Source organism: Kribbella sp. NPDC050281 (assembly GCF_040655855.1).
GTDB lineage: Bacteria > Actinomycetota > Actinomycetes > Propionibacteriales > Kribbellaceae > Kribbella.
Genome location: NZ_JBFAKS010000019.1, coordinates 55262 through 153324, shown reverse-complemented (window position 1 = coordinate 153324; position 98063 = coordinate 55262). Strand labels below are relative to the sequence as shown.

Here is a 98063-nt window from a genome sequence, read left to right as displayed (position 1 = left end):
GCAACGCGCCGGTCTTCGCATCCAGAGCTGATGCGATGCCATCGGCGTACCCGTCTCGGTAGAAGGGTGCTCCGATCGCGCCCGGGGAGGGGATCATGCGTCGGCGGGTGCGCGGCCGGCGGGGCCTCCGCGTACATAGCGGGCAGCGAACGCGGTCCGCTCGTCGTCGCTCATCTCGTTCAGCAGCACGTTCGGGCTCGCCAGCGGCGGGCACTTGCGCAGGTGATCGAGCGTCCACATCTTGTCCGGGTTCAGATCGAGGTGCGGCTGCGCGACCATGGTCTTGCCGTCGTCCCTGACGAAGCCCATGTCGGACACCACGTCGGCCCAGTTCCAGCCGTGGTACAGCGTCTCCCACTCGCGGTGGCCGATCAGCTTGCCCATGTTCGGCGTCTGCCGGCCCTGGTACGTCGGCCGGAAGGCGACCTCATCGGTCCAGCGGCACATGTCGTGGCAGTAGGTCCGCCACTGGCCGTCGACCTTGGCCATCACCATGTCCTCGCGGACCAGGCACGGGACCATGCAGGTCCAGCACCGGTGCGGGTACTCGTAGTCGACGTCCTCGAAGACGATCGGCTTGTGCCCGTTCGGCATCGACAGGCGGTTGTAGTTCTCCCACCAGGCGCCGTACTTGTCGTACCAGCCGGGGTACTTGTATTCGAACCACTCGAAGTCCTTGTCGGTCATCGGGTCGATCCGCCAGTAGTTGGCCAGCCAGCCGGTGGCGAAGAACTGCGCCACCTCGTGCACGTAGCCCTTGTTCCAGATCTGGTTCCAGGACTCCTCGATCAGGTCGTGCGGGATCTCGAGGCCGTACTTCTCCAGCGGCACCAGGTAGCTGCGGTAGTAGTCGTCGTAGATCCAGCGCCGCCACATCTCCGCGTAGCTCTCACGGTCCTTACGGCGGTCCTTGGTGCCGTACTCGATGAAGGTGCCGATCGCGGCGTCGACGACACGGTGGTTGTTCCACCACGCGTAGCGCAGGTCGCGGGCGAGCAGCTGGTGGTTGCCTTCGTCGGCGAGTGCCATCAGCAGCGTCGCGTAGCCGTTGCTGATGTGCCGGGACTCGTCGGACTGGACCGAGTGGAACACGGTCGGTAGCAGGTAGTCGCCGTTCGCGGCCGCCTCGGCCGGCATGGCGACGAACAGCGTGTTGGTGAATGCCGTCTCCGCCACGATGGTCAGGTAGATACTGGCCGCCGTGATGGCATCACCGGTGATGAATCCCTCGGCGAACTGACGGCCGATGGTGCCGCAGTAGTCGCTCTGGAAGTTCCGCAGGCTGGAGTTGAAGCCGGCGGGGTCGATGTAGTTGTTCATGTACAGGCGCTTGAGGTTCTGCTGGATCGTCGAGTGCCGTACCTCGTCGATCATCTGGATCGCCTGGCCGTTGTGCAGTTCCGGGTTCGGCACCGTCCGGAACAGCAGCGGCATCGCCCGGGCGGCCGAGATCTCCGGCAGCGGGATGATGCTCAGGAACAGCTTCTGCCATTCCAGCCAGCGTTCCTGCACCTGGCGGAACATGTTTCCGCGGATGGCTCCGTCGGAGGCGCCGTACACGCGGTGGTCCTTCTCCTCCTGCATCGGGAAGTACGACCGCAGGACCTGCTTCAGGGGGTCCTTCTTCTGCGCCTTCTGGAACGTGTAGTCGGTCCCGTAGTGCGAGACCGGCTCGTGATACGCAGGTTCCCAGGACAATTCCTGGATCTTCTGGTGGGCCTTCGCCACACTTTGGCGACTCATGGCACTCCTCACACTCGTGGCCGACTGCACTTGCAGTACATCGCCGCTGTGACCGCCGTGGAGGTCTCAAATTGAGATGACGGACGGTCACCGGCTCAGGGGCTGCCGAACATCGCCTGTCTGAGCTCCGCCAGCCGGGCGTTCTTGGCCAGCGCGATCTGTTCGTCACCCTGCGCGTCGGGGTGGATCCCGAACGCCTGCAGGAGAGCGGCGGCCGACTCGCCCGGGTTCCCGGTCGCACCGAGGACCGGATGGAGCCCGGCGTCGGCCAGGTGCTCGAAGACGACGTTCACGACAGTCCACGGGTTGTAGGTCTCCCGGCTCGGGACAGCGCTGTCCATCGCAACCTCCTGATCGCTGCTTCGATCACAATCCCGCCGGGCCTCGATGGGTGTCTCAATCTGAGACGCCATTGGCGCCGGACTGCATTAGTCTCGAAGTGCGAGCGACCGGTGGGGCGGTGGCACTTCAGCACCCGTGCCCACCGTGCGTCAGGAGGCCCCGTGGAAGAACTCGTGCTCCCGACGGAAGACGACAGCGGGCGGGCCGCAAAGGCACGGCTGAACTTCCTCACGCTCGACCCGGTCGGGCCGAAGGACGTCCGGCCGTCGATCCTTGCCTCCTGGGTCAGGTCGCGGCGGTGGAATCTGCCGGCCGATCGGATCTCGCTGCCCTACGTCGCGGATCCCGACCTGGAACTTCCGTTGTCCAGGAGCGCGAGACCAGTCCTGCAGCAGTTGCACGAACACCTTGCCGGTCAACCGATCAGCGTCATCCTGACCGACCGGACCGGCCTGGTGCTCCAGCGCCTGACCGCCGACACCGAACTGGCCCGGCACCTGGACAAGGTCCATCTGGCGCCCGGCTTCAGCTATTCCGAGGAGTTCGCCGGGACGAACGGGATCGGAACCGCCCTCGAAGGCGGCGGACCGATGCATGTCTTCGGGCACGAGCACTACGCCGAGGATCTCGAGGACCTCGCCTGCGCAGGCGTGCCGATCAAGCATCCGGTCACCGGCAAGACGGTCGGCGCGATCGACCTGACCTGCTGGCGCAAGGACGCCGGCACTTTGCTGATCGCGCTCGCCAAGACCACGGCCGACAACATCAGGGCAGCGATGCTGACCGACAGCTCGACTCGGGAGCTGGCGCTGCTGCAGGCGTACCGGCAGAGTGCACGCCGGCTCGGCGACATGATCCTGGCGGTCGACGACGACCTGCTGCTGATGAACGCCAAGGCCCGGCAGTGTCTCGACGCCACCGACCAGCGAGCCGTGCTCGGGTACGCCGGCGAGCTGCTGGCGCGCGGTGGCACCGACGCCGTCGTGGTCGAGCTGCCCACCGGGAGCTGGGTCAAGATCAGCTGCCGCCCGATCGCCGTCGGAGCGCGAGACGAGGCCGGCATCATCCAGGTCAGCCCGCACAACTCCGGCCCGGAGAGCCGGATGCCGACCGCGACGCATCGTCCACCGCCCCGGCCGGTCCTTCCCGGCCTGGTCGGCCGCAGCGCGCCGTGGCTGGGCAGCAGCCGTGAGGTCGACAACGCGTGCCGGGCCGGGCAATGGGTCGTACTCACCGGCGAGCGTGGTGTCGGCAAGGTCGCACTCGCCCGCGCCGCGCACCACCAGAACAACCCGGCCGGCCTGTTCCACATCGTCGACGCTGTCGGCTCGAACGGCGGATTCGGCGCGGAGCTGGAGGCCGAGCTGGCCGACGACATGGTCCAGGCACTGGTGATCCGGCACGCCGACCGCCTCGGCCCGCGCGATGTCGAAGCGACGATCGAGGCCCTGTACGACGTACTCGAGCGCCGGCCGTCCGAGCCGCCGTGGATCGCGCTCACGATGACATCGGACGGCACGGATCTCCCCGATCTGGGGGAGTTGCTGGCGTTGTTCCCGCTGACCGTCGAAGTGCCACCGTTGCGGCACCACATCGAGGATGTCCGCGAACTCGTCCCGTACGTCCTCAACCAGGTGAGCCACGGTGACCTGAGTTGCTCACCGGAAGCGATGCAGCAGCTGATGCGGTCCGCGTGGCCCGGCAACACCGGGGAGCTGTGCCAGGTCCTCAAGCAGGTCGTTCTCCGCCGCCGTCGGACCGGCGTGATCATGCCGGCCGACCTCCCGGCCCGCGTCCAGGCCATCAGCCGCCGCAGCCTCAGCCAACTCGAGGCCCTCGAACGCGACGCGATCATCCGCAGCCTCGTCGCCAACGACGGCCACAAGGGCCGAGCCGCCAAGTCCCTCGGCATGTCCCGAGCCACGATCTACCGCAAAATCCACGACTACGGCATCCAACCCTCGTAAGTTCACAGCCTGGTGATGATCCGATCCACCGTGTCGCTTTCGGCCAGACCGGGCCGTAGTTGCACGCCGTGGCCGGGGGCGTCGGAGATCTGGATGCGGCCGTTCGTGATTTGGGGGAGGCCTTCGACCAGGTCGGCGTACCAGGTGCGGAGGAAGGCTCGGACTGTTTCTTGGATGAGGCCGTTGGGGGAGGCGAGGGCCAGGTGGGTGCAGGCGGCCAGGGAGGCGGGGCCGGTGCAGTCATGAGGGGCGATGGGGATGCCGTAGGTGTCGGCTAGTGAGGCGACCTTGCGGGCTTCGGTGAGGCCGCCGGTCCATTGGACGTCGAGGGTGGCTACGTCGATCGCGCCGGATTGGAGGAGCGCGGCGAACCCGCGTCGTCCGACAGCCGTCTCGCCACAGGCGATCGGTACGTCGACCGACGACGCCAGCACCTGGAGGGCGTCGACCGCGTCAGAGCGCATCGGATCCTCGACCCAGTACGGGCGGTACGGCGTGAGTGCCTCCATGATCGTGGTCGCGGCACCGCGGCTCCACAAGCCATGCAACTCGACCATGAGGTTCATGTCCATCCCGACCTCGGCCCGGATCGCCTCGATGACGGCAAGACCTCGCTGCAGGTCGTCGTGGCCGATCGTCAGCCCGCCGGTCGCCTCCGCGGCCTGGTCGAACGGCCAGACCTTGAGACCACCGATGCCCTCGTCGAACAGTTGCCGGGCGAGAGCGGCGGGCCTGGTCATGAACGCCTCGAGATCCTCGTACGGGCGTTGCTCGGCGGAGCCATCCGGGATACCCCAGTTGTCCGACCGCTGTCGCGTGCTCGAGCCGATGTACCCGGGCCCGGCGCACGTGTTGTAGATCGGCACCGACGTACGCACCGGACCGCCGAGCAGCGCGGCCAGCGGCAGACCGGCGTACTGCCCGAGCAGGTCCCAGAGAGCGAGGTCGACGGCAGCGTTGCCGCGTACCTCCGCGCCGGCGCCCTGGAACCCTAGGTACGGCGTGAGCGCCTGCGCCATCGCCTCCGGGGTGGCGTCCTCGGCCTGCAGCACCACCTCGGCGGCGGATTCGTGGATGTATGCCTCCACGGCCCGGGCACCGAAGAACGCCTCACCGAGCCCGATCCTCCCGTCGTCGGTGTGCAGACGCAGGAACAACAGATTCGGCTGGATCCGGGGTCGGATCGTCTCCACGGCGGTGATTCTCACAGCGGCTCGCACCTGCCTCACGCTTCGGGGATGGTCCGGACCATCCTGTCAGCGGCCGGAATGAACGTGCCGCCAGCAGTGTTGACATGTCAACCTAGAATTGTTCAGGCTGGCGTGGACGGCAGATGGGAAGTGGACGGATGAGCGACCTCTTGTTCGGGCTCGACACCTTCGGGGACATTCCGGAGGGTGACAACGGCGAGCTCGTGCCGGCCGCGGCGGCGATCCGGCAGGTGGTCGAGGAGGCCGTGCTGGCCGACCAGCTCGGTGTGGATGCGATCGCGCTGGGGGAGCACCACCGGCCCGAGTACTCGATCTCGACACCGGAGACGGTGCTGGCCGGAATCGCATCGAAGACCGAGCGGATCAAGCTCGGATCCGGCGTGACGGTGCTGAGCTCCGACGACCCGGTCCGGGTGTTCCAGCGGTTCTCGACCGTGGACGCGTTGTCGAACGGACGCGCCGAGGTGATCCTGGGTCGTGGTTCGTTCACCGAGTCCTTCCCGCTGTTCGGTTACGACCTGAAGGACTACGACGTTCTGTTCGAGGAGAAGCTGCAGCTGTTCGTGCGGTTGCTCGACGAGAAACCGGTCAGCTGGGAAGGCACCACCCGGGCCGCGCTGGACAACGCCGAGGTCTACCCGAAGACCGAGTCCGGCCACCTGAACACGTGGGTCGGCGTCGGTGGATCGCCGCAGTCCGTCGTGCGTACGGCGTACTACGGCCTGCCGTTGATGCTGGCCATCATCGGTGGAGCGCCGGACCGGTTCGCGCCGTACCTCGATCTCTACAAGAAGGCGGCCGAGCAGTTCGGCACCGTCGCGCACCCGGTCGGGATGCACTCGCCGGGCTTCATCGCCGACACCGACGAGGAAGCGAAGGAAGTGTTCTACCCGCGGTACAAGGTCATGCGCGACCGGATCGGCGCGCTGCGTGGCTGGCCGCCGATCAAGCGTGAGGAGTTCGACGCCGAGGTCGCCCACGGCTCGATGTACGTCGGGTCGCCGGAGACTGTCGCCCGCCGGATCGCCGGTGCGGTCCAGAAGCTGGGTGTCGGCCGGTTCGACCTGATCTACAGCGCCGGACCGGTGCCGGCGAGCGCCCGGATGAAGGCGGTCGAGCTGTACGGCACCAAGGTCATCCCGATGGTCCGCGACATCCTGGCGGGCTGACGTCATGACCGACAGAACCACGATCGCCATCCTCGGTGCCGGCAAGGTCGGCACCGTGCTCGCCCGGCTCGCGGTCGCGGCCGGTTATCGCGTACTGATCGCCGGCTCGGGTGACGTCTCGAAGATCGCGCTGATCGTCGAGATCGTCACGCCGGGCGCCGTCGCGACGACGGCGGACGAGGCGGCGGCACAGGCCGATGTCGTGATCCTCGCGCTGCCGCTCGGGAAGTACCGGACTATTCCGGTCGAGGCGTTGCGCGGCAAGCTCGTGATCGACGCGATGAACTACTGGTGGGAGGTCGACGGCATCCGCGACGACCTGACCGATCCGCGGACGTCGTCCAGCGAGATCGTGCAGGACTTCCTGCCCGAGTCCCGCGTGGTGAAGGCCTTCAACCACATGGGCTACCACGACCTCGACGAGGGCGCCCGCCCGCACGGATCCCCGGACCGAAGGGCCATCGCGATCGCGGGCGAACCCGCGGACACAGCCGCGGTTGGGGAGATCGTCGACGCGCTGGGCTTCGACCCGGTGATCGCCGGCCCGCTCGCCGAAGGCATGCGACTCGAACCCGGGACCGAGCTCTTCGGCGCGAACGTCCCGGCGGACGAGATCCACGCCATGCTCACCCGCTTCCCTGACACTCCGCGTGGCCAGGCGGTCAGCGAGGCCCGGTCGGAGGACTCCCGCCTGACGGCGTGACCCACGCCTCGGTGTCACGGTGAATACGGGTGGGTACGGGACGTATGCACGTGGCATGTCGAAGGGACGGCCCGCAGTACGTTCGAGGAGTCGCAGTGAAAGCAGTGAGACGTTCGGGGGCCGGGCATGTGAGTACACCGCGGGTGGTCCGATCTGCCAACATGCCGACGGACGTGAGTGGTCCGTTCGTCTGCGGCTGGTCGGCGGTCGGAGACTGCGCGGTGGTTCGCGTCGCGGGCAGGATCGACGACGTCAGCGCGCCGGCGTTCGAGACCGAGTTACACCACGTGATCACCACCAAGCGGCCGACGCTCGTGGTCGATCTTCGCCGGGTGAGTCACATGGATCGTTCCGGCATCGAGGTGCTGAGGACCGCCGGTGAGTTGGCGGTCCAGCACAACGGATGGCTGCGGGTCGCCGGCGCGGCAACCTGGCTGGCCGAGTTGTTGTCGGACCTCGGCGAGCGGATCCGTCAGTATCCGAGCCTCGCGGACGCGTTGCCGTCGTACCGGCCGGCTCCGTCCGCGTGATCACGCTTTCTCGTGGTGCAGCGCGACCGCTGCGACGATGACCGCGACTGCCGCGAGGTCGGCGAGCGTCGGGATCTGACGCAGTACGACGGCACCGATCGCCGTCGCTGTAGCGGGCAGCAAGGCCAGCATCAGTGCGAACGTTGATCGCTTGAGCCGGGCCATCGCGAGTTGATCACTGACATACGGAATGACCGACGAGCAGACCCCGACGCCGACCGCAGCGGCCAGTAGCTTCCAGTCCGTGAACGCCGGTTCGGCCTGCATGACCCCTACCGGCAGCGCGATCACAGTGGCGATGCCCATCGTGAGCGCCAACCCGTCGATCCTGCGCAGTCCGTCGACGCGCGACACCCGGTGTCCGAGTACGACGTACGCCGCGAAGAGGAGCGCGTTGAGCGCTGTGCAGAGCAGACCGATCCAGTCCTGCGACAGCCTGATGTCGGTGAGGATGTAGACCCCGGCGACGGCGAGAACGAGCGCCAGCAGGTTCCGGAGGCTGCGAACCGCGATCGCGGCCAGCACGATGACCGGTGCGAACTCGGCCGCGGCGACCGTTCCCAGCGGCACCCGGTCGATCGCCATGTAGAAGCTGCAGTTCATCACCGCGAGAACGGCGCCCCACCCGGCGAGCAGTTTGCGGGTGGCCGGGTCCAGTGATCGCCATGCCTTGAGTGGCCGGCGCCAGAGCCAGAAGATCGTGCCTGCGGCCGCGATCCGCAACCACGCGACGCCGAGCGGCTCGATCCGCGCGAAGAGCAGGACTGCCATGGCCGGCCCCAGATAGTGGAAGATCGCGCTGACGACGAAGTACGTCTGTGCAGGTACGACGTCGACCAGCCCGGCGTCCTTGGTCTTTCGCACCCCACAACCGTAGGAATCGGGCACCTCACCCACCATGGCGTTCCGGTAAGCGTGAGGTGCCCGATGCCTTCAACTCGACAGGTTCAGACCCGTCGGAAGCCCTTGGTGGTCAGGTAGACGCCGACGGACAGCTCCCAGGCGGCGACGGGCAGCGTGGCGAGCAGGGACCAGGTGGACGTCTGCGTGTTGTGGCCGAAGACGGTGAGCATGTTCGCGGTGAAGAGAATCGGCGCACCGATGAGGCCCAGTGTGGGGATGATGCGGGGGACCAGGCGGGACCGGTAGAGCAGGGTGCCGAAGAGTACGGCGTTGATGGTGGCCATGAAGCCGGGTCCGAACAGGAACGTCCAGTCGCGGACGGCGACCAGTGCCTGACCGGTCGCGACGTCGCCGGCCTGATCCTGCCGCAGGGTGACGACGGCGAGAAGGCTGACGACACCGACCATGATGATGGCGGCCTCGATCAGCCGGGAGCTGACGAAGCCGAGCGCCAGGGACTCGTTGCGTCGCTTCACCACCGGATACACCGCGACCGCGGAGCCGACACAGGTGACGGCGTTGACGAAATCGAGGAAGCAGCCCCACAGGACGCGGGTGTCCTGACCGGCGCCGGTGATGTAGCCGGCGTCGTTCAGCACCGGGCTGAGCAGCACCAGCGCGGGTATCGAGGCGGCGAACGTGATCAGGTAGAAGATGCCGCCGGCCCGGGCGTTGTTCCTGGTCGGGTCTGCGGTACGACGGTCGGCGGATGCAGTTGATGCGGTGATGGTCATGGCAGTTCTCCAGGTGATGAGTGCTTCGCCGGATCGGAGTCGATCCGGGCGACCGACAGCAGCGGGAGGCCGAGGTCGCGCAGCTTCTGCAGTACGCCGTGCAGTGCGGCCTGGTCGGCGACGCGGCCGTGGATGACCGTGGTGCCGTCGGCGGCGCTGGTGACGGTCAGGCCGTCGAACCAGGTAGCCCACCGCGGGTGGAGCTGCCCTTGCAGGCGGATCTCGTACCAAGCTGAATCGTGCGACATGTCCGCAAGCTACGAGCGCTTGTGGTGACCGGGCATCACATCATGTGGTGATTCAGCGTGTGAGCAGGTTGAGCTGGTGAGCCAGCCGGACCGCGCTGCGCCGGTTGGTCACGCCGAGCTTGGCGTAGATGTGCTTGGTGTGAGTGCGCACGGTGTTCAGCGACACGACGAGTTGGCGCGCGATCGAAGGGCCGTCGAGTTCGCCGGCAAGCAACCGCAGTACGTCGAGCTCCCGGTCGCTCAGCGGGTCGACCAGGACCTGCTCTCCGGCCGGCTTCGGAGCCTGAGAGGTGGGCCGGCGTACCGCGTCCAGCAGCACGCGCGGGTAGAGCCGGTCGGGCCGGCGTTGCGCGAGAGCCGCCAGCATGGACGTCATCGGCGGCCCCTCGGCGATGAAGACACGGACGTAGCCTTCGGGCTCGGCCAGCGTCAACGCTCGTTCCAGCGGATCGACGCCACCTTGGGCGAGCGCCCGGAGTACGAGGATCTCGATGACGGTCCCGGTGCGGCCGCCTGCTTCGGCCGCCGCTTGGAGTCGTTCGAGCAGCCGGATGGCGTCGCCGCGTGCCTGCTCCGCGAGGAGGATGCGGGCCAGCGTCAGGTGCTCGTACTCGCGCAGGTACGAGAGTTCGTCGTCCATTGACAGACCCTGCTGACGGATCCAGTCGCGGGCGGCGGACAAGTGGCCCTGGGCAACCAGGACGCGCGCCCGGAGTGCCGCGATCGGACGAACATTCGGTGCGAAGTCGCCGACGTACACCCGTTCGGCCGCATCGAGCTGATCCCGGGCGCCGACGAGGTCGCCCTCCGCTTCCTGGAGGCTGGCCATCGCCACGCGCCATCGATAGGGGTTCTGCGGCAGGCCGGCGGCCGGTCCCAGGTCGTCGGCGCGGCGTAGATAGTTGCTAGCGGCATCGAGATCGTTCCGCTCCAGTGCGAGCCGGCTCAACCCGACGTACATGTCCGCTGTCCCGCGGAGACCTTCGCCGAGGTCTAGGGCTCGCTCGAAGGTGCTCTGGGCCCGCCGGAGGCGACCTTGCGTGATCTCGACGTCGGCCAGGGTGATCGAGCAGCCGAGGACGTCGGCGATGTACCCGATCCGTTGCAGATCCCGCGCGGCCGTCGTGTAGCCGTCATGCGCGGCTTCGAGATCCCCGTCGGTCCAGTGCGCGAGACCCGCCAGCGCCGAGGCGGAGGCGGTGGTGAGGTGGTCGCCGTCGACAGCGCGCTCGATCGCGCGGCCGGCATGCTCGATCGTCCCGGCCGGATCGCCGGAAGCCAGCGCCAGCGCGGCCCGGTACTTCTCGATGGCGCCGGGCAGCTTGACGAGTTCGCCACGGTCGACGACCACCAGTGCATCCGTTGGTCCGGCCAGCACACGCTCGACGTCGTCGATCCGTTGCCCGACACCGTCGAACTCGTTGCAGGACATCAGCGCCCCGACGAATCCGACTGCGAGCACAGGCCGTTCCTGCACGACGTCGTTCGGTATGTCGTCCAGCCAGCGTCGCAGCGTGGGTTCCTGCCGCTCCCGTTGCAAGGCGGGCACGGCCAGCTCGACCAAGTCCGCGGCATGCTCAGCGTCGCCGGCCGCAAGGGAGTGCTGCACGGCTGCGACAGTCTCTCCGGCCTCCTCGTACCAGCTGCTGGCGCGCCGGTGCAGCTCCTCGAGGTCGCCACGTTCTTCACGCAGATGCGACCGCAGTACGTCGCCGAAGAGGTGGTGATAGCGGTACCACCGGCGATGGTCGTCGAGCGGGACCAGGAAGAGGTTCTGCCGTTCGAGCGCCTCGAGCATCGCCTTGCCACCGGACCGTCCGGTTACGGCATCACACAGCGGTCCGGTCAGCCGGTCGGCGATCGACGTCTCAAGCAGGAACCGGCGTACGTCGTCCGGCTGCCGGTCGAGCACCTCGTCGAGCAGGTAGTCCACGACGTACCTGTCATCGCCGGCGAATCCTTCGATGAACGCAGTCGCGTCGTCACGCCCTTGGAGCGAGAGTGCCGCCAGCCGGAGAGCGGCGATCCATCCCTCGGTCCGCCCTTCGAGCGTCGCGATGGCCGCCGCATCAAGATCCAGCCCGGTCAGATCGTTCAGGTACGCCGTCGCCTCGCCGACGGTGAAGCGAAGATCGGCGGCGCGGATCTCGACCAGCTCGCCACGCGCACGCAAGCGAGCAAGAGGGAGCGCGGGGTCGGCCCTGGTGCTGATCAGCAGCTGCACCTGTGGCGGCAGATGCTCGACCAGGAACGCCATCCCCGGCTGGATCTCCGGACCGTCGGCGAGGTGATAGTCGTCCAGCACAAGATCCACGTCCTCGGGAAGAACGCTGAGCTCGTTGAGTACGCCGGCCAGCACCGACTCGATCGGCGCCTGACCCGACCGGAGCAACCCGAGCGCGCCCTCGCCGACACCCGGAGCAGCGCGCTCCAATGCGGTCAGCACGTAGGCCCAGAACGTGATGGCGTGACGATCGCTCGCCTCCAACGAGACCCACGCTGTCCGGCCCGGGCGCTCGGCCACCAAGGCCGAGAGCAGGGTCGTCTTTCCGAAACCCGCCGGTGCCGACACCAGCGTCAACCTGACCTCGTCCCGTCGTCGCAGCCGCTCGGTGAGCCGCGCTCGTGGCACGAGAGCCTGCCGGTTCCGGGGCAGATAGAGCTTTGATTCGAGGAGAGGGCTGTGCATCACCAACGCATCACCAGCTCCCCTCGTCGGCGTCGTTGGAACGAGCGTAGGGCAGGGCCTGTGAAACTCGGATGTTTTTGTCGGTGGTCCCCGTTACGGTCGGTCAAGTGCTGACTCTGTTGCGGTACGCGCTGCGTGTTGCACCGTGGAGCACCGCCCTGACGATGAGCCTGGCGGTGCTCGGCTCCTTGCTGGGCATGGCCGTCGTACTGCTCACCGGCCGCGTGGTCGGCGCCGTTCCCGGGGTGATCAACGACGCGCCCGGAGCGATGCCGATGACCGAGTTCAGCTGGCTGCTCGGCGGACTGCTGGTGGTCTTCGTTCTCGAGAGTCTGACACCCGCGATCCACCAGGTGGCGACGCTGATCATGGACGCGGCGCTCACCCGGGCGATCGGCACCGGCATCACCGAGCCGCTGCTCAGTCCGCGCCGGATCGCGCATCTCGAGGACACCGAGGTGCTGGATGTGCAGGAGCGGGCCAAGGGCAAGGGTGGCTTCCATCTCGCCCAGGGCTTGGGCAACCTGCCGTGGCTGCTCGCGAGCCGGGTCACCTTGATCGGATCGGCGGTCATCGTCGGTGTGATGTTCTCCTGGCCGGTCGCCGTGATGCTGGTCGCGGTCACCTTCCTGCTGGAGTGGTACGGCGGCCGCCTGATCGAGCGCGAGATCGACGTGTGGTGGGGCAACACCGAGGAGCAGCGCCGGGCCAACTACCTGTTCGACCTCGGCATGCGTGACGCGCCGAAGGAGCTGCGCGTCTTCGGCCTCCACAACTGGCTGGTCCAGCGGTACGTCCGCGAGTGGACCGCTGGTTTCCGCCCGGTCTGGGAACGCCGCCGCAGGAACGTGAAGTGGTCGATCCTGACCGGCGGCCTGCACCTGGCTGCGAACGGCTTGGCGATCCTGCTGGCCGGCCGCGCCGCACTGAACGGCGACCTGCCGTTGACCGAGGTCGCGACCACCGTTCCGGCGATCCTGGCCATCGGGGTGTCGAGCAACGGGTACGGCGTCGTCCAGGTGCGGCGCGGGTTGTCGGCGTACCGGGCGATGAAGGGGCTGCCGGGGACGATCGCCGAGCGTCATCCCGAGCCGCGCGCGACGACCAAGCACCGCGTCGAGACGATGCCGGCCCGCGAGGTCCGCTTCGAGAACGTGAGCTTCCGGTACCCGGGTTCCGACGTCGACGTACTCCGCGACCTCAACCTCACGATCCGTGCGCACGAAGCGCTCGCGCTCGTTGGCGTCAACGGTGCCGGCAAGTCCACACTGGTGAAGCTGCTCGGTGGCGCGTACCGGCCGACGACGGGCCGGATCCTGGTCGACGGCGTCGACCTTGCGGACATCGACCTGACCGCCTGGCAGCGGCGCATCGCCGCGATCGTGCAGGACTTCCTCCGTTTCCCGTTGTCGGTGACCGACAACGTCGCGTTCGGCGCGGTCGAGCGCGTCGACGACGAGGTCGGGCTGGCGAAGGTCGCCCGCGAGTCGGGCATCGACGACGTCGTACGCCGGTTGCCGGAGGGCTGGGACACCGTCCTCGACAAGACGTTCGACGGCGGCGTCGACCTGTCCGGCGGCGAATGGCAGCGGATCGCGCTGGCGCGGGCGCTGTTCGCCGTCCACGCGGGCGCCGGCGTGCTGGTGCTGGACGAGCCGGCGGCGGCTCTCGACGTACGGGCCGAGGCTGAGCTGGTCGAGCGGTACCTGGAGCTGACGTCGGGCGTGGCGTCGCTGATCATCTCGCATCGCTTCTCGGTCGTCCGGAACGCGGATCGCATCTGCGTGCTGGCCGACGGCCACATCATCGAGGACGGCACGCACGACCAGTTGCTCGACAAGGGTGGGACGTACGCCGCCATGTTCCGCCTGCAGGCCGAGCGATACGTGACGTCCTCGGACAAGGCCGGCAGCGAGGTCCTCGATGCGTAGCCTCCGGATCTGCTGGCTGTGGCTGTCCACGTCGTTCCGGGCCGCGCCGTTGCTGATGACGATCTCGGCCGTGCTCGTCGCGGCCAGAGCGATCACGGCCCCGCTGCAGACGTACGGCGTCAGCCGGCTCGTCGACGGGATCGCGGAAGACCAGTCGAGCACGATCGCGCTCGGCATCGGCATCATCGTCGGCGCGCTGGCGGTCTCGTTCGTCGCCGACGTCGTGGGCTGGCCGCTGCAGGACACCGCGCAGGAGCGGATGGCCGGTCGCGTGCACGCCGACCTGCTGGACGTGACGACCGGCATTCCAGGGCTGACGCATCATGAGCGGCCCGATGTGGCCGACCGGCTGGAGTTGGTGCGCGAACGTGCGTGGCGGATGGGCGTCGGCGCCGAGGTGCTGCTGTGGGCCTTCGCGACGATTGCCAACACGGTGACCGTGCTCGGGTTGCTCGGGTCGGTGAATCCGCTGCTGCTGATCCTCCCGCTGCTCGGTGCGTCACGGATCTGGTCGGCGTACCTGAGCAGCACGCGGCAGCACAAGGCGTGGGAGGACTCGATGCCTCAGGAGCGCCTGATCGACCGGCTGATCGAGGTGGCGAAGGACCCGCGGACGGGCCTCGAGCTGAGGGTTTTCGGGCTCGGACAGGTGCTGCTGGACAGGATCTTCGCGTTGCAGACGGAGCGGTTCCGGCGCCGAGTCGCGGCGGCCCGATGGGGCGGCAAGGTCGATGGGTCGGTCCGCCTCGTGTTCGGTCTCGCGTACGCCGCGGCCGTGGTGTGGATCATCGCGCGAGCCCGGAACGGGCAACAGACGGCGGGCGACGTCGTACTGGTGCTGCTGCTGGCGCCGCAGGTGGATCAGATGACCGGTGGGATCGCGCGGAACGTGTACTGGGTGGGCGAGGTCGTGCGGAGCTTCAGCCGGTACGACTGGCTGCGCACGTACGCGAAGGAGAACTCCTGGACGTCGAGCACAACCGCGGCACCGGCCCGGCTGGTGTCCGGCATCGAGCTGCGGAACGTCGGATTCTCCTACCCTGGCACGGATTCCGCCGTACTCACCGATGTCAGTCTCAGTCTGCCCGCGGGGTCGGCGGTCGCGCTGGTGGGGGAGAACGGTGCGGGCAAGACGACATTGGTGAAGCTGCTCGCGCGGATGTACGACCCGACGACCGGGCGCGTCCTGGTCGACGGCGTGGATCTGTCGACGATCTCACCGGATGCTTGGCGGTCGCAGCTCTCGGCGGGGTTCCAGGACTTCGTCAAGTTCGAGCTGGCGGCCCGCGACGTCGTGGGGCTCGGCGACGTCGACCGAGCCTCCGACGAGGCGGCCGTCCGTGCCGCGGTCGCGCGAGGCGATGCGGAGTCCGTCGTCGCCGGGCTGCCGCGCGGGTTGGATACGCAGCTGGGCAAGAAGTTCACCGACGGCGTCGAGCTGTCCGGTGGCCAATGGCAACGACTCGCGCTGGCCCGGGCGTTCATGCGCGAACGCCCATTGCTGTTGCTCCTCGACGAGCCGACCGCCGCGCTGGACCCGGAGGCCGAGCACCGCCTCTACGAGCAGTACGCCGCCGCCGCAAAGATCGCGGCCACCGAGACCGGCGGCATCACCGTGCTCGTCTCCCACCGCTTCTCGACCGTCCGCATGGCCGACCTCATCGTGGTCCTGCACAACGGCCGCGTCGAGGAGGTCGGCACGCACGAGGACCTCCTCGGCGCCGGCCACCGCTACGCCGAACTCTTCGAACTCCAGGCCCGCGCCTACCGCTGATCGCCGGTCTCCGACGACTGCCCGCCGGAGAACAGCTTGGTGATGGCCCGCAGCGGCGCGTCCGGCGTCTCGTACTCGACCTCCTCGATCTCGTCGATGGAGCCATCCGGGTTGTGCCGCTTGACCTTCAGCCGTCGCTTGATACCGCGCGTTGTCAGCAGGTACATCCCGTAGGCGACCGTGATGGCGATGAGGGCTATCTCGATGACGGGCAGTTGCGCCTTGGCATCCTGCAGGGCGCCGCGGACGGCGTCGCGCTCGGCTGGGTCCTCCCACGCCTCGGCCAGGATCGTCAGGCAGGCGGACTCGATCTGTGCACCGTCCTGCTCGACCCCTGCCAGCGCCGCGTCGAGTTCAGGACCGCGCTCTCCGGCGGCCTGCCGCAACTGGTCCTTCATCTTCGCCGGGTCCAGGTCGCCGCTCTTCTCGGCGAGGTAGTACCGCGTCGCCTGCTCCACCGCGTCGGCGTCGGGCCGCAACTCGGCCAGCAGTTCCTCGAACGTTTGGCTCATCTCCAGTCCCCCTCCAGCATCAAGGCCCAGGCATAGCGTGGCGGAAGAGTTTCCGCGGCGGCCGTGCAGGCCTGGTGTAGTGCACGGGCCAGATCCAGGTCGCCTGCCAGCCAGATCTCGAGCGCTGCGTCGAGAATAGGGGCAACCTCGGCGGGCGGCACCTCCCAGCGCGGGGCGATCAGTGCGCGGGTACCGGCTGGGCCGAAGGCGGTGAACAGTCCGAGACGCTCGCCCAGGCCGGTCCAATGGACGACGCCGCTCAGGCAGGCCAGTGAGAAGATCACCATCGGTGCCTGCTCCAGCGTCTGCAGTGCCGACCAGTCGAGCCGATGGCGCCGGCCGCGCTCAGTGGAGGCAGCGATCGAGTTCCGCAGCGGCAGCGCTCCCGCGTCGGCGACAATGATGCCCACTTCGTTCGTCTGCGGATCCTGATAGCCGTGGCAGAGGAGCTTGGCGATGTCGACCGTGCTCAACAGCGACATCACGGCCATGGCGTCCGCCGGCGCGTCCTCGGCGGCCTCGAACTCCAGCCCCGACGAGTTCGCGAAGGCCCGGGTTCGGGCGGTCGAGGTCAAGAGGGCGTTGCGGACCTCGTCCGCGTCCCCGTACTTCGGCACGCGCACAACGCCGATGCGTCGGACGGGTCTCACCTGCGTGTCCTGCAGGAGTGCGAACCATCCCGCTGCATACGAACACGTCCACAGCCCAGCGGAGGCAGCATGCCAGGGCAGTCCGACGAGGTCCGGGTGCTCGATGACGACCACGTGGTCGCCATCGGTCAGGTCCTCGGACAGTTCCCGCGTCCACCACGCGACGAGGGCCTGCCACTGGTCCTGCTGCAGCGGGTCACCTGAGCGTCCGCGCCGCCAGCCGCGGATGAGGTTGTGCAGAACAGGGGCGAGGGCGACCGGATCCTCGTCGGGTGCCTCGAGAAATCGCGACCGTACCTGCCCATCCGGCGTGATCACGGTGAGCATGCAGACGTACACCTCGGCCGTTTCGATCCACTCCACGACGCCGATGGTCCGGTCCGGTTCGGCCAGCGCCGCGAGCCGATGGTCATCCGGTAAGGGCGCGTCGCTGCTCCACGACCGGCTGTTCCGGGCCACCGTACGGCCGATCGCGTTGCGGCCCACGTCCGCCACCTGACGAAGCGCACTCCAGGGCGTGCTCTGCCGGTCGAGCACGCTGCCGAGTGCAGCTGCCGCCAACCGCTCGGCCGCATAGCGGAGTGACTCGGTGCTGGTCGCGACGGCAGCGAGGTCCCGGACATCCCGATACATCCGGCGCAGAGCCGTCGGCACCTGGCCGAGGACCTCGCCGGCACCCTCCCAGTCGTCGTGTTCGTAGGCGAACGCGGCAAGCCGCAGCAGCACGATCGCGTCGGGAATCTGTCCGAACTCGACGGCGAGTCGATCGGCAGCGAGCCATCGGTCCTGGTTGTCGGCGAGACCGAGGACATCGTGCAGGACGGCCGTCGCGTTCGCGGCGTGGCAGGCGACAGCGACGTCGCCGGCGGCGATCGCGCGATCGCGGACCTCGGTCAGGTTTCGGTCGATCGAGTCGGTCTGATCCTGATCGACCAGCTCCGGCGTCCGCCCGGCCAGGATGAACAGTGCCGCGGCCGTCGGCAGGACGACGTACGGATCGGTGATCACGGCGTCCGGATCGAGGATCTCGCGCACCAGCTCAGCCGCTCTGGCCGGCTCGTCGGGCGCGGTGAGGTTGGCGAGAGCAGCCCGGAGCGCGAGGGCACGGTGTGCCTGTGGACCGTCGGCAAGCGCGAGTGCGTGTTCGAGTGCGCTGATCGCCTCGGGTACGCGGTGCAACATCGCGAGCGTGACTGCGACCGAATGGAATGCCTCCAGGCGTTCCGCGGCCGTGCCGCGTGCGCTCAACGCGGTGAAGATGGCGAGCGCGGCATCCGGTGCGCCCGTTTCGCGCAGGAGAATCCCGATGTTGCGGTCCCCGACCGCCTTGTTCGCATCGCCGGCGTCATCCGGCAGGGCGGCTCGCGCTTGCCGGGCGACCTCCAGTGCTTCCTCGGGCAGTCCGGCCAGCCGCAGTGCGTTCGATCGCTCGGTCAGGAGCGCCGCTCGCCGCATGCCGCCCAACTCCGCCTCCCAGGGCCGCGGTTCCGAACCAACTCTGGCCAGGAAGCGTTTCGGCTGGCGGATCCGCTTGAGTCGCGAGCCCAGCCAGGTCTCGGTGGCGGCGCGTGCGTCCACTGTCGGGAACCTATCGATCACGCGGTCGGCAAGACGCTCTAGCTCGTCTGCCTGTCCGGCGCGGAGCAGCGGCGCGTCCATGTCCTTGATGAAGGACAGTGCCGAGTCGACGTCGTCGCCGCGCTCGTGGAACCGGTCCACGGCATCCAGCAACTCCTCGAGTCCGGGCTCCTTGCCGAACCCGGCGAGGACATCACTGACGACGCTGTCCCGACCGGAGAAGCCCAGGAACTCGACAACCTCCTGCACGGCGAGGATTTCCTCCCCCGTGATCCCGCCCGCCGCGGCATCCGCGCCGACCCGAGCGGCCTGCGCGGCGCGGTCCTGCACGAGAGTGGCGAGGAGGAACTGCGCGGCCCACCACGCGTCCTGCCTGGACACGGTGGCTCGGGCGAACTCCTCGGCCACCCGGATGGCGCCGAAGACGGCCGGTACCTCGGTGCCGTCCTGCCGATAGGCGAATTCGAGCGATGCCAGAGCAATGGCCCACTCGCGTCCGTCGCTCACCGGTACGTCAGCTCCCAGGTGCACCGCGGCTCTGGTGGCCTCGACAACGTACCTGCCGTGGAACGGGAGATCCTCGGTCTCGAGCGTGTCGGCGTACTCGTCGAATGCCTCGAGCGCCCCCGGCAGGACGTAGCCGCGCAGTACGTAACGCTCCAGGTCGCGTTGCAGGGACTCACCATGTATCTCGTCCTGCATCCACGAGTGGCATAGCGCCAACCAGACCTGGGCCTGCATCGACCCGTAGTACCGCAACACCGCCTCGAACGTCGGAGCGTCCGCCTGGCCGGCATCCTGGGCACGGACTGCGGCGACTCTGGTGCCTGGCACCGGCGCGATGGCGGGCACGATCGCAGCAGCGAACGCTTCGGCGGGAAACTGCCGCCAGTGCTCCTCGAGGTACTTCATCAGGCGATGGTCCGCGATGGCCGTTCCGGCAGCGTTGATCACGGCCAGACGCGCCTTCATCCGTGCGGCCACGCTGTGCATCAAGGCGTCCGCTGACGGATGTGCGACGTACGACCGGTCGACCGGAACTCCGGCGCGGGTGATCACTGCCTCGGCGTCCCAGCCCTGGGCCATCCGGCCGCACAACAGGTCGATCGCCCGTGGGTCGTCCGAGACACAGACCACGCTGACCTCAGCGTCCAGTGGATCGGCGCAGACCTCACAGCGCGACAGCAGCAGTTCGCCGGTGAAGAGCTTGCGCAACCCGTCGATCTCCGCATCGTGGACGACCTCGACGAGCCCACCGGCCTCGTAGGCAGCACTCGGCGCACCACAGTTCGGGCACAGGGATGTCACACCATCTGGATACGGCATCGCCCTGACGTTGCAAAGACGTCAGGGCGACGGCGAACCTAACGCGCCGTTGTGTCCTGGAGCCCCGGATCGGATTCGGCGACGTGGCAGGCGGCCTCGTGGTCGGTGCCGAGGATGCGCAGGAGCGGGGTCGTCTGGTGGCACTCGTCGACGACCAGCGGGCAGCGCCAGCGGAAGCGGCAGCCCGGGGTGGGGTCGATGACCTTCGGCGGTTCACCGGTGTCGCCTTCGACGGCGGCAGTCAGCGGTGCCCGCGGGTCGGGAACCGCGCCGAGCAACAGGTCGGTGTACGGGTGCTTGGGGTTGGCCAGCACGGACTCGGCCGGGCCGGACTCGACGATGTGCCCGGCGTACATGATGGCGAGACGGTCGGCGACGTACCGCGCGCTCGCGATGTCGTGGGTGATGTAGAGGAACGACACGCCCTGGGTCTCGCGCAGCTCGCTCATCAGGTTGAGCAGGCCGATGCGAATCGACACGTCCAGCATGGAGACCGGCTCGTCGGCAAGGATCAGCTTGGGTTTGTGCGCCAGCGCCTGGGCGAAGCCGATGCGTTGCCGCTGCCCACCGCTGAGCTCGTACGGATAGCGGTGCATGATGTCGCCGGCGGGGGACAGGCCCACCGCCTCGACGACGCGTTCGGCCTCCTCGAGCCGCTGTGCCCGCGTGAGCTCCGGGCGGTGCAGCTTCAGGCTGCGCAGGATGCCGTGCGAGACGCGGAACGCGGGGTTGAGCGAGCTGAACGGATCCTGGAAGACCATCGGTACGTCGCCGCGGTAGGCGAGCTGGTCCTTGCGCGACCGCCTGCTCGACATCGGTCGGCCCTCGTAGTAGATCTCGCCGCTCGTCGGTTGGTACACACCCGCGAGCAGCCGGGCGATGGTGCTCTTGCCGCTGCCGCTCTCTCCGGCCAGTGCCACGATCTCCTGCCGGTCGATGGTGAGGTCGACGTCGTCGACCGCGTGCAGCATCTGGCGGGAGAGCCCGCGGCCGACGCGGAAGTGGCGGGTGAGCTTCTTGGTCTCGAGCAGCGGCGCCGTCGACGCCACCGAGTCCTGGAGGGTCGACGACGTGGAGTCCAGACTGATATCGGTCATGACGTCACCTCCTGGACGGGCTCGGCCGGGCGGGTCTGGCCCGGTGCGTGCAGTAGGCAGCGCGCCTGGATCGGACCGACCTGGTAGAGCTCGGGCTCGATCTTGGGACAGTCCTCGAACGCCACCGGGCAGCGCGGATGGAAGCGGCAGCCGCTCGGTGGGCTGGCCAGGTTCGGCGGGCTGCCCGGAATTCCGGTCAGTGGTTGCTTCGGGCCCCGGATCGACGGGAACGCGTCGAGCAGACCCTTGCTGTACGGGTGCGCCGGATGGTCGAACACGGCGCGCGTGGCGCCGAACTCGACGACCTGACCGGCGTACATCACCATCAGCTGGTCGGAGAAGTGGCTGATCAGCGACATGTCGTGGGTGACGAAGACGACGGCGAAGCCGAGTTGTTTCTGCAGTTCCTTGATCTGCACCATCAGGGATCGTTGCGCGACCACGTCGAGCGCCGAGGTCGGCTCGTCCATGATGATCATGTCGGGGGTGAACAGCAGCGCCATCGCGATCATCGCCCGCTGCCGCATCCCGCCGCTGAGCTGGTGCGGATAGCTCTTGAGGTGGATCGGGTCGATGCCGACCATTCGCATCACCTCGGCCGGGCGCTCATCGTCGACCCGTTCGTCGTGCGCCATGATCGCGTCGCGGAACTGGCTGCCGATGCTCTTCACCGGGTTGAGCGCGTTCATCGCGCTCTGCATCACCACTGAGTAGTCCCGCCAGCGCAGTGCGGCCAGCTTCTTCTCGTTCATCGCGACCAGGTCCTGGCCCTGGAAGTGCACGCTGCCGCCGGTGATGGCGGCGGGTGGGCTCAGCAGCTGGGCGATGGCGAACAGCAGCGTCGACTTGCCGCAGCCCGACTCGCCGACCACGCCGACGAACTCACCGGCGTGTACGTCGAGATCCACTGAGTCGACCGCGACGACCGGGCGGTCGCCGGTGTCGTACTCGACGGTGAGATCGCGGACCTCAAGAATTGGCTGCTGACTTGGCACGTCGCCTCCGAACCGGCCGCAGGGCGGGGTTGCTGATCTCGTCGAACGCATAGTTGAGCAGGGCGAACGAGACGCCGAGCAGCGCGACCGCCAGGCCGGGCGACAGCGCCCACGCGGGCAGTCCGTTCACCAGGGCGCCCTGGTTCTGCGCCCAGTAGAGCATCGTGCCCCAGCTCAGTGAGTTGGGATCGCCGAGCCCGAGGAACTGCAGGCCGGCCGCGGTCAGGACGGAGTACAGGGCGGCACCGAGGAAGTTCGCGACGATCAGCGAGATCATCGTCGGCAGCACTTCGACCACGATGATGTACGACCGCCGCTCGCCACGGACCCGGGCCGACTCGAGGAAGTCGCGGTTGCGCAGCGACAGTGCCTGCGCGCGCATCTGTCGGGCGCCGTACGACCAGCCGGTGAGGATCAGCACGACGATGATCACGGTCAGGTTGCCCTTGCCGGCGTACGTCGCCAGCACGATGATCAGCGGGAACGTCGGCAGCACCAGGAAGATGTCGGTCATCATCGACAGCACGTTGTCCGCCGCGCCGCCGAGGTAGGCGGCCGAGACCCCGATGAGGACGGCCAGGATCGTGGCGCCGAGGCCGGCGACGACCGCGATGATCAACGACTCGCGGGTGCTGTAGATCAGCTCGGCGTACACGTCCTGGCCGAGGCCGGTGGTGCCGAGCCAGTGCGCGGACGAGGGTCCCTGCAGCGGCAGGTCACCGATCGCCTGTGGGTCGCCCTTGAGCCATGGGACGAACAGCTTCGGGACGGCGGCCAGAAGGCAGAACAGCAGCAGCAAGGCCGCCCCGACCATGGCCTTGCGGTTGTGCAGGATGGCCCGGAAGATGCCGCCCCGCGGGCGGCGGGTCACACTCGGTGCGACCGGTGCGGTGCCGGCGACGATAGCGCTCATCGGTTATCCCTTCGTCCGGGCTCGTGGGTCGAGCAGGAACACCGCGAAGTCGCAGAGCAGGACACAGATCAGGACGGCCAGCGTCGACAGCAGGAACAGTGCCTGCAGCAACGGATAGTCGGTGCTCACCGTGGCGTTGTAGAACATGTAACCCAGGCCGGGGTAGTTGAAGACGTACTCGACCAGGATCACGCCGGAGATGACGAAGCCGAGTGACATCGCGAACCCGGACAGGTTGGGCAGGAACGCGTTCCGGCCGGCGTAGCCGAACATGATCTTCCGGTTCGGGATGCCCTTGGCGCGGGCCATCCGGACGTAGTCCTCGGCCAGCGTGGTGACCATGTTGTTGCGCATGGTCAGGATCCAGCCGCCGACCGCGGTGATCAGGATGGTGGCGGCCGGCAGGATGCCGTGCTTGAGCACGCTGCCGGCGAACTCCGCCGTGAACGCGGGCGTCAGCCCCTGATCGTAGTTGAAGTCGTTGGGCAGGACCGGATTGTTGCCCATGGCGAACAATGAGATCAGCAGCAGCGCCACCCAGAAGTACGGCAGCGCCGAGGTGACGATGAAGATCGGCGGCACGACCCCGTCGATCAGCCCGCCCCGCCGCCAGCCGGCGATCGTGCCGATCAGGGTGCCGATCCCGAACGCCAGCACGGTGGTGATGCCGACCAGGCCGAGGGTCCACGGCAGCGCGTCGCCGATCAGGGTCGTCACCGGGACACCGAGGCTGCTGCCGACCGACACGCCCCAGTGCCCGGTGACCATCGCTTTGAGGTACTCGCCGTACTGCAACACGATGTTCTTGTCCGGGTCGAAGCCGAACTCGGCCAGCACCGTGCGTAACTGCTCCGGCGTGACGATTGCGCCACCCTTGCTGAGCCGCGACCGCAGTGCATCCTCAGGACTGCCCGGCATCATCCGCGGGATGAAGAAGTTCAGCGTCATCGCCGCCCAGAGAGTGAGCACGAAGAACCCGAGACGACGTATCAGGAACCGCACGACCACCAGCTCCTCGTGCTCACTCTTGCCACGTTTCCTTCCTTACTTACTTCTGGGCCGACTTCGAGTACAGGTTCGTCAGCACCTGCCCGACGTCGGGGATGTTGTACGGCGCCGGCTGGGCGTACGGGTTGTCCTGCGTCGGCCAGCCCTCGAGGTCCGTGGTGTTGTACTGGTACCAGTCGACCGACTCGGTCGTCGGGATCAGCGGGATGTCCTTGATCATGTAGCCCGAGATCTGCTTGATCAGCTGGACCTGGGTGTCCGGGTCCGCACTCGCGTACTGGTCGAAGAGCTTGTCGACCGCGGGGTTGATGTAGCGCGAGTAGTTGCTGTTGGCCTGCTTGCCGATCGGGGCGGTGTTCTTCGAGTACAGCAGCTGCCGCAACTCGTAGTACGGCGAGGGTCCGCCGGACAGGGCGGAGTACGCCAGGTCGAAGTCACCCGTGTAGAGCTTCTGGTTGTACGACTGCTGCTGCAGGTCCTGGGTGGTCAACTCGATCCCGACCGCGGCGAGCTGCTGCTTGACGACCGCCAGGGACGCGTCCCAGTCGGTGTAGCCGGTGACGCTGATGACGTTCAGCTTGAGCGGGTTCGACGCGCTGTAGCCGGCGCTGGCCAGCAACTGCTTGGCCTTCTCCGGGTTCGGCTTGTCGTAGCCGGCCGCCGTCAGCGCATCCTTGTCGAAGTACTTGTCGAAGGTCGGGGTGACGACGCCGGTCTGGTTCGCGGCCGGCTGGTAGCCGCTCTCACCGATCTTCGAGATCTGCTCGCGGTCGAGCGCGTAGGCGATCGCCTGCCGGACGGCCAGGTTGCTGGTCACCTTGTGCGACGGGTCGAGGTTCGGGATGAGCGCGACGTTCGCGGTCGGTGGGAACCAGTAGTTGTTGTCCGGCGACTTCGACTTGTAGAACTTGTCGATGTTCGGGATGTACTGACCACCCCACTGCGCCTTGCCGCTGGCCAGGTCGAGGTTGGCCGGGTTGTTGTCCAGGTACGCCGGGTACTGCACCTTCGACACATACGGCTTGCCAGGCTGCCAGTAGCTGCCGTTGGCGGCGTAGGTGATGTTGTTGCTGCTGCATGACTCGACGGTGAACGCTCCGGTGCCGACCGGCTTCGGGTTCGCATAGGTGGCCGGCTTGGACGCCGCCTCGCCGGTGGACCAGATGTGCTTGGGCACGATGCCGACCTGGTTGGCGAAGTTGTAGAAGTACGGCTCGGCCGCACCCTTGAACTTCAGCGTGACCTTGTTGCCGGCCGCGGTGACGCTGGTCAGCCCGGCGCCGCTCCACAGGGCAAACAGGTCCAGGGCCGGCTGCTGCTTCATCAGGTTGAACGTGTAGACCACGTCGTCGGCGCTGAACGGCTGGCCGTCGCTCCACTTCACACCGTCGCGGATGGTGAAGACGATCGAGTCCTTGGCCGGCGACCACGTGAACGCGGTCGCCAGCATCGGCGTGGTGGCACCGCTCTTCAGCACGTTGACGAAGGTCAGGGGCTCGTACACGAAGCCGAGCGCCTGCTGGTTGACCGACGGGTTGAACGGGTTGAACTGGCATGGCCAGGTCTGACCGCCCACGTTGGCGATGGTGACGACTCCACCCTTCTTGAACTGCCCGGTGCTGCCGCCGCTGCTCGTCGAGGACGACGGGTTGCTGGACGCACTCCCGATCGGCTTGTCACCGCCGCCACAGCCCGCAGCGGCCAGTATGCCGACCGCCACTGTGGCGACGGCGATCCGTTTGATGCCCCTCATCGTCTCTGCCTTTCACTCCTCGATCTCATGGTCATGCGAATGCCTCCGCACCGAGGACCGCGCCCGCGGCCTCGACTCCGAGGGCGAGTGCGCCCACCAGCGGCGCGTCCGAAGGGAACCGGGCCACTTCCAGTTCCGGTGGGAACGGGACGGCCGCGTCGAGTGCCCGGCGCAGTTCGGGACCGATCCGGTCCCAGGAACCGACCAGGCCGCCACCGACAACGATGCGGGCCGGGTCGAGGGCGATGGCGAGGTTGACGACGTGCATCGCCAACTCGCGGTTGAACTCGTCGGTGAGGACGGCGGCGTCCGGCTGGGTCGCCGACCTGGTGAAAACGTCCGCCGCCGATACCCGCTGGCCGAGCCGGGTGCTGCCGGTCGCCTCGAGTGCTTGGCCGCTGACGACATCCTCGAGGATCGTGCGCTGCGCCGGCTCGATCCAAACATCCGCGGCGGTCCGCACGTTGTAGGCGATCTCTCCGGACGCTCGGTGAGCGCCGGAAATCACCGTGCCTCCGGCAACGATCGCCACCGCCAGGCCGGTGCCGAGGTTGAGGTAGATCCCCGGATCGCAACCGGCCAGCGCACCCCACCGCACTTCGGCGGCGGCCGCGGCCTTCACGTCGGTCCCGAGCCGGACAGGTACGTCGGGGAACGCCTCCCGCACCATCCGCCCGAAGGGGAGTTCGCCCCAGCCGGGAAACGTCGGCGCGAGCTCGACGTGGTCGTCGTACGGGATCCCGAGCGTCGCCGCGCCGACCGCGGCGAGTTCCCTGTCCGGAGCGACCTCCGTCAACAGATCCTGGGCCGCGGTCAGACCGCGACCCATCGCGGCCTCGGCTCCTGCCTCGGCCAGGCTGTCGATGGTGGTCGTGCCGAGACGCCGGCCGGACAGGTCGGCGACCGCGGCGGCGATCTTCGTCCCGCCGAAGTCGAGTCCGAGCACAACCGGGGTAGGAATCATGGGCTGGCAACTCCACCGTGCCGTCCAATAGAATCGTTAGGAAACTAACTTAACAATCCTGGCGGGCACAAGGCCCAACTCGCAGCTTGACCAATTCGCGACCTGAAGGAGACCGACGTGACGGTTGTCGCCGGAGGTGCCGCCGCGGCCCGCCCGCAGCTGATTCGCGCGATCAACGAGCAGGTGCTGCTGGAACACATCCGGCGGTCCGGACCGGTGTCGAGGACGGAGCTGGCCGCGCTGACCGGTCTGTCGAAGCCGACGGTCTCCGCGGCCCTGGCCAGCATAGAGCGCGGCGGGCTGGTGCATGCGTCCGGCCAGCGGACCGGCGTCCCGGGTCCGGCCGCGCGACTGTACGACGTACGCCCGGAGGCAGGGTTCGTCCTCGGGCTCGATGTCGGACGCGAGTTCTTGCGTGGGGCGGTCGCGGATTTGCGGGGCACGGTGCGTTGCCGGCTCAGCGTGCGCACGAAGGCAGTGCGGGAGATGGCCCGGGTCCAGGAACTGGCCGACCTCGCCAAGACACTGCTGGACGAAGCAGGCATCACCGCGTCGCAGCTCACCCAGACAGTGATCGGAAGTCCGGGTGTCTACGACCCGAAGCGCGACACTCTGACGTTGACCGGGCGCCTGTCGGGTTGGGACTCGCCCGCGGTGTTGCCGGCGCTGCGCGAGCGGTTCGGTCCGGCGTTGATGATCGAGAACGACGTCGACGCCGCGGCCCTGGCCGAGCGGGTCCACGGTCATGGCCGCGATGTCGACAGCTTCGCGTTCGTGTCCGTCGGTACGGGGATCGGCATGGGCTTGGTGCTCGACGGGAAGCTGCGGCACGGCTTCCACGGTGTGGCGGGCGAGATCAGTTACCTACCGTTCACCGAAGGCAGCGGAAGCGATGCGCGGGATGCCCGCAAGCGGGGCAGCTTCGACGCCTCGGCATCGGCCGCGGCCGTGGTCAGGGCCGCTCGGCGGGCGGGTGTGCGAGGTGCGACGTCGGCGGCGAAGGTGTTCGCGGCGGCGGCGCGTGGTGATGTGATCGCGGCCGCCGTGGTGACCGAAGAGGCACTCCTCGTGGCCAAGGCGGTGTGCAGTGTCATCGCCGTCGTCGACCCCGAGTTGATCGTGCTGGGCGGTGGTATCGGGCAGGCACCGGGTTTCCTCGATGCGGTCGTCGAGCAGTTGCGTCTGCTCTCGCCGGTCATGCCGGAAGTGAAGATGAGCGTGCTCGCGGCAGACACAGTCGTGGCCGGCTGCATTGCCGCCGGCCTTGACCGAGCGTGGCAACACCTGCTGGGCCGGATAGCTCAGCCGGCACCAGCCTGACGTGTCCTAGTCTGGCGGGGTGGACAGTCAGCCGAGTTGGCGCGAGGAACGGCGGGAGGCAGCCGCCGTCCATGCAGCGGCGCTCGAACGCCGCAAGGCCGCCGAGACCGCGCAGGCCCGTGCGCTGCTGACCGATTTCGTCCGGACGATGAAGGAACGAGGCGTCGAGCCACAGCCGCTGCGGGCGCAGGTCACCGGATCGGGAGCCAGCTACCGCACCGGGATCACTGGCTGGTACTTGCGCCGCAACCGTTCGCTCGGCACCGACGCCGAGGGCAACTTCTACATCCTCGGTACGCCGGCCAGCCTCAGCGCCCGGCTCCTCGGCGTCCGCATCCTGCCGTCCGATCCGCCGATCACCGTCGGCCTGGGCGCTCGCGATGGTGAGTCCATGCCGCTCGCGCAACTTCTCCAGCTCCGGCTGGACGAGAGCGACTGACCCGGGTTTCTCCAACCCTGGGTTGATCTCTGGGTTGATCTTCCGTTGATGACGGTGACCTGGTCGAGGCCGGAGCCTATGGTCGTTCGGTGATCGCCGGATCCAGAACTGTGCCTGCTCTGGTGGCGCTGCGTCACGCCCGGAAACATCACGAGACGACCTGGCGGTGGCTGCGCCTGGTGGGTCCACTCATCATCGGTCTGCAGATCATCGTGCTGAGCCAGTCCACGCCTGGTCCGGGCCGGCACGGCGAAGGGCTGGTCATCTCGGTCGCGATCGCGGCGTTCGCCGCCGGGGCGTTCGGAACCTTCGCCGCCCGGAGCGGGCCGACCTGGGCGCGATGGATGTCGATCGCGGTCCTGTTCGTGGCAAGCGTCGTACTGCTGCGGCTACAGCCGTCTGGTCCGGGAGTGCTCGGGGTGTTCGTCGCCGTGGCGCTGATCGGACGCAGGCTTCCGCCGGTCCCTGGCACCGCGGTCGTCGGTGCGGGGCTGATCCTTCTGCTCGTCGGGGGTGACCGGTCACCGCTGCCGGCGTTGTTGACCAGCATCGCGATGGCAAGCTTCTACGCCGTGATGCGTCTGGCCGAGCGACTGAGCGAGACCAACGAAGAGGCGGAACGGTTGCTGCTCGAGCTGGAGCGGACCCGCGACGCGCAGGCTCGCGCCGCCGCACTCGCGGAGCGTCAACGACTGGCCCGCGAGATGCACGATGTGCTCGCGCACTCGCTGTCCGCGTTGGTGCTCCAGCTCGAAGGCGCGACCGTGCTGGCAGCCGGCGACGACCGCCTCTCCGGGGTGATCGATCGCGCGCGGCATCTCGCCGGCTCGGGACTCGACGAGGCGCGGCACGCTATCGGCATGCTCCGCGACGACCAGGCGCTGCCGGGGCCGGGCGAGTTGCCGGCGTTGACCGCGCGGTTCGAGCACGACACCGGCATCCGTTGCGAACTGACCGTCGCCGGCGATGACCACTCGCTCGACGCGGACGCCCGCCTCGCCGTCTACCGGGTCGCGCAGGAATCCCTGACGAACATCGCGAAGCACGCCACGCGGCAACAGTGCGTCACCGTGAGGCTCAGCTACGAAGACGGCCTGGCGAGGCTGATCGTCGAGGACTACGGCGATCCGGCAACAACACCGGGTTGTTCCGGTTATGGCCTGACCGGTATGCGTGAACGGGCCGAACTCCTCGGCGGGCGACTCGATGCAGGCCCGACCCGGACGGGGTTCCGGGTGGAGCTGGAGGTCCCGGCATGATCCGCGTCCTGAGCGTCGACGACCAGCGCGTGGTCCGGGAGGGACTGGCGCTGGTGCTCGGGCTGCTGCCCGATGTCGAGGTCGTCGGCACCGCCTCCGGGGGCGAGGAGGCGGTGCGCATGGTGAGTGATCTGACGCCTGACGTCGTACTGATGGATCTGCGGATGCCGCGGTGCGACGGCGTCGAGGCGACTCGGCGGTTGCGCGATCTCCACCCGGAGGTGAAGGTCATCGCGCTGACGACGTACGCCGATGACGAGTCGGTGCTCGCGGCCCTTCGGGCGGGAGCGCGGGGTTACCTGACGAAGGACGCGAGGTCGGCCGAGATCCACGAGGCCCTGCACCGGGTGCTGGACGACCAGGCTGCGATCGACCCGGCCGTGCAGCATCACCTGGTCGCGGCGATCGCGGCCGACCCCGGTACGCCGAAGCCCACGGCGGTGTCCGACGACGTGCTGACCCGGCGCGAGACCGAAGTCCTGACGCTCATCGCCGAGGGCCTGTCGAACGCCGAGATCGCCGCCCAGCTGGTGGTCACGGAGGCGACAGTGAAGAGTCACGTCAACCACCTCCTCGCCAAGATCGGCGCCCGGGATCGTGCCCGTGCCGTCAGCTACGCCTACCAGCACGGTCTCCTCCGGCATCAGTAGTCCGAGGCACAGGACATGTCGTCTGTCGCGACCACCATCCGCGCCCGAGCGGGCCGACGCTGGTGGGTCCGTGTCGGCTCCCAGCGGAAGACCGCCAGCGACACCAGCAATCCGGCGACAGACCAGCCAAACAGCACGAGGACGTCCCGGACCGGAAGCCCTGTGCCGGTGAGCGCGTGACCCGTGGCGTCAATGATCGGACGCACCGGCAGGTACGACGCGACGGTGGAAACCCATGACGCCTTCACCGGATCGCCGACCGTGCCGGAGAACAACACCACCGGTAGATAAGTCAGGCCGAGGATCGGGAACGCACTGGCCACAGTCGAGATGAAGCCCGTGACAGCAGTAGCCGCGGAGGCACACGCGAGCGCCCCGAGGAAGATGGCGGCAAGCATCGCCAGCGCACGCCAGATGTCCAGGTCCGTACCGAACAAGGCCACACCGGCGAGTACGGCGACCGCGCCGGCGAGCACCGAGACGAGCACCGACGCGACGATCTGACCACTGAGATAGCACCAGGCGGGCAGCGGTGTCGCACGCCAGCGCTTCATCACACCGGACTCCCGGGCCGCCACCAGCCCGATCCCGTGGGTCGTCCAGGCGATCATCGTCGTACCGAGAACCGCGCAGCCAGCGAGCCGGGACGGCGCGACCTGGCCATCCGAGGAGTTCAGCAGTAGCAGCAGGATCGGGAGAACGAGACCGGTGCTCATCGCTCTGGGAGTGCGAATGAGCAAGCGGAGCTGGTGGGCGATCTGGCCCAGCAGGAGCGGCAGGACCGGTGGCAACCGCGCACTCGCGTCAGACGTGGCTTGTGAAGAGGGCATGGTGGGGCTCCGAGTCGACGGGCGTGCGGGTGATGGACAGGTAGGCCTCTTCGAGGCTCGGCGGACCGACCTCGAGCGCCGTCAGTTCGAGCCGGTGGTGTTGGGCCCACGCGAGGAGGTCCGCGAGTACGGGCTCGATCCGGTCCGTGTGGAGACTCAGCACGCGATCGGTGACGTGGACGGCCAGAGACGGCGGGAGATCCGGAGCCTCGACCGGCAACGGGAAGCGAATCGCACTCCGGCCACCGCTCGCTCGCATGGCTGCGGGCGTGGTGTCGGCCACCAGGCGTCCAGCGGAGAGCACCATGACTCGATCCGCGAGGTGGTCAGCCTCGTCGAGGTAGTGCGTGGTCAGCAGGATCGTCGTACCCGCGTCGTTGAGCCGTTCCACGCTGGCCCAGCAACGCCGTCGGGCTTCCGGGTCGAGGCCGGTGGTGGGCTCGTCGAGGAACAGTACGTCGGGATTCCCGATGATCGCGAGCCCGAGATCGACCCGACGCTGCTGTCCACCGGACAACGTGCCGACCCGCGTCCTCGCGTCGTCGGCGAGGTCGATCAGCTCCAGTACTTCGGCGACGGGCCGCGGGTTCGGGTAGAGACGTCCGAAGACGCGCAGCAGATCCACGACGGTCGGCTCGGTCTCGAGGCTGGTCGACTGAAGGACGAGGCCGACCTGCGCACGCCAGGCGCGGCCGCCGTGCAGCGGATCGTCACCGAGGACCCGCACGTGACCCGATGTCGGCTCGGAGAATCCCTCCAGGATCTCGAGCGCCGTGGTCTTGCCGGCACCGTTCGGCCCGAGTACGGCGACCAGTTGGCCCTCGTCGATCTCGAAGCTGACGCCGTCGACGGCGGCGAAGTCGCCGTACCGTTTGGTCAGGTCGCGAACGGAGACGATGCCGGTCATCGATCCCGCCCGGGACGGTCGCGCTGACCGTTGCCCTTGGCATCCATGACGACGTTCGCCACGCTCCAGATGCCGACACCGGCGCCGACGGCGATCAGCAGCGGCCGGTGCGTGACGATCCCGAACACCAGCAGTCCGATGCCTATCAGCGCGCGCAGGTACGGGTTGAATCCCAGGAGTCGAAGCATGTCCAGTCCCTTGCCTTGGTTGCTTGCCGGAACCAGCGTCGGCGAACCGACGGTGCCCGGTCATCGGCGTGACTGTTGAAGTCCGGGCTGCTGCCGCCTCGATCGGAGGTTGGAGCTCCATCCATCCCTGGTAGGAACGCGGAAGCCCCTGACCGGCGTGCTGCCGGCCAGGGGCCTCGGGTGCTACGTCCTACGTGTTATCTCAGCCGTCGGAGTCCGGGGCCGGGATGTACGAGCCTGGCACGTCCTGCGGTGCGACGATCTTGTCCTCACCGGGGTACGGCGTGGCCCAGTCGTGCGCCTGGTACCACGTGAAGTGGTCCATCTGCGCCGGGTTCGCGAAGTCGGCCTTGGCGTCCGGGCCGGTGAGCCGCTGCTGCGACTTCCAGTCGTCCCACGTGGCCGCCATCTCCTGCATATCCGCCGGTACCGTCGCCTTCGGCGCGGGCGCCGCGAGCGGGTTCTGCGCCGCCGGGGTGTCCAGGCCGCAGGACGGCGGGGTGCTCAGACCGCCGGTCAGCGAGGTCCGGTTCGGCAGAGCGGTGAACGGCGTGTTGTCGGGGCGCTGGGTGAACGCGTCCCGCATCGGGGTGGCCGCGCTGTCCTTCTGGTTCATCGGGTGGACCCCGAGGATCTGCTCGATGGTGCGGATCATCGCGATCTGCGAGTAGTAGTGGTTGTCGACCTTGCCGTGCTGGGCCCACGGGCTGATGATCTGGATCGGCGCCCGGTGGCCGTCGACGTGGTCCAGGCCGGCCTGCGAGTCGTCCTCGACGACGAAGATCGCCGAGTCCTTCCAGTACTTGCTGTGCGAGATCGTCTCGACGATCTTGCCGACCGCGAGGTCGTTGTCCGCGACCTGGGCGGCGGCGTTCGCCGGACCGCCGGTGTGGTCGCTGGACAGCCAGAACATGTTCAGGTTCGCCGGCCCGTTCTTCTCGAAGTCCTGCTTCCAGATCTGCTCCCGGTAGATGTCCGGGACGCTGGTGTCGAACTTCGGGAAGCCGTGCACCGACACGTCGTTCAGCGACGGGATCGGCGAGGACGAGACCAGCGGGTAGGCGGTGTCCTGCCCGGTCGCGATCATGTTCTTGGTGTCGCAGTACAGGTTCTGCCAGCTCGCGCCGGCCGGCTTGGTCAGGAACTGCTGGAACTCACCGAAGTCGCGCACTGTCTTGCCGACCGCCTGCGCACCGCTCCAGATGAAGCCGGTCTGCTGGTGGCCGAGTGCGTCGTCCTCGGTGTCGTAGCTACGCAGGTACTCGCCGGCCGAGGACTCGGTGTACTCCGGGTTGTCCGCCTGCATCAGCCAGTTGTGACCTTCGGCGGAGTTCGTGCCGACGTCGTAGGTGTTGTCGTAGAGCCCGAACTGCTGGGCCAGCGCGTGCTGGTTCGGCGTCACGTTCTCACCGAACTGCGCCAGCGCCGGGTCGCCGTCGCCCTCCGGCATGTCACCGAAGACCTGGTCGTAGGTCCGGTTCTCCTTCACCAGCAGGAAGACGTGCTTGATCGTCGACGGCTCGCCCAGTCGCTGCGGGACCGGCACGGGCTTCTTCTTGGCGGCCTCGCCCTTGCCGTTGGCCACCTGGACCGAACCCTTGGTCCAGCCGTTCTGCTCGAAGACCTTGGCCGTGTCGGCGCGAATCACGTTGTCGGTCGGCAGCTTGAACCGCTGCAGGCTCGAGGTGGTGTCGTGGGTGCCGCGCCCGGCGGCGGTCGTCGTACGGCGGGCGTCGATACCCCGGGTGTTGGAGACCAGTACGTCGTCGCCGACCGTCGCGATCTCAGCCGGGAAGTAGTCCGTCGGCAGCAGACCGACGTAGCTGACCGGCTCCAGCGGGGTCGTGTACTTGTAGACGGCGACCGCGTTGGCGCGGCCGAGGGTCACCAGCAGATGACCGTCGTCAGTGAGCGTCACTCCGTCGGGCTCGTAGCCCACCGAGGCCTCCGGCCACGGCTGGGTGGCGACGGTCTGGACGACCTTGTTCTTGCCGGTGTCGATGATCGACACGTCGTTCGTCTGGGTGTTGGTGACGAACAGCGCGTTGCCCTTGGCGTACAGGGCGGTCGGGTGCAGACCGACGTTGATGCTCGTCACGGCCGCGGCCGGCTTCGCCAGGTTGATGACGCTGACCGTGCCGGTCGTGGTGGCCGCGGTGACCGGGTTGGCCGGCACCGGGGTGTTGTACGAGTTGATCGTGGTCTCGCCCGGCCGTGCCGTCCGGCCGCCCTCGTTGCTGACGTACAGCTTGTCGCCGACCATGATCAGGTCACGCGGGGCGATGCCCACCGACCAGCTCTGGATGATGTCGCCGGTCCCCGCGTTGATCGCGACCACGCGGTTCTGGCCGTTGACCGCGGAGTACACGATCGAACCGTCGGACGAGAACACGGCCTCGCCGACCAGCGCGTGCTTGGGGCCGTCGGCCGGGATCGACACGAACGTCGGGTTGGCGAGGCTGCCGTCCGGGTTCACGGTGAACCTGCGGTAGCCGTCGGTCTGCCCGAGCCACAGCTGCGACCCGTCGGGGGAGTACGTCGGGCCTTCCTGGCCGATGTCGTTGCCAGGGATGCGCAGATTCGCCGCGGCGTTGTTGCCGATCAGCTGCTGCACCTTCCAGTCCTTCAGGTTCACGATCGCCAGCGCCATGCCGCCGTCGGTGATCGAGGCCGCGACGTGGGTGCCGTCGGGGCTGACCGAGGAGGACATGATCTTGCCGGGCTGAAGGAGGAGGCGATCGCCGATCGGCTTGAGGTACTGATCGCTGGAGATGACCAGACCCTTGTCGGTGGTGTCGCCGACGTGGGAGGTCCCGAACTGCGTGGTCTGGGCCGAGCCGGTACCGGCGGCGAGGACGGCGACAACGGTGGCGCCTGCCGTGACGAGTGGTACGCGGCGGCCGATGCGTCGACCGAGAAGGCCCGAGGGCTTCTTCTCGACACGCCGGCGGAGGCGTGTTACCTGCATCTTGGGTTATCCCTTCGGGGTGGGTAGCAGGTCGACGTTGCCGTCGAACTGCCATAGGGGGTTGGGTGCGTCGCCGATCGGCGTACGGACCAGGAAGAAGCCGTTGACTTCCTTCGGTCCGTCGCCGTCGGCCATGAAGCGCCCATCTGCGGTGATGTCCAGTTGGTAGATGGCTTGGCCGGTCGCCGCGACGTCGGGCAGATGCCACGAGACGACGCAACGCCAGTCGTTGCCGGGTCCCACCGGGTCGACCTTGCCGTCGCCCTTGGTGCACGCCGTCGAAGCCTGCAGTTGCGCTTCGGTGACGTCGGGACGGTTGAGCTCCCTGGTCTGCACCCGGTAGAGGTGGGCGAACGCGGTCGACACACCGGCCTCGACCTTGGCCTGCTGGATGCCGGCCGTCGCCGATGCCGTCGCCGCGGCGAGGATCGCGATGGTGACGGCGAGCAGACCGACAAGCGGCACCAGGCCGACGGTGATCGCGCGCCGGCCCGAGCCGTCCGAGGTCAGGTTGGTGAAGTCACGCCGCAGGAAGAGCAGATACGCGAGCACAGTCGCGGTGGCCGCCCAGACCAGACTGACCACGACACCGATGAGCAGAGGGGCGAGCTGACCCGGGCTCGTGAACAGGCCCTTCCAGGCCGTGAACGCGTACCCGGGCAGAGCCAGGCGTACGGCGACCGGCAGCGGCAGCATCTGCGCCAACTGCATGGCCAGCGCGACCAGCGCGGGCAGCAGCAGGCCCATCGGAGACCGACCCAGTGCGACGGATCCGAGCAGCCCGATCGCGGCGAGGGCCAGGGTCGGGGCGATCGCACAGACCCAAGCGAGCAGTACGTTCCCAGCAGCGTTGCCGGACGACAACAGGTGACCGTCGAGGCCGACCAGCGGCTGATTGCCGACCGCGATCAGCCCGCCGACCGCGCTGGACACAGCCAGCCCGGCCATCAGCAGCATGATGACCGTCAGACTGGCCAGTGCCTTCGCCACGAAGATCCGTTGCGGCGAACGGACCGCCACGAGCAGGTGGCGCCAGGTCCCCAGCCGATCCTCGGAGGCGAACACGTCTCCGGCGACCAGTGAGGTCAGCAGCGGGAGCGCCCAGTTTCCGGAGAAGCCCAGGATGACGAGCGGTCCGGCCCACCCGGTCGCGTGCATCCAGCGCCCGAAGAGGGTGTCGACCGGGAGTGAGGTCTGCTGGCTGACCGCGGCGACGAACAGCGCGGGTGCGATCCAGCAGGCGACGACGATCAGGCGGATCCGCCACTGCGAGGTCAGCTTGACCAGTTCGAACCGGTAGCCGCGGGCCACCGAGACGGGATGGGCGACGGCCGGACGGGCGACGGTCGCGGTCACTGGCCGGCCTCCTGCTGCTCGGTGAGGGCGAGGAACGCTGCCTCGAGGGGCGACACGACGGGTGCGAACTCGCGCACCGCGATGCCGGCATGCACCAGTCGTACGACGAGGTCGTCGAGCGCGGGCACCAGTCCCCGAACAACGAAGAGATCGTCGTTCGGGGACACAGCCTCGTCGACGGTGATCCCGTTGGTGTCGCCTGCCACCTTGCGGGCTGCCTCGGCATCGGAAGTGACCAGGCGATAGTCGAGTTCACCGTTCTCGGCCGCGAGTTTGCTCAGCGGTCCGGTGAAGACGATGCGTCCGGTGTTGAGAATGGTCACCTCGGAACACAAGGCCTCGACATCGTCCATGCGGTGACTGGAAAGGACGACGGTCGTTCCCTCGGCCGCCAGCCGGTTGAGAACACGGTGGACGTGCCTCTTGCCTGCCGGGTCGAGGCCGTTGGACGGCTCGTCGAGCACGATCAGCCGCGGCTTGGTGAGTAGCGCGGCGGCGAGTCCGAGTCGCTGCCGCATGCCGAGGGAGAAGCCACGGGTCCGGTCGTCCGCGACATCGGTGAGGCCGACCTCGGCGAGGACGGCGTCGATTCCGGCCGTCCCGGTGCCGCCGCGGAGATCGGCCAAGGCGGCGAGATTCTGCCGGGCCGTCAGCGATGGGTAGAGGCCAGGCCCGTCGACGAAGCCGGCCACGCCCTCGGGTGCGGCCAGCGCGCGGCCGACCGGCGTACCCAGGATCTCGAGGCTGCCGCTGTCGGCGACGGCCAGGCCGAGCAGGAGACCGAGCAGTGTCGTCTTGCCGGCGCCGTTCGGCCCGACGAGGCCGTGGATCTGTCCCTGCGCGACGTCCAGGTCGATGCCGTCGAGGGCGACGACCTCACCGAACGCCTTGGTGATCCCGCGAGCCCGGACCGCGATGAGTGCGTCCATGCATCCCTTCCTTCATAACCTCAAGGAACTTAGGAAGTGCAGACGACGCCCAGAGGGGCCCTGAGGTTAACGGCGAGAGAACGAGCGGCAACCGATTTCCATCGGTACCAAATGTAATGCCGAACGGGCCGCAGGTAATTCGGTAGCGGCGCGTCGGGGGCGCTGGTAACGTCCTCGGCCTGTCTTTTCGGGTGGCTTCTCTGCACTGCGTGAAGGATCGAATCGAACCGGATGGTTCTCCGGGGCGGGACCCTGTTGATCGCCGCCAGTCCGTCGTTCGTCCGTCTGCCAACACGAGTCGAGGCTCCTTTCGATGGTCGATTCCGCACCCAGCCCTGCCGGCACCGATGAACTCGAGGCCGAACGGGCCTTCCTGACCGAGGCGCGCGCCGCGCTGGCCCGCATGTACGGCGACGTCTTCGGACGCGAGATCCCGGTGATCGGGGGTGAGGACAACGACGAGCGCTTCACCAACGAGGCCAACCAGCGCGCGTACGAGCAGCGGACCCGGGCGCTGATCGACCTGCCCGACGTGCCGCTGTTCTTCGGGCGGCTGGACTACGAGGCCGGCGCGATCGAGGAACTCGACCGGATCTACATCGGCCGTCGGCATGTGCACGACGGGAGTGGCGCACCGCTCGTCATCGACTGGCGCGCGCCGGTGTCGGTGCCGTTCTATCGGGCCACCCACAGCGACCGGCAGCGAGTCCTGCTGCGGCGCCGGTACGGCTTCTCCGACCATGCCGAGTTGACCGGTTTCGAGGACGAGCCCTTGATCGGGACCGTCGTGGCCGACCAGGCCGACGCGTTCCTGCGCGCCGAGATCGAGCGCCCGCGCACCGGGCCGATGCGCGACATCGTGGCCACCATCCAGCCGGAGCAGGACGACCTGGTCCGGGCGCCGCTGCACCCGTCCGTCTGCGTGCAGGGTGCGCCCGGCACGGGGAAGACCGCCGTTGGCCTGCACCGGGTGGCCTATCTTCTCTACACCGAACGGGAACGGCTCAGCCGCGGCGGCGTCGTGATCGTCGGACCGAACCGCTCGTTCCTGTCCTACATCCGCAAGGTCCTGCCCGCGCTCGGCGAGGTAGACGTACGGCAGACGACCATCGACGAATGGATCAGTCAGGCCGCCGTGGCGGTCGACGAACCGGAGGCCGCGCGGGTCAAGGGCGATGCCCGGATGGCCACCGTGCTGCACCGTGCCTTGTGGTCGTACGTCGGTACGCCGACCGCCGGAGTCCTGTACAGCAAGGGATCCCGGCGCTACCGGGTGCACGAGGACGAGGTCAGGGAGATCGTGTCGTCGCTACGTGAGTCGACGCGGTACGCGCCGGGCCGCAATGCTCTGGCCCAGCGGATCGCGCACGTCGTCCTGGTTCGGATGGAGGAGCGCGCGGAGTCGCCGGACGACCGCGTGCAGAATGCCGTCGCCCGCTCCAAGCCCGTGCGCGAGGTTCAGGACGCGGTCTGGCCGCGAGTGTTTCCGGAGCAGGTGTTGCATCGACTGTTCTCCGATGCCGACTTCCTCGCGCAGGCCGCCGGCGACGAGCTCACCGCGGACGAACGCGCCGCGCTGCTGTGGACCAAGCCTGCGCGGTCCTGGAAATCCGCGAAGTGGTCGGCCGCCGACACCGTATTGCTCGACGAACTCGAGGACTCGATCGAACGCAGCAGCGGCTCACTCGGCCACCTCGTCTTGGACGAGGCACAGGACTTGTCGGCCATGCAGTTGCGCGCGCTCGGCCGGCGCTGCCGCACCGGCTCGGCCACCGTCCTCGGCGACCTCGCCCAGGCGACGACCGCCTGGGCCGCAGGCTCCTGGGATCGAGTCCTCGGTCACCTCGAGAAGTCCGACGCCGTGGTGGCCGAGCTCGATCGGGGCTTCCGGGTCCCGGCCCAGATCATCGACTTCGCCGCGAAGCTGCTGCCGGACATCGCGCCCACGCTCGGCGTACCGACCGGTGTCCGGACCGTCGAGGATGCGCTGAGCGTCATCGAGGCCGACGAGCGCTCCTTCGTGGACAAGCTCGTCGACGCGTGCAAGGCCGACCTGGGCGGCGAGGGTTCGGTCGCTCTGATCGCGGCCGACGACCACGTCTCGGAGCTGATGGACGCCCTCGTCGCGGCGGGTCTCGAGCCCGCACTTCTCGGCGCGGGCGAGGAGGAGATGGACGCGACGCGCCTGGTCTGCGTGCCGGCATCCCTCGCGAAGGGGCTCGAGTTCGACGCGGTCGTGGTCGCCGAGCCGGCCCGGATCGTCGCCGCCGAACCGCGCGGCCTTCACCGCCTGTACGTCGTTCTGACCCGAGCCGTCAGCCGCCTCCACATCATCCACACCGAGCCACTGCCGGCTGCCTTCAGTCAGTAGCGCTGGGGAAGGCGGGACCGCGCTTGTCGAGGAAGGCTTCGATTCCTTCCTTGGCGTCGGGCGTGCTGACCGCGGCGCGGATCGTCAGAGCCTCGCGGCGCATGGCTTCTGCGGGGGCGGGGGTGGCGGTCATGCGGAGCAGGCGCTTGGCCACCACCTGAGCAGACCGCGAGCCTGTCAGCAGTACGTCGACCACGCGGTCCACGGCTGCCGCAAGCTCGTTGTCCGGATGGACCTCTGCGACGAGGCCGGCGGCCTTCGCTTCCTCAGCCGTGAGGAGTGGGTTGAGGAGGGTGAGGTACAGGGCTCGGTGCAGTCCGAGCGAGGCCGTGAGGAGGCTGGTGCCTCCGTCCGGGGACAGCCCGACCTTGGTGTAGGCGATCGACAACCGTGCCGAGTCCGCTGCCAGTACGACGTCCGCCGCGGCCGCCAGCGCGACACCGGCACCGGCGGTGACCCCGGCCACGACCGAGACGACGATCGCGTTGAGGTTGTGCAGTTCGCTGATCGCCCGATGTAGGGTCTCGGCCAGGTCCTCGACGTACTGTTCGCGATCGTCCGCGGCGGAGATCGCGAGCAGGTCGCCACCGACGCTGAACGCATCGCCGTCGGCAGCGAGCACCACGACGCGGACATCGTCGACCCGGGCCTGGCGGAGTGCGGTGCCGAGTTCCTGGAGGGTGTCGAGGTCGAGCGCGTTGCGCCGATCCGGCCGGGCCAGCGTGATGTACGCCGCCCCGCGGCCGCTGCGATAGCGGATCGTCATACCGGCAACACCGGCGTACGCGCCAACTCCGCCTTGGCCAGTGATTGCAGGTGCACTTCGTCCGGGCCGTCGAACAGGCGCATCGCTCGATGCCAGCCATACATGGCCGCGAGCGGAGTCGAGTCACAGAGACCGGCACCGCCGTGCACCTGGATGGCGCGGTCGATGACCGCCGTCGCCGCGCGGGGGACGGCGACCTTGGCCATGGAGACCAGGTGCCGTGCGGCCTTATTGCCGGCGGTGTCGATGACCTGGCAGGCCTGGTGACAGAGCAGCCTCGCCTGCTCGATCTGCAGTCGTGACTCCGCGACCTGCTCTTGCAGCATGCCCTGCGCCGCGAGCGGTGCACCGAACGCCACCCGCCGCTGCGCGCGATCGGTGAGCATCGCCAAGGCGCGCTCGGCCGCGCCGAGCGCACGGAGGCAGTGATGGATCCGGCCGGGACCGAGGCGCGCTTGGGCCGCGGCGAACCCACCACCCTCCGCACCGAGCACATTGGTGACCGGCACCCGGACACCGTCGAGCCGGAGCTCGACGTGCCCGTGCTGATCGTGCCGGCCGAAGATCGACAGATCACGCTCCTCCGTCAGGCCCGCCGCGTCCATCGGCACGATCACTATCGTCTGCTGTCGGTGCGCCGGCGCCGTGGGATCGGTCTTGCCCATCAAGATCAGGACCGCGCAGCGCGGATCGGCCGCGCCGGTGATCCACCACTTCCGCCCGGTGATGACGTAGTGGTCGCGGTCCCGCTCGATCCGGGTGCCGATGTTGGTCGCGTCGCTGCTGGCCACGTCAGGTTCGGTCATGGCGAACGCCGACCGGATGCGGCCCGCGAGCAAGGGCTCCAGCCACTCGCGGCGTTGCTCAGGCGTGCCGAGCAAGTGCAGCAGTTCCATGTTGCCGGTGTCCGGCGCCTGGCAGTTGATCGCCTCCGGCGCCAGATCGCTGCTCCAGCCGGACAGCTCGGCGATCGGCGCGTACTCGAGCTGGGTCAGGCCCGACTCAGCTGGAAGGAACAGGTTCCACAGTCCGAGTTCCTGGGCCCGCAACTTCAGCTCCTCGACGACCGGCGGGACGCTGTGGTCCGCCGTACCGGCAGCGGCCCGATACGCGTCGTACTTCGGCTCGGCCGGCAGCACATGGTCGCGCATGAACACTGTCATGCGTTCGGTCAGCTCCCGCGCCCGGGGCGACGCCTCCGCGATCATCTGTGATCTCCTCCTCCGCTTCGATCCGTCCGTCGGTTCAGCCGTCGAGCGCTTGGTGGCCGCGGGCAACGAGTGGGCCGACCAGGCCGGCCAGCAGGTCGAAGCCACCGCCGACGGTCTGGCCGCGCAGGTCGCGAAAGTGGATGCTTTCGAAGATCGCGGCGACCTTGTAGTACGCGAACCCGAGGTACCAGCCCATGGTGCCCACGGCAACGTCCTGGTCGGCGGCGTACCGTTCGAGCAGTCGGCTGCCGGGAGGAAACGCCGGCCACTCGCCGGGCACCGCGGCCACCGGGCTGTTCAGCCCGGCGATACCGTCCCACCAGACGAGCATCGAGGCCAGGTCGGTGAGCGGGTCGCCGATGGTGGCCATCTCCCAGTCGAGGACGGCCCGGATCCGCGGTATTCCGGCGTGTTCCTCCAGCACCACGTTGTCGAGCCGGTAGTCGCCGTGGACCAGCGTGGTCCGCGACGACCGGGGCAGGCCTTGCGCGAGCCGTTCCCCGAGCTGAGCGATCCCGGGGATGTCCCGCGACCGGGACGCCTCGAGTTGCTTGCCCCAGCGTCGGACCTGCCGCTCGAGGTAGCCGTCCGCGCGGCCCAGGTCGGACAGCCCGACGCGGGCCGGCTCGATGTCGTGCAGGACGGCGAGCGTGTCGACCAGTGCGTCCGCGACCGCCTGTCCGGTCTGCGGGCCGACATGGCCCAGCTGCTCGGCGGTGCGATAGATCGTGCCGTCGGCGTACTCCATCAGGTAGAAGGGCACACCGATCACCGACTGATCGGTGCAGAACAGGAACGTCCGGGGGACCGGCACCGGCGTCGGTGCCAGTGCGGACAGGACCTGGTACTCGCGGCCCATGTCGTGGGCGGTCTCGAGCACATGGCCAAGCGGCGGCCGGCGGAGTACCCATCGTTGCCGGCCGTCGTCGAGCAGATAGGTGAGGTTCGACCGCCCGCCCGCGATCAGCTCGGCCGACAGACCGCCGCGGAACCCGCCGGGCAGGCGGTTGCCGAGGTAGGTGCGGAGGGCAATGAGATTGAGACCGGGCAGGGTGCCGGTACCGTTCCTCACCCCGCCTGCTTCCGGAGCTCGCGCCGCAGGATCTTGCCGGTCACCGTCTTCGGCAACTCGTCGATGAGCTCGACGCTGCGTGGATACTTGTACGCCGCCAGTCGGTCCTTGCAGTGCGCGATCAGCTCGTCCGGCGTCGCCGTCGTCCCGGGCTTGAGGCTGACGAACGCCTTCACGGTCTCGCCCCGGTACTCGTCCGGTACGCCGACGACCGCCGCCTCGCGGACGGCCGCGTGCTCGTACAGCACGTCCTCGACCTCACGCGGCCAGACCTTGTACCCGGCCGCGTTGATCAGGTCCTTCTTGCGGTCGACGATGTAGAACCAGCCTCGCTCGTCCATGAACCCCACGTCACCCGTGCGCAACTGCCCGCCGGCCAGAGCGTGTGCGGTCTCGTCCGGCTTGTTCCAGTAGCCGAGCACGACCTCGGGGCCGGACGTCACGATCTCGCCGATCTCGCCGGGTGGAAGGTCGTGGCCGTCGTCGTCCTGGATCCGCACGATCGTCCCCGGCCCCGGTACGCCGACCGACAGAGCGCCGCTGACCGGGTCGACCGGCGCGTGCACACCGCGCGGAACCAGGTGCGAAGGTGACGTCGTCTCGGTGAGTCCGTAGACGTTGTGGAGGTAGATGCCGAAGGAGTCCTCGAAACGCTGCGCGATGGCAGGGGAGATCGGCGCGCCACCGGAGTACACGGTGGTCATCGACGCGAGGTCCGCGCGCGCCACGCCTGGCGTGTTCGACAACGCGATGAAGACGGTGATCGCGCCGACCGTGAACGCGGGACGGTGCTCGCGGATGGCATCCAGCATCACCCCCGGCTCGAACCGGTAGGCCAGGACCAGTGGTGCACGTGTCAGCACGGACACTGCGATGTGCGCGATCAGGCCGGTGATGTGGAACAGCGGTGCGACGCCGAGGACCCCGTGGTCTGAGGTCAGTCCGCACCAGTCGCGATACACCTGCGCGTTGTAGGTCACGTTCGCGTGGGTGTTCATCGCGCCCTTCGGCGTCCCCGTGGTGCCGGAGGTGTAGGTCAGGAACGCCACATCCTGTCCGTCGTACGACACCGGCTCGGGGTGCTTGCCGAGGTGCGCGGCCATCAGGCCGGCGAAGTCGGCGGTGCCGTCGGGCCGCGTACGCTCGACACCTTTGAAGACCCGCTCGTCGTCGCGGGCCTGATACTCCAGCTCGCTCGTCGTGACCACGAGTCGTACATCGGTGTCGCCGACGACGTCGCGCGCGACCCCGGCGTACAGACCCTCCAGACACAGCAGCACGGTCGCGCCGGAGTCGTTCAGATGGTGCGAGAGCTCGCGCTGCTTGCTCATCGGATTCACCGGTACGACGATGCCGCCGGCCTTCCAGGCGGCGACCAGGGCGATCACGAACTGCGGCACGTTCTGCAGGTAGAGGGCCATCCGGTCGCCGCGACGGAACCCGTTGGCCTGCAGGGCGACGGCGAACGCGTCGGAGGACTGGTCGATCTCGCGCAAAGTGAGTACGCCGTCGAAGTACTTGATCGCCACGGCGTCCGGGCGGTCGGCGACCGAGGCGCGGAACATCGCCAGCGCGTCGGTGAACTCGGGCTCGAAGGCGGTTGCCTGGCCCGCGGCGTACCGGTCGAGCCAGGGACGGTCGTCGTAGCTCATGGCGCGCCTACTTGATGACGACCGGGTTGACCGGGGCACCGGTGCCGTTCACGACCTTCAGCGGGGCCGCGGTGTACATGAACTCCCACTGGCCGTCCTCGGCACAGTCGGCGGCGAGCTTGTCGAGGTTGCAGATCTCGGTGAAGACGATGCCGAGGTTCCGCATCAGCGCACAGTGCAGCGGCAGCGCGACGCCGCTCTCGGGGTCGATCGTCACCTCGTTGGCGATCGTGTCGGTGACCAGGTTCGGCACCTCCAGGTCCTGGAACCATTGGACCAGTTCGGGGGAGTAGGTGAGCCCCGGCTCGTTGAAGCCGTCGTAGAAGGCCTCCTTGCCGAGCTGGTGGAAGAGGTTCAGGAACCCGGTCCGGATCACCAGGATGTCGCGCTGGCGGATCTCGACACCCTGGGCGTCGGCGCAGGCGAGCAGGTCGTGCTGGGTGAAGGTCTCACCTTTGTCCAGGGTCTCCTTGCCGCGGTGGCGGGCCATGTCCAGCAGCACACCACGGCCGACCACGCCCTTCTCCGCGATCGGCTGCACGCTCGCCTTCGCCATCCCGCCGATCGTGCTGGTCGCGTCGTACCCGTTCCAGATCTCGCCGTCGTACCAGACGTGGCCGAGGGCGTCGTACTGCGTCGAGCCCTGGAGGAAGGCGGACATCGCGTCGTCGGCGTAGTGCAGTCCACCGGGGAACGTCGGGCCCTTGTCGGCGAGCCAGTGGCTCTCGTCCAGCAACATGTACCGCTCCGAGCCTCGACGGCCAGGCCAGACCGGATCGCCCGCCGGGTTCCCCATCGGCATCTGGAGGGTGAACACCTTGCCGGAGCGGACAAGTGCGACGGCGGCGAGGACCTCCGCCGGTCCGAGGTAGTTGAGGGCACCTACCTCGTCGTCCGCGCCCCACTTGCCCCAGTTCTTCGGCGAGTCCTTGAGCAGGTCACCGACGTAGGGTGCGCTTGCCGTCTCAGTCATCCTCGACCTCCGGTGTTTGTGGAACCGAGCGAGCGATCGGTCTGTGGTGAACAACCCTGGCGAGGTGGTCAAAAGTTGTCAAGATCTCGAACATGAGAAACCGCGTGGTCCGTGGCGCGGACGACGACGCGAAGTACAGTGTTCAGCCATGAGCACTACCGAGCGGTCCGTTGCCCGTGTCTGAACACCTGGCGACCGATGACGACGCCCGGGCCACCATCGGCCGCCGGGTTCGTCAGCTGCGGTCGGCGCGCGGTATCAGCCTGCGGCGGCTGGCCGCCGAGCTCGCCGTCAGCCCGGCGACGCTGAGTGCTGTCGAGAACGGCCGCACCGGAGTCGACGCCGTCCGGCTGGCGCAGATCGCCGGGCTGCTCGACGTGCCGGTCGAGCAGTTGTTCCCGGAGTCGTCGACCGACCTACGGCAGCGGGGAGGTCGCGGCGTTCTGGCGATGGCTGTGGTGGGAGAGGACTGGCGGCGGTTCCCGCCGATCGAGCTCGATGCGCCGTTGGCTGCCGCGCTCGCCGCATTCCTCGAGGTCGGCTATCACGGCGCGACCATCCGCGACATCGCCCAGCGGGCCGGGTTGTCCGTGCCCGGTCTGTATCATCACTACGCCAGCAAGCAGGAGATGCTGGTCGCGATCCTCGACCTGACCATGGACGACCTGCAGACCCGGATGCTCGCGGCGCGCGCGGAGGGTGCGGATCCGGTGGCGCGATTCGCCTTGCTGGTCGAGTGTCTGGCCCTCTTCCACACCCACCGGCGCGAACTCGGCTTCGTCGGTGCCAGTGAGATGCGCAGCCTCGAGCCGGCCGCGTACGAACGGGTCGCGGCGTCACGGCGCGCCGTGCAGCGCATGGTCGACGTCGAGGTGAAGCTCGCGGCGCAGGACGGGTCGTTCACCACGCCGCACGCCCACGAGGCCTCGCGCGCAGTGGTCACCATGTGCACCGCGCTGTCCCAGTGGTTCCAGGCCGGCGGACCGTCCACCCCCGAGGAGGTCGCCCACCTGTACGTCGACCTTGCGCTCGACCTGGTGGGCAACCATCCCTAGAGAGGTACGCCCCAGGCGGCGAAGGTGGCGGGTGCCGCGTCGTAGTACTGGCCTGTGTTCTGGTGAAGCCACCGGACGTTGGCCGCGCTGATCGGGGAGTCGAACAGCCGGAGGTCGTCGACGTCGGCCACGGACGAGTCCGGGTTGTCGCCGCCGACGTTCAGCTCCGTCGGTTGCACCAGCGCGCCCGCCGAGTAGGGCTCGATCGTGAACGGCTTACCGTCCAGGAAGAACCGGATCGCCTTCTGGTCGCATGATGCCGCCACGTGCGTCCAGGTCTCGGCCGCGATCGGTCCCCGGGCCGAACTGAGAATCCCGGTGGTGCCGCTCGCGCCGAACAGTCGCACCCAGAACACTCCGTCCAGGAGGCCGGCGTGTGCGACCTCGGCGCTGCTGTTCCGCAGGACGAGGAACCGGGCGCCGCTGCTGCTGGTTCGGCGCTTCACCCACGCCGCGAACGCCCAGCCCGGCGGCGATGCCGGCCAGGTGAGGGTCGTCCTCGAGGCACCCGGCCCGGTGCCGTTCGAGCCGAGGGCGGACCCCTGGATGCCGGTGACCCAGGACCCGGCCGCGGTGAGCGTGAGGTCGTTGCCGGACGGCGACTTGTCGTCGGCCAGCGCCCCGGCGTTCTCGTTGAAGTGGTAGATGCCGCGGGCCACATTCTCCGGGCGGTACGGCGTGGCGACCGGTGCGCCGCTCCAGTACCCCGCGGTCACCTCCGCGAGGAAGTTCTTCGTGAAGGTCAGGTAGTCGTACGAGACCTGGCCGCCGGCACTCGCGTCGCCACCGACGTACAGCGTGTCGAGTCCGTCGATCGCAGGTGTCACGTGCGGGACGCCGTCGCCGATGTTCACCGTCTCCTGGGCGTCCTCGAGCCGGACCTGCACGTACGTCGGGTTGATCGCGAACAGGAACCGGGTCCATTGGCCGACCGTCAAGGTCGCCGTACTGGTCACCGAGACGGTCCCGTCGTCGATGGTGGTCCAGGTGGCGGTGACGGTTCGCGCGGTATTCACCACGACACGGACGCGTCCGTTGCCCAGGGCATCGTTGATGGCCAGGATCGGAGCAGCCGCGCCGGTCGGTGCGGTGTCGAGGCGGAGCCAGCCGGAGATGGCGAGCCGGTCGCAGTCGGGGAAGTTGATCGCCCCTGTCGCGCCTGCTGCTGTCGCCGCGGAGACCAGAGCCCGCCCGTACAGGCCGGTGGTGAAACTCGCCGACGGAGCGACCGCGAGGTCGCGGCCGTAGGTGCTGAAGTCTTCGGCGGTGTCGTGGTCGAACGGGTAGATCGCCAGCTGGAAGTCGATCTGCTCGGCGGCGATCAGAGTCGGCCAGTACGTGTCCTCGACCGGGTCGTTCCACCAGCGCAGGTCGTCGATGATCCCGTTCAGGGCCTCGGTGCCGGTCAGTGTGTTCCGCCCGGCCTCCATGACGACCTCAGTGCCGGAGTAGGTGAAGGCGGCCGTCGCGTTGACCGACAGGACCTCGACACCGTCGACGGCGATCCTCACGGTGTCGGTGGCCGGCGTGGCGTCGTACACGACCAGGACGTGATGCTCCTCGCCGTCGCGGATGCTCGTGCTCGTGCTGTACGTCGCGCCTGCGATCCTCGCCTCCACGTTGCCGCTGGAGTTGGACGCGTAGACGGCCCAGTTGAGGGTGCCGCTGCTGGTCGCGGACGCGATGCAGCGGGGTGCGGCCGTGGTGTTGCCGAGTCGGACCCAGGCGGCAACCGACAGTCCGCCGTCGGTGTTGAGTGGGTAGAAGTCCTCTCCGGCCCTCGGTGGCCGGACGATCACGTGGAGTGCGCCGCCGGTGCAGTTGAGGCCGTCGCCGTACCTGGCCGGGACGAGCGTCGCCGATCCGAGGATCGTGCCGGGCAGGAAGTAGCCGGCGAGGTCTCGTACCGTCGTGCCGTCGACCGTGTCCGCGTTGAACGTGTAGCCCGCTGCCTGCGCCACGGTCTACCCGGCCCGGCGGACCCGGACGGTCACCGTCAGGTCGGCCCCCGAGGCCGTCGATCCGACCTGGTCGACATCGACGGTGAGGTAGTCACCGGCGGCCAGCGTGGTGACGTCCGGCGTGTCGCCGGCGTCGGTGTTCGTTCCGGCCGCGATGCTCGGCCGCTTCCCCTGATCCGTGTAGATCGTCGTGCCGTTCCTGTTCACGTCGACCACGAGCGCGGCGCCGGTCGGCGCGGTGTTCACCGCGGCCCGGACGGTCTCGACGACGTACGCGTCTTCGAGGTAGATCCGCGACTTGCCGGTCGCGACCGCGACGGCGCCGGTCACCGAGAACGTGTACGCCTCGATCGGCACCGCCAAGACGCCGTCGATCGTCAGACTTCCCTGGACGTGCATGAATACTCCCCCCACCGGCGGCCCCCTGCCGCCCGGACGCACGAGCGTACGGGATCACTGAGGGCTGTAGCCAGGCCAACGGGGCGCACCTAGTCTGGAAAAGTTGCGGGGCGGGCCGGGGAGGAGCGGGCGATGCGGGTGAAGGACGAGGGTGCGTCCTTCTGGGGAGGGCCAGACAGACTGCGCGGTCGCCGCTCCGAGTGCGCAGTGCTGGACGAGCTGATTTCCGCTGTTCGCTCGGGTGAGGGGCGTTCGCTGGTCCTGCGCGGCGAGGCCGGGGTCGGCAAGTCGGCGCTCCTGGGCTACGCGATGACGAGAGCCTCGGATCTGCGGGTGCTCCAGGTGGTCGGCGTCGAGTCGGAGATGGAACTGGCGTTCGCGGCGTTGCATCAGTTGTGTACGCCGATGTTGCACCGTCTGGACCGGCTTCCCGCTCCGCAGCGTGATGCGCTGACCACGGTCTTCGGCCTGAGCAACGCCGGGCCACCGGATCGGTTCTTCGTCGGTCTCGCCGTACTGAGCCTGCTCTCCGAGTTGGCGGAGGAGGGGCCGCTGCTGTGTGTGGTGGATGACGCGCAGTGGCTGGATCGGGCGTCGGCCCAGGTCCTGGGAGTCGTGGCGCGGCGGCTGATGGCTGAGCCGATCGGCGTCTTGTTCGCAACGCGTCAGTCCGGGGTGGAGCTCCGGGCTCTGCAGGAGCTGGAGGTCGCCGGGCTGCGCAGCGACGAGGCGCGGGCCCTGCTGGAATCGGCCGTCCGGTTCGGACTCGACGCGAGCGTCCGGGACCGCCTCGTGGCCGAGACCGGCGGGAATCCACTGGCGTTGCTGGAGCTGCCGCGAGGGCTGACCGTCGCGCAGCTGGCGGGTGGCTTCGGGCTGCTCGGTACACAGGCGTTGTCCGGGCGGATCGAGGACAGTTTCCTGGCGCGGATCGCCGCGCTCCCCGAACCGACCCGGCTGCTGCTCCTGGTCGCAGCGGCGGAGCCCGTCGGCGACCCGCTGCTGGTCTGGCGAGCGGCTGAACGACTGGGCGTAGGGGACTCGGCGGCAGTCGATGCCGAGGCAGAGGAGTTGCTGGTGATCGGCGATCGGGTGGCGTTTCGGCATCCGCTCGTACGCTCGGCCGTGTACCGGTCTGCGACGCCACAGGATCGCCGCGCCGTGCATTCCGCGCTGGCCGAGGTGACCGACGCGAGGATCGACGCCGACCGCCGGGCCTGGCATCTGGGCACCGCGGCAGCGGGACCGGATGAGAGCGTGGCCGCCGAGCTGGAACGGTCCTCGGGGCGCGCCCAGGCCCGCGGCGGGCTCGCCGCCGCAGCCGCGTTCCTGCAGCGGTCGGTCGCGCTGACGGCAGAGCTCGAACGACGTGCGGAGCGCGCACTGACAGCCGCGCAGGTCAGCCTCCAGGCCGGAGAGCTCGATGCGGCGCTCGGGCTGTTGACGACCGCGGAGACCGGAGTACTCGACGAGTTCCAGCGTGCGCGGGCCGATCTGTTGCGCGGTCAGATCGCGTTCGCCTCGGGCCACGGCAGCGACGCGCCTCCGCTGCTGCTGAAGGCTGCGAAGCAACTCGAGCCGTTCACGCTGGACCTCGCCCGCGAGACCTACCTCGACGCCTGGGGAGCGGCGCTGTTCGCCGGCCGGCTGGCCACCGCCGGCAGTCTGCTCGAGGCGTCGCGGGCAGCCAGAGCACTCCCGCCCGCAGACGCTCCGCGTCCCTCCGATCTGCTGCTGGACGGGCTGGCGCAACTGGTCACCGAAGGACGTACGGTCGCCGCGCCGATGCTCAGGCGCGCCACCGACGCCTTCGCCGCCAAGGACCTGTCCCCGGCGGACAACTTCCGCTGGGGATGGTTGACCACGGTGCCGTCCAACGTGCTCTGGGACGACGAGAGCTGGTACACGATCAACGCTCGCCAACTGCGGCTGGCCCGCGATGCCGGCGCGCTGGCGCGGCTGCCGATCGACCTGACCGCACACGCCATCCAGGTCGCCTGGCGGGGTGACTTCACCGAAGCCGATGCCGTGATCGCGGAGATCGATGCCGTCACCGACGCGACCGAGACCCGGATCGCGCCGTACGGCGCGATGCTGCTCGCCGCCCTGCGCGGAAGCCAGGCCGAGGCGACCGCGCTGATCACGTCGGCCGCCCAAGACGCGGCGGACGGTGGACAGGGGATCGGCGTCCAGTACTCGCAGTGGGCTTCGTCGATCCTGTTCAACGGACTCGGTCGCTACCCACAGGCACTGGCCGCGGCCCGCCAGGCCTGTGCGGACACGCCGGAGCTCTTCCTGTCTGCCTGGGCACTGCCCGAGCTCATCGAGGCCGGCGCCCGCAGCGGTGAGCAGCACCTCGCGGCCGGCGCTCTCGACCGACTGGTCGATGCGACCGCGGCAGCGGGCACGGACTGGGCGCTCGGACTCGCGGCGCGGTCGCGGGCGCTGCTGAGCGAGGGCTCTGTCGCCGAGGGCCAGTACCAGGAGGCGATCGATCGCTTGAAGCGGACGCTCCTGCGACCGGAGCTCGCCCGCACACACCTGCTGTACGGCGAGTGGCTCCGCCGCCATCGTCGCCGCGTCGACGCCCGACGCCAGCTACGCACCGCGCATGAGCTGCTCACCGCGATCGGCATGGAGGCGTTCGCCGAACGGGCCCGGCGCGAACTGCTGTCGACCGGCGAGACGGTCCGCAAACGGCGGGTCGGGACGAAGCGCGACGAGCTGACGCCCCAGGAGAAGCAGATCGCCCTGCTGGCGCGCGACGGCCTGTCCAATCCGGAGGTCGGCGCTCGCCTGTTCCTGAGCCCTCGCACGGTGGAGTGGCACCTCCGCAAGGTGTTCGCCAAGCTCGCGATCAGCTCCCGCCGGGATCTCCGCGACGCGCTTCGTGGCGCCGAATCCTAAGGCCCGCACAGATGGAGGAACGATGACGGAAAAGATCTTGGACGGGCAGACAGTCGTGGTGATCGGCGGGAGCCTGGGCATCGGCTTGGAGACCGCCCGGCTCGCGCGGGCCGAAGGCGCCAGCGTGATCATCACAGCGCGCTCACCGGAACGCCTCCAGCAGGCCGGCAAGGAGCTCGGGGCGGATGTCGCCGCGTTCGACGCGACCGACTTCGACCAGCTGGAGACCTTCTTCGGCGACCTGCCCACCCCGATCGACCACGTTCTGGTCACCGGCCCCGGTCCGTACTACGGGCTGATCGCCGACATGGACTTCGACGCGGTACGCCGTGATCTCGAAGCGCACCTGCTGTTACCAATGCACGTCGCCCGTCACGCGGCCACCCGGGTTCGTCCAGGCGGGTCGTTGCTCTTCATGGGTGGCACCGGCGGCCGCCGGACGGCGCCGGGCCTGGCCTCGATCGGGTCGCTGACGGCCGCGGGGCCGGCCCTGACGAGGAACCTGGCCGTCGAGTTGGCGCCGGTCCGGGTGAACCTGATCGCGGCCGGCTTCGTCGACACCCCGCTGTCGGCATCGATCCTCGGCGACCAGTTGGACGCCCGTCGTGAGCAACTCCGGACCACACTTCCGATCGGCCGGGTCGTCGGTCCGGCCGACATCGCCAACCTGGCGATCCACTTGATGATCAACACGGCCATCACCGGCGCCACCGTCGACATCGACGGCGGCCAGCAACTCGTCGAAGGCTGACTCCGCAGGGCACGTCTCTACCCGAACGTGAACACGTACGCCTCGACGCCGGCTTCGTCGAACCTGATCTCCACGGTCCGCTCGAGGACGGCGTCGTCCTGGCGCACGAGCTGGTACATGCGGCCCTCGCGCAGTACGCCGTTCCCGTCCTCGTCGACGTCGACACCGTGTGATCGGCCGGGCGCTTCGCCGTCGAGCAGCACGCGGAACAGGACCGCGTCCGATGCGCCGGGAGCCAGCACCAGATGTGCGTCTCGCGCCTGGAACCGGAAGGCGATGCTCCCGCCGGGCTCGTCCAGTACGACGAACTCGGGCCGAACCGTCCACCGGCCACCGAGAGCCCAACTGTTGAAGGCGAGACGCTCCGGCATCTCGTACTTCTGGCGGTCGTCGAGTCCGGCGCCGCCCGGCAACCGCCCGCCCCGCCCGTAGCCGAGGTAGGTCTCCGGCGTGCGCAGCTGGGTCCAGTCCGCGGGCGCCTCGACGCCGGTGCCGACCACCGCCACCGGTTCGCGCTCGATGCCGAGAAGCCGCTGGATGGTGCGCTCCGACTCGACGTAGCGTCCTTCGCCGAAGTGATGATCGCGGATCATCCCGCGATCGTCGGCGAAGTACAGCGCCGGCCAGTAGTGGTTGTCGAAGGCGCTCCAGACCCCGTAGTCGTTGTCGAGGGCAACCGGGTAGTCGAGTCCTCGCTCCTTGACCGCCTGCCGTACCAGGTCGGTCTCGTGCTCGAACTCGAACTCGGGCGTGTGCACTCCGATCACGATCAGCCCGTCGCCGGTGTACGCCTGAGACCAGGCCCGCACGTACGGCACGGTGCGAAGCCAGTTGATGCACGTCAGCGTCCAGAAGTCGACGAGAACGACGTGGCCCTTCACATCGGCGGGACCGAGCGGCTCGGAGTTGAGCCACCCGGTAGCCCCGCCGAAGGAGGGCAACTGCTGACCTTGGAACATGACGACCTACGACACCGCGGCGACGCGCGCCGCGTCGCGGTACGGGGCCAGGAACGTCGTCAGCGCTTCGACCAGTTGCTCGGGTGCCTGCTCGGCGACCCAGTGGCCGGCGCCAGGGATGACCACGCTCTGTACGTCGTTCGCGGCGGGCCCCATGCCCCCCGCGACGTGCGCACCCCAGCTGTTCTCGCCGCCGATCCCGAGCACGGGGATCGTGAGCTTGTGCTCCTTGCGCTGCACGTTCTGTCCCATGGTGGCCTGCCATGCCCGGTAGAACCCGAAGCTGGCGCGCAGTACGTCCTTGTCGCGGTTGTACAGGCTGACGTAGTACTCGATGGCGTGCTCGGGCGGTGTTGTCCCGCCGCCCTGGATGGCGAACTCGTAGCGGTAGTAGGCGTCCGCGTTCCCGCTGACCATGTCGACGATCAGATCGTCGTCGACGCGGTTGAACGGGATGTGCCAGAGCTTGTCGTTGAGCACGTCGGGAACGAACAGCGGCGGCGAGTCGACCACTCCGGGTGCTCCTGGCACTTCGGCGACGGCGAGGGACTCGACCCGGTCGCGGCAGTCGGCGGCCAGCGCGTAGCCGATGATCATTCCGGTGTCGTGCCCGACCACTGCGAACCGCTCGTGTCCGAGCGCATCCATCAGCGCGGCCAGGTCAGCGGCCAGCGTGGCAGTGTCGTAGCCGTCCTTGGTCTTCTCGGTCAGCCCGATGCCGCGCTGGTCGACGGCGATCACGGTGAAGTCCCGGGCCAGTGCCGGCATCACCTCACGCCACGCGTACCAGTTCTCCGGCCAGCCGTGCACGAGCAGCAGCGGCGGTCCGTTGCCCCCGATCACCGCATGCTGACGCAATCCGCCGGCGTCGATGATCCGGCTGGTGAACGTGTCCGTGAAGCCCTCCGGCAGGTGCGGAGCCGCGGACACGGATCCAGGATCTGTCGTCGTAGTCGGTTCGGGTGTGCTCATGGGTGTCCCCTTCGCAGGCGACGTCTGGTGACGACGCAGATCTCCACCGTTGCCGTTGTGGACGCCTGCTCGCGCCGGTCGAACACCCTGGCATGCCCTTGATCGTCAGAACCAGGGACTCTTTATCCGAACAGGCGCATGATCAGCGGTATGGATGATCTGCAGGAAATGGTGACGGGCTTCCGGGTTGCTGCGGCGCTCAGTGTGGCGGCGGAGCTGGGAGTGTCCGACGCATTGGCGGGGGAGCGGCGCACGGTTGCCGAGCTGGCGGCTGTCGTCCAGGCCGACGAGGAAACGCTGGGGCGGCTGATGCGGGCACTGGTGGCCGTCGGGGTGTACGCCGAGCACGACGGGACGTACTCCAATACCGAGATGGGTGAGCGGCTGCGGTCCGACGTACCGGGGACGTTGCGACCGTTGGCCCGGATGCAGCAGGACCCGGCGCTCTGGTCGGCCTGGGGTCATCTCGCTCACAGCGTGCGCACGGGTGAGAACGCGTTCGAGGATCAGCAGGGTGTCGATGTCTGGGTTCACCGGCAGAAGCATCCCGAGTACAACGTGATCTTCAACGACAACATGACGGCGCTGAGCTGGTACGTCGGGAAGTCGGTCGCGTCGGCGTACGACTTCTCCGGGGTGAGCAAGGTCGTCGACGTCGGGGGAGGGCAGGGGATCCTGCTGGACGCCGTACTGAACCAGCACGAGCACCTGCACGGTGTGGTGTTCGATCTGCCGCATGTTGTGGCGAAGGAGCCGCGAACTGAAGCGGTCGCATCGCGGTGGTCCGCAATGGCCGGCAGCTTCTTCGAGGCGGTCCCGCCGGCGGACGCGTACCTGATCAAGTCGATCCTGCACGACTGGCCGGACGACCGGTGCGTGGAGATCCTCCGAACCTGCGCCGCATCGCTCAACCCCGGCGGCGTCGTCCTCGTCGTCGAGCTCGTCCTGGACCGGCCCGGCCACGAGGTGGTGGCGGCGTTCTCCGACCTCAACATGCTCGTCCTGCCAGGCGGCCGCGAACGCACCGAAGCCGAGTACGCCGCCCTGTTCGCAGCCGCCGGTCTCCACCTCGAGCAGGTCATCGACACCGGCACCCGCATGTGCATCCTCGAAGCCGCCGCTGCCTAGCCTCAGGTGACATCGAAGGACAGTAGGGTGATGCTGTGGGGTGGGAAGTCGTAGGCGGCGTTTGTCAGGTCGAGGACGCCACGGTCTCTCAGGGCGACGTTGTCCGGGCTGGTGAGGGTGTTCGAAGCCAGTACGTCGTCCACGTCCACGCCGAGGTCCCGGACGGCGACTCGCGTCGGCAAGCCCTCGGCGCGGCCGTCGAGCATCAGGTCGGCGCGGATGGTCGCCGTACGGTGGCGGTTGATCACGGCCAGCCGCAGCGAGCGGCCGTCCTCGGTCTGCGTGGCCGAGACGTCGAGGTCGGGCACGGTGCCACTGCGCGTGCGGAACTCGCCGGCGGCGTCGCGTGCATCCCCTTGCCGTACGGCGGCCAGCCGCCCGGATGACCGGACCTCGGCGGTCAACGCGACCGGGCCGAGGTGGTTCTGGTACAGGTCCCACACGTGGTACGTCGTGGCCCGCACCGCGCCACCCGGTCGGGCGACAACGACCCCGTTGGCGTTGAGCAGGTTGACCGTGTTCGCCATCGTCACGGGTACGTCGTGTCCGCTCGCGCGGTGCAGTGCGTGGAAGACACCCGCGTAGAAGAGCGCATCCGCCAGGGTGCGTGGGCTCCACCGGTTGACCCGGCGACAGCGCTCGGTGGAGAGCCCGTCGACGTCGCGCTCGATCGTGCCGCCGTCGTCCGAGGCTTGTGGCTCGGGCCAGGTGTCAGGTTCGACGTGACGGATGTTCCACTCGTCCAGCGCGAGACCCAGCGGCCGTTCGATTCCGTGCTGCGCGGCCAGGCCGGCGACGAGATCGGCGTACGTCTGGATCTGCTGCTCGAAGTACTGCGCCTGGGCGACGATCGCGTCGTACTCGGTGTCGCCGTCGACCAGCTGGGTGGTCGCGCCGTAGAGATGGAAGGACAGGTAGTCGATCTGGTTCCCGACGGCCTTGAGGACAGTGTCGGTCCAGCCGCGCCGGTCGTCGGTGAGGCCGACCCCGATGAACTTGAGCGACGGGTCGACGGCGCGCATGAAGCGGGCGTGCTCGGTGGCGTCGGCAGCATAGGCCTCGGCGGAGCGATGGCCCATCTGCCAGCGGCCGTAGACCTCGTTGCCGAGACCCCAGTACGTGACCTTGTACGGATCCGGGTGGCCGTTGGCGGCACGCTTCCGTGCGTACGTCGTATCGCCGGCGTAGTTGGTGTACTCGACCCAGCGGACCGCGTCGTCGACGTCGCGGCAGCTGTGCGCGAGATACGGCTCGGTGCCGACCTCGGCGCACCAGGCAAGGAACTCGTCGGTGCCGAAGTGGTTGTCCTCCTCCTCGCCCCACGCGAGCTCGAGCCTTCGCGGTCGCTCGGCGCGCGGCCCGATCCCGTCCTCCCAGTGGTACGGCGAGGTGAAGTTGCCGCCCGGCCAGCGGACCACCGGAAGGCCGAGCTCGCGGCACAGCTTGACGACGTCGCGGCGCAGTCCGTTGCGCGCGTCCGGATCGTCGTACGCCAGGGGTGAGCCTTCGTCGAAGACGCCGCCCTCGATGTTGCCGAAGAACGCCGACTCCAGGAAGTGGCCGTAGATCAACGGGTCGATCGTGCTGCGCCGGCCGGTGCGGATGTCGATGGTCGCTGTGGTCGTCACGGGTGCGGGTTCTCCTCGTCCAGGGCGCTGAGGGCCGTGTCGTAGGTCTTCGCGCCGACTTCGAACATCGACGTCATCCAGTGGTAGAAGTTGTCGCCGCGATCCCGCAGCGTCGCGTACAGCCGGCCCATCAGCTCACGTCGTACGCCGGCCAGCTCGGGGTGCTCGTAGCGGTTCTGCAACTCGTGCGGGTCGGTCCCCAGGTCGTACAGCTCGTTGCCGTCGGCGGGGTTCACGATCAGCTTGTAGCGGTCGGTGCGGATCATCCGCTGCGGGTACGGGAAGTGGTGGCCGTGGAACTCCGCGACCACGGCATCCGGCCAGTCGGCCGGGCGGTCGCCCGCGACCAGCGGCAGTAACGACCGGCCCTGGTAGTACTCCGGGACAGGGAGTCCGGCAAGCTCGAGGAAGGTCGGAGTGAGGTCGGTGAGGGTGGCGAATCCGTCCTCGGTCCGAGCGGGCGGGTTCCCCGGAATCCTTGCCAGCAAAGGGATCCGGTAGATGTCGTCGTACATCGCCGGACCCTTGTCGTGCAGCCGGTGCGACCCGGTGAACTCGCCGTGGTCCGCGGTGAAGAACACGGCCGTGTCGTCGCCCAGCCCGAGCTCGTCGAGTACGCCGAGGATGCGGCCGACCTGCTCGTCGATCAGCGTCACGTAACCCCAGTACGCCGCGATCAGCTCGCGCCAGGTGTCCGGCCCGAGGCTGTCGAACGTCCAGTGCGAGGAGTAGTGCTGTTGTACCCGGGGCTTGTTGGCGAAGGTCTCCGCGATCGAGACCGGCAGCTCGACATCAGCCGGGTCGTAGCGGTGGTAATACGCCTCAGGCAACAAATAGGGCAGGTGCGGCCCGAACCAGTTGCAGCCGAGATAGAACGGCCGTCCGTCCTCGGCGTACCGGCGGAGCTGCTGGATGGTGCGCTCGGCAAGGAAATACTCGAAGGTGGCCTCCACCGGCTGCTCGAGGATGCCGGCGAGAAGGTTGCCGGGCTCCCCGTTCGCGAAGGTGCCGCGGACGGGGGCGTGCACCGCGAAAGGGGAATAGCCGTTCTCGGCCAGATATCGCAGATAGTCGGGGTGCTGGACGGCGTTGCCCCAGCCGGCGTAGTGCTCGCCGTCGTACCCGAAGTCCTTCGGCCCCTTCACCTTGCCGACATGCCACTTGCCGACGTGGCCGAGCTGATAGCCGGCTTCGCCGAGCAGGGACGAGAAAGGTGGGAACGTGTCGTCGAGCTCCTCGCGGTAGCCGACGTTGCGTTCGTAGTTCGCCAGCAGCGTGTGTTTGTAGGGGAGTACGCCGGTCTGCAGCGTGGCCCGGGCCGGGGTACAGATCGCGGTCGGGGTGAAGCCGTTGGTGAACAGCGTGCCGGCGGCGGCGAGCTCGTCCAGAGCAGGGGTCTCGCACACCCGGTTGCCGTAGCAGCCGAGGGTGTCCAGGCGGTGCTGGTCGGTCATCAGGAGCAGGATGTTCGACGCCACTCGGCCTCCAGAACTAGGGATCATTGCTTCACCGCACCAGCCAAACTCTCGACGAACTGCCGCTGCAGTACGACGAACACGGCCACGACCGGTGCCAGCGACAGTACGGCGGCCGCGGCCATACCGGCCCAGTCCGTGTCGTTCTCTCCGACGAACGCGGACATGCCGACCGCCAGCGTGCGCAGCTCGGGATGGCTGAGGGTGAAGACCAGCGGCAGCAGATAGGCGTTCCAGGCGGCGAGGAACTGCAGGATGAACACGCTCACCGTGATCGGCTTCGCCAGCGGCAGCATGATCCGGAAGAAGACCGTGAGCGGTCCGGCTCCGTCCATCCGGGCCGACTCCTCGAGGTCCTTGGGGATGGTCCGGAAGAACCCGGCGTACAGCAGTGTCGCGGCCGCGTGACCGCCCGCGCCGAGTCCGAGGACGACGCCGAGGTGCGAGTTGAGTAGGCCGAGCTGGTCGGTCAGCTGGGTGACCGGGATGATCGTGTAGCCCTCCGGCAGGAAGAAGGTGACCAGGAAGACGCCGATCAGGACCTTCTTGCCGACGAAGTCGTACCGCCCGAGCACGTAGCCGGCCAGCGCGCTGCGCATGATGACCAGGGCAACTGTGCCCAGGGTGATCAGGACGGTGTTGAGCATGTACGACGAGAACCCGACCTCCGACCAGGCCCGGCTGTAGTTCTCCCACACCGGTGCCTCGGGCAACAGGTTCAGTCCCTTGCCGAAGATCTCCGGATTGGTCTTCAGGGAGCCGGAGACCAGCCAGAGGAACGGGTAGATCCAGACCGCGCAGAGCAGCGCGAGCCCGGTGCCGATCAGCCAGCGGGAGCTTCTGGTCGCGATCATGCCATCGCCCGCCGTGCGGCCCGGATCCCCAGGGCCTGGGCGATCGCCAGCGCCATCGTGAGCAGCCCGAACAGGACCGCCGCCGCCGAGGCGTAGCCGAGCTGCGGGACCGTTGCGCCGAACGCGGTCCGGTAGATGTAGACCTCGACCACCTCCGAGGAGAACGCGGGACCGCCGCCGGTCAGCGTCATCACCAGATCGAACACGTTCAGTGCCCCGACCATGTCGATCAGCGTGATCACCACGAGGAACGGCAGGAGCAGCGGCAGGGTGACGTACCGGAACTCCTTCCAGTTGCCGGCTCCGTCGATCCGCGCGGCCTCGTAGAGCTCGTTCGGGATCGTCTGCAACGCGGCCAGCCAGTAGATCAGCGTGATGCCGAGCCACTTCCACACCCAGACACCGATCACGCTGTACAGCGACATCCCGGACGAGCCGAGGAAGTCGACCGGGCTGTCCACCAACGCCGACTTCACCAGCGCCAGGTTGACCGGCCCACCGGCGTCCAGGATCAGCGTGAAGACGACGCCGACGATCGCGCCGGTGGTCACGACCGGCAGGAACAGCAGAGTGCGGAAGAGCCCGCGGAACGGCGTACTCCGCCGGTTCAGCACGATCGCGAGGAGCAGGGCCAGACCGACCCGCAGCGGGACCGCGATCGCCAGGAAGACGAGCGAGTTGCGGAACGAGTTCCAGAACAGGTCGTCGGCCCACAGCAGCTCGAAGTTCGCGAGGCCGATGAACGTACCGACATCCGCGAACCCGGGCCAGTCGAGGAACGCGTACCACCAGCTGGCGACGAGCGGATAGACCGTGTAGAGGCCGTAGCCGACTACCGTCGGCAGCAGGAACAGATAGATCCACCAGTCGTCCCGCATCCGCCGCCAGACGGTACGCCGCTTCGGCGCCGGCGTCGGCGGCTTCCGTCGTACGGGTGCCTCCGTGGTGACGGTCACTTGTAGCTGGCCTGGGTGAAGTCCTCACCGGGCTGCCAGTTGCCGAAGACCCAGTCGTCCTCGCTGACCTCGGCGCCCTTCTTCTTGGCCGCGTCGATCGCGCGCTTGCGTTCCTTGGTGGCCTTGTCGGCGTACTGCTGGAGTGCTGCCTTGTAGTCCTTGGTCGAGCCGGTCAGCACGGCCTGCACGATCTCACCCGGACTCGGGTGCACATCGCGCATCTCGGCCAATGCCTTCGCCACTCCGCCGTTCCGAACCTCCGGCACCGGCCCGATCCGCACGTCCTGCTGGAAGAACGAGACGTTCTTCTTGTACGCCGGGTGGACATCGGCCTTGTCCACGGAGTCGAGCAGGATCGGGGGCTGATCCATCCGGGTGGCCAGCTGGGCCGCGAACTCGGGCGTGGTCATCTGGAACAGCACGTCGGCGGCGGCCTTCGGGTTCTTGGCCTGGTCCGACACGAAGAACGAGCCGGGCGCGGGTGCGACGTACACCGTGCCACGTTGCGTCGACGGTGCCGGGATCTGCCAGGCACTGATGCCACGCTTGACGGCCGGCGACTCCTCGACCATCAGACCGCCGATGAACCACGGGCCCCACGGGAACAGCGCGGCCTCACCGGCGGCCCAGCGAGCCCGGGCATCGCGCGGCCCCAGTGAGGACGACGCGGGATGCAGTACTCCGTCGGCCTTCAACGCGAGCAGGAACTCCATCGCCTGGATGAACGGCTCGCTCGCAACGACGATCTCGCCGGTCTTCCAGTCGGTCTGACCGGGCGCGCCGGCCATCTGGGCGAAGGCGGTCAGCTTCCCGCCCAGGTAGTCGGTGTCCTTCATCGGCAGCAGCAGGCCGTGCACGGAGTCGGGAGTCTTCTGGTCGAGCGTGCGGACTGTGGCGCGGTACTCGTCCCAGGTCGCCGGCGACTGCTCGGGGTCCAGACCGGCCTGCTTGGCCAGCGCGCTGTTCACCCAGGTCGTCGAGTCGTGCCACCGGCCGCTGAACACCGGGAACGTGTACACCTTGCCGTCGAAGCGATGGATCCCGTCGAACAGGTAGTCCTTCATCGGACTGTTGCCGAGATCAACGAAGTCGCCGATCGGGTGGAACCAGCCGTTGGTGACCAGCGCCGCGACGCTGCCGCTCAGGCCGGCCGTCGAATGGACGTCGGGCAGCTGCTTGCTGCGCCGGGCGAGTTGCAGGGCCTGGCCGAGGTCGGCCGGATCGAGCTGGCGGCGTTTCACAGTGACGTTGTCGTGTTTCTGGTGGTACTCGACGAACAGCTTCTTCTCGAACAGCTCGGTCAACGGTCTGAAGTGGTCCCACCAGTTGACGGTGATCGGGCCGCTGGTGCCGGCCGGATCGGCGCCGGCGTTCTGGGCGCTCTGGCCGCCGCCGGTGCAGGCGTTGAGCAGTGGCAGGCCGAGGGCGAGCCCGCCGGCGGTGCGGAGCAGTTGGCGTCGGGACGGTCGGGGCGTGGTCGAGGTGCTCATGGCGAGTGCCTCCTCAGGGCAGGGCTCAGCCGAGGTCGGGGATCCGGTCCCGCGCGGCCGCAGCCTCGTCGGGATCGGCGGGGGCGGCCGGGTAGCCGGCCAGGAGTGCGGAGCGCCGCAGTACGAGGGCTATGCCGCCGCGCGCCGCGTCGTCGTGGCCCAGGGCGGCCGGAGCGATCCGCAGCCCGTGCCGCACCTGGTTGTGGGTGTGCTTGCGGACGGCGTCATGGATCGGGTCGAGCAGCGAAGCACCGGCCGCAGCCAGTTCGCCGCCGATGACCACTGTCTCGGGGTTGACGGTGTTGCAGGCGGCCGCCAGGACCTCACCGATCCTGGTGCCGGCCGTCGAGATCACCGCGCGTACCGCGCGATCGCCGTCGGCCAGCCGGCGCAGTACCTCGTCGAAACGACGTACGCCGCACTGCTCGAGAATCGCGGCGAGCGAGACGTAGCGCTCGAGGCAGCCTCTGCCACCACACACGCACTTCGGTCCGCGGGGATCGACGGTGATGTGGCCCAGCTCGCCGGCCGCGCCGCCCGCACCGGAGAACAAGTGCCCGCCGAGGACCAGGCCGCCGCCGACGCCGTACGACAGCCGCAGGTACAGGACGTTCTGCAGACCTGCGCCGGCGCCCCAGATCGCCTCACCGAGCGCGGCCAGCCGGGTGTTGTTGTCGACGTACACAGGTACGCCGAAGCGGTCGGTCAGGCCGTCGCGGACGAGATGAATGCGGGTGGCTCGGCTCGGCTGGCGATGGCCGCCGGTCTCCGACACCGGACCGACCACACCGACGCCGACACCGGCGAGGGCGGACAGCGAGATTCCGTTGTCGGTGGCAAGCGTGTCGATCAGGTCGAGCGCGAGTTCGAGCCGCTTGGACCACGGCGTGCGTTCGGAACAGTCGGTGCCGGCCGAGCCGACGACCTCGTGCGCGACGTTCGCGATCGTCACCTGGATGAGGCGATGACCGAGATCCATGCCGAGCGCGAGGCCGCCGGACGCGTTCACCGTCAGCTGGGTCACTGGGCGGCCGCGGCCGCGACTGGTGGTGTCGTCGATCGCGGTCTCGGTCAGTGCGTCGGCCGCCAGTAGCTCCTGGACGATCGACGACAGTGTCGCCCGGGACAGGCCGGTCCGTTCCGCCAACTGGGCACGGGTCATCGCGCCCTGCGTGCGCAACACCGTCAGCACCCGATCCTCGTGGGTCTCCCGGAGGAGGCGCAGCGGTCCGGCGGTGTCCTTGGCCATGCGGAGGACTCTGGGCCGTCCCGCCGTTTTCTGTCAAGACCCCGGAATTAATCCGAGCAGATTAATTCTGAGCTCTTGACGTAAAAACTCCGGCGGTCCCAGGCTGACCGTGTGGGCGTCGGCTCTTGCCTGCCTGAATTCGGGGTGGTTTCCTGGAATTCGGGGGTGGTGACTTGGGGCCGTCCACTGGTGGAGCGACGTACTTGGTCGTGGAGAGTGCGGGGTCGGACCAAGGGCGGCGGATCAGCCTGGTCGGGAACCGGCTGACGGTCGGCCGGCTGCCGAGTTGCGACGTGCGCTTCGACGACATCCAGGTGAGCCGTACGCATGCTGCGCTGTGGCGCCAGGGCGGTCTGGACTACGTCGAGGATCTCGGGTCGTCCGGTGGCACGTACGTGAACGACGTACCGATCGGTGCTCCACGTCAGTTGTCTGCCGGTGACACGGTGGCCTTCGCCGGCCTTCGGCTTCGCTACGAAGGCGATCGGACACCGGCGCCGCAACAGGCGGTTCGCTATGACATCGGGGACCAGCGGGCAGAATCGATCAACAACGTCGGGCGGGACCAGTACAACTACTCGCAGCAGGTCATCCAGCAGCGGGAGAGCTTCTTCCGTGAGATCGCGGCGACGAGAACCAGGGCGCGATGGCTGGTCTGGATGGGAGTCGTCCTGTTCGTGGCCGGTCTGGGCATCGCCTACGCCGGCGGGTACAGCTTCTTCAAGCTGATCATCGATACACCGCTGGACTCGACCGGTCCGCCGGACAACTTCGGCGACGGCTTCCTGACGACACTGGTGGGTGGCCTGATCAACACCCTCGGCATCGTGCTGATCATCATCGGGATCGTGCTGCACATCGTCGCGACGTCGCGGCGCAAGCGGGTCGACCGGGAACTGCCGCCGCCACGGCCGTACCGCGGCCCTTGAAAGGGATGCGTGATGACCTTCAACATCGGCAACCAGTCGGCCGGCAACATCAACAACGTCGGCCGGGACCAGCACATCACCGGTGGTCAGCACGGCGTACTGGTGACGCCTGAGGCTGCCCGTCAAGCGGTCATCGATCTGCGCGCCGGCCTCCGGCTCGCACCGCTCGAGCAGCAGACCTCGGCCGCCGCGGAGGCGGAGGTGCGCGAGATCGAGACCGAGATCCAGAAGCCCGAGCCCGATCGGCCCAAGGCCGCAAGCTCACTGGAGAGACTCACCCGGCTGCTTCTGTCCGCAGGCTCACTCGCCTCCGCGGGCGCGGCCCTGGTCCAGCCCCTGCAAACCCTCGCCGGCTGGCTCGGCAGCCTCGGCGCCCCGATCCTCCAGCTCCTACCGCTGCTGGCCTGACCCAGTCGGCCACCACCTTGCCGAACTGAGCCGGCTCCGGCGGAGCGGTTCGGGCGGCTGATGCGTCAGACGTCCTGCGGCTGAACCCGGCCGTGTGGTTGGGTTCTGGGCTGAAGGAGGTGGACGTGGCGGGGTCAGGGATCTTCGTATTGTCCGTCGTGGTCGTCGGTGCGGCCGGGATCATCTGGGGCATCATCGCGCTGGTACGGCGGCAGCGGTACATCAAGTCGTTGCGGGATCGCGGCTGGACGTTCGTGAACAGTCCGACGTTCGACGCCGTGGGCCGGCTAGGCAATCCGCCGTTCGGGATGGGCTTCCGGCGCAAGCCGGACGATCAGATCATCGGCCTCACCAGCTCCGGCCGGGCGTTCCAGGTCATCGAATACGACTCGGAGTACTGGTCGGGCTGGGTCGGGATGGTCACGCTGTCTCGCCGGCTGCCGGAGCTGTGGATCACCGGTGGTCAGACGCAGCCGCGGTCCGGTGTCGAAGCGACCGTCATGCAGACCCCTGCGCACCTCGGGCAGGGCTGGCAGGTCGGTGCACTGGACCCGGCGTTCGCGGCAGCGGTGATGACGCCGCAGTTGTGTGAGCGGCTGACCGCGCTCGCCGCGAGCCAACCGGGTGTGAACCTCAGCATCGACGCCGACCAGCTGGTCGTTCTGGATCCGCCGCGCAAGGAGGTCGAGCTGCTCGGTCCCTGGCTGGAGCAACTGGCCACCGTCGCCGCGGCGATCGATGCCACACCGTTGGACCAGTGGATCCAGCCGGAGCAGCCGCCGCGGCTGACGTTCTACCACCACCCGGAGTGGTACTGGATCGGCGTCGACGACAGCCTGCTGCAGGGCACCCCGGTGACTCGGTCCGGCCACGATCACAGCACCAGTGAGGTGATCCGGGGCCGCGACGGCGACGGTCCGCCGTTCGTCGCGTTCACGCACCACTGGAAGACCACTCGCACCGAGACCTCCACCGACAGCGAGGGCCGCACGCACACGCGGACCGTGGTCGAGAACCACAGTGAACCGATCCTCGGCTTCCAGTTGCCGGCCCGGATGCCGTGGATCCAGGTCGCCCGGCGCGGCTTCGGCCACCGCATCAGCTTCGAGAGCGAGGCCTTCAACGACAAGTTCGCCGTCACCGCTCAGGACACCAAGTTCGCGTACGACGTCATCCACCCCCGCCAGATGGAGTACCTGATGGCCAACCCACCGGCGTCGTTCAGGATCACCGAGGACTGGGCCTGGTTCGCGCCGGGCACCCACAGCCATGGGGTCATCGCCCACAGCTCCGAGTTCCTCCGCGGCTTCCTGGCCCGGGTCCCGCGCTTCGTCTGGCGGAACCTCGGCCTCCCGGACTCGCCGTACCCGCCGCTCGACCCCGCTCCGACGCACAGCAGCCGCTGACAGACCACCTTCATCACGGTTGGGTCACGACGGATCAACACGTGTTGCTCGGGATGTGACCGGCGCGACATGCTGGCCGCTCGATTCCACGCAACACGTGTTGATCGGAGGCGCGGTGACGGTGCGGCGCTCGGACGTGGCCCGGTTGGCGGGGACGTCGCCCTCGGTCGTGAGCTACGTGCTCAACGGCGGACCTCGCGGGGTCGCGGAGGAGACGCGGCAGCGGGTGCTCGCCGCGATCGAGCAGCTCGGCTATCGGCCGAACGGGATCGCCCGCTCACTGCGGATGGCCCGGACGATGACGCTGGGCCTGGTCGTCCCGGACAACGCCAACCCCTACTTCGCCGAACTCGCCCGCGCGATCGAGGAGGAGTCGTTCGCCGAGGGGTACACGTTGCTGATCGGCAACTCGTCCGAGGACGACGACCGGCAGACGACGTACGTGCAGACCTTCCTGGCTCGTCAGGTCGACGGGTTGTTCCTGGTTCCGGCGCACGGTCCGCTGGGCTGCCTGGAGGATCTGCAGCGCGCGAAGACGCCCTGGGTGACGCTCGACCGTGCCGTGGAAGGGATCGCGCCGGCCGTACTCGTCGACAACCGTGGCGGTGCGTACGCCGCGACCCGGCATCTGCTCGAACACGGCCGGCGGCGGATCGCGTGCCTGGCCGGACCGCAGGACGTGATGCCCGCAACGGACCGAGTGGCAGGCTGGCGATCGGCGCTGGCCGACGGTGGCATCCAACCGGATGCGATGTCGCTGTGGCACGCGCCGTTCGGCCGGCAGGCCGGGTACAGCGCGGCCCGCAAGATGCTCGCCGCGGACGAGCGGCCGGACGCGATCTTCGTGGCCAGCGACGAGCAGGCGATGGGTGTACTGCGTGCCGTCGCCGAGCTCGGTCTGGTCTGTCCGGACGAACTGGCGATCGCGTCGTTCGACGGCGTGGCCGCGGCCATGTACTCGACGCCGGGCCTGACCACGGTCCAGCAGCCGTTCCGCCTGCTGGCGCGGGCGGCGGTGAGCCATCTCGTGCAGCAACTCGGCCCGGGCGAGGTCGACGCGGAGGAAGCCAGGACCGAGGTTCTCCCGGTCCAGCTGGTCCGTCGCGGGTCGTGCGGCTGCATCGACCCGACGGGCGGAGACGCACCCGAAACGGAGGACTGAGATGCGTCGATCGGGACTGTGGCACCCGCGGCTGGCCGCGGTGGTGGCAGGTCTGCGACATACCGAGACGATCGTGCTCGCGGATCCCGGGCTGCCAATCCCACCCGAGGTCGAGACGATCGACCTGGTCTGGGCCCGCGACGAGCCCGCGTTGCTGCCGGTGCTGGCCGCACTCGCCGCCGAACTGGTGGTCGAGCAGGCCCTGATCGCGCAGGAGCTGACGGACTCGCGGTTGCTGCGAGGCCTCGACGAACACCTCGGCTCGGTCCCGCTGAAACGGACCAGCCACGAAGACTTCAAAGTCCTCTGCCGGACCTCGCGGGCCGTCGTCCGCACCGGCGAGACCACGCCGTACGCCAATGTGATCCTGACCGCGGGAGTGCCGTTCTGATGATTCCGGCTGACTACGAAGACCGGGTGTACGCCGGTGTGCTCGGCAAGGTGATCGCCGTCTATCTGGGCCGGCCGTTCGAGGGCTGGCGGTACCAGCGGATCGTCGACGAACTCGGCGACATCACCTACTACGTCAACGACCGTACCGATCTGCCGCTCAAGAACCACCTGCTGGTGGTCACCGACGACGACATCAGCGGGACGCTGGTGTTCCCGCGGGCGCTGCGCGACCACGGCGTCGAGCCGACCTCCGAGCAGGTTGGCCAGACCTGGCTCGATCAGATCGTCGAGGAACAGACGGTGCTGTGGTGGGGTGGCCTGGGCAACTCGACCGAGCACACGGCGTACCTGCGGATGAAGACCGGCATCCTCCCACCGGACAGCGGTGCGATGGCGCGCAACGGTCAGGTCGTCGCCGAGCAGGTCGGTGCGCAGATCTTCGTCGAGGGATTCGCGATGACGCGGCCGGGCGATCCGCAGGCCGCGGCCGACCTGGCCGAGCGCGCCGCCCGGGTGAGCCACGACGGTGAGGCGATCCATGCTGCTCGTGTGGTCGCGGCCCTGGTCGCACAGTCGTTCGTGGAGCCGGATATGGATCGGCTGCTCGACACCGCGGTCACGCTGATCCCGAAGGACAGCCTGATCTACCGCGTTGTCGCCGACGTCCGCGAATGGGCCACCGGCGGTGACTGGAAAGCGACTCGGGAACGGATCGAGGAGCGGTACGGCTATCACCTGTACGGCGGCAACTGCCACGTGATCCCGAACCACGCGACGATCATCAACGCCCTCGCGCACAGTGGCGGTGAGTTCGCCCAGGCGATGACGGTGGTCAACACCTCCGGTTGGGACACCGACTCGAACGCCGGCAATGTCGGAGCGATCTGCGGCGTCCGAGGTGGGCTGGCCGGTCTCGACGCCGGCCCGGACTGGCGTGGCCCGATCGCCGACCGCCTCTACCTGCCGGCCGCCGACGGTGGATCCTGCATCACCGACGCGGCGCGTGAGGCCCTGACTCTCGCCGGGCACGGACGGACCTGGGCCGGTGAGCAACCGGTGGTCCCGAAGGACGGCGCCCGGTTCCACTTCGCCTTCCCTGGCTCGGTGCAGGGCTTCACCATTGCTGAGGGCAACGGTCAGGTCGTGAACCACGACGCCTGCCTGACTGTGCCGGATGCGACGACGGTCAGTACGCCGACGTTCATCCCGCCCGAGGCGCTGGACATGCCGATCTACGGCCTGCTCGCGAGCCCCACTCTCTACACCGGGCAGACGGTCACGGCGCACGTCGACGCCACGGACGACGCCGAGGTGCGACTGACGATCACGGCGTACGACGAGAACGACGAACTGCGCACCGTGTCCGGACCGGGGACCACCTTGTCCGCGGGCGAGTCCGCGGATCTGGCCTTCACCGTGCCGGAGCTCGGTGGCCAGCCGGTCGCGGCTGTCGGTCTAACGACTTCGGGCACCGTCCAGCTGGACCGCCTGACCTGGGACGGCGCACCCGACGTAACCTTCACACGACCGGTGGCCGGAACCGTCTGGCGTCGTGCCTGGCTGCGCGCGGTCGACCGCTGGGACGGCCATTGGCCGGAGCCGTTCCGCATCGTGCAGAACCGGGGTACCGGCCTACTCAGCCAGGGATCAAGGGACTGGCAGAACTACACCGTCACCGCCGATGTGACTCCACACCTGGCGGCCTCGGCCGGCATCGCGGCTCGGGTCCAAGGGCTGCAGCGGTACTACGCGGTCGAACTGGCCGACCGGAACACCGTCCGCCTCGTCCGCCACCACGCTGTGCTCGCCAGCCGCGCGTTCGACTGGGAGTACGGCCACACCTATCAGCTCGCCCTCACGGTGGACGGCGACCGGCTCGTCGCCGCCGTCGACGGCGAGGCTCTGTTCGACCTCACCGACCCCACGTACGACTGCGGCGGCGTCGCGCTGGTGGTCACCGAGGGCCGGACGGCGACCCAAGAGGTCCGCATCACACCCATCTCCCGCGAGGAGGAATCATGACCGCACATCCGTTCAGCCGCCGCCGTTTCCTGACCGGTGCGGGCCTGAGCGCGGCTGCCATCGCCGCGCCCGGTGTCCTCACCGCTTGTGGAGGCAGCGACGACAGTGGGGCCGGCTCGGGCAGCGGCAAGGTCGACCTGTGGCTCGACATCCAGGGCGACGCGAACCAGAAGTACTTCAACGAGCAGGTCGCCGCCCTGTTCGAGAAGGCCAATCCCTCGGTCGACCTGAACACGACCTACTACAAGGGCGACGACCTGCGCCGGCTCGTGCAGACCGCCCTGCAGGCCAGGTCCGGGCCGGATGTCGTCCGTGGTCCGTCGGCCACGCAGACGCTGGCCTGGAGCAAGGCGCATGCGCTTGCGGACCTGACGCCGTACGCGGACAAGTACGGCTGGAAGGACAAGCTGTCGGCCTGGGCGATGAACGCGTTCACGACCGAGGACAAGCTGTTCGCGCTGCCCATGCGGGTGGACACGATGATGCTCTACTTCAACAAGACGCTGTTCGCGTCGAAGGGCTGGAAGCAGCCCACGAACCGCGACGAGCTCGAGGCGCTGGCGGCCGAGGCGCACGGCCAGGGCATCACCGCGTTCGGCTCCTCCAACGTGGACTGGAAGGCCGCCGGCGAGTGGCTGATGACGGTGTTCTGGAACCACTACTCGGGTCCGGACGCCTTGCACCAGGCGCTGTCCGGCGACATCAAGTTCACCGACCCGGTCTTCGTCGAGGCGGTCGAACTGGTGCAGAGCTACTTCGACAAGGGCTGGCTGGCCGGCGGCGTCGACAAGTACTTCGCCGTTCCCTCGCAAGAGATCGGTGCGAACTTCGGCAAGGGCAAGGTCGCGATGATCCCGCAGGGCGGCTGGTTCATGAGCCAGGTCGGCCAGTACTTCGGTGCCAAGGCGAAGAACGACAACGAGTGGGACTGGATGCCGATCCCGGCGCTGCGGTCCGAGGTCAAGTACCCGCTGTTCGAACTGGGCATCGGCGGTTCGCTCGGGATCAACGAGGCCAGCAAGAACAAGGACGCCGCAGCGACCTTCATGAACTGGTACTACGGTGACCGCGGCGCGGCCCTGCAGCGGATGGCCGACGTACCGGCGACGTACAACATCCCGATCGACTTCGCCGACGCTGACATCCCGAAGAAGATCGACCCTCGCTCGGCCCGCGTGCTGACCTCGCTGAACAAGGCGGTCTCGACGGGTGACTACGGGTACGTCACGTGGACCTGGTGGCCACCGAAGACGGACGTGTACGTCTACGAGGGGCTCGAGCAGGTGCTGACCAAGAAGATCAAGGCGGCCGACTACTGCAAGGAACTCGACCGGCTCTTCACCGAGGAGAAGGCCGACGGCACCATCCCCGCCCTGCCTGCCCAGGGCCCGGCCAAATGACGACGGCCGTCGCCGGCACCGCCGTACGGGCGCCCGGCGCCGCTCGTGCGCGGCGCCGGTCGGCGGTGATCGGCTGGGCCTTCCTGGCACCGCTGCTGGTGCTCAACCTGGTGGTGGTGCTCGGTCCGTCGATCGCGACGGTGTACTACTCGCTGACCGACTGGTCCGGGCTCGGGCCGGCCGAGTTCATCGGCCTGGAGAACTACACCAAGGCCTTCACCGATCCCGATGTCCATCAGGCCCTGCTGCACAACGTGATCTGGTTCGTGCTGTTCGGTTCGGTGCCGATGGCAATGGGTTTGCTGGGCGCCTACCTGCTCAGCCAGGTCCGCCGCTTCCAGGTCCTGTTCCGCGCGCTCTACTTCATTCCGTACGTCGTGGCCAGTGTGGTGAACGCAGCGGTCTGGAAGATGCTGCTGTCACCGACCAGCGGGATCGGTCACCAGTTCGGCATCGATCATTCCTGGCTCGGTGACACCGCCACGTCGCTGGTCAGCGTGAACTTCGTCGTCGACTGGCACTTCTGGGGCTTCCTCGCGGTGATCTTCCTCGCCGCGATGCAGGGCATCGACCCGCAGTTGTACGACGCGGCCAGCGTCGACGGTGCCGGCAAGTGGCAGCAGTTCCTCTCGGTCACGCTGCCCGGCATCCGCCCGACGATGATCTTCGTGATCCTGATGACGGTGATCTGGACGCTCAAGGCGTTCGACTACATCTTCATCATGACCCAGGGCGGTCCGGCCGGCTCCAGCGAAGTGGTCTCGACGCTGATGTACAAGCAGGCCTTCAACGAGTACTCCGCCGGGTACGCCGCCGCACTCGGACTCTCGATGACCGCGATCACCGCCGGGATCCTGGCCGTCTACCAGTACCTGCGCAAGAAGGGATGGGAGGACGAGTGACCACCACCGTCATCGACCCGGCGACCACCACCCGCACGCCTCGCCCGCCGGCCGCCAGTCCGAGACGGTCCCGCCATTCCGGTGCGGGCGCAGGGGCGTACATCGTGCTGATCGTGCTGGCCTTGTTCGCGATCGGCCCACTGGTCGCGGTGGTGTTCAACGCGTTCAAGAACAACGCGGAGATCGGCACCAACCCGCTGGCACCGCCGACCTCGCTCAGCCTGGACAACTTCACCGAGGCGTGGACGCGCGGCGACTTCGCCACCACCATGCGCAACAGCGCGATCATCTGCCTCGGTGCCGTCCTCGGCACCTGCCTGATCGCCGGCCTCGCGGCGTACGCGCTCAGTCATCTGCAGGTGCCGGGGAGCGGGATCGTGGTCGGGTACCTGTTCCTCGGCAGTGCGCTGCCGGTGCAGTTGTTCCTGGTGCCGCTGTTCTTCCTCTGGACCCAGTTGCACCTGGTCGACAACCTGTTCGGGCTGATCGTCATCTACTGGGCCACCGACGCGCCGTTCGCCACCTTGCTGCTGAGATCGTTCCTGCTGAAGATCCCGAAGGACTACACCGAGGCGGCCCGGCTGGACGGCGCGTCCGACCTGCAGATCGCCCGCCGGGTCGTGCTGCCACTGGCCTGGCCGGGCTTCCTGACCGTCGCGCTGATCGTGGCGCTGTGGTCCTGGAACGAGTTCTTCTGGGCGATCACCTTCATCCACGACCCGAAGCTGCGCCCGGTGGCGACCAGCTTCCTCGCCTTCCAGGACCAGCACTCGACCGACTGGGGGATGACGAGCGCCGCGGCGATCTTCATGCTCGGCCCGGTCGTGCTGCTGTTCCTCGTACTGCAACGCCGATTCGTCAGCGGTCTCACCGCAGGAGGACTCAAGTGACGTCACCCGACACCCGTCCGAACCTCGTCCTGATCGTCGCCGACCAGTTGCGCCGCCAGGCCCTCGGCGCGTATGGCGACCCGAACGTCGCGACGCCGAACATCGACGCGCTGGCGGCGGCCGGGACTCGCTTCGACGCCGCGAGCTCGACGTACCCGGTCTGTGTCCCGTACCGGTTCTCGCTGATGACGGGGGAGTACGCGCACACCCGGTTCATCCCGTCGATCGAGTGGCGGATGTCGCCGGCCGAGCGCACCCTCGCCGACGAGCTGAACGGGGCCGGCTACCAGACGGCCCTCTACGGGAAGTGGCATCTGTACGGGAACTTCGGCCACTACCCGGGCCACACCGTGGTGAAGACGTCGCGGACCCAGGTGCCGCGGCCGCACCAGGGCCGGTTCCAGCGGTTCGCGGGCTTCGACATCTGCAACGACCCGTGGGACACCTACTACTGGAACGAGGACGATCCACAGGCCCACAAGATCGACGGGTTCCAGACCGACGGCCTGTTCGACCTCGCGATCGCCGACCTGCGCACGCCGTCGGACAAGCCGTGGGCGACGGTGCTGTCGGTGGAGCCGCCGCACCCGATCTTCACCGCGCCACCGGAGTACGTCGAGCGCTGGAAGGACCGCGAGATCGTCCTGCGGGAGAACGTTGACGTCGGCAAGGACTACAACAAGCGCGGACCGCACGGCCGGGACCTGATCGACGACCTGCGGGTCTACTACGCGATGATCGAGAACCTCGACGACAACGTCGGGCGCCTGGTCAGCGCCCTGCGCGAGACCGGTCAGCTGGACAACACCGTGATCGGTCTGACCGCGGACCACGGCGAACTGCTCGGCTGCCACGGTCTGCTGGCGAAGCAGCGTCCGTGGGAGGAGTCGCTCGGAGTCCCGCTGATCCTGTCCGGTGCGGGCATCGCGTCGTCGGTGGTGGCCGATCCGGTCAGCACCGAGGATCTGTTCCCGACCCTGCTCGGACTGGCCGGCGTCGTACCGCGCGATCCGAAGCCCGGGCTGGACCTGTCGGCGCTCGCCCGCGGCGACGAGACCGGGCTCGACCGCGAGGGCGTGCTGCTCGAGTTCGTCGCGGAGATGCGGCCGGGGATGCCGTTCCATGAGGAGACGTGGCGCGGCTTCCGGACCAGTCGCTACAAGTACACGGTGCTCGGCGACGCCCACGGTGGAAAGCCCTGGCAGTTCTTCGACCTCGAGGAAGACCCGTACGAAATGACCAACCTGGTCGACAGCGAGAAGCACGTGGACGAGCTCCGGCGCCACCACACGCTGCTGCGGGACCGGTTGGTCGAGACCTACGACCACTACGTGCTCGCGCCCGCGTTCGGGTGCCCGGGCCTGAACGAGTGGGACCCCGAGGCCAAGTTCCAGCGTCGCTTCGGCTGAGACCGTGCTGTCGTCGTCGAGAGGTGAGGCATGATGAAGCTCGCACGCGTGGTCGCCGCGCTCGTCTCGGTCGCAGGATTGATCGCGGCCGCGCCGGCCGGGGCGCAGCCCGGCCCGCAGTACGTCGGGACGGAGTACGACCAGGGCGGTGGCAGCCAGGCGATCGACGGCCCGCTGCCGCAGGTGGAACAACTCGCGGACCAGATCACCCGGACCACCGACACGATGCTGCGCGATCTGGCTCGCGAACGTGCGAAGCTCCCGTACGGCTCGATCGAGGCCGACCACCAGGCAAGGCCGCAGCTGACGACGTACCCACCGGCGGCCGGCAGCCCGGTCTCCGATCAGTACTCCGTCACGCTCGGCCAGCGGGGACGGAGTACAAGCTCCTTCGTTTACCAGGTCGCGGCGCGCAAGACCGACACCAACCTGGAGAAGGACACGTCCTGGACGTCGTTCTCGTTCGCCGGGCCGGTAACGGTCGAGGTGCACAAGCTGAGCGGTACGGCGACCGGCTGTCTGGTGCGGCCCGAGTCCGCCCGGATCCGCACGCACTTCTCCGGCAGCACCTGCTCGTTCACCCTGGCGCAAGCCGCCAACGTCTCGGTGGAGTTCACGCCGAACACGACCAACCCGGTGCTGCATCCGATGCTGGTGTTCGCGAATCCGCCCGAGGTCGACGTACCGCCGGCTCAGGATCCCAACGTCCTGTACCTCGGTCCCGGACTGCATCAGCTCGGCACTGTGCAGTTGCACTCGAACCAGACGGTGTACGTCGCGGGTGGCGCGTGGGTGCAGGGGACCTTCAAGGGTCTCGGCGTGCACAACGTGGTGATCCGTGGCCGCGGCGTCATCGACGGGACGTACCTCGACACCGGCGATCAGGACGCCAACAAGAACCAGCCCGGGCTGATCGACATCGACTGTCACGATCCCGGTCAGCCTCCGCACGCGGCCTGCTCGACGGGGTCGTCCAACTCGAGCAACGTGGTGGTCGACGGACTGACCTTCGTCAACGGCCCGCGATTCAACGTGCGGGTGCTTGGTGACCACATCACCGTGCACAACCTGAAGGTGATGAGCTGGTGGTACAGCACCGACTGCATCTGGGCCGGTGCGGCGAGCCTGGTCGAGGGCAACTTCTGCAAGGTGAACGACGACGCGCTGAAGCCGATGACCGGCGACTCGGTGATCCGGGACAACGTCGTCTGGCAGCTCGAGAACGGGGCGCCGTTCATGATCAGCTGGAACATCCTCACCGACCAGGCCGACTTCCACGTCTACGACAACGACGTCATTCACGCCGAGCACTACTGGCTGTCGCCGCAAGCGATCTTCCGGGCCCGGCACGCCACTCCTGGGCACCTGCAGAGGTTCCTGTTCGAGGACATCCGGGTGGAGGACGCGAACTGGCGGTTGTTCTACATCATCTTGGAGAAGCACCCGAAGTGGTACGACCCGGCGCTCGGGTTCGGCCAGCTCTCCGGCCTGGTGTTCCGCGACATCACCGCGCAGACGCCGTTCACGATGCCGAACGTCTTCACCGGTGGGGATCCCGATCACCGGGTCTCCGACGTGACGCTGATGAACGTCGCCATGAACGGCACGTGTGTGGCGAACGCTGCCGACGGCAACTTCCAGATCGATCCGGCGACGACCGATCAGGTCCGGATCGTGAAGAGCGCGCATGCCCCCTGCTCGCATCGATGAGAGGAACCCCGTGAGACCGAACGTGGTCGTCGTACTGGCCGATGACATGGGGTGGGGGGACCTCGGCTGTTACGGCTCGGCCATCCCGACCCCGAACATCGACAGGCTCGCTGCCGGCGGTGCTCGGCTGACCGACTGTCACTCGGCCTCCGCGGTCTGCACGCCGAGCCGGTACGCCCTGATGACCGGACGCTACGCGTGGCGCGGGCCGTTGAAGAACTTCGTGCTGATGGGACACGGTCCGGCGCTGATCGAGCCGGACCGGCCGACGATGGCAAGCGTGCTGCGCGACGCCGGGTACACGACCGGTGCCTTCGGCAAGTGGCACCTGGGCCTTGGCTGGCGACATCGCGATGGGTCGGTCCGGGATGCGTTCGCGCCTGGAGCGGTGCTGCATGACGACGTCGACACCGACTTCGGGCGCGACATCGACTACAGCGCAGCGGTCACCGGTGGGCCGACCGAACTGGGATTCGACCGGTTCTTCGGGATCGCGGGGTCGCTGGACATGCCGCCGTACGCCTTCATCTCCGACGATCGCACTGTCGGGGTGCCCGACCGGGAGAAGGAGAGCTACCTGACCGAGCAGCGCCCCGGGCTGCAGGTCGACGGCTGGCGCGAGGACGAAGCCGACGTACGGTTCGTCGGCGAGGCTGTCGACTGGCTGCGGGGGATCGAGCCCGGTACGCCGTACTTGTGCTACGTCGCGCCCTCGGCGCCGCACCGGCCGTGTGTGCCACCGGACTTCATCCGTGGTCGCTCCGGACTGGGGGACCGGACGGATGCCGTCTGTCTGGTCGACTGGGCTGTTGGTGAAGTACTGCAGGCGATCGCCGAGCGCGGCGAGACCGAGAACACGTTGGTCATCGTCACCAGCGACAACGGTGCGCCGATGATCTTCGACGACGACGGCGACATGGCGCAGCACCGTCCCAATGGTGACTGGCGCGGCCAGAAGGGCGACCTGTGGGACGGCGGCCATCGCGAGCCGTTCATCGCCTTCTGGCCGGGCCGCGTCCCGGCGGGTTCGTTGCTCGAGGCCCCGATCTGTCTCACCGACGTCCTTCCGACGGTCGCGGCCGCGACCGGTACGGCGCTTCCGGACGGAGCCGCCGAGGACGGTCAGGACCTGCTCGGCGCACTGACCCGAGGAGAGTCGTTGCCGGCGGACCGGCCGGTGGTCCACCACAGCCTCGGCGGCCGCTTCGCGATCCGCTCCGGCCGGTGGAAGGCGATCTTCGCGCCCGGCTCGGGCGGCGGCTTCTCGGAACCGTCGATCAGCGCCCTGTTCAGCGCCGGCTCCGGCAAGGCCCACGCCAACCCCGCTTGGGACGCCGACCACCCTGATGGCCAGCTCTACGACCTGTCCACCGACCCCACCGAAACCACCAATCTCTGGTCCACCGAACCCGACACAGTTGCCGCCCTCTACACCCAACTCCAATCCATCTGCCAATCCGAGTCCAGCGGCCTCCCCTTCAACGCCCTCCCAGCCCACTCGCCAGTCCCATAGGTCCCGTCCACCCACCGCGGCGGACACCGGGACACGGGCGGCTTCCACCTACTGCTGGCTGACGAGGCCGCTGCGGTAGGCGAAGACTACGGCTTGGGCTCGGTCGCGGGCGCCGATCTTGGCGAGGATTCGTTTGACGTGGGTCTTGGTGGTGGATTCGGCGATGACCAGCAGGTCGGCGATCTCGTCGTTGGACAGGCCGTCGGCGACGAGGGCGAGGACCTGTTGTTCGCGGTCGGTCAGGACCGTGAGGACCTCAGCCTCGGCGGAGGTCCCGGGCTGGCCCGACACGAAGCGGTGGATGAGGTCTCGGGTGACGGCGGGGTCGAGGAGGGCCTCGCCGGCGGCGATCGTGCGGACGGCGTCGATGAGGCGTTCGGGCGAGGTGCGTTTGAGGAGAAAGCCGCTGGCCCCGGCGCGCAGTGCGCCCCACACGTACTCGTCGTACTGGAACGTCGTCAGGATCAGGATCCGGGAGTCAGGCCTGGTCGCGACCAGGCGTCGGGTGGCTTCGATCCCGTCGATGCCGGGCATCCGGACGTCCATCAGTACGACGTCCGGCGCGTGCTCGCGGCAGAGCTCCACCGCCTGCAACCCGTCCTCGGCTTCGGCGATCACGTCGAGGTCCGGCGCGGTTCCGAGGACGACGGCCAGTCCCGCGCGGAGCAGGGCGTCGTCGTCGGCGAGCAGTACCCGGATCGTCATGGCAGCGGAAGCACCGCCCTCAAAGTGAACCCGCGCTCCGAACCACGGCCTTGTTCCAGCACGCCGCCGCAGAGCGAGACCCGCTCCGCGATCCCCAGGAGCCCACGTCCGGGAACGTGCTGGTCGGGCAGTCCCGGCCCGTCGTCCGCGACCTCGACCACGACGGCGTCACCGTCTCGATGAACGTCGACTGTGGCGGCGCACGGGGCGGCGTGCTTGAGGACGTTGGTCAGTCCCTCCTGGACGATCCGGTAGGCCGACAGATCCAGCGTGCGGGGAAGTTGCAGCGCCGGGTCGAGGCTCAGGACCACTCGGACCGGGCGTCGGTGAGTCGGTCCACCAGGTCGGGGATCTGCGCCAGACCGGGGGCGGGATGCGGCGCCGGGCGCAGGTTGCCGAGCGCCTGGTCCAGATCTGCGAGAGAGTCCCGACCGGTCTGCTCCATCCCGGCCAGAAGCTCGCGGGCTTTGGCCGGGTCGGTGTCCAGTAGCAGTCTGGCCGCGCCGGCCTGGACGATGAGCAGGTTCACCGTGTGGCCGACCACGTCGTGCAGCTCGCGTGCCACCCTGATCTGTTCTTCGGCGATTGCCTGCTGCCGGGTCGCACGCCGGGCGCGCTCCTGCTCCTCACGCCGCCGGGCATTGCTGTAGCCGACCGCCCAGGTGGCGATCCAGGAGAACAGCACGCCCACTCCCTCGAAGGCCGCGGCATCGGGGTTGCCGGCGAAGTAGATCGCCGTACCGACGACGGCCATCGGCGGTCCGAGCAGGGCGCGCCGCCTCGTGGCGTACAGGCCCAGCGAGTAGATCCCGATCAGGTTGGCGTACGGCGACACCGCGCTGCTGATGCCGGCCAGCGCTTCGACCGACAACCCCACGGTCCCGGCGACGAACCCGGCCAGCGGGAAGGAACGTCGTACGACGAGACCGCCCGCGATCATCAGTGTCAGGACGACGGACAGGACGACCATGGCCGCCCCACCGGCGACAGGTTGCTGGGTCCGGTCCACCACGACCACCGCGACGAAGACGACGGCGATGGCGGCGTCGACGACCGGCGCCGGGACCGCACGGAGGCGGGCGAGACGCCGGACCATCGATCGAGAGGAGTTCATGGCACCCCTCGGCTAGCTGATCACCATGGGCAGCAACACCACCAGGAAGAACACCGACTCTACCGAGTGGATGGCGATTCCCATCAGTGAGCTGCGATACCTCTTGCTCGGTCCCGCCGTGAGGAACCCGGTCGCGATGGCGTTCGGGATCACCCACGGTTCGTGCAGGTGGTAGACGCCGAACAGCACGCCGTTCACGATCCAGTCCGCCCGCCCGAACGCCTTGCCCATCCTCGGCAGGAGGAGCCCGCGGAACAGCAACTCCTCGCCGATGACCGTGTTCAGGAACAGCTCGAACGCGACCAGTGCGTAGAGCCACCAAGCGTGATGGAACGTCGCCTGCCCGGCGCTGGACTCGAGGAAGTGACCGAAGTTTCGCCCGTCGGGCCCGCTCGGCCCGAACGGCAGCATGTCCAGCGCCGCGAGGGCCAGAGCGTAGACCAGGACCCACCACCACAGCCGGCCGCCGCGCCTCGATGCTGTCTGTGGTGGTCGCAGCCACAGGCGGTCACGGACATTGGTCCACGACGGGTCGCGTCGTTCGCGCAGCAGCAGGATCACGACCAGAACTGCCTGCCACAGCAGTCCGAACGTCAGTGCCGACAGCAGCGTGATGAAGAACCGCCTGGAGGACGCACCGTCGCCCGCGATCGCCGGGGCCACCACCCAGGCCAGGACAGCCATCGGTACGGCGGCCGCGGCCCAGACCGCGAGCACCATTCCGCGTGAGTACTGCGGGATCGCAGGCACACCGGTCTGTGTCGGGCTTGTTGTTGTCTGCATGGCCCCTCCTCCTTGCGTCTGATGCAAGGAAGGTAGGCGTCGGACGGTACGACGTACGTCCTCCCAACGGGGTCAGTCGGCACACCCCTCAGGGGGTACGGCCATGGGCCTCCAATGCGAGGTCCTGCCAGTCGGACCAGGTCTCGAGGCGGTCGGCGTACACCTGTTGGGCGATCGCGTTGCCCTGGTTGCCGAAGAAGACTCGCAGTGGTGGGTTGTCGGCGTCGGCGAGCTTCAGGATCGCTTGGCCCGCGGCCGCCGGGTCGCCGAGGTCGAGCGTCTTCGCGTACGCCGCGAAGGTCTCGCGCAGACCGTCGTACCGCGGATCAGGCTGAGCGTGGTCGGCGCCCGCGTTGCCGTCGGTGGCGTAGCCGCCGGGCTCGACCAGGGTCACCTTGATGCCGAAGCCGGCGACCTCCTGGGCCAGGGATTCGCTCAGGCCTTCGAGGGCCCACTTGGAGGCGCAGTACGCGGCGCCGAGTGGGAACCCGGAGACGCCGGCGACCGAGGAGATCTGGATGATGTGCCCGCCGCCCTGCTCGCGCAGGTGGGGGACCGCGGCCTGGACGACCCACACCGCGCCGAAGAAGTTGGTCTCGAACTGATCGCGCAGTTGCTGCTCGGCCAGTTCCTCGACGGCGCCGGACAGGCCGTAGCCCGCGTTGTTCACGATCACGTCGACCCGGCCGAAGTGTTGCCGTGCCTGCTCCACGCTCCCGAAGACCGCGGCCTTGCTGGTCACGTCCAGCTCGAGCGGGAGAACCGCGTCGCCGTACTTGACGACCAGGTCATGGAGGGTTTCGACCTTCCGCGCGGTCGCAGCCACCTTGTCGCCCCGGGACAGGGCGGCTTCGACGAAACTGCGTCCCAGTCCGCGTGACGAACCAGTGACGAACCAAACCTTGCTCATGGTGTGTTTCCGTTCTTTCGGCTGTTGTGAACGACCACCAGATGCCGACGGCATCGATCTCCGTGACAGCCCGGCGACGTGACGAGCGCCACCCCACAGGGCATGTCACAGCCGGTCGGACTGTCTCGTCTCGGGCTTGAGGAACAGTCCTGAAGTCGGAAAGGTGATGATCATGCGGGTGTTCGTGGCAGGTGGAACCGGGGTGCTCGGGCGGCGGCTGGTACCGCAGCTGGTGGCGCGGGGACACCAGGTGACGGCTACCACCACGGGCTCGGCGAAGCTGGGCTTGCTGGAGAAGCTCGGTGCCGAGGCGGTCGTGATGGACGGGCTGGACGCCGCGTCGGTCGGTGAGGCGGTGGCGAAGGCCCGGCCCGAGGCGATCGTGCACCAGATGACCGCGATCTCGGTGGCCCACGCGGGCAAGCCCGACATGAAGCACATGGATCGGTGGTTCGCCGGCACCAACCGCTTGCGGACCGAGGGGACGGACCACCTGCTCGCCGCCGCCGAGGCGACCGGAGTGACCAACTTCGTCGCGCAGGGGTACGGCGCCTGGAACGGAATCCGTACTGGCGGCTGGGTGAAGACCGAGCAGGACCCGGTGGACCCGATGACGGGTACGCCGGCCGAGCCCGGGATGGCGGCGATCGGTCACGTCGAGGACGTGGTGGTCAAGGCCGGCGGCGCGGTACTGCGGTACGGCTGGTTCTACGGACCCGGTGCCATGGACGACCTGGTCGAACCCGTGCGTAAGCGGCAGTTCCCGGTCGTCGGGGGAGGCGACGGCTACTGCTCGTGGGTGCACCTCGACGATGCGGCAAGCGCTACAGTCCTGGCTGTGGAGCGGCAGGCCAGAGGTGTGTTCGACATCGTCGACGACGAGCCGGCGCCGGCCAACGTGTGGCTGCCCTACCTGGCCGAGTCCGCGGGAGCGAAGCGGCCGATGCGGTTCCCCACCTGGCTCGCCCGGCCACTGGCCGGGGACGTGGCGGTGATGATGATGACGGAGGGCCGCGGGTTCTCCAACGCCAAGGCCAAACGGGAGCTCGGCTGGGAACTGCGCTACCCGTCCTGGCGGCAGGGCTTCAAGGAAGAGCTGGCATGACGCGTGCCGAGGAGTTCGAAGAGCTGCGACCGCTGCTGTTCTCGATCGCCTATCGGCTCCTCGGCAGCGTGAGCGAGGCAGAGGACGCGGTCCAGGAGACCTGGCTGCGTTGGGAATCCTCGCCGACAGCGCCCGCCTCGACCAAGGCGTTCCTGTCCGCGGTGGTGACTCGCATCTCGATCGACGTACTGCGGTCGGCCCGTGTCCGGCGGGAGACGTACGTCGGTCCGTGGTTCCCTGAGCCGCTGCTGGCGGATCCGTACCAGGATCCGGAGCGCGCGGCGGAGCTGGCCGACTCGTTGTCGATGGCAGCCCTGCTCTTGCTCGAGCGGCTGAGTCCGCTCGAGCGCGCGGTGTTCGTGCTGCGTGACGTGTTCGGGTTCGGCTTTCCGGAGATCGCTTCTGCGGTGGAGAGGTCGGAGGCGGCGTGCCGTCAGCTCGCGGTGCGGGCGCGGCGTCACATGGACGCCGGCCGGCCCCGGTTCGAGGCCGACCGCGCCGAGCGCGACGTACTCGCCTCGCGTTTCTTCGACGCCTTCAGCGAAGGGGACGTCGACAGTCTGCAGGAGTTGCTCGCAGCCGACGTACGCATGGTCAGCGACAGCGGCGGCAAGGCCCCACAGTGGGGGACCGGCATCACCGGCGCCGACAAGGTGGCCCGCCTACTCGTCTCCCTGGTCACGCCCTTCACCCGGATCGGCGGCACCGTCGAACCCCACGCCCTGAACGGCCAACCTGGCGCCATCCTCCGCGACCGCGACGGCAACGTCATCAACACCTGGACCCTGGACATCCGCGACGGCCACATCCAAACCATCGCCACCGTCCTCAACCCCGACAAACTCACCCACGTAGGCCCAGTAGCCGACGCCTGGTCAGTACTCCGCCAAACCACCCAGTCCCGCCGCCCGCCGACCTCTTAGCCGACACTTCACCCGATCGATGGAACCCGATCCCTCTACAGGGTGATGTCGCGCGGCCGTGGTGAGGCAATGCTGCAAGCATGGTCGGACGTTTTGGCCGGTGGCCGGAGTGGGTCGGCACCGCTGCACGGACGTGGGCCGTGGTGTACGGCGCCATGGCCTGCTACTGGATCGCCGGTGGGCGCCGAGGCTTTCCGATCGCGAACGTCGAGGGCGACCCGGCGGGCGGACCGGCCGTCGCCACGGCGATTTCGGTCGTGCTGGCGATCGGTTGCGCCGCCGCGCTGGTGTTGGCGCGATCGGTGTCGAGGATCGCAGTCGGTGGCCTCGTCTTCGCGACTGCGACTGCCGCGATGGGTACTTTCGGTCTCGTTCTGAGTGCTGTGGGAATCGTTGCGTCCGGCGCCATTGAGCGTCCGCTCGCACTGATCTCCCAGTCGGTGGCTCTCGTCGGTGCGGTCCTGCTCAGCTCGACTGCCCAGGTGCAGTCGCGTCGCCGCCGATCCCGGTGCCCGCGCTGCGGCCGTCACCATCCGCTTCCGCTGCGTCCCGAGTCACCGCTGATCCGCCCCAGGCCGCGCCCGTCAGCACCGCGCACCCGGCGTACGGCGTACCTCCTCCTTCTGCTCCTGTTGCCTTGGGCAACCGTGAAGTCCGTCTGGATGCTGGGCGGATCCGCGCTGGGCGTGACTGCGACCGAGTGGACCGCCACGACGTCGACGAGCGACCAGTCCTGGCTCAGTCGCGAGCTTTCACGAGCCGGAATCGACATCACCGTCCTCGCCGCGATCGCCGGAGCCGCCCTGATCCTCCTGCTCCTGCACACCGCGAGCGCCCCGCGCTGGCTCCTGCTGTTCCCCGCTGCCACCGCGGCGGTGAGCCTCACGCTGTACGGCGTACCGCTGACCATCTGGGGCACATTCGCTCTGACCGGCATCGCCCCCACCGACACCGATCCCGCACCCTTCACGCCCAACGGTCTGGCGGCCATGATCCTCTTCGGCGGCACGGCCTTCACCGCCCTCGGAACCGCCCTGACAATCGCCGCCCACTCCCACCACCACCGCACCCGCCCCACCTGCACCTGACCGACGTACGCCGTCTTGCATTGCCGCGGTCTCAGGAGCACCCTCTAGGCAACGGGAATTCCGGCAAGGGGGGAAACCATGCCGAACCAGGCTGTTGTTCGCATGCCTGCAAACGGGCCATTCCACGCGAGTGGCGGTGAGGGCCGTGGCTGAGGGCTCGAAGTGGGCGCGTCTTACCTACGTGATGTGGGAGGGTGCGCTCTACATCGGGTACGACGACAGTCGCGGCCGCCGCGTGGCGGCACCAGGGGGTCCCCATGGATCTGGGATCAGACGCGGTTGGGAAGTCCTGCCGGTGGCAGGCATCGGTGATGCTTGGCCTGGGGTTACGTCCATTTCGACGGTGATGTGGCCGGTACGGGCGACCCGGATGCTTCTCGGGCTTGCCGCTGATCTCCCCACCGTACGGCGTGATGCCGACGGCCGCGTCTATTCGACCGCCCTCGCGGTGTTGTTCGACGTACCGACCGGACTGCCATGGCATCCAGCCTACGAGGGTTTGACCCGATCGGTGCTCGAGACGGTCGGGCTCAGCGCAACACGAAGCGTCGTAGCGAACCTGACGCGAGAGCAGACCGGGACGCCCTTCAGGCTGCCGTTCGATGTGGTCACCACGCTGCCGGATCAGAACGAGTTGACCGCCGGCGTTGCCCGCATGCTAGGCGGTCTGCTGCCAACCGAGGTGGAGTACGCGATTCGGGTTCGGCCTGCTCCATCTCCACTGCTCATGCCAATCGATCCCGCAGATGTTCTGATCACATCTGCTCTCGATCTGCTGCGGTCGCTGCCGGCCATGCGGAGCCCCGCAGCTCCGCGTCTCATTGTCGCGGAGGACAGCGATGGCCGCGGCAGCGGCCTGATCCAGCCCGAAGCGCTCCCTGCGGGGATCTCGGTGCTCACCTTCCAACCACGGGAGGCGGCCGACCGCACGAACTTCCTGCTGGCACTGCTGCGCGAATTCAGCCACGATCTTCCGCTGCACGAGGCTACGGCAACTGCCGCCAGGTCGCTGCGGGACGCAGATGGCCTTCCGCCCGCGTACTCGCTCTACACGTCCCCTCCGGGGCTGGACCGCCTCAGACTGTCGACTGCCTTCGAGCAGTTTCAGGACAGCACTCACGATCTACAGCGCTACTTCTCGGTCGGGGCATTGGCGGATCGGGCGGCCCTGGAGGCCGGTGTGCGGTCCTCGGAGCTCGTGGATCGGGCAGCAGAGCTCGTTCGACAGGCGCGCAACAACTTCATGCGCGAGTCCTCCGGCCTGTCCGAGATGGCGCGAGCGGATGCGGCGCGGGCGGTGGCCGAGCCCGACCTGCGGGCCATGGAGGCCGCGGCGGAGGCGATCCTTCGCGAGCCAGATCTCGTTGACGATCTCGCCGCCACGCAGCACCGGCGCGTCAACATCTGGATCAGTGAGGACTTGACCCAACCCTCACCCTTCCGGTTCGACGAAATCACCGAGCGGATCAAGCTCGCGCGCGGTCAGACGTACAACCTCAACGTCGGGATCGGCCTGCACACACCCACCGACCTGGTGAACCCCGACACCCCGCCGGTCGATCCGATCTTGCCGCCTACCCCAGCCGAAGGCCACGTGCTCGACGTCGCCGTGTTCAGCGACTCGGCGCAGATCGACGGGCCGGCGGCACAAGAGCTGCACCTCGGCCGGATCGGCCCTGCCGATCCAGTGACCTTCCGGGTCCGCATGCCGCACCGGCAATCGTCCCGAATCCGCGTCCTGATCTCTTTCCGCCAGCACATCGTGCAGGCCTTCACCCTCTATCTGACGCTGGGCGCCATCGAGACCTACACCCTGGACCAGCCGGCATTGCGCGCCGAGCTCGAGTTCAGTCGGCAGAGTCAGCTCCGCGACCTGGACGCAGTACCGCCGCGACTGCTCGGTCTTGCGGCGAACCAGGACAGCTCTCGAGCGACGCACAGGATCATGTTTGGCACGTCTGGGGACTCCCTTCCACTCACCGAGACCCTGGTCACCTCCGTCCGGCAGCAGTTCCGCGCGCAGTTGGCTGATGCGTTCAAGCATCGAGACTCCAACGGGAACGTCGATGCGAGCTCGTTCGACAGAGTCGTCAAATCGCTCGCCAGAAGCGGAAACCAGCTGTGGGGCTCCCGTTACGACGACCCCAATGCCTCGGACTCATTCCTCGCGATGCTCAAGAGTGTTCGCAACGCAGAACACGGGACCGTCCAGGTCTTGCGCCTCGATCACCAGTTCGCTTTCCCATGGACCGCGCTCTACGACTGGTCCCTTCCCAGGACCCCGGCGGAAATGGCCCAAGCCACCGTCTGCCGTGGTCGCAACGGTTCAGCCTCGTGCGACTGCGGACCGACCACCAAGGGAGTGTGCGTGCGTGGATTCTGGGGCATCCGGCTGGTCATCGAAGAGTTGATGAGCCAGCGAGAGGTGGACGAGTGCGTCGAGACCGTGCAGGGAGGTCCCGGGTCGCCCGCTGTCCTTTCCACGGTCGGCGTTACCGGAGACGCGTGGGCGGACGACATGGTCAAGCAGCTGGCAGCCGAGCTCGGCGAGGCCAGATTCGAGGATCTGGCGGCCGAGACTTCGCTGCTACCCCGAATGTGGGAGACGGGGCGTAGGCCGGCCGTGCTGGTGGTGGTCGGGCACCTCACCAAGACGCCCAAACCTGACGAGCCGCCGGGCACGCGAATCTACATCCGCGCCGCGGAGCGCTGGCTCGACACGGAGGGATTGCGCGAAGCCAGAATGGAGCGCGACCCCTCACGATGGACTCAGCCGCAACGACCAATCGTTCTCCTGCTTGGTTGCGACACCGGATCGTCCGGTCTCGACGAGGTGTTCAGCTTCGTCAACAGCCTGACCGCATCGGGCGCGGCAGCGATCGTGGCCACCGAGGAGAAGATCGACACCAGACTTGCCGGAGCGTTGGCCGCGGCGATGGTGCCGGCGTTGGGGACCGTCGGGGTGGGAGAAGGGCTGCGGGACTGGCGCGCTCAACTCATGGCAGAGGGCAATCCACTCGGCCTGCTCTTCACGTGCTTCGGCAGTGCCGAGGCGCACGTACCCGCACTTGCCGCGACGTCGGCCGGCATGCAACTACAGGAGGCAACATCGTGGTCATGAGTTTGGGTGCACTCTGCTTCGGCATCGTCACCGGGTACATCACCTACCGCACGCTCGTGCGAAAGGACACCTCGTCGGTCTCCGATCTCGCCGCCGTCATCGCGGCGTTGGGTGGAGGCGTCGTGACCCAGGTCTTCGACCCCGCCGACGGCAACTTGTTCGGCTGGTACGCCATCGGGCTTCTCGTCGGCATGGTTGTGTTCCTCATCTTGCGACTCCGCTACGAGCGGCCGAAGAAACCGGGTGACCCGATATCGCAAGTTCTGGGCGATCAGTCTGAATCGCCCCAGACTGCCCGCAGCACCCTGCTCGGAGACTAGAGCGGCAGGTTAGGTGCTGAGTGGTTTCGGGCCGTGCCGGGGTCGCTGAGGCCGTGCTGCTCCAGCCAGTTGCACGTCGCCGGCTCCGCGTGTAGTCGGTGGCATCGACAGCCTGCGCGACCACCGATCCACGGAGTGCCTCGTCGGTGGAGAGGGACCGGGTGAGCTCGACGGCGTTGATGTTGAACGCAATGACGATGACGGCTGCGAATCCGAGCGAACCGGCCTCTCACCCTCCACCCACCTGGCCGGTCTCATCCCTCGGGATTGACCCGTAACGACGCCATAAGGGGCGGAGGCTGTTCAGGGCGGACGATCTGGGCCATTGTCGAAAATGATTCTTTCCCGATCGAGGGGGCCGGAGCATGGCCGTTTACAGTAAGTCGTTCGACGAACCCGATGAGCAAAGGACGCCGGACAAGACCGTCGTCAACGTGGTGAAGTTTCCCGGCGCCAGCGTCGCGAAGATCACCTTCCAGCCGGGCTGGCGCTGGTCGGAGTGCATTCGTCCCGTCGTCGGTGGCGAGTCCTGCCAGGTCCGGCATGTCGGCACCCTTCTCTCGGGCGAGATCGAGGTCGTGCACGACGACGGCAGCAAGGCGCGACTCGCGGCCGGCAGCGCGTACCTGATCGAGCCTGGGCACGACGCCTGGGTCGTCGGTGACGAGCCCGCGATCGGCCTGGAGTTCGAGTCCCACGCAGCCGAGACCTACGCCAAGTCCTGACACTGTTCGATCCCTGTGGTGACTTCTTGCAATTGGATGTGAGCGGGAGGACGCTCTAGGTAAGGGGAGATCTTCAGGGGGAAACATGTCGCACAGCCGTGTTTCCGGCCTGCCCGTGGGCAGGCCGGACAGTTGCAGGAAAATGACCAGGGCGGGCCGATGAGCGAGATGGCCGCGGGTCCTGCGTCGGCACCGGATGAGGTGCACGTTTCTGGTGAACCGGTACGGCGGATTCCTGGTGATGCCGCCCGGAAGCCTCAGCCGGGGATCGCCTTGTGCCTGTCGGGCGGTGGCTATCGGGCGATGGTGTTCCACGTCGGTGTTCTGTGGCGTCTCAACGAGGCCGGGATGCTGCCTGAGTTGAAGCGTGTCTCGAGTGTGTCCGGCGGTTCGATCACGGCCGGCGTACTCGGGATGAAGTGGAACGAACTGCAGTTCGATCAGGCCGGCGTGGCCAAGCAGTTCGTGTATCAGGTCGTCGATCCGATTCGTGCGATGGCGAGCACGCATGTGGATCTTCCGGCCGTGCTCACCGGGATCGGGCTTCCGTTCACTTCTGTGGCCGACCGGGTCGTCCGTGCGCTCCGTAAGCACTTGTTCGGCCAGACGACGCTGCAGGGTCTTCCGGACAAGCCGACGTTCGTGATCAACGCGACGAACGTGGAGTCCGGCGTACTGATGCGATTCAGCAAGCAGTATCTGGCCGACTATCGAGTCGGTCGCATCAACAACCCGGAGTTGCCGCTGGCTGTCGCGGTGGCGGCCTCGTCGGCGTTCCCGCCGATCCTCTCGCCCTGCACGGTCGACCTCGACCGGGAGGAATGGATCACGCAACCGGGCAATGACCTGACGTCGCCGGAGTTCCGCAACGAGATCCGCCTGAGCGACGGTGGTGTGTACGACAACCTCGGGCTGGAGACGGTCTGGAAGCGGTACGAGACGGTCCTGGTCAGCGACGCGGGCGGTCACCTGGGTGCGGTCGCAGACCCGCCGGTGGACTGGGCCCGGCACACGATCCGCGTTCTCAAGGTCATCGACAACCAGGTCAGGTCGCTGCGCAAACGTCAGGTCATCGATGCCTTCCGCAACAACCGCCCCGGCATGTACGTCGGCATCCGCAGCCATGTGGACGACTTCCCGCTGGCCGACCCGCTGCCGTCGGATCCCGCTGTAGCGGCGAGGCTTGCGGGGATCCCGACGCGGCTGAACGCGATGGACGACGACGTCCAGGAACAGTTGATCAACTGGGGATACGTCATCTGCGACACCGGTCTGCGCGCCCACCTCGGAAAGCCTCCCGGTGATGGGACGTTGCCTTATCCCGACAATCCACTCACGAAGTTATGACGACCACCGGCGACCCGGCGCCGGTGGCGCCGAACAATCCGACGATCAGGCCACCCGACCGGCGGCAGTTGAGAACCTTCGCGTTCGATCCGATGTCGACCCGGCTGTCCGGTCGATTCCTGGGACTCGACGTACCGTTCGAGGCCGATCTGTTGCCGGGTCCGGACGGCAGCCTGGTCCAGGTCGTCGACTACGACGCGACCCGGGATGTCTGGTACGAACCGCTGGACCTCAACGATCCGGCTGTCCTCGCGCAGGACGGACTGCGGCCGGCCGAAGGGGACCCGAGGGCTCACCAGCAGATCGTGTACGCGGTGGCGACCAGCGTGATCGAGCGGGTCGAGCGCTTCGTCGGACGCCGGTTCCGGTGGCGGTCGAGCCAGAAGCTTCGGCTCGTGCCGCACGCATTCGAGGGACGCAACGCCTTCTTCGACCCGAAACGGCGCGCCGTGCTGTTCGGTTACTACCAGGCCGATCGGCGTGACCCCGGGCCGAACCTGCCCGGACAAGTCATCTTCACCTGCCTGTCGACCGACATCGTCGCCCACGAGGTGACGCACGCGATCCTGCACAGGCTGCGCCAGTACTACGCCGAGCCGACGAATCCCGACGTGTTCGCCTGGCACGAGGCCTTCGCGGATCTGGTCGCGTTGTTCCAGCATTTCGTCCATCGCGATGTCGTCTGCGAGGCGGTCGCAACGACGTCGAGCGATCTTCGCAAGAACAGTGGGCTGCTCCAGTTGGCCCGCGAGTTCGGCGAGTCGACAGGACGTGGAGCGGCGCTCCGCTCGGCGATCGGTACCGAACCGACGCCGCAGCGGTTCCTCTCGGCCACGGAACCGCATGAGCGCGGTGCGTGCTTCGTCGCGGCGGTCTTCGATGCCTACCTCGACAGCTACAAGAGGTCGATCGGAGATCTGATCCGGATCGCGACCGGTGGAACGGGCATCCTGCCGGCCGGCGAGTTGCATCCTGATCTGGTCGAGCGGGTCGCCGACGAAGCCGTGAAGAACGCCGACCGGTTGCTCGGCATGGTCGTCCGCGCGATGGACTACCTACCGGTGGTCGATGTCTGCTTCGGCGACGTCGTACGGGCGATTGTGACGGCGGATCGTGCGCTGTATCCGGACGACGCCATCAACCTGCGTGGCAATCTGGTCGAGGCCATGCGCCGGCGGGGGATCTATCCCGAGCAGGTCGCTTCACTGAGCGACGTGGCGCTCGAATGGCCGCCGGCGCTGGCGTGGCCGAAGGGTGCCGAGGTGGATCTGAACAACCGCGAGGCGCTGGATCTGAACGACCCCGAGGCTCCGGTCGACCTGCGAAACCCGATCCTGCTCGCGGCGATGGACCTGGACCCGGGTGGAAAGCCCGGCGCGTTGCAGGTGAAGGCTCCGCTCGGGAGCGATCCCGACGAGAGCGAGCTGGGCGACCCTGGCGAGGTCCTGTTCCAGACGCTCAGCCGCTGGGCCCGCCTCCATGCCGTGGAGATCGGCCTCGACCCGGACCCCGAACTGCGGATCGCGCTGACCGGCATACATGTGGCGTACCGGCAGGCAGCGGACGGTCAGCCCCGGCCGGAGGTGGCGATCCAGCTCACCCAGCGGCGCCCCGAGCTGGAGGATCAGGAACTGCCGTACGACACCAGACCGAAGATGCGGGCCGGCACGGTTCTGATCGCCGGCGTTGACGGCCGGATCGAGCACATGATCGCCAAACCGCTGCCGTTCAAGGACGCTGTCGCGATCGCCAAGCTGCCGCCGGATCACCCTGGGCGTGACCACCACGACGCCGGCGTACGGCGGCTCGCGGCGATGACAGGGTGGGGCGAGCAGCTGGACATCGTGGATGCGTTGAGCGAATGGACCGACCAGCCGTCCGTCGAACGCCTGACCTTCGCCGCGATTCACGCGGAGATCATGAACTCGGATCGGGGGATCTGATGGCCAGGTTGCAATCGACCGTGACGGTGCGGATGTACAACGTCGGCTTCGGCGACGCCTTCGTGGTGACCGTACGACGGGGCCGCGCGGTCTGGCGGATGCTCGTCGACTGCGGCGTACACAACCAGGGACAGGCCAGGCCGATCCGGGAGTCGGTCCAGGCGATCATCGCCGACCTCACGGCCGACAGTGCGAACGGCGAGCCGCATCTGGATGTCGTGGTGGCGACCCATCACCATGCCGACCACATCTCCGGATTCGCTTTGTCTGATTGGGAACAGGTCACCGTGGGCGAGGTGTGGCTGCCGTTCGTGGAGGACGCGGACGACCCGGACGCCGTCGCCTTGCGCAGCAAGCAGGCTGCGACCGCACGTCAACTGCTGGGCATGATCGAACGACGAACTCTCGGTGTAGATCCGGGTCAGTGGCCGGCGGCGGTCGCGGCGGCGCGCAGCTTCGCGCTCAACTCGTTCGGGAACGCCGACGCGACCGACCGGCTGGTCGGACGGAACGGCCAGCGGTTCAAGAACGACCACACCGTGCGCTATCTGCCGAGCCTGGACGAGGTCAAGAACAAGATCGAGATCGGTGTCGACGGGGTGACGATCCACGCGCTCGGGCCGTCACGCGACCCGAAGGACCTGAAGGTGATGGACCCGCCGGCCAGTGTCGGCTGGCTCCAGCTCAACCTCGATGAGCCGATCGACGGTTCGGTCGCGGCCTCGCCGTACCCGCTGTTCGACCAGGTCTACGCGCTGCGGGATCACAGTCGGGTGCGGCCTGATCTGCAGGAAGCCGCGAAGTCGTTGCAACTGGACAAGCTCAGCAACGACATCGGCCTGCTCGGTGCGGCGTCGATCCTGGAACGGGCCGTCAACAACACCAGCCTGTTCCTGGTACTCGACGTCGCCGGTACACACTTCCTGTTCCCGGGAGACGCGCAGTACGGCGCCTGGCAACACGTGCTGAACGACCCGCGGAAGAAGGCTCTGCTCGCGGACGCGGCCTTCTACAAGATCGGTCACCACGGCTCCCACAACGCCACCCCGAAGGCGTTCGTGGAGGAGGTCTGGCACGACGGCGCCGCTGCGATGTTGCCGTGGGGGTTGGTGAAACGCTGGGAGGACACCATCCCGAAGAAGGAACTGATGGCCGCGTTGGCCGACCACAAACACACCGTGATCCGAGCCGACACCCGAGCAAACAAACGCGTCGGCATCACCACCAAAGACGACCTCTGGCGAGAACTAACCTTCAAGCTCAAGTGACCAGCAGCGCCCGGGTCTGCTGACCCGCTGGCGGGTTATGTGATCGCTGGCGGCATCTAGCCGGTCATCGGGCAACCAACCCGCCAGCGGGCAGTCGCGACGCTGTCCTGAGGGCTCGCCGGCGGTGCGTGCTGGAATGGAGGGGAGGAGGTGTGGATGCGACTTGATGGGAGGGTCGCGCTGGTTACTGGTGCGTCCGCGGGGATCGGTGCGGCGGTTGCGGAGCAGCTGGCCGGAGCGGGCGCCCGGGTGATCGTGCACGGCCGGGATGAGCAGCGGACCGAGGCAGTCGCCAAGCGGACCGGGGGAGTGCCGCTCCTCGGTGATCTCGCTGAGCCCGGCGCGGCGACCAAGCTCGCCGACGCCGCCCTCGACATCCACGGCCACATCGACATCGTCGTGGCGAACGCCGGCCTAGGCTGGTCGGGCCCGTTCGCAGAGATGACCGCCGTCGAGATCGACCGCCTGGTCCTGCTTGATCTCCTGGCGCCTCTTCAGCTCGTACGCCGCCTCCTACCGCCGATGCTCGATCGCGGAGCCGGCCACATCGCGCTCGTGGGCTCGATCGCCGGGCGCACGGGTGTCGCCGGTGAGGCCGTGTACGCCGCTACCAAAGCTGCGCTCGACGTGTTCGCCGAGAGCCTGCGGCCGGAGCTGCTAGGCACCGGAGTAGCCGTGAGCCTGACGATTCCAGGCGTCGTGGACACCGGCTTCTTCGCCGCCCGCGGCAGACCCTACGACCGCGGCCGGCCGCGCCCAGTCCCCGCCGCCGACGTCGCAAAGGCGCTCGTCGGCGCCATCGCGCGGGACCGCGCCGAGGTGTGGGTCCCCGGTTGGCTCCGCGTGGCTCCCGCCGTACGGGCACTGACCCCGGGCCTCTACCGGCGCCTGGCAGCCCGATTCGGCGAGCAGGTGATCTCTCGATCCGGGGACGCGCGTCGGTGAGGAGGAGCTGGCACCCTGGCGATGCTCGCTCGGGTCGGCTGGCGCCGTCCGCAGCAGCGCCGTCCACGTCGGGATTACCGTGTTCATCGTGAGGATCGCCACGTGGCTGCACGAGACACCGGGCGCCGTCGTACCGTCCAGCGACGCGTTCTTCCTCCACATCGAGAGCACGGAGGCCGCGCAGCACGTCGGCGGCCTGGTGATGCTGGAGCCGACTGAGGACCGGCCGTCGATCGACGACGTACGGGCGCTGGTCCGCGACGGATTCGCGCGGTTGCCGCGCATGCACCAGCGCCTCGCTCCGACGTCACGGTGGCGACGGCCACGCTGGATCGAGGCCGAGTACGTCGATCTGGACTGGCACGTCACCGAGCTCCACTCCCTGGATGGGAAGGCCGGACTGATGCGGATCCTCGGGGAGCTCGCCGAGAACCCGATGCCCCGGGACCGGCCGATGTGGCGGGTGGCGATCGTTCGCGACGTCGGGCCGGGCGGCGCTGACGCACTGGTCGTGCTCGTCCACCATTCGATCGCCGACGGCATCGGAACGGTGCTGCAGGCCCTCAGTCTGTTCGAGCCCCGAGCCACGCTCCCCGTACCGTCCGGACGCGCTTCCAGCCGGCTCCGGCGCGCCGCCGCAGTGGCCGTGGGTCTCGCGCAACTGGCCACCGACGGCACCGCCGCGTCACTGCCACCGAGTTCAGCGCGGCGCGGGTTCGGCGTCGCCGACGTCGAGCTCGAAGTGGTACGTCGTACTGCGGCCGCTCACGGAGTGCGCGTGACCGACGTAGTGATCGCTCTGCTCGCCGACGCGGTGTACGCCGTGGCACCCGAACTCGCGCGAGCGGTGGAGGGCCGGATGCGGTTCTCCGTGACGACGATGGTGCGCACGCCCGACAGCGCGGCGGAGGGGAACGCGACGGCTGCGGTGATCGTCGACGTACCGGTCGATGGCCGGCCGCTCGACGATCTGCTTGTGGAGGTGGCCACACGCACCCGGCGGCTCCGTCGGCCCACTCGGGCGATGGCGTCCCGCTTCGTCATGGCCACTGGCTTGCGGCTCGTCCCTGAGCCGTTCGCCCGATGGTTCGCACGGACCGTGTACGGGCCGCGCTTCCTGCACGCGGTCGTGTCCAACATGCCAGGGCCGACGGTCGCGCTGACCTTCGCAGGGGTCGGCACGGGACCGACGTACCCGATCCTGCCGTTGGTGCCGGAGACGCCGCTCGCTGTCGGCGCGCTGAGCTGGAACGGAGTACTGGGCATCGGGCTGGCGACCGATCCGCAACTGCTCGACGCCGTGGCGGTGGCCAGGCACCTCGACGCCACGTTGGCGCGGCTGAGGGAGAGCAGTCCCGTGTCGGTCTCAGGGAGCCGGCCACTCGAGGGCGAGGAAGAGCCGAGCGCGTGATTCCGGGTCGTCAAGGCGGTCGCCGAACAGAGCCCGGAGTCGCGCCATGCGATACCGCACGGTCTGCGGGTGAATCCGCAGCTCCTCGGCGATCGCGTGGCGGTCCCCGAACTGCCGCAGCCAACTGGCGAGCGTCTCGGTGAGCCGCGCTCGGGCGGCCTCGGTCTCGCCCTGCAGCGGAGCCAGCATCTCCTCGCGCAGCGCGGCCACCAGTGACTCGTCACGCCAGACGATCAAGGCATCGAGGTGCTCGTCGGCGAACACCGGATCGTCGGTGAGCACTCCCGTCTTGCGCAGGCGGGCCGCGATCCGGGCGATCTCGAGACTGCGGGGCAGCTCCGCCAGCGGGACCGGGTTGCCGACGACGGCGCCGAGGCCGGTGAGCTCCCGGCTCAGCTGGAGGCGGCGGCCGGGGCCGGACGGTTCCGGGATGATCGCGCCGAAGACCACGCCGTTGCGACGGATCGGGAGTGCTCCCGGCTCGAGCCGGCTGACCATCGTGCGGGCCAGCTCGTGGTCGCCGTCGATGTAGATCACGACCGCGGCCGTCTCCGGAATCCGCCACGCCGCCTGCAACGCGGCAGTCCGGATCGCCTCGGTGCTGGACCGGCCGGACAGCAGCAGGTTGGCGAGTTCCTCCCGTCGGCGCTCACGGGCGAGCGCGTCGTCCAGCTGCTCCTGCACGTAGCCGTTGGCCGCCGAGAACGAGAGTTGGTTGACGAAGACAAAGACCGAGTCGGCCAGCGCGGCCAGGTTGTCCGGTGCGAACTCCAGTCGCAGGGCGGTCGCGGCGACGTGCCGCCAGGCGATCCGGGCACCGAGCTGGAAGGCGGTGAGGAGCCGGGTGAGGTCGTTGCCGACCTGTTGCTGCCGGCGACCGATCTCTTCGAAGACCAGGCGTACCGTTTCGTCGGCTCGATCGAGGCTGGCCCGCTCCGGGCTGGACAGGTCGGCGATCGACATGTCGAGCAGCCGATGCACGAACAGGGCGGCGGGTTCTACGACCGCGTCGCGCTCGGCATCGAGGAACGCGGCGTAGTCCGGCCAGTGCTCCGCGAGCCGGTCGCGAACCTCGGAGAGCAGGCCAGGCAGCCCCTCGAGCAAGGCCTCCTCGAGGCGGGCACGGTCGAATGTGGCGACGGTCATGTGAAGACTCCCACGCGTTGCCTGCCGAACGCCGGCGAGACAGGTGTCCTACGGATACGTCATCCCACGGGTAACTGTATCCCCGTGACAAATTCTTGCCGGACGAATGTGGTCCAGTGGGGCAGAGTTGGCACGAAACCGCTTCCCATCATGGGAGCGTGCATCCTGAAGGAGTGCAGAGGGTCCCATCGGACCGGGTGGATGAACAAGCCCATGATGAGGCACTGAGCAGGAGGGAGCAGGGCGAGAATTTCCCGGTGGCGCTGAGGTTGCTTCCTGCGCGGCATCGGGAGGCGCTGCACGCCGTCTACGGGTACGCCCGGACTGTCGACGAGCTGGGTGACAGCTGGGCGGGAGACCGGACGGCTGCGCTGCGCGCCTTTGCGGCCGACCTCGACCACATCTGGGCCGGCACTGAGCCCGATCACCCGGTACTGCGCCGGTTACGCCCGATCGTGCTCGACCACGCCCTGACCGCCGAACCCTTCCACCAGCTGGTGCGGGCCAACCTGCAGGACCAGACAGTCTCGCGCTACCAGACCTTTGCGGAACTGCAGGGCTACTGCCGGCTGTCGGCCGATCCCGTCGGGCGCATGGTGCTCGGTGTCTTCGACGTACACGACACTGAGACCGAGCGGCTGTCCGACCGGGTCTGCACTGCGCTGCAACTGCTGGAGCACTGGCAGGACGTGGCCGAGGACTGGCGGGCCGGCCGGATCTACTTGCCGCAGCAGGATCTCCGGACGTACGCCGTCGCCGAGGCCGACCTGGACAACCGCGCGGCGACACCGCAACTGAGAGCGCTGATGAACTTCGAGATCGAGCGCGCCGCCGCGCTGCTCGAGGAGGGGGCCGCGATCGTGACCAGGCTCGACGGATGGGCTCGGGTGAGTGTGGCGGGATTCGTCGCCGGGGGTCAGTCCACGGTCCGCGCGCTGCGGCGTACCGGTGGCGACGTCCTGGCTCGGTCTGCTCGTCCGTCCAGGCTGGATACCGCCGCCCGAGCCTTACGACTGCTCGCCGGGGCGGTTGCTCGATGACGATGACGGGGAGCCCCACGGTCCTGGATGCGTACGTCGCCTGTGCGGAGATCACCCGGACCGAAGCCCGCAACTTCTACTACGGCATCCGGCTGCTCCCCCCGCAGAAGCGCAACGCGCTGTGTGCGCTGTATGCACTGGCGCGGCGGATCGACGACATCGGCGACGGTGACCTGCCGCTGGAGGAGAAGCGAACGGCGCTGCATCGGATCCGGAAGAACCTCGGGCGCCTCGACGACCTGCACGAGCCCGTCTACGTGGCCGTTGCCGACGCCGTACGCCGGTTCCCGGTCCCCATCGGGGCCTTCGAGGAGCTCGTCGACGGAGTCGAGACCGACCTGTCGCAGGTCCGCATCGCCGACTTCGACGAGCTCGTCGTCTACTGCCGTCGCGTCGCCGGGTCGGTCGGCCGGCTCTGCCTGTCGATCTTCGGCCCGACCGAAGCCGATGCCGACCTCGACACCCTGTCGCTGTACGCCGACCAGCTCGGCATCGCGCTGCAGCAGACCAACATCCTGCGCGACATCCGCGAGGACCTCGGCAACGACCGGATCTACCTGCCCGCCGACGAGCTCGAGCGCTTCGGAGTCCGGCTGACCTTCGACGAGCG

The 98063-nt window shown here is 68.2% G+C and carries 82 protein-coding genes (1 of these 82 cut by a window edge); 40 read left to right on the top strand and 42 right to left on the bottom strand.

Annotated elements, in window-relative coordinates; genetic code table 11:
- Positions 1 to 93: 93 nt before the first annotated feature.
- Positions 94 to 1743 carry a methane monooxygenase gene (locus AB0I34_RS21915; RefSeq protein ID WP_131354050.1) on the bottom strand — a complete coding sequence of 550 codons (1650 nt, stop codon included), beginning with the start codon at positions 1741 to 1743 and terminating at the stop codon, positions 94 to 96.
- 95 nt (positions 1744 to 1838) lie between these two features.
- Complete coding sequence (locus AB0I34_RS21910) at positions 1839 to 2084, bottom strand: hypothetical protein (protein WP_360447640.1); 246 nt, start codon at positions 2082 to 2084, stop codon at positions 1839 to 1841.
- Positions 2085 to 2246: 162 nt separating this feature from the next.
- On the opposite strand from AB0I34_RS21910, the gene AB0I34_RS21905 reads away from it, so the two are divergent.
- On the top strand, positions 2247 to 4052 hold the full coding sequence (locus tag AB0I34_RS21905; RefSeq protein ID WP_360447638.1) for a GAF domain-containing protein: 1806 nt from the start codon (positions 2247 to 2249) through the stop codon (positions 4050 to 4052).
- Between the two features lie 2 nt (positions 4053 to 4054).
- On the opposite strand, the gene AB0I34_RS21900 is transcribed toward AB0I34_RS21905, so the two are convergent.
- Positions 4055 to 5245, bottom strand: coding sequence for a mandelate racemase/muconate lactonizing enzyme family protein (locus tag AB0I34_RS21900; protein WP_360447636.1), 1191 nt, complete (start codon positions 5243 to 5245; stop codon positions 4055 to 4057).
- Between the two features lie 155 nt (positions 5246 to 5400).
- On the opposite strand from AB0I34_RS21900, the gene AB0I34_RS21895 reads away from it, so the two are divergent.
- The 3 genes from AB0I34_RS21895 (at position 5401) to AB0I34_RS21885 (ending at position 7665) form a co-directional block, all read left to right on the top strand.
- Entirely contained in the window at positions 5401 to 6432 is a 1032-nt protein-coding gene (locus tag AB0I34_RS21895) for an LLM class flavin-dependent oxidoreductase (protein WP_360447634.1), read from the top strand.
- 4 nt (positions 6433 to 6436) lie between these two features.
- Positions 6437 to 7135, top strand: a complete 699-nt coding sequence (locus tag AB0I34_RS21890; RefSeq protein ID WP_360447632.1) for an NADPH-dependent F420 reductase — start codon at positions 6437 to 6439, stop codon at positions 7133 to 7135.
- A 161-nt stretch (positions 7136 to 7296) separates the two neighbouring features.
- On the top strand, positions 7297 to 7665 hold the full coding sequence (locus AB0I34_RS21885) for an STAS domain-containing protein (RefSeq protein ID WP_360447630.1): 369 nt from the start codon (positions 7297 to 7299) through the stop codon (positions 7663 to 7665).
- On the opposite strand, the gene AB0I34_RS21880 is transcribed toward AB0I34_RS21885, so the two are convergent.
- The 4 genes from AB0I34_RS21880 to AB0I34_RS21865 form a co-directional block, all read right to left on the bottom strand.
- Complete coding sequence (locus AB0I34_RS21880; RefSeq protein ID WP_360447628.1) at positions 7666 to 8529, bottom strand: EamA family transporter; 864 nt, start codon at positions 8527 to 8529, stop codon at positions 7666 to 7668.
- Positions 8530 to 8612: 83 nt separating this feature from the next.
- The gene (locus tag AB0I34_RS21875) at positions 8613 to 9302 is read right to left on the bottom strand and encodes a DUF4386 domain-containing protein (protein ID WP_360447626.1); all 690 of its coding nucleotides are present in this window, start codon (positions 9300 to 9302) and stop codon (positions 8613 to 8615) included.
- Positions 9299 to 9550: a hypothetical protein gene (locus AB0I34_RS21870; RefSeq protein WP_360447624.1), complete on the bottom strand. Its 252-nt coding sequence runs from the start codon at positions 9548 to 9550 to the stop codon at positions 9299 to 9301. The genes AB0I34_RS21875 and AB0I34_RS21870 overlap by 4 nt, the downstream gene beginning before the upstream one ends.
- A 52-nt stretch (positions 9551 to 9602) precedes the next feature.
- Positions 9603 to 12182 carry a LuxR C-terminal-related transcriptional regulator gene (locus AB0I34_RS21865; protein ID WP_360447622.1) on the bottom strand — a complete coding sequence of 860 codons (2580 nt, stop codon included), beginning with the start codon at positions 12180 to 12182 and terminating at the stop codon, positions 9603 to 9605.
- 164 nt (positions 12183 to 12346) lie between these two features.
- Here AB0I34_RS21865 and AB0I34_RS21860 point away from each other — a divergent pair, with 164 nt between their 5' ends.
- Together AB0I34_RS21860 and AB0I34_RS21855 are read left to right on the top strand one after the other, a co-directional pair.
- Positions 12347 to 14170 carry an ABC transporter ATP-binding protein gene (locus tag AB0I34_RS21860; RefSeq protein ID WP_360447620.1) on the top strand — a complete coding sequence of 608 codons (1824 nt, stop codon included), beginning with the start codon at positions 12347 to 12349 and terminating at the stop codon, positions 14168 to 14170.
- Positions 14163 to 15944, top strand: coding sequence for an ABC transporter ATP-binding protein (locus tag AB0I34_RS21855; protein WP_360447618.1), 1782 nt, complete (start codon positions 14163 to 14165; stop codon positions 15942 to 15944). Before AB0I34_RS21860 ends, AB0I34_RS21855 begins: the two co-directional genes overlap by 8 nt.
- Here AB0I34_RS21855 and AB0I34_RS21850 read toward each other — a convergent pair.
- From AB0I34_RS21850 to AB0I34_RS21815, 8 genes are read right to left on the bottom strand one after another with little or no spacing between them, the layout of a single operon-like run.
- The gene (locus AB0I34_RS21850; protein WP_360447616.1) at positions 15935 to 16456 is read right to left on the bottom strand and encodes a hypothetical protein; all 522 of its coding nucleotides are present in this window, start codon (positions 16454 to 16456) and stop codon (positions 15935 to 15937) included. The two genes, AB0I34_RS21855 and AB0I34_RS21850, sit on opposite strands and share 10 nt — an antisense overlap.
- Positions 16453 to 20010 carry a CHAT domain-containing protein gene (locus AB0I34_RS21845; RefSeq protein ID WP_360447614.1) on the bottom strand — a complete coding sequence of 1186 codons (3558 nt, stop codon included), beginning with the start codon at positions 20008 to 20010 and terminating at the stop codon, positions 16453 to 16455. Before AB0I34_RS21845 ends, AB0I34_RS21850 begins: the two co-directional genes overlap by 4 nt.
- 38 nt (positions 20011 to 20048) lie before the next feature.
- Positions 20049 to 21107, bottom strand: coding sequence for an ABC transporter ATP-binding protein (locus AB0I34_RS21840; protein ID WP_360447612.1), 1059 nt, complete (start codon positions 21105 to 21107; stop codon positions 20049 to 20051).
- Entirely contained in the window at positions 21104 to 22102 is a 999-nt protein-coding gene (locus AB0I34_RS21835) for an ABC transporter ATP-binding protein (RefSeq protein ID WP_360447611.1), read from the bottom strand. Before AB0I34_RS21835 ends, AB0I34_RS21840 begins: the two co-directional genes overlap by 4 nt.
- Positions 22077 to 23015 carry an ABC transporter permease gene (locus tag AB0I34_RS21830; RefSeq protein WP_360447610.1) on the bottom strand — a complete coding sequence of 313 codons (939 nt, stop codon included), beginning with the start codon at positions 23013 to 23015 and terminating at the stop codon, positions 22077 to 22079. Before AB0I34_RS21830 ends, AB0I34_RS21835 begins: the two co-directional genes overlap by 26 nt.
- A 3-nt stretch (positions 23016 to 23018) precedes the next feature.
- On the bottom strand, positions 23019 to 24017 hold the full coding sequence (locus AB0I34_RS21825; protein ID WP_360447609.1) for an ABC transporter permease: 999 nt from the start codon (positions 24015 to 24017) through the stop codon (positions 23019 to 23021).
- 46 nt (positions 24018 to 24063) lie between these two features.
- Positions 24064 to 25776: an ABC transporter substrate-binding protein gene (locus AB0I34_RS21820; RefSeq protein ID WP_360447608.1), complete on the bottom strand. Its 1713-nt coding sequence runs from the start codon at positions 25774 to 25776 to the stop codon at positions 24064 to 24066.
- Positions 25777 to 25807: 31 nt separating this feature from the next.
- Entirely contained in the window at positions 25808 to 26740 is a 933-nt protein-coding gene (locus AB0I34_RS21815; protein WP_360447606.1) for an ROK family protein, read from the bottom strand.
- A 117-nt stretch (positions 26741 to 26857) separates the two neighbouring features.
- Here AB0I34_RS21815 and AB0I34_RS21810 point away from each other — a divergent pair, with 117 nt between their 5' ends.
- The 4 genes from AB0I34_RS21810 to AB0I34_RS21795 all read left to right on the top strand — a co-directional run bounded on the left by AB0I34_RS21810 (position 26858) and on the right by AB0I34_RS21795 (position 30408).
- The gene (locus AB0I34_RS21810) at positions 26858 to 28060 is read left to right on the top strand and encodes an ROK family transcriptional regulator (RefSeq protein WP_360447604.1); all 1203 of its coding nucleotides are present in this window, start codon (positions 26858 to 26860) and stop codon (positions 28058 to 28060) included.
- Positions 28061 to 28079: 19 nt separating this feature from the next.
- Entirely contained in the window at positions 28080 to 28499 is a 420-nt protein-coding gene (locus AB0I34_RS21805) for a hypothetical protein (protein WP_360447602.1), read from the top strand.
- A gap of 89 nt (positions 28500 to 28588) precedes the next feature.
- Positions 28589 to 29758: a histidine kinase gene (locus AB0I34_RS21800; RefSeq protein ID WP_360447600.1), complete on the top strand. Its 1170-nt coding sequence runs from the start codon at positions 28589 to 28591 to the stop codon at positions 29756 to 29758.
- On the top strand, positions 29755 to 30408 hold the full coding sequence (locus tag AB0I34_RS21795) for a response regulator transcription factor (RefSeq protein WP_360447598.1): 654 nt from the start codon (positions 29755 to 29757) through the stop codon (positions 30406 to 30408). Before AB0I34_RS21800 ends, AB0I34_RS21795 begins: the two co-directional genes overlap by 4 nt.
- Here the strand turns inward: AB0I34_RS21795 and AB0I34_RS21790 are convergent.
- From AB0I34_RS21790 to AB0I34_RS21765, 6 genes are all read right to left on the bottom strand, one after another.
- Positions 30402 to 31124: an ABC transporter permease gene (locus AB0I34_RS21790; protein WP_360447596.1), complete on the bottom strand. Its 723-nt coding sequence runs from the start codon at positions 31122 to 31124 to the stop codon at positions 30402 to 30404. The genes AB0I34_RS21795 and AB0I34_RS21790 overlap by 7 nt on opposite strands.
- An 88-nt stretch (positions 31125 to 31212) precedes the next feature.
- Complete coding sequence (locus tag AB0I34_RS21785; protein ID WP_360447594.1) at positions 31213 to 32145, bottom strand: ABC transporter ATP-binding protein; 933 nt, start codon at positions 32143 to 32145, stop codon at positions 31213 to 31215.
- Complete coding sequence (locus AB0I34_RS21780) at positions 32142 to 32333, bottom strand: hypothetical protein (protein ID WP_360447592.1); 192 nt, start codon at positions 32331 to 32333, stop codon at positions 32142 to 32144. Before AB0I34_RS21780 ends, AB0I34_RS21785 begins: the two co-directional genes overlap by 4 nt.
- Before the next feature lie 202 nt (positions 32334 to 32535).
- Positions 32536 to 35301, bottom strand: a complete 2766-nt coding sequence (locus tag AB0I34_RS21775; protein ID WP_360447590.1) for a bifunctional YncE family protein/alkaline phosphatase family protein — start codon at positions 35299 to 35301, stop codon at positions 32536 to 32538.
- A 6-nt stretch (positions 35302 to 35307) separates the two neighbouring features.
- Positions 35308 to 36657, bottom strand: a complete 1350-nt coding sequence (locus tag AB0I34_RS21770; RefSeq protein ID WP_360447588.1) for an ABC transporter permease — start codon at positions 36655 to 36657, stop codon at positions 35308 to 35310.
- Positions 36654 to 37586: an ABC transporter ATP-binding protein gene (locus AB0I34_RS21765; protein WP_360447586.1), complete on the bottom strand. Its 933-nt coding sequence runs from the start codon at positions 37584 to 37586 to the stop codon at positions 36654 to 36656. Before AB0I34_RS21765 ends, AB0I34_RS21770 begins: the two co-directional genes overlap by 4 nt.
- A gap of 313 nt (positions 37587 to 37899) precedes the next feature.
- Between AB0I34_RS21765 and AB0I34_RS21760 the strand changes: the two genes are divergently transcribed.
- Positions 37900 to 39957, top strand: coding sequence for an AAA family ATPase (locus tag AB0I34_RS21760; protein ID WP_360447584.1), 2058 nt, complete (start codon positions 37900 to 37902; stop codon positions 39955 to 39957).
- Here AB0I34_RS21760 and AB0I34_RS21755 read toward each other — a convergent pair.
- The 5 genes from AB0I34_RS21755 to AB0I34_RS21735 are packed head-to-tail and all read right to left on the bottom strand — an operon-like array spanning position 39947 to position 45631.
- Positions 39947 to 40723 (bottom strand): enoyl-CoA hydratase-related protein, encoded by a 777-nt coding sequence (locus AB0I34_RS21755; protein ID WP_360447582.1) that lies wholly within the window; start codon positions 40721 to 40723, stop codon positions 39947 to 39949. The two genes, AB0I34_RS21760 and AB0I34_RS21755, sit on opposite strands and share 11 nt — an antisense overlap.
- A complete protein-coding gene (locus AB0I34_RS21750; RefSeq protein ID WP_360447580.1) occupies positions 40720 to 41931 on the bottom strand; it encodes an acyl-CoA dehydrogenase family protein in 1212 nt (403 codons plus the stop codon). Before AB0I34_RS21750 ends, AB0I34_RS21755 begins: the two co-directional genes overlap by 4 nt.
- 37 nt (positions 41932 to 41968) lie before the next feature.
- Entirely contained in the window at positions 41969 to 43006 is a 1038-nt protein-coding gene (locus tag AB0I34_RS21745) for a phosphotransferase family protein (protein ID WP_360447578.1), read from the bottom strand.
- Positions 43003 to 44658, bottom strand: coding sequence for a long-chain fatty acid--CoA ligase (locus AB0I34_RS21740; protein ID WP_360447576.1), 1656 nt, complete (start codon positions 44656 to 44658; stop codon positions 43003 to 43005). Before AB0I34_RS21740 ends, AB0I34_RS21745 begins: the two co-directional genes overlap by 4 nt.
- A 7-nt stretch (positions 44659 to 44665) precedes the next feature.
- Positions 44666 to 45631, bottom strand: coding sequence for a cyclase family protein (locus tag AB0I34_RS21735; protein ID WP_360447574.1), 966 nt, complete (start codon positions 45629 to 45631; stop codon positions 44666 to 44668).
- A gap of 176 nt (positions 45632 to 45807) precedes the next feature.
- Between AB0I34_RS21735 and AB0I34_RS21730 the strand changes: the two genes are divergently transcribed.
- Positions 45808 to 46686, top strand: a complete 879-nt coding sequence (locus AB0I34_RS21730) for a TetR family transcriptional regulator (protein ID WP_360447572.1) — start codon at positions 45808 to 45810, stop codon at positions 46684 to 46686.
- Here the strand turns inward: AB0I34_RS21730 and AB0I34_RS21725 are convergent.
- Positions 46683 to 48647 carry a LamG domain-containing protein gene (locus tag AB0I34_RS21725; protein WP_360447570.1) on the bottom strand — a complete coding sequence of 655 codons (1965 nt, stop codon included), beginning with the start codon at positions 48645 to 48647 and terminating at the stop codon, positions 46683 to 46685. The two genes, AB0I34_RS21730 and AB0I34_RS21725, sit on opposite strands and share 4 nt — an antisense overlap.
- 3 nt (positions 48648 to 48650) lie before the next feature.
- Positions 48651 to 49046 (bottom strand): hypothetical protein, encoded by a 396-nt coding sequence (locus AB0I34_RS21720; RefSeq protein ID WP_360447568.1) that lies wholly within the window; start codon positions 49044 to 49046, stop codon positions 48651 to 48653.
- A gap of 132 nt (positions 49047 to 49178) precedes the next feature.
- Between AB0I34_RS21720 and AB0I34_RS21715 the strand changes: the two genes are divergently transcribed.
- Both AB0I34_RS21715 and AB0I34_RS21710 read left to right on the top strand, forming a co-directional pair.
- Positions 49179 to 51953 carry an AAA family ATPase gene (locus AB0I34_RS21715; RefSeq protein WP_360447566.1) on the top strand — a complete coding sequence of 925 codons (2775 nt, stop codon included), beginning with the start codon at positions 49179 to 49181 and terminating at the stop codon, positions 51951 to 51953.
- A gap of 22 nt (positions 51954 to 51975) precedes the next feature.
- Positions 51976 to 52704, top strand: a complete 729-nt coding sequence (locus AB0I34_RS21710; RefSeq protein ID WP_360447564.1) for an SDR family oxidoreductase — start codon at positions 51976 to 51978, stop codon at positions 52702 to 52704.
- Between the two features lie 17 nt (positions 52705 to 52721).
- Here the strand turns inward: AB0I34_RS21710 and AB0I34_RS21705 are convergent, their stop codons facing one another.
- Both AB0I34_RS21705 and AB0I34_RS21700 read right to left on the bottom strand, forming a co-directional pair.
- Positions 52722 to 53663: a hypothetical protein gene (locus AB0I34_RS21705; RefSeq protein ID WP_360447562.1), complete on the bottom strand. Its 942-nt coding sequence runs from the start codon at positions 53661 to 53663 to the stop codon at positions 52722 to 52724.
- Between the two features lie 6 nt (positions 53664 to 53669).
- Complete coding sequence (locus AB0I34_RS21700) at positions 53670 to 54635, bottom strand: alpha/beta hydrolase (protein WP_360447560.1); 966 nt, start codon at positions 54633 to 54635, stop codon at positions 53670 to 53672.
- A 150-nt stretch (positions 54636 to 54785) separates the two neighbouring features.
- Between AB0I34_RS21700 and AB0I34_RS21695 the strand changes: the two genes are divergently transcribed.
- Positions 54786 to 55763, top strand: coding sequence for a methyltransferase (locus AB0I34_RS21695; protein WP_360447558.1), 978 nt, complete (start codon positions 54786 to 54788; stop codon positions 55761 to 55763).
- Positions 55764 to 55765: 2 nt separating this feature from the next.
- Here AB0I34_RS21695 and AB0I34_RS21690 read toward each other — a convergent pair whose 3' ends face one another.
- The 6 genes from AB0I34_RS21690 to AB0I34_RS21665 are packed head-to-tail and all read right to left on the bottom strand — an operon-like array spanning position 55766 to position 63415.
- Positions 55766 to 57391, bottom strand: coding sequence for an alpha-L-arabinofuranosidase C-terminal domain-containing protein (locus AB0I34_RS21690; RefSeq protein ID WP_360447556.1), 1626 nt, complete (start codon positions 57389 to 57391; stop codon positions 55766 to 55768).
- Positions 57388 to 58893 carry a sulfatase-like hydrolase/transferase gene (locus tag AB0I34_RS21685; protein WP_360447554.1) on the bottom strand — a complete coding sequence of 502 codons (1506 nt, stop codon included), beginning with the start codon at positions 58891 to 58893 and terminating at the stop codon, positions 57388 to 57390. The genes AB0I34_RS21690 and AB0I34_RS21685 overlap by 4 nt, the downstream gene beginning before the upstream one ends.
- Positions 58890 to 59720 (bottom strand): carbohydrate ABC transporter permease, encoded by an 831-nt coding sequence (locus tag AB0I34_RS21680; RefSeq protein ID WP_360447553.1) that lies wholly within the window; start codon positions 59718 to 59720, stop codon positions 58890 to 58892. The genes AB0I34_RS21685 and AB0I34_RS21680 overlap by 4 nt, the downstream gene beginning before the upstream one ends.
- The gene (locus AB0I34_RS21675) at positions 59717 to 60676 is read right to left on the bottom strand and encodes a sugar ABC transporter permease (RefSeq protein ID WP_360447551.1); all 960 of its coding nucleotides are present in this window, start codon (positions 60674 to 60676) and stop codon (positions 59717 to 59719) included. Before AB0I34_RS21675 ends, AB0I34_RS21680 begins: the two co-directional genes overlap by 4 nt.
- Positions 60673 to 62166: an extracellular solute-binding protein gene (locus tag AB0I34_RS21670; protein ID WP_360447549.1), complete on the bottom strand. Its 1494-nt coding sequence runs from the start codon at positions 62164 to 62166 to the stop codon at positions 60673 to 60675. The genes AB0I34_RS21675 and AB0I34_RS21670 overlap by 4 nt, the downstream gene beginning before the upstream one ends.
- 25 nt (positions 62167 to 62191) lie before the next feature.
- The gene (locus AB0I34_RS21665) at positions 62192 to 63415 is read right to left on the bottom strand and encodes an ROK family protein (RefSeq protein ID WP_360447547.1); all 1224 of its coding nucleotides are present in this window, start codon (positions 63413 to 63415) and stop codon (positions 62192 to 62194) included.
- A gap of 173 nt (positions 63416 to 63588) precedes the next feature.
- Here AB0I34_RS21665 and AB0I34_RS21660 point away from each other — a divergent pair, with 173 nt between their 5' ends.
- The 12 genes from AB0I34_RS21660 to AB0I34_RS21605 all read left to right on the top strand — a co-directional run bounded on the left by AB0I34_RS21660 (position 63589) and on the right by AB0I34_RS21605 (position 77559).
- Positions 63589 to 64344, top strand: coding sequence for an FHA domain-containing protein (locus AB0I34_RS21660; RefSeq protein WP_360447546.1), 756 nt, complete (start codon positions 63589 to 63591; stop codon positions 64342 to 64344).
- A gap of 12 nt (positions 64345 to 64356) precedes the next feature.
- Positions 64357 to 64752 carry a hypothetical protein gene (locus tag AB0I34_RS21655; protein WP_360447544.1) on the top strand — a complete coding sequence of 132 codons (396 nt, stop codon included), beginning with the start codon at positions 64357 to 64359 and terminating at the stop codon, positions 64750 to 64752.
- A gap of 125 nt (positions 64753 to 64877) precedes the next feature.
- The gene (locus tag AB0I34_RS21650) at positions 64878 to 66158 is read left to right on the top strand and encodes a hypothetical protein (RefSeq protein ID WP_360447542.1); all 1281 of its coding nucleotides are present in this window, start codon (positions 64878 to 64880) and stop codon (positions 66156 to 66158) included.
- 115 nt (positions 66159 to 66273) lie between these two features.
- Positions 66274 to 67320 (top strand): LacI family DNA-binding transcriptional regulator, encoded by a 1047-nt coding sequence (locus AB0I34_RS21645; protein WP_360447540.1) that lies wholly within the window; start codon positions 66274 to 66276, stop codon positions 67318 to 67320.
- Position 67321: 1 nt separating this feature from the next.
- Positions 67322 to 67711 (top strand): D-ribose pyranase, encoded by a 390-nt coding sequence (gene rbsD, locus AB0I34_RS21640; RefSeq protein WP_360447538.1) that lies wholly within the window; start codon positions 67322 to 67324, stop codon positions 67709 to 67711.
- Positions 67711 to 69735, top strand: coding sequence for an ADP-ribosylglycohydrolase family protein (locus AB0I34_RS21635; protein ID WP_360447536.1), 2025 nt, complete (start codon positions 67711 to 67713; stop codon positions 69733 to 69735). Before rbsD ends, AB0I34_RS21635 begins: the two co-directional genes overlap by 1 nt.
- Positions 69732 to 71135, top strand: a complete 1404-nt coding sequence (locus AB0I34_RS21630; protein WP_360447534.1) for an extracellular solute-binding protein — start codon at positions 69732 to 69734, stop codon at positions 71133 to 71135. The genes AB0I34_RS21635 and AB0I34_RS21630 overlap by 4 nt, the downstream gene beginning before the upstream one ends.
- A complete protein-coding gene (locus AB0I34_RS21625) occupies positions 71132 to 72037 on the top strand; it encodes a sugar ABC transporter permease (protein WP_360447532.1) in 906 nt (301 codons plus the stop codon). Before AB0I34_RS21630 ends, AB0I34_RS21625 begins: the two co-directional genes overlap by 4 nt.
- The gene (locus AB0I34_RS21620; protein WP_360447530.1) at positions 72034 to 72927 is read left to right on the top strand and encodes a carbohydrate ABC transporter permease; all 894 of its coding nucleotides are present in this window, start codon (positions 72034 to 72036) and stop codon (positions 72925 to 72927) included. Before AB0I34_RS21625 ends, AB0I34_RS21620 begins: the two co-directional genes overlap by 4 nt.
- Positions 72924 to 74336, top strand: coding sequence for a sulfatase (locus tag AB0I34_RS21615; protein WP_360447528.1), 1413 nt, complete (start codon positions 72924 to 72926; stop codon positions 74334 to 74336). The genes AB0I34_RS21620 and AB0I34_RS21615 overlap by 4 nt, the downstream gene beginning before the upstream one ends.
- A 33-nt stretch (positions 74337 to 74369) precedes the next feature.
- Entirely contained in the window at positions 74370 to 76046 is a 1677-nt protein-coding gene (locus tag AB0I34_RS21610; RefSeq protein ID WP_360447527.1) for a hypothetical protein, read from the top strand.
- A gap of 10 nt (positions 76047 to 76056) precedes the next feature.
- Positions 76057 to 77559 carry an arylsulfatase gene (locus tag AB0I34_RS21605; RefSeq protein WP_360447525.1) on the top strand — a complete coding sequence of 501 codons (1503 nt, stop codon included), beginning with the start codon at positions 76057 to 76059 and terminating at the stop codon, positions 77557 to 77559.
- Positions 77560 to 77607: 48 nt separating this feature from the next.
- On the opposite strand, the gene AB0I34_RS21600 is transcribed toward AB0I34_RS21605, so the two are convergent.
- From AB0I34_RS21600 to AB0I34_RS21580, 5 genes are all read right to left on the bottom strand, one after another.
- The gene (locus tag AB0I34_RS21600; protein ID WP_360447523.1) at positions 77608 to 78264 is read right to left on the bottom strand and encodes a response regulator transcription factor; all 657 of its coding nucleotides are present in this window, start codon (positions 78262 to 78264) and stop codon (positions 77608 to 77610) included.
- Positions 78261 to 78575 (bottom strand): ATP-binding protein, encoded by a 315-nt coding sequence (locus AB0I34_RS21595; protein WP_360447521.1) that lies wholly within the window; start codon positions 78573 to 78575, stop codon positions 78261 to 78263. Before AB0I34_RS21595 ends, AB0I34_RS21600 begins: the two co-directional genes overlap by 4 nt.
- Positions 78566 to 79378 (bottom strand): histidine kinase dimerization/phosphoacceptor domain-containing protein, encoded by an 813-nt coding sequence (locus tag AB0I34_RS21590; protein ID WP_360447519.1) that lies wholly within the window; start codon positions 79376 to 79378, stop codon positions 78566 to 78568. Before AB0I34_RS21590 ends, AB0I34_RS21595 begins: the two co-directional genes overlap by 10 nt.
- Before the next feature lie 12 nt (positions 79379 to 79390).
- Positions 79391 to 80161, bottom strand: coding sequence for a CPBP family intramembrane glutamic endopeptidase (locus AB0I34_RS21585; protein ID WP_360447517.1), 771 nt, complete (start codon positions 80159 to 80161; stop codon positions 79391 to 79393).
- Positions 80162 to 80249: 88 nt separating this feature from the next.
- Complete coding sequence (locus AB0I34_RS21580; protein ID WP_360447515.1) at positions 80250 to 81071, bottom strand: SDR family NAD(P)-dependent oxidoreductase; 822 nt, start codon at positions 81069 to 81071, stop codon at positions 80250 to 80252.
- 172 nt (positions 81072 to 81243) lie between these two features.
- On the opposite strand from AB0I34_RS21580, the gene AB0I34_RS21575 reads away from it, so the two are divergent.
- From AB0I34_RS21575 to AB0I34_RS21525, 11 genes are all read left to right on the top strand, one after another.
- Positions 81244 to 82176: an NAD(P)-dependent oxidoreductase gene (locus AB0I34_RS21575; RefSeq protein ID WP_360447513.1), complete on the top strand. Its 933-nt coding sequence runs from the start codon at positions 81244 to 81246 to the stop codon at positions 82174 to 82176.
- Complete coding sequence (locus AB0I34_RS21570) at positions 82173 to 83099, top strand: RNA polymerase sigma-70 factor (protein ID WP_360447511.1); 927 nt, start codon at positions 82173 to 82175, stop codon at positions 83097 to 83099. The genes AB0I34_RS21575 and AB0I34_RS21570 overlap by 4 nt, the downstream gene beginning before the upstream one ends.
- A gap of 80 nt (positions 83100 to 83179) precedes the next feature.
- Complete coding sequence (locus AB0I34_RS21565; RefSeq protein ID WP_360447509.1) at positions 83180 to 84187, top strand: hypothetical protein; 1008 nt, start codon at positions 83180 to 83182, stop codon at positions 84185 to 84187.
- Between the two features lie 343 nt (positions 84188 to 84530).
- Positions 84531 to 87308 carry a hypothetical protein gene (locus tag AB0I34_RS21560; RefSeq protein WP_360447507.1) on the top strand — a complete coding sequence of 926 codons (2778 nt, stop codon included), beginning with the start codon at positions 84531 to 84533 and terminating at the stop codon, positions 87306 to 87308.
- Complete coding sequence (locus tag AB0I34_RS21555; RefSeq protein ID WP_360447505.1) at positions 87305 to 87628, top strand: hypothetical protein; 324 nt, start codon at positions 87305 to 87307, stop codon at positions 87626 to 87628. The genes AB0I34_RS21560 and AB0I34_RS21555 overlap by 4 nt, the downstream gene beginning before the upstream one ends.
- A gap of 365 nt (positions 87629 to 87993) precedes the next feature.
- Positions 87994 to 88353 (top strand): cupin domain-containing protein, encoded by a 360-nt coding sequence (locus AB0I34_RS21550; RefSeq protein WP_131515149.1) that lies wholly within the window; start codon positions 87994 to 87996, stop codon positions 88351 to 88353.
- Positions 88354 to 88512: 159 nt separating this feature from the next.
- On the top strand, positions 88513 to 89700 hold the full coding sequence (locus AB0I34_RS21545; RefSeq protein WP_360447503.1) for a patatin-like phospholipase family protein: 1188 nt from the start codon (positions 88513 to 88515) through the stop codon (positions 89698 to 89700).
- On the top strand, positions 89697 to 91643 hold the full coding sequence (locus AB0I34_RS21540) for a hypothetical protein (RefSeq protein WP_360447502.1): 1947 nt from the start codon (positions 89697 to 89699) through the stop codon (positions 91641 to 91643). The genes AB0I34_RS21545 and AB0I34_RS21540 overlap by 4 nt, the downstream gene beginning before the upstream one ends.
- Positions 91643 to 92911, top strand: coding sequence for an MBL fold metallo-hydrolase (locus AB0I34_RS21535; RefSeq protein WP_360447500.1), 1269 nt, complete (start codon positions 91643 to 91645; stop codon positions 92909 to 92911). Before AB0I34_RS21540 ends, AB0I34_RS21535 begins: the two co-directional genes overlap by 1 nt.
- A gap of 156 nt (positions 92912 to 93067) precedes the next feature.
- Complete coding sequence (locus tag AB0I34_RS21530) at positions 93068 to 93856, top strand: SDR family NAD(P)-dependent oxidoreductase (RefSeq protein WP_360447498.1); 789 nt, start codon at positions 93068 to 93070, stop codon at positions 93854 to 93856.
- An 88-nt stretch (positions 93857 to 93944) separates the two neighbouring features.
- Positions 93945 to 95267, top strand: coding sequence for a wax ester/triacylglycerol synthase domain-containing protein (locus AB0I34_RS21525; protein ID WP_360447496.1), 1323 nt, complete (start codon positions 93945 to 93947; stop codon positions 95265 to 95267).
- Here the strand turns inward: AB0I34_RS21525 and AB0I34_RS21520 are convergent.
- Positions 95223 to 96413 carry a helix-turn-helix domain-containing protein gene (locus AB0I34_RS21520; RefSeq protein ID WP_360447494.1) on the bottom strand — a complete coding sequence of 397 codons (1191 nt, stop codon included), beginning with the start codon at positions 96411 to 96413 and terminating at the stop codon, positions 95223 to 95225. The two genes, AB0I34_RS21525 and AB0I34_RS21520, sit on opposite strands and share 45 nt — an antisense overlap.
- Before the next feature lie 173 nt (positions 96414 to 96586).
- Between AB0I34_RS21520 and hpnC the strand changes: the two genes are divergently transcribed.
- A complete protein-coding gene (hpnC, locus tag AB0I34_RS21515) occupies positions 96587 to 97453 on the top strand; it encodes a squalene synthase HpnC (RefSeq protein WP_360447492.1) in 867 nt (288 codons plus the stop codon).
- Positions 97450 to 98063 carry the 5' portion of a presqualene diphosphate synthase HpnD gene (gene hpnD, locus AB0I34_RS21510; protein WP_360447490.1) on the top strand. Its footprint extends 271 nt past the window's final position, so 614 of the gene's 885 nt are visible here — the first part of the coding sequence; the start codon lies at positions 97450 to 97452; its stop codon lies off the right edge, out of view. Before hpnC ends, hpnD begins: the two co-directional genes overlap by 4 nt.

Bases quoted from the DNA above. Each gene is read 5' to 3' on its own strand.
- AB0I34_RS21915 (WP_131354050.1), bottom strand. From the start codon at position 1,743: ATGAGTCGCCAAAGTGTGGCGAAGGCCCACCAGAAGATCCAGGAATTG.
- AB0I34_RS21910 (WP_360447640.1), bottom strand. From the start codon at position 2,084: ATGGACAGCGCTGTCCCGAGCCGGGAGACCTACAACCCGTGGACTGTC.
- AB0I34_RS21895 (WP_360447634.1), top strand. From the start codon at position 5,401: ATGAGCGACCTCTTGTTCGGGCTCGACACCTTCGGGGACATTCCGGAG.
- AB0I34_RS21890 (WP_360447632.1), top strand. From the start codon at position 6,437: ATGACCGACAGAACCACGATCGCCATCCTCGGTGCCGGCAAGGTCGGC.
- AB0I34_RS21885 (WP_360447630.1), top strand. From the start codon at position 7,297: ATGCCGACGGACGTGAGTGGTCCGTTCGTCTGCGGCTGGTCGGCGGTC.
- AB0I34_RS21875 (WP_360447626.1), bottom strand. From the start codon at position 9,302: ATGACCATCACCGCATCAACTGCATCCGCCGACCGTCGTACCGCAGAC.
- AB0I34_RS21870 (WP_360447624.1), bottom strand. From the start codon at position 9,550: ATGTCGCACGATTCAGCTTGGTACGAGATCCGCCTGCAAGGGCAGCTC.
- AB0I34_RS21855 (WP_360447618.1), top strand. From the start codon at position 14,163: ATGCGTAGCCTCCGGATCTGCTGGCTGTGGCTGTCCACGTCGTTCCGG.
- AB0I34_RS21850 (WP_360447616.1), bottom strand. From the start codon at position 16,456: ATGAGCCAAACGTTCGAGGAACTGCTGGCCGAGTTGCGGCCCGACGCC.
- AB0I34_RS21845 (WP_360447614.1), bottom strand. From the start codon at position 20,010: ATGCCGTATCCAGATGGTGTGACATCCCTGTGCCCGAACTGTGGTGCG.
- AB0I34_RS21840 (WP_360447612.1), bottom strand. From the start codon at position 21,107: ATGACCGATATCAGTCTGGACTCCACGTCGTCGACCCTCCAGGACTCG.
- AB0I34_RS21830 (WP_360447610.1), bottom strand. From the start codon at position 23,015: ATGAGCGCTATCGTCGCCGGCACCGCACCGGTCGCACCGAGTGTGACC.
- AB0I34_RS21820 (WP_360447608.1), bottom strand. From the start codon at position 25,776: ATGAGGGGCATCAAACGGATCGCCGTCGCCACAGTGGCGGTCGGCATA.
- AB0I34_RS21815 (WP_360447606.1), bottom strand. From the start codon at position 26,740: ATGATTCCTACCCCGGTTGTGCTCGGACTCGACTTCGGCGGGACGAAG.
- AB0I34_RS21795 (WP_360447598.1), top strand. From the start codon at position 29,755: ATGATCCGCGTCCTGAGCGTCGACGACCAGCGCGTGGTCCGGGAGGGA.
- AB0I34_RS21790 (WP_360447596.1), bottom strand. From the start codon at position 31,124: ATGAGCACCGGTCTCGTTCTCCCGATCCTGCTGCTACTGCTGAACTCC.
- AB0I34_RS21785 (WP_360447594.1), bottom strand. From the start codon at position 32,145: ATGACCGGCATCGTCTCCGTTCGCGACCTGACCAAACGGTACGGCGAC.
- AB0I34_RS21780 (WP_360447592.1), bottom strand. From the start codon at position 32,333: ATGCTTCGACTCCTGGGATTCAACCCGTACCTGCGCGCGCTGATAGGC.
- AB0I34_RS21775 (WP_360447590.1), bottom strand. From the start codon at position 35,301: ATGCAGGTAACACGCCTCCGCCGGCGTGTCGAGAAGAAGCCCTCGGGC.
- AB0I34_RS21765 (WP_360447586.1), bottom strand. From the start codon at position 37,586: ATGGACGCACTCATCGCGGTCCGGGCTCGCGGGATCACCAAGGCGTTC.
- AB0I34_RS21760 (WP_360447584.1), top strand. From the start codon at position 37,900: ATGGTCGATTCCGCACCCAGCCCTGCCGGCACCGATGAACTCGAGGCC.
- AB0I34_RS21755 (WP_360447582.1), bottom strand. From the start codon at position 40,723: ATGACGATCCGCTATCGCAGCGGCCGCGGGGCGGCGTACATCACGCTG.
- AB0I34_RS21750 (WP_360447580.1), bottom strand. From the start codon at position 41,931: ATGATCGCGGAGGCGTCGCCCCGGGCGCGGGAGCTGACCGAACGCATG.
- AB0I34_RS21740 (WP_360447576.1), bottom strand. From the start codon at position 44,658: ATGAGCTACGACGACCGTCCCTGGCTCGACCGGTACGCCGCGGGCCAG.
- AB0I34_RS21735 (WP_360447574.1), bottom strand. From the start codon at position 45,631: ATGACTGAGACGGCAAGCGCACCCTACGTCGGTGACCTGCTCAAGGAC.
- AB0I34_RS21720 (WP_360447568.1), bottom strand. From the start codon at position 49,046: ATGCACGTCCAGGGAAGTCTGACGATCGACGGCGTCTTGGCGGTGCCG.
- AB0I34_RS21715 (WP_360447566.1), top strand. From the start codon at position 49,179: ATGCGGGTGAAGGACGAGGGTGCGTCCTTCTGGGGAGGGCCAGACAGA.
- AB0I34_RS21710 (WP_360447564.1), top strand. From the start codon at position 51,976: ATGACGGAAAAGATCTTGGACGGGCAGACAGTCGTGGTGATCGGCGGG.
- AB0I34_RS21705 (WP_360447562.1), bottom strand. From the start codon at position 53,663: ATGTTCCAAGGTCAGCAGTTGCCCTCCTTCGGCGGGGCTACCGGGTGG.
- AB0I34_RS21700 (WP_360447560.1), bottom strand. From the start codon at position 54,635: ATGAGCACACCCGAACCGACTACGACGACAGATCCTGGATCCGTGTCC.
- AB0I34_RS21695 (WP_360447558.1), top strand. From the start codon at position 54,786: ATGGATGATCTGCAGGAAATGGTGACGGGCTTCCGGGTTGCTGCGGCG.
- AB0I34_RS21685 (WP_360447554.1), bottom strand. From the start codon at position 58,893: ATGATCCCTAGTTCTGGAGGCCGAGTGGCGTCGAACATCCTGCTCCTG.
- AB0I34_RS21680 (WP_360447553.1), bottom strand. From the start codon at position 59,720: ATGATCGCGACCAGAAGCTCCCGCTGGCTGATCGGCACCGGGCTCGCG.
- AB0I34_RS21670 (WP_360447549.1), bottom strand. From the start codon at position 62,166: ATGAGCACCTCGACCACGCCCCGACCGTCCCGACGCCAACTGCTCCGC.
- AB0I34_RS21665 (WP_360447547.1), bottom strand. From the start codon at position 63,415: ATGGCCAAGGACACCGCCGGACCGCTGCGCCTCCTCCGGGAGACCCAC.
- AB0I34_RS21655 (WP_360447544.1), top strand. From the start codon at position 64,357: ATGACCTTCAACATCGGCAACCAGTCGGCCGGCAACATCAACAACGTC.
- rbsD (WP_360447538.1), top strand. From the start codon at position 67,322: ATGCGTCGATCGGGACTGTGGCACCCGCGGCTGGCCGCGGTGGTGGCA.
- AB0I34_RS21635 (WP_360447536.1), top strand. From the start codon at position 67,711: ATGATTCCGGCTGACTACGAAGACCGGGTGTACGCCGGTGTGCTCGGC.
- AB0I34_RS21630 (WP_360447534.1), top strand. From the start codon at position 69,732: ATGACCGCACATCCGTTCAGCCGCCGCCGTTTCCTGACCGGTGCGGGC.
- AB0I34_RS21625 (WP_360447532.1), top strand. From the start codon at position 71,132: ATGACGACGGCCGTCGCCGGCACCGCCGTACGGGCGCCCGGCGCCGCT.
- AB0I34_RS21610 (WP_360447527.1), top strand. From the start codon at position 74,370: ATGAAGCTCGCACGCGTGGTCGCCGCGCTCGTCTCGGTCGCAGGATTG.
- AB0I34_RS21600 (WP_360447523.1), bottom strand. From the start codon at position 78,264: ATGACGATCCGGGTACTGCTCGCCGACGACGACGCCCTGCTCCGCGCG.
- AB0I34_RS21590 (WP_360447519.1), bottom strand. From the start codon at position 79,378: ATGAACTCCTCTCGATCGATGGTCCGGCGTCTCGCCCGCCTCCGTGCG.
- AB0I34_RS21585 (WP_360447517.1), bottom strand. From the start codon at position 80,161: ATGCAGACAACAACAAGCCCGACACAGACCGGTGTGCCTGCGATCCCG.
- AB0I34_RS21580 (WP_360447515.1), bottom strand. From the start codon at position 81,071: ATGAGCAAGGTTTGGTTCGTCACTGGTTCGTCACGCGGACTGGGACGC.
- AB0I34_RS21575 (WP_360447513.1), top strand. From the start codon at position 81,244: ATGCGGGTGTTCGTGGCAGGTGGAACCGGGGTGCTCGGGCGGCGGCTG.
- AB0I34_RS21570 (WP_360447511.1), top strand. From the start codon at position 82,173: ATGACGCGTGCCGAGGAGTTCGAAGAGCTGCGACCGCTGCTGTTCTCG.
- AB0I34_RS21565 (WP_360447509.1), top strand. From the start codon at position 83,180: ATGGTCGGACGTTTTGGCCGGTGGCCGGAGTGGGTCGGCACCGCTGCA.
- AB0I34_RS21555 (WP_360447505.1), top strand. From the start codon at position 87,305: ATGAGTTTGGGTGCACTCTGCTTCGGCATCGTCACCGGGTACATCACC.
- AB0I34_RS21550 (WP_131515149.1), top strand. From the start codon at position 87,994: ATGGCCGTTTACAGTAAGTCGTTCGACGAACCCGATGAGCAAAGGACG.
- AB0I34_RS21545 (WP_360447503.1), top strand. From the start codon at position 88,513: ATGAGCGAGATGGCCGCGGGTCCTGCGTCGGCACCGGATGAGGTGCAC.
- AB0I34_RS21540 (WP_360447502.1), top strand. From the start codon at position 89,697: ATGACGACCACCGGCGACCCGGCGCCGGTGGCGCCGAACAATCCGACG.
- AB0I34_RS21535 (WP_360447500.1), top strand. From the start codon at position 91,643: ATGGCCAGGTTGCAATCGACCGTGACGGTGCGGATGTACAACGTCGGC.
- AB0I34_RS21530 (WP_360447498.1), top strand. From the start codon at position 93,068: ATGCGACTTGATGGGAGGGTCGCGCTGGTTACTGGTGCGTCCGCGGGG.
- AB0I34_RS21520 (WP_360447494.1), bottom strand. From the start codon at position 96,413: ATGACCGTCGCCACATTCGACCGTGCCCGCCTCGAGGAGGCCTTGCTC.